The organism is Verrucomicrobiota bacterium, from assembly GCA_016200005.1.
Lineage (GTDB): Bacteria > Verrucomicrobiota > Verrucomicrobiia > Limisphaerales > PALSA-1396 > PALSA-1396.
In genome coordinates this window covers 1-115,343 of sequence record JACQFP010000031.1, presented here as the reverse complement: position 1 = coordinate 115,343, position 115,343 = coordinate 1, and the positions used below count along the sequence as shown (strand labels likewise).

General features: G+C 57.8%; 104 protein-coding genes and 2 pseudogenes (1 of these 106 running past the window's edge). 32 read left to right on the top strand and 74 right to left on the bottom strand.

The genetic code is table 11. The annotated features are described in order from the left end of the window. Positions 1–340: the 3' portion of a tandem-95 repeat protein gene (locus HY298_11650; protein MBI3850912.1), read on the top strand. It extends 6,623 nt beyond the left edge of the window; only the last 340 of its 6,963 coding nucleotides appear in the window; the start codon falls outside the window, past its left edge; the stop codon is at positions 338–340. 42 nt (positions 341–382) lie between these two features. Here the strand turns inward: HY298_11650 and HY298_11645 are convergent, their stop codons facing one another. After that, a complete protein-coding gene (locus HY298_11645; GenBank protein ID MBI3850911.1) occupies positions 383–1,198 on the bottom strand; it encodes a hypothetical protein in 816 nt (271 codons plus the stop codon). A gap of 222 nt (positions 1,199–1,420) precedes the next feature. On the opposite strand from HY298_11645, the gene HY298_11640 reads away from it, so the two are divergent. Continuing rightward, a complete protein-coding gene (locus tag HY298_11640; protein MBI3850910.1) occupies positions 1,421–1,957 on the top strand; it encodes a hypothetical protein in 537 nt (178 codons plus the stop codon). Positions 1,958–2,013: 56 nt separating this feature from the next. Here the strand turns inward: HY298_11640 and HY298_11635 are convergent, their stop codons facing one another. From HY298_11635 to HY298_11555, 17 genes are all read right to left on the bottom strand, one after another. Then, positions 2,014–2,436, bottom strand: coding sequence for a biopolymer transporter ExbD (locus HY298_11635; protein ID MBI3850909.1), 423 nt, complete (start codon positions 2,434–2,436; stop codon positions 2,014–2,016). Between the two features lie 23 nt (positions 2,437–2,459). Beyond that, on the bottom strand, positions 2,460–3,125 hold the full coding sequence (locus HY298_11630) for a MotA/TolQ/ExbB proton channel family protein (GenBank protein ID MBI3850908.1): 666 nt from the start codon (positions 3,123–3,125) through the stop codon (positions 2,460–2,462). Between the two features lie 122 nt (positions 3,126–3,247). Beyond that, complete coding sequence (locus HY298_11625) at positions 3,248–3,994, bottom strand: energy transducer TonB (GenBank protein MBI3850907.1); 747 nt, start codon at positions 3,992–3,994, stop codon at positions 3,248–3,250. A gap of 294 nt (positions 3,995–4,288) precedes the next feature. Continuing rightward, entirely contained in the window at positions 4,289–7,018 is a 2,730-nt protein-coding gene (locus HY298_11620) for a TonB-dependent receptor (GenBank protein MBI3850906.1), read from the bottom strand. Between the two features lie 325 nt (positions 7,019–7,343). Then, positions 7,344–8,339, bottom strand: coding sequence for an ATP-binding cassette domain-containing protein (locus HY298_11615; protein MBI3850905.1), 996 nt, complete (start codon positions 8,337–8,339; stop codon positions 7,344–7,346). A gap of 262 nt (positions 8,340–8,601) precedes the next feature. After that, positions 8,602–9,582: an ABC transporter ATP-binding protein gene (locus HY298_11610; GenBank protein ID MBI3850904.1), complete on the bottom strand. Its 981-nt coding sequence runs from the start codon at positions 9,580–9,582 to the stop codon at positions 8,602–8,604. Between the two features lie 4 nt (positions 9,583–9,586). Next, a complete protein-coding gene (locus HY298_11605; GenBank protein MBI3850903.1) occupies positions 9,587–10,525 on the bottom strand; it encodes an ABC transporter permease in 939 nt (312 codons plus the stop codon). A 1-nt stretch (position 10,526) separates the two neighbouring features. Next, positions 10,527–11,444 carry an ABC transporter permease subunit gene (locus HY298_11600; GenBank protein ID MBI3850902.1) on the bottom strand — a complete coding sequence of 306 codons (918 nt, stop codon included), beginning with the start codon at positions 11,442–11,444 and terminating at the stop codon, positions 10,527–10,529. Positions 11,445–11,446: 2 nt separating this feature from the next. After that, positions 11,447–13,072 (bottom strand): peptide ABC transporter substrate-binding protein, encoded by a 1,626-nt coding sequence (locus HY298_11595; protein ID MBI3850901.1) that lies wholly within the window; start codon positions 13,070–13,072, stop codon positions 11,447–11,449. A gap of 476 nt (positions 13,073–13,548) precedes the next feature. Further along, positions 13,549–14,970, bottom strand: a complete 1,422-nt coding sequence (locus tag HY298_11590) for an MFS transporter (protein MBI3850900.1) — start codon at positions 14,968–14,970, stop codon at positions 13,549–13,551. Positions 14,971–15,098: 128 nt separating this feature from the next. After that, complete coding sequence (locus HY298_11585; protein ID MBI3850899.1) at positions 15,099–15,572, bottom strand: DUF4440 domain-containing protein; 474 nt, start codon at positions 15,570–15,572, stop codon at positions 15,099–15,101. A gap of 205 nt (positions 15,573–15,777) precedes the next feature. Continuing rightward, positions 15,778–16,182: a hypothetical protein gene (locus HY298_11580; GenBank protein ID MBI3850898.1), complete on the bottom strand. Its 405-nt coding sequence runs from the start codon at positions 16,180–16,182 to the stop codon at positions 15,778–15,780. Beyond that, positions 16,179–16,757 carry a sigma-70 family RNA polymerase sigma factor gene (locus tag HY298_11575; GenBank protein MBI3850897.1) on the bottom strand — a complete coding sequence of 193 codons (579 nt, stop codon included), beginning with the start codon at positions 16,755–16,757 and terminating at the stop codon, positions 16,179–16,181. Before HY298_11575 ends, HY298_11580 begins: the two co-directional genes overlap by 4 nt. A gap of 173 nt (positions 16,758–16,930) precedes the next feature. Then, complete coding sequence (locus tag HY298_11570) at positions 16,931–17,818, bottom strand: hypothetical protein (GenBank protein ID MBI3850896.1); 888 nt, start codon at positions 17,816–17,818, stop codon at positions 16,931–16,933. A 170-nt stretch (positions 17,819–17,988) separates the two neighbouring features. Next, positions 17,989–18,405 (bottom strand): HNH endonuclease, encoded by a 417-nt coding sequence (locus tag HY298_11565; GenBank protein ID MBI3850895.1) that lies wholly within the window; start codon positions 18,403–18,405, stop codon positions 17,989–17,991. Next, a complete protein-coding gene (locus HY298_11560; protein MBI3850894.1) occupies positions 18,402–18,749 on the bottom strand; it encodes a hypothetical protein in 348 nt (115 codons plus the stop codon). Before HY298_11560 ends, HY298_11565 begins: the two co-directional genes overlap by 4 nt. A gap of 129 nt (positions 18,750–18,878) precedes the next feature. Beyond that, the gene (locus tag HY298_11555; protein MBI3850893.1) at positions 18,879–21,884 is read right to left on the bottom strand and encodes a HEAT repeat domain-containing protein; all 3,006 of its coding nucleotides are present in this window, start codon (positions 21,882–21,884) and stop codon (positions 18,879–18,881) included. Positions 21,885–22,006: 122 nt separating this feature from the next. On the opposite strand from HY298_11555, the gene HY298_11550 reads away from it, so the two are divergent. Next, positions 22,007–22,768, top strand: a complete 762-nt coding sequence (locus tag HY298_11550) for a nucleotidyltransferase family protein (protein MBI3850892.1) — start codon at positions 22,007–22,009, stop codon at positions 22,766–22,768. 112 nt (positions 22,769–22,880) lie between these two features. Here HY298_11550 and HY298_11545 read toward each other — a convergent pair whose 3' ends face one another. From HY298_11545 to HY298_11535, 3 genes are read right to left on the bottom strand one after another with little or no spacing between them, the layout of a single operon-like run. Continuing rightward, a complete protein-coding gene (locus tag HY298_11545) occupies positions 22,881–23,708 on the bottom strand; it encodes a type II secretion system protein (GenBank protein MBI3850891.1) in 828 nt (275 codons plus the stop codon). 56 nt (positions 23,709–23,764) lie between these two features. After that, entirely contained in the window at positions 23,765–24,619 is an 855-nt protein-coding gene (locus HY298_11540; protein ID MBI3850890.1) for a menaquinone biosynthesis protein, read from the bottom strand. A 29-nt stretch (positions 24,620–24,648) separates the two neighbouring features. Beyond that, complete coding sequence (locus HY298_11535; protein MBI3850889.1) at positions 24,649–26,763, bottom strand: hypothetical protein; 2,115 nt, start codon at positions 26,761–26,763, stop codon at positions 24,649–24,651. 304 nt (positions 26,764–27,067) lie between these two features. Here HY298_11535 and HY298_11530 point away from each other — a divergent pair, with 304 nt between their 5' ends. The 4 genes from HY298_11530 to HY298_11515 all read left to right on the top strand — a co-directional run bounded on the left by HY298_11530 (position 27,068) and on the right by HY298_11515 (position 30,951). Further along, entirely contained in the window at positions 27,068–27,316 is a 249-nt protein-coding gene (locus HY298_11530) for a hypothetical protein (GenBank protein MBI3850888.1), read from the top strand. Positions 27,317–27,343: 27 nt separating this feature from the next. Then, entirely contained in the window at positions 27,344–27,736 is a 393-nt protein-coding gene (locus HY298_11525; GenBank protein ID MBI3850887.1) for a hypothetical protein, read from the top strand. Positions 27,737–27,746: 10 nt separating this feature from the next. Continuing rightward, positions 27,747–27,974, top strand: a complete 228-nt coding sequence (locus HY298_11520) for a hypothetical protein (protein ID MBI3850886.1) — start codon at positions 27,747–27,749, stop codon at positions 27,972–27,974. Between the two features lie 244 nt (positions 27,975–28,218). Further along, positions 28,219–30,951 carry a delta-60 repeat domain-containing protein gene (locus HY298_11515; protein ID MBI3850885.1) on the top strand — a complete coding sequence of 911 codons (2,733 nt, stop codon included), beginning with the start codon at positions 28,219–28,221 and terminating at the stop codon, positions 30,949–30,951. A gap of 144 nt (positions 30,952–31,095) precedes the next feature. Here the strand turns inward: HY298_11515 and HY298_11510 are convergent, their stop codons facing one another. Then, on the bottom strand, positions 31,096–31,434 hold the full coding sequence (locus tag HY298_11510) for a hypothetical protein (protein ID MBI3850884.1): 339 nt from the start codon (positions 31,432–31,434) through the stop codon (positions 31,096–31,098). 125 nt (positions 31,435–31,559) lie between these two features. On the opposite strand from HY298_11510, the gene HY298_11505 reads away from it, so the two are divergent. After that, complete coding sequence (locus HY298_11505) at positions 31,560–33,014, top strand: ATP-binding protein (GenBank protein ID MBI3850883.1); 1,455 nt, start codon at positions 31,560–31,562, stop codon at positions 33,012–33,014. Positions 33,015–33,038: 24 nt separating this feature from the next. On the opposite strand, the gene HY298_11500 is transcribed toward HY298_11505, so the two are convergent. Both HY298_11500 and HY298_11495 read right to left on the bottom strand, forming a co-directional pair. Then, on the bottom strand, positions 33,039–34,376 hold the full coding sequence (locus HY298_11500; protein MBI3850882.1) for a pectate lyase: 1,338 nt from the start codon (positions 34,374–34,376) through the stop codon (positions 33,039–33,041). A gap of 40 nt (positions 34,377–34,416) precedes the next feature. Beyond that, positions 34,417–36,039 carry a right-handed parallel beta-helix repeat-containing protein gene (locus HY298_11495; GenBank protein ID MBI3850881.1) on the bottom strand — a complete coding sequence of 541 codons (1,623 nt, stop codon included), beginning with the start codon at positions 36,037–36,039 and terminating at the stop codon, positions 34,417–34,419. A gap of 686 nt (positions 36,040–36,725) precedes the next feature. Between HY298_11495 and HY298_11490 the strand changes: the two genes are divergently transcribed. After that, entirely contained in the window at positions 36,726–37,835 is a 1,110-nt protein-coding gene (locus tag HY298_11490) for an aminopeptidase (GenBank protein ID MBI3850880.1), read from the top strand. 122 nt (positions 37,836–37,957) lie between these two features. On the opposite strand, the gene HY298_11485 is transcribed toward HY298_11490, so the two are convergent. From HY298_11485 to HY298_11470, 4 genes are read right to left on the bottom strand one after another with little or no spacing between them, the layout of a single operon-like run. After that, the gene (locus HY298_11485; protein MBI3850879.1) at positions 37,958–38,836 is read right to left on the bottom strand and encodes a LysR family transcriptional regulator; all 879 of its coding nucleotides are present in this window, start codon (positions 38,834–38,836) and stop codon (positions 37,958–37,960) included. Between the two features lie 37 nt (positions 38,837–38,873). Continuing rightward, the gene (locus HY298_11480; protein ID MBI3850878.1) at positions 38,874–40,406 is read right to left on the bottom strand and encodes a response regulator; all 1,533 of its coding nucleotides are present in this window, start codon (positions 40,404–40,406) and stop codon (positions 38,874–38,876) included. 47 nt (positions 40,407–40,453) lie between these two features. After that, a complete protein-coding gene (locus HY298_11475; GenBank protein MBI3850877.1) occupies positions 40,454–40,867 on the bottom strand; it encodes a cytidine deaminase in 414 nt (137 codons plus the stop codon). After that, on the bottom strand, positions 40,851–41,678 hold the full coding sequence (locus HY298_11470) for a purine-nucleoside phosphorylase (GenBank protein MBI3850876.1): 828 nt from the start codon (positions 41,676–41,678) through the stop codon (positions 40,851–40,853). The genes HY298_11475 and HY298_11470 overlap by 17 nt, the downstream gene beginning before the upstream one ends. Positions 41,679–41,744: 66 nt before the next feature. Here HY298_11470 and moeB point away from each other — a divergent pair, with 66 nt between their 5' ends. Genes moeB through HY298_11455 form a run of 3 tightly spaced genes read left to right on the top strand, consistent with a single transcriptional unit; the run spans position 41,745 to position 44,620 of the window. Beyond that, complete coding sequence (moeB, locus tag HY298_11465) at positions 41,745–42,893, top strand: molybdopterin-synthase adenylyltransferase MoeB (GenBank protein MBI3850875.1); 1,149 nt, start codon at positions 41,745–41,747, stop codon at positions 42,891–42,893. A 50-nt stretch (positions 42,894–42,943) separates the two neighbouring features. Continuing rightward, on the top strand, positions 42,944–43,513 hold the full coding sequence (locus tag HY298_11460; protein ID MBI3850874.1) for a Uma2 family endonuclease: 570 nt from the start codon (positions 42,944–42,946) through the stop codon (positions 43,511–43,513). Between the two features lie 48 nt (positions 43,514–43,561). Next, a complete protein-coding gene (locus tag HY298_11455) occupies positions 43,562–44,620 on the top strand; it encodes a PA0069 family radical SAM protein (GenBank protein ID MBI3850873.1) in 1,059 nt (352 codons plus the stop codon). A 101-nt stretch (positions 44,621–44,721) separates the two neighbouring features. Here HY298_11455 and HY298_11450 read toward each other — a convergent pair. The 4 genes and pseudogenes from HY298_11450 to HY298_11435 all read right to left on the bottom strand — a co-directional run bounded on the left by HY298_11450 (position 44,722) and on the right by HY298_11435 (position 50,030). Continuing rightward, positions 44,722–46,153 (bottom strand): annotated as a pseudogene (locus tag HY298_11450) (DUF1501 domain-containing protein). A 125-nt stretch (positions 46,154–46,278) separates the two neighbouring features. Continuing rightward, the gene (locus tag HY298_11445) at positions 46,279–47,178 is read right to left on the bottom strand and encodes a pyruvate ferredoxin oxidoreductase (protein MBI3850872.1); all 900 of its coding nucleotides are present in this window, start codon (positions 47,176–47,178) and stop codon (positions 46,279–46,281) included. 74 nt (positions 47,179–47,252) lie between these two features. After that, positions 47,253–49,001, bottom strand: a complete 1,749-nt coding sequence (locus tag HY298_11440; GenBank protein MBI3850871.1) for a 2-oxoacid:acceptor oxidoreductase subunit alpha — start codon at positions 48,999–49,001, stop codon at positions 47,253–47,255. A gap of 216 nt (positions 49,002–49,217) precedes the next feature. Beyond that, complete coding sequence (locus tag HY298_11435) at positions 49,218–50,030, bottom strand: HAD family phosphatase (GenBank protein ID MBI3850870.1); 813 nt, start codon at positions 50,028–50,030, stop codon at positions 49,218–49,220. Positions 50,031–50,178: 148 nt separating this feature from the next. Here HY298_11435 and HY298_11430 point away from each other — a divergent pair, with 148 nt between their 5' ends. Genes HY298_11430 through HY298_11420 form a run of 3 tightly spaced genes read left to right on the top strand, consistent with a single transcriptional unit; the run spans position 50,179 to position 51,818 of the window. Next, positions 50,179–50,640 carry a tetratricopeptide repeat protein gene (locus tag HY298_11430; protein ID MBI3850869.1) on the top strand — a complete coding sequence of 154 codons (462 nt, stop codon included), beginning with the start codon at positions 50,179–50,181 and terminating at the stop codon, positions 50,638–50,640. Between the two features lie 55 nt (positions 50,641–50,695). Then, positions 50,696–50,977 carry a hypothetical protein gene (locus tag HY298_11425; GenBank protein ID MBI3850868.1) on the top strand — a complete coding sequence of 94 codons (282 nt, stop codon included), beginning with the start codon at positions 50,696–50,698 and terminating at the stop codon, positions 50,975–50,977. A 22-nt stretch (positions 50,978–50,999) separates the two neighbouring features. Then, complete coding sequence (locus tag HY298_11420) at positions 51,000–51,818, top strand: alpha/beta hydrolase (protein ID MBI3850867.1); 819 nt, start codon at positions 51,000–51,002, stop codon at positions 51,816–51,818. A 246-nt stretch (positions 51,819–52,064) separates the two neighbouring features. On the opposite strand, the gene HY298_11415 is transcribed toward HY298_11420, so the two are convergent. After that, on the bottom strand, positions 52,065–52,646 hold the full coding sequence (locus HY298_11415) for an NUDIX hydrolase (GenBank protein MBI3850866.1): 582 nt from the start codon (positions 52,644–52,646) through the stop codon (positions 52,065–52,067). Positions 52,647–52,738: 92 nt separating this feature from the next. Beyond that, positions 52,739–52,933, bottom strand: coding sequence for a hypothetical protein (locus HY298_11410; protein ID MBI3850865.1), 195 nt, complete (start codon positions 52,931–52,933; stop codon positions 52,739–52,741). 132 nt (positions 52,934–53,065) lie between these two features. Here HY298_11410 and HY298_11405 point away from each other — a divergent pair, with 132 nt between their 5' ends. Next, a complete protein-coding gene (locus HY298_11405) occupies positions 53,066–54,127 on the top strand; it encodes a tetratricopeptide repeat protein (GenBank protein MBI3850864.1) in 1,062 nt (353 codons plus the stop codon). On the opposite strand, the gene HY298_11400 is transcribed toward HY298_11405, so the two are convergent. The 3 genes from HY298_11400 to HY298_11390 all read right to left on the bottom strand — a co-directional run bounded on the left by HY298_11400 (position 54,120) and on the right by HY298_11390 (position 56,894). Continuing rightward, complete coding sequence (locus tag HY298_11400) at positions 54,120–55,517, bottom strand: hypothetical protein (GenBank protein MBI3850863.1); 1,398 nt, start codon at positions 55,515–55,517, stop codon at positions 54,120–54,122. The two genes, HY298_11405 and HY298_11400, sit on opposite strands and share 8 nt — an antisense overlap. Positions 55,518–55,722: 205 nt before the next feature. Beyond that, complete coding sequence (locus HY298_11395) at positions 55,723–56,223, bottom strand: peptidylprolyl isomerase (protein ID MBI3850862.1); 501 nt, start codon at positions 56,221–56,223, stop codon at positions 55,723–55,725. A gap of 44 nt (positions 56,224–56,267) precedes the next feature. Further along, positions 56,268–56,894: a peptidylprolyl isomerase gene (locus tag HY298_11390; GenBank protein MBI3850861.1), complete on the bottom strand. Its 627-nt coding sequence runs from the start codon at positions 56,892–56,894 to the stop codon at positions 56,268–56,270. 151 nt (positions 56,895–57,045) lie between these two features. On the opposite strand from HY298_11390, the gene infA reads away from it, so the two are divergent. The 3 genes from infA to HY298_11375 all read left to right on the top strand — a co-directional run bounded on the left by infA (position 57,046) and on the right by HY298_11375 (position 60,031). Then, on the top strand, positions 57,046–57,264 hold the full coding sequence (infA, locus tag HY298_11385; GenBank protein MBI3850860.1) for a translation initiation factor IF-1: 219 nt from the start codon (positions 57,046–57,048) through the stop codon (positions 57,262–57,264). Positions 57,265–57,376: 112 nt separating this feature from the next. Beyond that, complete coding sequence (locus HY298_11380) at positions 57,377–58,708, top strand: DUF1080 domain-containing protein (protein MBI3850859.1); 1,332 nt, start codon at positions 57,377–57,379, stop codon at positions 58,706–58,708. An 18-nt stretch (positions 58,709–58,726) separates the two neighbouring features. Beyond that, positions 58,727–60,031 carry a Gfo/Idh/MocA family oxidoreductase gene (locus tag HY298_11375; GenBank protein ID MBI3850858.1) on the top strand — a complete coding sequence of 435 codons (1,305 nt, stop codon included), beginning with the start codon at positions 58,727–58,729 and terminating at the stop codon, positions 60,029–60,031. An 81-nt stretch (positions 60,032–60,112) separates the two neighbouring features. On the opposite strand, the gene HY298_11370 is transcribed toward HY298_11375, so the two are convergent. The 7 genes and pseudogenes from HY298_11370 to HY298_11340 all read right to left on the bottom strand — a co-directional run bounded on the left by HY298_11370 (position 60,113) and on the right by HY298_11340 (position 68,782). Beyond that, positions 60,113–60,667: a Uma2 family endonuclease gene (locus HY298_11370; protein MBI3850857.1), complete on the bottom strand. Its 555-nt coding sequence runs from the start codon at positions 60,665–60,667 to the stop codon at positions 60,113–60,115. 53 nt (positions 60,668–60,720) lie between these two features. Continuing rightward, complete coding sequence (locus HY298_11365) at positions 60,721–61,707, bottom strand: ABC transporter permease (GenBank protein ID MBI3850856.1); 987 nt, start codon at positions 61,705–61,707, stop codon at positions 60,721–60,723. A 7-nt stretch (positions 61,708–61,714) separates the two neighbouring features. Continuing rightward, positions 61,715–63,220 carry a sugar ABC transporter ATP-binding protein gene (locus HY298_11360; protein ID MBI3850855.1) on the bottom strand — a complete coding sequence of 502 codons (1,506 nt, stop codon included), beginning with the start codon at positions 63,218–63,220 and terminating at the stop codon, positions 61,715–61,717. A 386-nt stretch (positions 63,221–63,606) separates the two neighbouring features. Next, entirely contained in the window at positions 63,607–63,996 is a 390-nt protein-coding gene (locus HY298_11355; protein ID MBI3850854.1) for a prepilin-type N-terminal cleavage/methylation domain-containing protein, read from the bottom strand. Positions 63,997–64,210: 214 nt separating this feature from the next. Beyond that, positions 64,211–64,482: pseudogene (locus tag HY298_11350) on the bottom strand (type II secretion system protein). Positions 64,483–64,992: 510 nt separating this feature from the next. Beyond that, complete coding sequence (locus tag HY298_11345; protein ID MBI3850853.1) at positions 64,993–65,922, bottom strand: tyrosine recombinase XerC; 930 nt, start codon at positions 65,920–65,922, stop codon at positions 64,993–64,995. A 61-nt stretch (positions 65,923–65,983) separates the two neighbouring features. Then, complete coding sequence (locus HY298_11340; protein MBI3850852.1) at positions 65,984–68,782, bottom strand: DNA topoisomerase III; 2,799 nt, start codon at positions 68,780–68,782, stop codon at positions 65,984–65,986. A 233-nt stretch (positions 68,783–69,015) separates the two neighbouring features. On the opposite strand from HY298_11340, the gene HY298_11335 reads away from it, so the two are divergent. Continuing rightward, positions 69,016–71,868, top strand: a complete 2,853-nt coding sequence (locus tag HY298_11335; protein ID MBI3850851.1) for an HYR domain-containing protein — start codon at positions 69,016–69,018, stop codon at positions 71,866–71,868. A 464-nt stretch (positions 71,869–72,332) separates the two neighbouring features. Here HY298_11335 and HY298_11330 read toward each other — a convergent pair whose 3' ends face one another. From HY298_11330 to HY298_11320, 3 genes are all read right to left on the bottom strand, one after another. Then, positions 72,333–73,025, bottom strand: a complete 693-nt coding sequence (locus HY298_11330) for a hypothetical protein (GenBank protein MBI3850850.1) — start codon at positions 73,023–73,025, stop codon at positions 72,333–72,335. A gap of 92 nt (positions 73,026–73,117) precedes the next feature. Then, entirely contained in the window at positions 73,118–75,142 is a 2,025-nt protein-coding gene (locus HY298_11325) for a cation:proton antiporter (protein MBI3850849.1), read from the bottom strand. A gap of 168 nt (positions 75,143–75,310) precedes the next feature. Further along, positions 75,311–76,567 carry a tryptophan 7-halogenase gene (locus HY298_11320; protein ID MBI3850848.1) on the bottom strand — a complete coding sequence of 419 codons (1,257 nt, stop codon included), beginning with the start codon at positions 76,565–76,567 and terminating at the stop codon, positions 75,311–75,313. 119 nt (positions 76,568–76,686) lie between these two features. On the opposite strand from HY298_11320, the gene HY298_11315 reads away from it, so the two are divergent. Then, a complete protein-coding gene (locus tag HY298_11315) occupies positions 76,687–77,073 on the top strand; it encodes a hypothetical protein (GenBank protein MBI3850847.1) in 387 nt (128 codons plus the stop codon). Positions 77,074–77,110: 37 nt separating this feature from the next. On the opposite strand, the gene HY298_11310 is transcribed toward HY298_11315, so the two are convergent. From HY298_11310 to HY298_11295, 4 genes are read right to left on the bottom strand one after another with little or no spacing between them, the layout of a single operon-like run. After that, positions 77,111–77,389 carry an acyl carrier protein gene (locus tag HY298_11310; GenBank protein MBI3850846.1) on the bottom strand — a complete coding sequence of 93 codons (279 nt, stop codon included), beginning with the start codon at positions 77,387–77,389 and terminating at the stop codon, positions 77,111–77,113. Between the two features lie 6 nt (positions 77,390–77,395). Next, on the bottom strand, positions 77,396–78,127 hold the full coding sequence (locus HY298_11305) for an SDR family oxidoreductase (GenBank protein ID MBI3850845.1): 732 nt from the start codon (positions 78,125–78,127) through the stop codon (positions 77,396–77,398). 36 nt (positions 78,128–78,163) lie between these two features. Beyond that, positions 78,164–79,195, bottom strand: a complete 1,032-nt coding sequence (locus HY298_11300; protein ID MBI3850844.1) for a hypothetical protein — start codon at positions 79,193–79,195, stop codon at positions 78,164–78,166. Beyond that, positions 79,192–80,433, bottom strand: a complete 1,242-nt coding sequence (locus HY298_11295; protein ID MBI3850843.1) for a beta-ketoacyl-[acyl-carrier-protein] synthase family protein — start codon at positions 80,431–80,433, stop codon at positions 79,192–79,194. The genes HY298_11300 and HY298_11295 overlap by 4 nt, the downstream gene beginning before the upstream one ends. Before the next feature lie 117 nt (positions 80,434–80,550). Between HY298_11295 and HY298_11290 the strand changes: the two genes are divergently transcribed. The 4 genes from HY298_11290 (at position 80,551) to HY298_11275 (ending at position 85,561) form a co-directional block, all read left to right on the top strand. Continuing rightward, positions 80,551–81,153, top strand: coding sequence for a hypothetical protein (locus HY298_11290; protein MBI3850842.1), 603 nt, complete (start codon positions 80,551–80,553; stop codon positions 81,151–81,153). Positions 81,154–81,162: 9 nt separating this feature from the next. Next, complete coding sequence (locus HY298_11285) at positions 81,163–82,737, top strand: NAD(P)/FAD-dependent oxidoreductase (GenBank protein MBI3850841.1); 1,575 nt, start codon at positions 81,163–81,165, stop codon at positions 82,735–82,737. Between the two features lie 291 nt (positions 82,738–83,028). Beyond that, positions 83,029–84,009 carry a patatin-like phospholipase family protein gene (locus HY298_11280; protein MBI3850840.1) on the top strand — a complete coding sequence of 327 codons (981 nt, stop codon included), beginning with the start codon at positions 83,029–83,031 and terminating at the stop codon, positions 84,007–84,009. Then, positions 83,966–85,561 (top strand): AMP-binding protein, encoded by a 1,596-nt coding sequence (locus HY298_11275; protein MBI3850839.1) that lies wholly within the window; start codon positions 83,966–83,968, stop codon positions 85,559–85,561. Before HY298_11280 ends, HY298_11275 begins: the two co-directional genes overlap by 44 nt. Positions 85,562–85,573: 12 nt before the next feature. On the opposite strand, the gene HY298_11270 is transcribed toward HY298_11275, so the two are convergent. The 8 genes from HY298_11270 to HY298_11235 all read right to left on the bottom strand — a co-directional run bounded on the left by HY298_11270 (position 85,574) and on the right by HY298_11235 (position 97,203). Beyond that, on the bottom strand, positions 85,574–86,605 hold the full coding sequence (locus tag HY298_11270) for a radical SAM protein (GenBank protein ID MBI3850838.1): 1,032 nt from the start codon (positions 86,603–86,605) through the stop codon (positions 85,574–85,576). Between the two features lie 359 nt (positions 86,606–86,964). Next, on the bottom strand, positions 86,965–90,087 hold the full coding sequence (locus HY298_11265) for a PAS domain S-box protein (protein MBI3850837.1): 3,123 nt from the start codon (positions 90,085–90,087) through the stop codon (positions 86,965–86,967). A 194-nt stretch (positions 90,088–90,281) separates the two neighbouring features. Then, positions 90,282–90,728 (bottom strand): response regulator, encoded by a 447-nt coding sequence (locus HY298_11260; protein ID MBI3850836.1) that lies wholly within the window; start codon positions 90,726–90,728, stop codon positions 90,282–90,284. Positions 90,729–90,879: 151 nt separating this feature from the next. Then, positions 90,880–93,183, bottom strand: a complete 2,304-nt coding sequence (locus HY298_11255; GenBank protein MBI3850835.1) for a RecQ family ATP-dependent DNA helicase — start codon at positions 93,181–93,183, stop codon at positions 90,880–90,882. Positions 93,184–93,295: 112 nt separating this feature from the next. Next, positions 93,296–95,092, bottom strand: coding sequence for a carbamoyl-phosphate synthase large subunit (carB, locus tag HY298_11250; protein ID MBI3850834.1), 1,797 nt, complete (start codon positions 95,090–95,092; stop codon positions 93,296–93,298). A gap of 152 nt (positions 95,093–95,244) precedes the next feature. Continuing rightward, positions 95,245–95,580: an aspartyl protease family protein gene (locus tag HY298_11245; GenBank protein ID MBI3850833.1), complete on the bottom strand. Its 336-nt coding sequence runs from the start codon at positions 95,578–95,580 to the stop codon at positions 95,245–95,247. 142 nt (positions 95,581–95,722) lie between these two features. Further along, complete coding sequence (locus HY298_11240; GenBank protein MBI3850832.1) at positions 95,723–95,878, bottom strand: hypothetical protein; 156 nt, start codon at positions 95,876–95,878, stop codon at positions 95,723–95,725. A gap of 53 nt (positions 95,879–95,931) precedes the next feature. After that, positions 95,932–97,203: a 6-phosphofructokinase gene (locus HY298_11235; GenBank protein ID MBI3850831.1), complete on the bottom strand. Its 1,272-nt coding sequence runs from the start codon at positions 97,201–97,203 to the stop codon at positions 95,932–95,934. Between the two features lie 238 nt (positions 97,204–97,441). Here HY298_11235 and HY298_11230 point away from each other — a divergent pair, with 238 nt between their 5' ends. Continuing rightward, positions 97,442–98,572 (top strand): alpha/beta hydrolase, encoded by a 1,131-nt coding sequence (locus HY298_11230; protein ID MBI3850830.1) that lies wholly within the window; start codon positions 97,442–97,444, stop codon positions 98,570–98,572. A gap of 15 nt (positions 98,573–98,587) precedes the next feature. Here HY298_11230 and HY298_11225 read toward each other — a convergent pair whose 3' ends face one another. The 8 genes from HY298_11225 to prmC all read right to left on the bottom strand — a co-directional run bounded on the left by HY298_11225 (position 98,588) and on the right by prmC (position 105,132). Beyond that, positions 98,588–99,535 (bottom strand): amidohydrolase family protein, encoded by a 948-nt coding sequence (locus HY298_11225; protein ID MBI3850829.1) that lies wholly within the window; start codon positions 99,533–99,535, stop codon positions 98,588–98,590. A 63-nt stretch (positions 99,536–99,598) separates the two neighbouring features. Continuing rightward, entirely contained in the window at positions 99,599–100,081 is a 483-nt protein-coding gene (locus HY298_11220) for a MaoC family dehydratase (protein MBI3850828.1), read from the bottom strand. Between the two features lie 105 nt (positions 100,082–100,186). Beyond that, positions 100,187–100,693, bottom strand: coding sequence for an LptE family protein (locus tag HY298_11215; GenBank protein ID MBI3850827.1), 507 nt, complete (start codon positions 100,691–100,693; stop codon positions 100,187–100,189). A gap of 7 nt (positions 100,694–100,700) precedes the next feature. Continuing rightward, positions 100,701–101,687, bottom strand: a complete 987-nt coding sequence (gene bamD / locus HY298_11210) for an outer membrane protein assembly factor BamD (protein MBI3850826.1) — start codon at positions 101,685–101,687, stop codon at positions 100,701–100,703. A 79-nt stretch (positions 101,688–101,766) separates the two neighbouring features. Next, complete coding sequence (locus tag HY298_11205; GenBank protein MBI3850825.1) at positions 101,767–102,285, bottom strand: hypothetical protein; 519 nt, start codon at positions 102,283–102,285, stop codon at positions 101,767–101,769. Positions 102,286–102,390: 105 nt separating this feature from the next. Then, a complete protein-coding gene (locus tag HY298_11200) occupies positions 102,391–102,795 on the bottom strand; it encodes a hypothetical protein (protein ID MBI3850824.1) in 405 nt (134 codons plus the stop codon). Continuing rightward, positions 102,792–104,054 carry a UDP-N-acetylglucosamine 1-carboxyvinyltransferase gene (gene murA / locus HY298_11195; protein MBI3850823.1) on the bottom strand — a complete coding sequence of 421 codons (1,263 nt, stop codon included), beginning with the start codon at positions 104,052–104,054 and terminating at the stop codon, positions 102,792–102,794. The genes HY298_11200 and murA overlap by 4 nt, the downstream gene beginning before the upstream one ends. A 169-nt stretch (positions 104,055–104,223) precedes the next feature. Continuing rightward, positions 104,224–105,132 carry a peptide chain release factor N(5)-glutamine methyltransferase gene (prmC, locus tag HY298_11190; protein MBI3850822.1) on the bottom strand — a complete coding sequence of 303 codons (909 nt, stop codon included), beginning with the start codon at positions 105,130–105,132 and terminating at the stop codon, positions 104,224–104,226. 569 nt (positions 105,133–105,701) lie between these two features. Between prmC and HY298_11185 the strand changes: the two genes are divergently transcribed. Then, positions 105,702–106,307 (top strand): LysM peptidoglycan-binding domain-containing protein, encoded by a 606-nt coding sequence (locus HY298_11185; GenBank protein MBI3850821.1) that lies wholly within the window; start codon positions 105,702–105,704, stop codon positions 106,305–106,307. A 93-nt stretch (positions 106,308–106,400) separates the two neighbouring features. Next, positions 106,401–106,775 carry a hypothetical protein gene (locus tag HY298_11180; GenBank protein ID MBI3850820.1) on the top strand — a complete coding sequence of 125 codons (375 nt, stop codon included), beginning with the start codon at positions 106,401–106,403 and terminating at the stop codon, positions 106,773–106,775. Between the two features lie 109 nt (positions 106,776–106,884). Here HY298_11180 and HY298_11175 read toward each other — a convergent pair whose 3' ends face one another. The 4 genes from HY298_11175 to HY298_11160 form a co-directional block, all read right to left on the bottom strand. After that, entirely contained in the window at positions 106,885–107,673 is a 789-nt protein-coding gene (locus tag HY298_11175) for an undecaprenyl-diphosphate phosphatase (protein ID MBI3850819.1), read from the bottom strand. A gap of 90 nt (positions 107,674–107,763) precedes the next feature. Further along, positions 107,764–108,162: a hypothetical protein gene (locus HY298_11170; GenBank protein ID MBI3850818.1), complete on the bottom strand. Its 399-nt coding sequence runs from the start codon at positions 108,160–108,162 to the stop codon at positions 107,764–107,766. 23 nt (positions 108,163–108,185) lie between these two features. After that, the gene (locus HY298_11165; GenBank protein MBI3850817.1) at positions 108,186–108,491 is read right to left on the bottom strand and encodes a hypothetical protein; all 306 of its coding nucleotides are present in this window, start codon (positions 108,489–108,491) and stop codon (positions 108,186–108,188) included. Further along, positions 108,479–109,558, bottom strand: coding sequence for a response regulator (locus HY298_11160; protein MBI3850816.1), 1,080 nt, complete (start codon positions 109,556–109,558; stop codon positions 108,479–108,481). Before HY298_11160 ends, HY298_11165 begins: the two co-directional genes overlap by 13 nt. Between HY298_11160 and HY298_11155 the strand changes: the two genes are divergently transcribed. The 4 genes from HY298_11155 to HY298_11140 are packed head-to-tail and all read left to right on the top strand — an operon-like array spanning position 109,557 to position 112,640. Then, positions 109,557–109,907 (top strand): hypothetical protein, encoded by a 351-nt coding sequence (locus HY298_11155; protein MBI3850815.1) that lies wholly within the window; start codon positions 109,557–109,559, stop codon positions 109,905–109,907. The two genes, HY298_11160 and HY298_11155, sit on opposite strands and share 2 nt — an antisense overlap. Positions 109,908–109,959: 52 nt before the next feature. Then, positions 109,960–111,531, top strand: a complete 1,572-nt coding sequence (locus tag HY298_11150; GenBank protein ID MBI3850814.1) for a hypothetical protein — start codon at positions 109,960–109,962, stop codon at positions 111,529–111,531. Between the two features lie 10 nt (positions 111,532–111,541). Continuing rightward, positions 111,542–112,156: a gliding-motility protein MglA gene (locus HY298_11145; GenBank protein ID MBI3850813.1), complete on the top strand. Its 615-nt coding sequence runs from the start codon at positions 111,542–111,544 to the stop codon at positions 112,154–112,156. A 1-nt stretch (position 112,157) separates the two neighbouring features. After that, positions 112,158–112,640 carry a roadblock/LC7 domain-containing protein gene (locus HY298_11140; protein ID MBI3850812.1) on the top strand — a complete coding sequence of 161 codons (483 nt, stop codon included), beginning with the start codon at positions 112,158–112,160 and terminating at the stop codon, positions 112,638–112,640. A gap of 42 nt (positions 112,641–112,682) precedes the next feature. Here the strand turns inward: HY298_11140 and HY298_11135 are convergent, their stop codons facing one another. The 3 genes from HY298_11135 to proB all read right to left on the bottom strand — a co-directional run bounded on the left by HY298_11135 (position 112,683) and on the right by proB (position 115,299). Next, positions 112,683–112,922 carry a CDGSH iron-sulfur domain-containing protein gene (locus HY298_11135; GenBank protein MBI3850811.1) on the bottom strand — a complete coding sequence of 80 codons (240 nt, stop codon included), beginning with the start codon at positions 112,920–112,922 and terminating at the stop codon, positions 112,683–112,685. A 550-nt stretch (positions 112,923–113,472) separates the two neighbouring features. Further along, complete coding sequence (locus HY298_11130; protein MBI3850810.1) at positions 113,473–114,147, bottom strand: MazG family protein; 675 nt, start codon at positions 114,145–114,147, stop codon at positions 113,473–113,475. 75 nt (positions 114,148–114,222) lie between these two features. Beyond that, the gene (gene proB, locus HY298_11125) at positions 114,223–115,299 is read right to left on the bottom strand and encodes a glutamate 5-kinase (protein MBI3850809.1); all 1,077 of its coding nucleotides are present in this window, start codon (positions 115,297–115,299) and stop codon (positions 114,223–114,225) included. Positions 115,300–115,343: the final 44 nt, after the last annotated feature.

Below are 115,343 nucleotides of genomic sequence, written 5' to 3'. Positions count from 1 at the left end.
TATTGGCACTCACACGATCACGCTGGTGGTCAGCGATGGGATGGATGTCGGGACGGACACGGCAGTCGTGGAAGTGATCACCCCAGTGCAGTCGGTGGGGATATTGATTTCGCTGGTGGAAGAGTCCACCCTGTCGCGACAGAACCGCAGTCCGTTGATTGTGACCCTGAAGGCGGCGGCGGCTTCCTTCGAGTCCGAACGACAGCGCCCGGGAATCAATCAACTCAACGCCTTCCAAAACAAAGTGCGCGCGCAGGTGACGCCGCTGGATCCCGCACTGGCCGAGAGTCTGATCAATGCGGCGCAGGTGATAATCGATGCCTTGAGCCACAACCCATAGGATTCGCAAACGGGTTGGCACCAGCAAAAAGAACACCGTCGTTCAGCGCACGAGCGTGCAAGACTGGAAAGTGATTCGTGAGTTGTCCAAACCCGAGCAGCGGCCCTCCAACGTGACTTCGTCGCCCACCTTCATCAAGGCCACTGCTTCTCCGCCGGAGCGCGCAACCATCAACGTGTCTGCGTCCTTCACATAGATTTTGGCCAGCTCGGGCGGCGGCTGGACATTGCACTCCACTTTGACGGCTGGGTTGAACGATTTCAGGAACACAACGTACTTGCTGACGAACAGCGGTTTGTCCAACCGCTCCACCACGCCGCGAACTTTGAAAAACTGTTTGCGATAACGCTGGTCTGCCGTGGTGCGGTCGGCCTGATAGTGGTTCACAATGTCGTGGGCCGGCACGACTTCATCCTTTTTGATCGGCGGCAAGCCAGCCAGCGGCGGGGTGGGCGAGGGCGCCTTTTCCTCCCTGGACTGCGCCGCGGTGATTTTTGTCTGCGCGCTTTGGAACTGTTGTTTGACGGCCTGGTTTTCCTGTTTGACGCCTTCGTTTTCGTTTTTAAGCTTCCGGATTTCCGCCTGCGCTGTGGCCAGTTGTTCCTTCAACTTCTCCCGCTCGGCCAGTTGCCGTTGCAGTTCGGCCAACAGGGCCGAAGGCGGCAGTTGCAGAATTCCGACACGATCTTCGCCCGCGTCGTGTTTGATCACAACGCTGTCCGAATCCACGCGGATGATTTCAGCATTCTTGTAAGTCTTGCCCTGGCTGGTCACAATGTCTTCGGCGCGAACCAACGTCAGCGGGCTGCTCAATGCGAGACCGAACATGAGAAGGTTTGTCAGCAGTTTTTTCGACATGGTGCGTGGAAGATTAACCGGGTTCAACGACCCTATTAGTGAGTATCCACCGGGAATTGGAAAGTCTTTTTTCAAATGCTTTGACAATTGGAGGGAAAGCTGAGAACTTTTTCATCAGTCACATGATGCGTTCATTTCACGCGTGACCAAATCAACATTCACAGACAAACAATTAAGGTTGACTAGTCGCGCGAGATGCAGATCCACAATGAGAAGCCAGGTATGAAAAAATTCCTGTCGAGCCTGCTGATTTTTTTCTCGCTGACGCTTTGCGGGTTGATTGCCTTTCAATGGGTGCGGGAGACGCATTTGCGCGCCAAAATCCAATCGTTGACCGACACGATCCATGACAAGGCCGAAACCATTCAAAACCTCGAAGGCCAGTTGAAGAAGAGCGAGGTCGAGGTCGCGCGCCTGGACAAATTGAAGTCCGAACTGACGGAGACGGTGAAAAGCAACCGGGTGGAGATGGCCGCATTGAAGAAGGATGTGGAAAAAGCAGGCCAGGAAATTGAGAAGCAGTTGATCCAGATTGACCATTACAAAGCTGCGCTGGAAACGGCCAACGCGAGCATCAAGAAGCAGAACGAGGACATCAAGAAGCAGAACGAGGACATCAAAAAACTGGTTGAAGAGCGAAATGCCTCGGTGGAAAAATTCAACAAACTGGCCGGTGAATACAACGATCTCGTCAACAAGTGGAACAAGCAACAGGAAGAAATCAGCAAGGGCGCCACGAATGCACCGCCCAAGAAGTGATCGCCTTCAAAGCGGCGTTTGTTGAAAGAATCCGGGATGGCGCCCTGAGTCGGAGTTCACGGCTTGGTTGGCGTCGGGGCGGTGATCGCAAACGACACTTTCTGAATCCCCTCCTTGCGCACCAGATCGAGCACCCGGATCACCGAACCGTGTGTGGCATCTTTGTCCCCGCTGATGTAAACCGGCACGTTTGTGTTCATGTGAAATTTGTTCGACAGGTAGCTGTGCAGTTCCGCGAGGTTGACCGGTTTTTTCTCGATGTAAATCTCACCCGCCTTGTCCACCGCGATGTTGACGATGTCCGGTTTGAAATCGCGCGTGGCCTGCGTCGCCGTGGGCAGGTCCATCTTGATGGACTGCATCTTGATCATGGTGAGGCTGACCATCATGAACGACGCGAGCAGAAAGAACATGATGTCAATCAGCGGAATGATTTCGATACGCGCCTTCTTGTGCGGCAGCGGAGTCCCTATTTTCATGGCGAGTCAGGTTGAGCTACGGCTCACGCGGAGGTTTCGTTTTGTTCCCGGCGAAATTCCATGGTGTCGAATCCCTTTTGCTTGGCGGCGTTGACCATGACTTCCACGTTGGTGGCCGCCGATTCCAGTTCGAATTGCAACCGCGAGGTCTTGCTGGTGAAAAAGTTGAAGGGAATCAACGCGACGATGGCGATGCCCAGACCGCAGGCCGTCGCAATCAACGCCTCGCCAATGCCACCGGTCACCTTCTCCACAGCCAGTTCCGCGCTGCCGATGGAAGTAAAGGACCGCATGATGCCGGTGACGGTGCCCAGCAAACCCAGCAGCGGCGCCAGTGTCACGAGGGTGTCCATGACGGTGAGAAAACGACCGGCGCGCTGAAGTTCGATACCAGCGGCGACCTGCAAAGCGCCTTGCAACGACGAGTGATAATGGTTCATGCCGTGCCAGACCATGCGAATCACCGGGTCCTCCGACCCTTTGGAAATGGCCGAGGCTGCCTTGAAATCTCCGTTCTCCAGGGCGGCGAAGAGCTTTTCGAGTTTCTGCGGGTCGCGCTTAAGGCTCAAGCGCATCCACCAAATGGCGCGTTCGCCGACCACGGCCACGGCCACCAGCGCGGTCACGAGAATGGGCCACATGACCGGGCCGCCCTTGAGGAAAAGTTCGACAACAATGTTTGCCAGCATACGTGTTGGATTTTTGAGGTTGGAATCGCAGGTTTACCTTTCAGGTTTTCTTCAGCGTAACAGGACCGGATAAAATGTAAAAGGATTCATTGGTTGGCTCACCCGCGTGGAGCAACATATATTCATCGTAATTGAAAGACCACGTCGTGTTCCACCAGCCGGTTTTCAGTCGAGTCGATTGGAAGAAACTTGTAATTCTTTTGCACCCATTGAGACGCATGACGATCCAACGTGGAGTAACCGGAGCTTCTCTTGATCTCGACCGACGTGACGTTGCCTTTGGAATCAACGGTCATGAGCAGTGTCACCGTGCCCTGTTGCCGTTGTTCCAGAGCCGCGCGCGGATAATTGGGTTCAGGGTATATGCCGCCATCAGTACCCGTAAACCTCATTATTTTGGGTGCCGCCGGTTTTGGCGGGGGCGGCGCCGAAGCGAATTTCACCGGTGCCAGAATGACCGGCCCTTCCACCGGCACCGCGAAGGCCGCCGCCGCAGGATTGGCCGCCACGACCGTGACCACTTGCGGCGTATCCACGGCCTCGCTGGTTTGTTCGGGTTGGTCGGGCGGTCGATCCGGTTCGATTTTCGGTGGTTCCTCCGGCGGAATGTAAACGACTGGCACAATGTCCTGGACTTCGCTGAGCGGTTTCTCAATCACTCTTGGCGCTTTCAAGCCCATGACGCCGATGGCCAGAAACAAGAGGCAGATGGAATTGACCCAGGCCAGTCTGCGGTTGACATCTTGGGAAGCTTCCGGCAGGGACAATCTGGCCAGCTCGGAAGCAAGGGCGTACTCGTGCGTTGCCTTAGCTTCTGAGGGGGCTTGCTGCCTCATCGCGGACGAGGGCTTTGGAAACGGCTGACTCATGATTTTAATCCGCCCAAAATTATCACCGAAAAAGACGAAGTGCAATTCACCCAGCCTCCACTTCCAACGCTCGGTTCATTAAAATCCATCGTCAAACAGCGCCGTGCAAAAGCACATCGGGCCGCGCATGGTCTCAAAAAAGTGAGGCGGGCATGTGTTATTTTCGCGTGGTTTGACAGCGTAAAGCATGGACAGTACGAGTGACCGTGGGCTTGGTATAAAGCAGTTTTTGCCCAACCGGGCGGGCTGAGCACTCTGGGAGAATGCCAGCCCGCCGTTGTGAATTATCGCCAATCAGAACTTCTTGCTCAATGAGCAATAAACAAATCGCTGGCGGAGGTCGAACAAGTCGCGGTCATACTTGTCGGCAAACGCCGCTTCCACCCGGGGTGGCGGTGAATCGGCCACGTTAAGAACGCCGACGGTGAACTTGGTATTGTTGACCCAATCATGTTTCCACCCCGTGATGGTGTAACTGGCTTGCAGGTCCCAAGTCAGGAAGCTGGAAATGTTACGGCCGCTGGGTACAGCCAGTTTGTCGTCTCTCATGCTGGCCGTGTAATTGGCCGTGACGCCAAACTCGAATCCCTTGTAATCCCAGAAGAGACTGGCGTTGCCGCGCAGACGCGGAATGCTTTCAAACCCGATTTCATCGGCCGAGAAATTACCGAGGCGATCCTGCGGAGTCGATGAAGCGCTGGTCTGCTGATCGTAAGTGAGTACATATTCCGCCGCCAGGCGCAGATCAAACGTGCCGTAGTTGTCCGTGGGATATTTGTAATCGCCGGCGATATCGATACCTTCCGTCAGGATTCTGTGGAGGTTAAAGGCAGGGACAATGATCGGTGCATTGTCATAGCCACCAGTAGTTGGGTCAAAAGACGCGGCCACGTTTGTGTAAAACAGGGATGCCGGATTGGTGGGGCCACCGGTCCTGAGATTCTCGTTAATTATGAACTGCGTGCTTTGTCCGATCCAATCCTGGATGTCGATGCGATAATAATCGACTGAAATCGTCAATCCCTTCAAGAAGTTGGGTGTCTTCGGGGACCAGACAACACCTGCGGTCCAGTTTTCAGCGGTTTCGGGTTTGAGATTAGGATTGGGTAGATACAGCACTCCAGCGGCTGGCTGTTCGAAAATCCCAGTGAAAGGATTGAAGACTTCCGGAAAATTCTGTGCAGTGGAGGCCAGGGAAATGAAGTCTGGTGCGCGGAAGGATGTTCCCCATGAACCGCGCAACACAACACTGTCATCAACGGGTTCCCACCGGAAGGAAACCTTGGGATTCCACGTGCCACCAAAGTCACTGTAGTGATCGTATCGTCCGGCGACGTCCACCTCAAAACTGTGAATGCCCGGCACGGTAAACTCTTCGCCCAGGAACGGCACTTTCACTTCGGCGAAAAACGAGTTGTCGTCGCGCCCATAACTGTAGGGCAGCGCACCGTTGAAGCCAACGCTCTGGTTGTTCTTGATCGTAGAGTCGGGTGTAAAGCTGACGTTTTCCTCAAAGTGTGCGGCGCCTATTGCGCTCCGCACGGTGCCGGACTTGAGGTCGAAAAGATCGCCGTTCACTTTGCCGTCCACACCGAAGTTGGCGGAATCGGAAAGGATGATGTTCTGCTGCACCAGCGGGTCAAACTGGGCGTGCGTATTCGCCTGGTTACCGAACGGGTTAAACGCGTCCGGAGTCGTCAGACTCACCTGGTTGGCCAAGGCAGCCACATTGACATCTCCCCCTTGGATCTCCTTTCTTTGGTCGAGGCTGTAAGAGAAGGCGGTTTCCCAATTCCATGAAGTATCCGCGACCTGACCCTTCAAACCATTTACGATGCGGAAGATGTCTCCTATGAACGTGTCCGTTCGCGGACCGGCTTCGAGCAGGCGGTAACGCCACGTGGGAATATCCTGTCCAAACGGGTTGTAAGGGTTGGAGGCAGGCACAACGATTCCGAAGGACTGGCCCGCCATCGGCGTGGGCGCCAGTTGATTTTGAAACCAGGAGTGCGTGTACATGGCTTCGGTGAAAAAGACCAAATTCTTTGCGAATATATTGTAGTCCCCGTTTCCAAAAAAGCTGTAGCGCTCAACCGGCTGAACTGCAGGAGTATAATTGGGAAACGGGAAGCGGTCGGTTGACGGGTTATAATCGCGGAAATCCGCCGGATTCAGCGAGTAGGTGCCCGGCGGCCCTCCGTAAACCACCCCCTGGCCCGCACTGCCAAACGTGCCTTCCATGACGCGGCCAGGATTGCTGTTGCCGCTGGTGTTATTGATGTCAGAAACATCCACGCGCGAGCGGGCGCGATCCTTGCTGAACAAGGCGTTCTCCTTGTAGTAGCTGCCACCAATCAAGTAGGACGACCGCTCCGTTGTACCTCCGGTGACAAAGGAATAGTTCTGCTGGCCCACGTCGGTCTCGGTCGTATTGCCGTAAGACGCGGAGAATTCCGAGCCGTTGAAATCCTTCTTTAAGATGATGTTGACCACCGCCACCTGGGCGTCCGCGCCATAAATGGCCGACGCGCCATCTTTAAGAATTTCGACGTGATCTATGGCGGCCAGCGGAATCAGGTTCAAGTCAACGTTGCCGCTGCCTATCCCATGATTCTCGGGTGCGACACGCCGGCCGTTGATCAGTACCAGCGTCCCTCTTTGCAGACCGCGAAGGGCGATGGCCGCTGAACCATTTCCACCGTTCCCTCTGGAATCGCCATAATTTCCCGGGCCGTACGCCGCCGGCAATGTCCTTACCAGTTGATACAGGTTTTGCGAGCCGGTGGCTTCAATTGCTTCGGTCGTGATCACGTCCACCGGTGTCGCCGTCGCCGTGGCTGCGGTAGGAATCAGCGAGCCGGTGACCACCGCCGGTTTCAGTTTGGTAGGAGCATTGGTGGTGCTCGCATCTTGCTGGGCGAACGCCCTTGGCGACACCCCTAGCGCGGTAACCGCGCCGAGTATCGCCGCATAACGCACGGCTTTAACCACCTTGCCAAAGGACTCTTGGGTAATGTTGTTCATAGCTTTCGGGGAGGTTGATGTTCTTTTCTCTGGTACGGGCACTCCAGTCATCCGACGTGAAATGCATCCTGATCTGAGCGTCCAACGACGAGCGCAAGCCGGGGGTACTAAATCCAAGGATAGACGGATTTTTCTTAGCGAGGACAGAAGATGGCCAGCGCTGGTTCATCGGAACACTCCCTTTATAGGACGTGGCCGTTGCCGCTGTCAAGCGAACTTCAATTAGGAAACATCATTAAATGCAAAGCTGCAACTGCTTCGTCTGGAACAAAATATGGTTAGACTGCGGGCGGCGATTCAATTTCGCGTTGCGCTAAATCCGAACTCAGCCGACCGGATTTATCTCTTTCAATCGAATGCAAGCGGCCTCCTGGCTGGTGCCTAAATTGACGAAAGCAGGAACACTGCGGGAACATTCGGAGATGGCGTACGGACACCGGGGATGAAACGCACAGCCGCTCGGTGGATTCAAGGGCGACGGCGGGTCGCCGGCCAAAAGAATTCTCTGCCGGCGCTTTTCTTTTTCCGGATCCGGCAACGGTACCGCGCTGACCAAAGCCTTGGTGTACGGGTGCAGCGGCTTTTCAAAGACCTCCGTCGCCGGCCCTACTTCCACAATCTTTCCCAAATACATGACCGCAATCCGGTCGGAAATGTGTTTCACTACCGACAGATCGTGCGAAATGAAAATCAACGTCAGCCCCATCTCACACCGCAGCTTCGCGAGCAGATTAATGATCTGCGCCTGGATGGAAACATCGAGCGCTGAAACCGGTTCGTCGGCGATGATCAACTTCGGTTGCACCGCCAGCGCGCGGGCGATGGCGATGCGCTGCCGTTGGCCGCCGGAAAACTCATGTGGATATTTTTTGCAATAGCGGGAGGCCAGACCCACCTTGTTTAGGAGACCACAAACCTCGTCGGATAATTTTTCTGCCGGAACTTTCCGATGCGTCAACATCGCTTCGGCGATGGTGTCAAAAACCGTCATGCGCGGGTTGAGCGAAGCGTACGGGTCTTGAAAAATCATCTGGAAGTCCGCCCGCGCCAGCCGCAATTCATCAGTCGAAATCCCGTTCAAGTTTTTACCCGCCAGGACCACCGTTCCCTCCGTCGCGGGGATCAATTGCAAAATGGTGCGCCCCAGTGTGGACTTGCCGCAGCCCGATTCGCCCACGAGCCCCAATACTTCGCCCCGGCCCAGCGATAGCGTGACGCCATCGACCGCCTTCACCATGCCCATGCGCCGGCGAAAAATGATCCCCCGCTCGACCGGGAAGTGCGTCTTGACGTTGTTCAGTTCAAGAAAGGCTTCAGGCATAAATCAGAACTGGAGTCCAAGCTGCAGCCGCAATTGTTCAGTAACATGAAACGCTCCCCCTCACCCCGGCCCTCTCCCCCAAGGAGAGGGAGAAACTTCATCAACCCTGGAAAATGTTCATCGTCCGGTGACTTTTTCCAGACCGGCGGCTGTGATTTCCCTCTCCTGGGGGAGAGGGTGAGGGTGAGGGCGGACAACATTTCTGACTGCAGAGACACGGTTAAAGCCAGAACTCCAACACCAGTTGCTTCGCCCTGTGGATTCATAATTGCAGTTCTCCCCGCTGCACCCGGAGGCAGGACGAATCGTGGCCGGGGCTGATCGATTGCAAGCGCGTTTCCAACCTGCCACACGATTCTACCGCATGGTCGCAACGCGGAGCAAAAGCGCATCCGGTGATCGGCTTCGACAAATCCGGTGGCATGCCGGGAATCGTGTACAGTTCCGCGCCCTTGGTCTGCAAGGACGGTCGTGATCTTTGCAGCGCGCGAGTGTAAGGATGTTTCGGCCGATAAAAAACCTCGGTCGTCGGCGCGCTTTCCACCACCTTGCCGGCATACATCACCATGAGCCGGTCGCAAACGCCGGCCACCACTCCGAGATCATGAGAAATCAGAATCACCGCCATGCCCAGCTCATGCTGCATTTTCTTGATGAGTTCGAGAATCTGGGCCTGCACGGTGACGTCGAGCGCGGTCGTTGGTTCATCCGCAATCAACAGGTCCGGCTTGGTGATCAGCGCCATCGCAATCATCACCCGCTGCCTCATTCCACCAGAGAATTCGTGCGGATAACTTTTGATCCGGCTCGCCGCATCCTGAATACCCACGTCTTTCAACGCCTGGATGCCCAGTTCCACCGCCAGACTGCGATCTGTCTTTTCATGAAGCAGCAAAGGCTCGATAAGTTGATCCTCGATGCGCATATAAGGATTCAGCGAGGTCATCGGATCCTGGAAAATCATGGCGATGCGTTTCCCACGAATGCGGTTCAGATCTGGCAACCTGCACTTCAGAAGGTCAACGCCGTCGAAAACGGCCTCGCCACTCTCAATCCGTCCGGGCGGTTGCTGTATTAGACCCATGATGGAATAGCACGTCACCGATTTTCCCGAACCAGATTCGCCGACGATGCCCAGCGTCTCGCCCTTGTCGATGTGGAACGAGACGTCGTTCACCGCGCGCACAATGCCATCGCGCAGGTGAAAACTCGTCCGCAGGTTTTTGACTTGGAGCAATGGCATGATATCAGTCCTTCGACGCACGAACGTCCAGCGCGTCGCGCAATCCATCTCCCAGAAAATTCAAAGAGAATAAAGTCATGCTGAAGACCGCTCCGGTTGAAATCAGAATCCACGGCGAGTCTTCCATCCAGTCAGCGCCTTCCTTGATGAGCGATCCCCACGAACTCATCGGCGGCTGGACGCCGAGGCCGAGAAAACTCAGGAACGCTTCGAGCAACATGACGCCGGGCACGGTCAGCGTGGCATAGACGATCACCGGACCGAGGACGTTCGGGATGATGTGGCGCAGAATGATGCGGCGTTTGCGCAAACCCAGCGCGATGGCCGCTTCAATAAACTCCTGTTTCTTTAGCGACATCACCTGGCCGCGCACGATCCGCGCCATCGTCAGCCATTCGACCGCGCCGATGGCGAAGAAGAGCAGAAAGATGCTGCGCCCAACGAAAACCATCAGCAGAATCACGAACACCGCCAGTGGCAGCGCGTAAAGGATGTCCACGATGCGCATCATCACCGCGTCGAGCTTGCCGCCAAAGTAACCTGCCAGCGCGCCCCACAACAGGCCAATGGTGAGCGATACCGCCGTGGCGCTCAACCCGACCGTCAAAGAAATCCGCCCCCCATAAAGAAGGCGTGACAATACATCCCGGCCGAGCTGGTCTGTGCCCAACCAGTGTTTCGCGTTCGGCGGCATTGCACGGTCTTCCAAAGTTTGCTGCTCGTACGAAAACGAAAGCCCGACGGGGCGCACACCGGCGGGCAATTTTTCGAGCAGCGGCACCAGAAAACAAATTAACGTCAACACGATCACGAACCACAGCCCAGCGGTGGCGATTTTGTTCTTGGCGAGCCGATGCCAGGCATCCCGCCAAAGAGAAGTCGCCGACTCTGCCGCTTCTCGTTCCGGCGGCGCAACTTCTGGTGATGACAGTTCCGCCGGCATTTTACTCGAATTTCAGTTTCGGATTCAGCCAAACTTGCACAATGTCCACGAGCAGGTTGAAGAAGATTATAAGCACCGCGTAAAACAAAACCGTTCCCACGACCAACGTGTAATCGCGATTGGAAACGGACGTGATAAAGAACCGTCCCAGACCCGGAACTTGGAAAATCGTTTCGATGACAAACGAGCCGGTAATCACGCCCGCCGTGGCCGGACCGAGAAAGGACACGACCGGCGCAATCCCACCGCGCAGCGCGTGCTTGAACAATACCCGCGCCGTCGGAACGCCTTTCGCCCGCGCGGTGCGGATGAAATCCTGGCTCAAGATTTCCAACATGCCGCCGCGCGTGAGCCGTGCGACATACGCTGCAAAATAAAAACCGAGCGTCAAGGCCGGCAGGGCGCGGTCGCGCGCAAAGTCCCAGCCGATGGCATTGAACCATTTCAAATGGATGGCGAACACGAGCATCAGCACCGGCCCGAGCACGAACGTCGGCAGGCAAATACCCACCATCGCCAGCGACATCGCGGAATAATCGTAGAACGTGTTCTTGCGAAGCGCGGCAATGAACCCGGCAGTCATTCCAATTACCAACGCGACGGCAAGACTGAGGATTCCGAGTTCGAGCGAAGCCGGAAAGGCGTCGAAGATCAATTCATTCACACTACGGTTTGGATATTTGAACGACGGCCCGAGATCGCCTTTGAGAAGTTGCTTGAGGTACTCAAAATATTGCACGACCAACGGTCGGTCCAAATGGTATTGAGCTTCGAGCGCCTTGCGGATTTCCGGCGTCGTATTCTTTTCCTTGTCGAATGGCCCGCCGGGCGTCAGGCGGATCAGAAAGAACGTCATTGTGGCGATGACAAACAGCACCGGGATCGTTTCCAAAATGCGCCGGCCGATGAATCTCAACATAGCTATTGCGTTTCGTTTCCCGCCCGCGGCTGCAGCCAGACGTATTTGTAAGGATGGTGATCGAGAATCGTCGGATACCAACCTTGCACACTCGGCTGGATCAGGAACGGCTGCACGTAATGATAAACGGGCACCATCGGCGCTTCATCGAGCAGGATGCCTTCGGCCTTTTGGAACAACTCGTAACGCTTCGGCTGATCGCCGGTTCGACCGGCTTCGGCAATCAAGCGGTCGTATTCCTTGTTCGACCAGCCGGTCTGATTGTTGCCGCCGTCGGTGATGAACATGTCGAGAAAAGAATTCGGATCCACGTAGTCGCCAATCCACGCATAGCGGCCAATCTGGTAATTCAATGTCCGTTGATTGTCGATATAGACTTTCCACTCCTGGTTTTCCAGTTCGACCTCGATGTTCAACTCCTTCTTCCACATTTCCTGAACAGCTTCGGCGATGGCTTTATGGCTTTCCAGCGTGTTGAACATGATGGTGAGCTTCGGAAAACTCTGGCCGTTAGGATAACCAGCTTCGGCGAGGAGCTTGCGCGCCTGTTCCGGGTCATAAGGAAGTTTGGCCCGACAGGTGTAGCCCGCAGTGTCCGGTGGGGTGAAAGAATAGGCGGGAATTTCTCCGGCGCGGCGGATGCGGGTCGCGATGGCCACCCGATCAACCGTCATTGCGAGCGCGCGGCGGACGCGTTTGTCGTTAAGCGGTGGTTTGGTGACGTTGAACCGGTAAATGTAAGTGCCGAGAAATGGATCGATGCGCAGCAGTTCGGGGTGGTACTTCTTGTAATAATCGATCTTGGAAAGCGGCGCTTCATACGTCATGTGCAATTGGCCCGCTTGAAACGCGCGCGCTTCCGTCTCGTGGCTCTCCACCGGATAAAACCGGATTTCCCGCAGCCTGACCTTATCGGCGTCCCAATACGTGGCGTTTTTTTTGACGACCAGCACGTCGTTAACCTTCCATTTGGTAAGCCGGAAAGGCCCGTTGCCGACGAAATTTTCCGGGCGCGTCCAGCGATTGCCGCGCTGATCAATCGGCCCGCAGCGTTCGATGACCGAAATCGGCACGGGAAACCAGGAGTAATGATTCAACAGCGAAAGAAAGTAAGGCGTCGGATTTTTGAGCCGCACCTCCAGCGTAAAATCGTCGAGCGCCTTGAAACCGACCTGCGAGAAATCCGTGATTTTTCCCGTGTTAAATTCCTCCGCGTTGACCGCCACATAAAGCATGTAGGCGTACTCGGCGGCAAGCGACGGCATCAATATGCGGCGGTACGAACGCACGAAATCCTGCGCGGTGACCGGCGCGCCGTTGGACCACCGGGCATTCCTTCGTAGGTGAAACGTGTAGGTCTTCTTGTCGTCCGAGATGTCCCAGCGTTCCGCCACGCCCGGCACCGGATGCAAATCGTGCGGGTCTTCGGAAACCAATCCTTCAAACAACGCCACAATGATGTGGTCTTCAATGACACCCGTGACGGTCTGCGGATCGATGTCCTGCGGCTCGGCGCCGTTGCCGCGATGCAGGATCTGCTCCCGGTCGCCGATGCTGACGCGCGTCGGCGGCGGTGTACAACCGGTCAGGAAAACAAAGCCCGCCGCCGCACAGATGAAGGAACACATCCACCGACATGACTTAAGCTTGCTGCTTTGATTGAACTGCATTCGTTTTCAAGATTACTGGTTGCCAAAAGTAATTCCCGATTAGAACGACGCCTCCTCACCTCGTCGTACACACGAACGTCGATGCTTTCCAAACCGATGGATACGCGCGAAGCGTTTGGAGTGCGGCGACTTGTCGCCGCTCTGGGATGGTGCCGACAACAGAGCAAGTGTGTTTTCCCCACACGCCTCGTGCAACAGCGGCGACAAGTCGCCGCACTCCAAACGCTGACGCGACCACCCGCATTCCCTTTGGTTCAGCAGCGCAAGGCGCGAGTGAAGATCTGGGAATTCTCTCCCCATCGCATTGAGAGATGGTGGCCGATGGCCAGATGAGGGGCTGTTCATATTTCCATCCGGAAATCTTTCGTCACAATCACTCTAGCAGAATCTTTTCTCGCAAAAAGTCAACTCACGTGCTGCGGGTTGCCCGCTGTTCAGCGTCCCTGCGCCGCCGCCTCATCGCGGTACTTGTAAAATGCGGCCACGATGCTGAAGAGAATGGCGACGACAAAAGTCAGACCGGCATACAGCATGAACCGCGAGGTGCTGACGGAGGCTTCATGCCCGCCGCCGCCCACTCCCGCGAGGGTCTTGGTGAGCAGAATGACGAAAAGATTCCCCATCGCGATCGTCAGATTCCAGAAACCCATGATCGTGCTCTTCATGGACGGTGCCGCTTCGCGGAAGGCGAATTCCAACCCGGTGGTGGAGACGAGCACCTCGGCCATCGTAATGATGATGTAGGGCACAAGCTGCCAAAGCACGCTGAACTTTTCTCCCGCGTCGAGTCGCGTCTGCATCATCGCCACGATCACGAATGAGAGCGCCGCCACAAACATGCCGCACGACATCCGCCGCAGCGGAGTGGCCAGCCTGCCCAACACCGGATAGACCAGCAAGGTCATCACCGGCACAAAGATCATCACGAGAATCGGATTGGCGGACAGCATTTCCTCCGGGCCAATCGTGTATGTGCCGAGTTGATAGGGAATCATATTTTCCCCCTGCAACACCCAGGTCGAGAACGTCTGGTCGAACAGCGAGAAGAAGATCGGCGCAAGCGCGAAGATCGAGAGGATCGGCCCGACGGATTTCGCCGCGTCCACCTCGGCATCGGTGAATGGGCCGCGCGCCACGTCCCAGAACGATTGCCCAGGTTGACGACGGCTTCGATTTGACAAGGCGCAACCAAACACGCGGAAGAAGCCGGCAGTTTTTGTTTTCCGCGACGGCGGCACCATCACATAACGTTTCGTGCCCAGCCAGAAGACGAAGGTTGCAAACGCCATGGCTAGTCCCGGCACGCCAAAGGCCCAACTGTAGCCGTGGGTTTTCCGAATCCACGGAATGATGAGGAATGAGGCGGTCGAGCCGAAATTGATCGACCAATAAAACGCCGCATAAGCTTTTTGCAGCAGATGTTTTTGCTCCGGTTTGAACTGGTCGCCCATGAACGCGGCGACGCAGGGTTTGATGCCGCCAGAACCGAACGCGATCAAACCCAATCCGATGTAGAGGGCGAGCGCTTTGCCGTCCGTCGTGTGGATGGCGTCGCTCAGCGCCATGACACCGTGCCCGGCGCAATAGGAGAGGGAAATCCATAGAATCGTGTTATAGCGCCCCCAAAGCCGGTCTGCGACCCACGCGCCGAGCAGGGGCATGAAGTAGTTCGTGAAGCCGAACAAGTGGATGATGTTCGTCGCATCGTCCTTGCTCATCAGCAGCACGTTGGTGATGTAAAGGGCGAGGATGCCCTTCATCCCATAGTAGCTGAACCGCTCGGCGGCTTCGTTGCCGAGGATGAATCTGACCTGCGCCGGCCAGCGGTCGGCGGCGCTTTTCGGTGCGGCAGGCATACGGAGCGTTTACGGGAAAACCCGCCGGGTGTCCAGCCGCATCAAAAAGCGAGAGTCGAATAAATTCTCTCGCGATGCCGGAAGAAATTCACGCCAGCGCGCGACCGATCACAAGAGGTGCTTCAAACTTACTTCGCCGCCGCCGGCTGGTTGCTGTCCCAGATGTCGCGATGGATTTTCCATTTCTTCTGTTCGCGTTTCCAGATGACGACGTATTTGCCGGAGTCCAACAATTTGCCACCTTCTCCGATCATGGTGTAGGTGCCGACCTCGTGGGCGGTGTCACCATGCGCTTCCACTTCCAAAGTTTTCAAAGTTCCGTCCTTGACACCGGAGTTGATGACGCCTTGCCAGAGTTTCTGTATGGCTTCCTTGCCACTGACGATGTCGCTGTTCGGTGGAAAAGCCTGCGCGTTGGTGGTGTAAAGCGATGCGACGCCGGCGGAGTCGCCGCGAGCGAACAAAGCCAGAAACTCCTTGTTGCCCGCCTCGATCGCCGCGCGAACGTCGCCGCGTTGAGCGGATGCAATCTGAAGACTGAACAACAATGCGAGGGCCGTAAGACAACTCGGAAGACCGCTGGATTTGAGTTTGGTTTGCATGATCTTTTCCTTTCTGTGATTTGAGGTTGATCCTGTTTCCGGCTTGAATGCTTCTCCGGACGCGCTTGTTCATCGGCAATGATTAAAGCGAACGTGCAGCTTTCATTCAATGCTTTTTGCCCCCATTGCCCTCGGCCGTACTCTCACTTGTCCCGGTTTCTCTGAGGAACGGCTCAACTTCTCCATGCCCGCTCGTGTCGGCTTTTCAGCGATCTTCCCTTTGTGAAGTTCGCCTATCCAGGAAAACGAGTTGCTGCTCTCCGGGTTTCCCGATCAACGCCAGCGAACGATTCGGAAAGAGCGCGAACAGTTCTTCGTCATTGATGAATTTGATATCTGACTTCCCGGCCCGTGCCGTTGGGGGTGCAGTCACCGGCGGATCGGCAGAGGCGATTCTTCCTGTGGGAGATTCTGGAGGGCGGCGAATGTAGATTCCCAATACCAGCAGGAATGGCAGCGATGCCAGAGCGCAAGCACGCCCGACGCGCCGACGCCGACGTTGCCGTCGAATTGCTACCAATCCTTGTTCAAGGGAAGCCTGGCGGAAATCTGACAACTCATCGCCGGCCAGAATTTCTTTCAACAACTGATCCTGTTCAGAACGTTTCATGGGCTTTGAAGTTTGTTCAGCACGCGCGCGCGGAGGTGGCGTCGCAGCCGCAGCAGCCGCGATTCAACCGCTTTCTCCGTCAGACCCGCGAGGGCGGACAGTTCTTTTACCGTTGTTCCGTCAATGTATTTGTCTTCGATCAATCCGCGATCATCCGGTTCGAGTTCATCCAGGCTCTCTTCCAGGACCGTGCGCAAGCGGTCGTTTTCACTGGAGGTTCGCTCATCGGCCAGGCCGCGCCAGCGGAGCGCGAATTTTTCCAGCAACGCCGAATAGCGCTGCTGTTTGCGTCCGGCATCGCGGGCGGCGCTTCGGGCCACCACCTTGAGCCAGCTCCAGAACGCTTCCTCCGATTCAAAAACGCCCACGTAGCGGAGCACACGCAACAAAGTCTGCTGTAGCGCCTCCTGCGCCTCATCGTCCTGCCCGCGCGTGACGACGAGCAGAAATTGGTAAAGCCGGTCGAAATATTGCTCGTGGAACTCTTGAAACGCCGCTTCGTCGCCCGCAGCCAGCCGACGAGTCAAAAGCGCGACGCGGTTGGGCATTAGTTCCGACGTGGAATTGTTTTCCACGGTTTTGGTTCCGGTTAGACGAAGTGCAAGCGACAAATTGGCGGGTGGTGTGGTCACCGGATTCAACGAGGTGGAACTGGGGCAGGCGGCGCTCCCGGCCCCGTCCCGGACTCTTCTGACAGTTGCTGCTTCAAGATCTCGATCCTATGATGCAAATCTTTAACAAGCGGATGTTAATCCGTATATCGTTCGCGCAGTTCGCGAAGCCGGGCTTCAGCATCCCGTAATACTGCGCTGCCACCGCCACCGAAGCCAGACTGACCCGGTAGGGCATTCACCACTTTGCGCGCGACATCAACGGCCTCTCTCGTCCCGGTCACGATGAGGAGATTCGCCCCTCGATGAAACTGATAACTCGGCATTTCCACGGAAGTGCCACGGTGGAGTATCTGCACCGTTTCACGGACAATTTGTTTTAGCTCGTCCAAGCGTTCCGCAATTTCTTTCTCACGATTTTCCTGTGCTTGCTTCGCATCCTGGTTCTCCCGCAGCCACTCGAAGCGCAGCCACTGAAGGTACGGACCGATGTTGAACGCCTCGACCGTGCGAGCAGTTTCCGGTGTCGGCGCCGGTTCGCGCAGGATGAACAGACCTTCGTTGGAAGCGGGTCTGACGATCGCGACGGGCAATCCCGTCGTGGGATCGATCGCGGACGCGCCTGATCCGACGCCCCCGGCTCCCGTAAACTCAAACTTTTCGCCACTTGCCGCACGAATCGCTTCCAACTCCTCTCCTAAAGAATTTCGCGAGCGCAACTTGAGATCTCCAACGTGGAGATTCGCCAGGCCGGGCGACAGCACGATGTTGGCCTTGGGGTATCGCTCGCGCAGCGCGTCCACCACGTTGGCCAAGGTGGCGGTGACTTTCTTCCCTTTCTGAACAAACTGCCCCTCCACAATCTCGAGATCGTATCCCGGTGTTTTGAATTCGGCGGATACGGATGGTTTGTTTGGAGGCGACGGCGGCTTGTCCTCGGCAAGCGCGTGCGGCGGGAGCAAAGCCAGGGCGGCTGCAAGGTTGGCGGCAGTGAGGAAATATCGAAGCAAGGTGTGTGTTCTCATGGCGAAGTTATTTTCCAGAGTTTTGGTTCATGGACTCAGCCACCACACGCCTGTCACCGTTCAAATCCTTCAAAGTTTCTTCAAAAAGCCACGGACTGGTGCAATCCTGCCCGTCACGCCTGCGGCTTGTAAAGCGCTCCGTTCACCCCTCCATCACAAACAAGTGGCGGCTAGCCGGGGTAGCGCCCGGCATTGAGCCAGAGTTGGCGGCGGCGAAGTCGCGCGTGGCTGTTGAATTGCAACAACTCGGCGGTCGCGCGGCCCTGCGGGGTCAGAGGCAGGATGCGGGCACCCTGCAGCCGGAAATGCTCCGCCCAGACATCGTGCCGAGGATGAAACAGCGGGACCAATTTCCCGGTCGTTGGGTCAACTGAAGCGATGTTGGCTCCTTTGCGGCGATTACAGGCAAAGCACGCCAACGCCAGATTGTCGCCAGTTGTGGCTCCGTGGTGTTGCCGCGCGACGATGTGATCCACTTCATGTGGCACGAGCCCATCGCTTTCAGAAAGAAGACAATACTCACAACGCATCGCCGCCTGTTGCCGAACCGCCAGACGAAGGGCTGCCGGAATCGCGGGGCGGCTCACGATGAGGTCTTGACCAGGCGACGCGCGCGCGCTTTGAGCACGGCCATGAAGTTGTCAAGCGCCTCGATCTCGTCCATCTCGGCCTCTTCATCCGGTGTAAGCGTGCCGTCGCGATTCTTGTCGAGCAGTTCGCGCGTGTGCTCCACGAAACGTTCCGAGGGTTGGAAGGCGAGGATTTCATCCGGGCGCGGTTCGCGCGCCAGAAACGAAACCACTTCACGCGCGAGGGTGGTGGCTTCGGACCAGTTACGACGCAAGCCACGCTCAATGATTTCAGCCAGATGTTCGCGCTCCCCTTCGAGGCGTCCTGCCAGATCATCCGGAATTTCGATGGTCACTTGCATGGTCAGAGCGTAACAGATGCGCGCGGCATGGTCAAATACCGTGCTTAATTCACGCCGAGCTGCTCCAGGAACGGTTCGATGGAACTCCGCCGTCCAAGGAATCAGTTTCCGACAACGGTCAAGTGGCGATTACTTGGCGGGTGTCGGATTCAAAATGAACTGGATGAGATTGCGAAAGTCGGCGTCGGGCATTTGCTCCAGACCCTCCGGCATCACTGACATTTCGCTGACGCGCATCGAAGCAACATCTGATTTCGCGATGACATCTTCCTTCGGCCCGGACGAAAGCAGCTTCACCCGCGTGTCCGTGTCTTCCGCGAGCCGGCCGCTGAGAGTGCGCCCGTCCTTGGTCGTTACTTCGACGTTTTCGTAACCCTTGCCGATGACTTGATTGGGATCAATCACATTGGCCAACAGCGCATCGAGAGTGGAACGGCCCACGCCAGTCAAGTCCGGTCCGACGTCCGCGCCTTCGCCGTTCAACTTGTGACAGACGAAGCAAACTTTTTTGGCGACCTCATGTCCCGCGTTCACATCCACGGGTCCTTCAGTGACGATTTTTTTCTTCGCCTCGATCAACTTGAGCTTGTCGATATTCGCTTCGCGGTAACGTCCGATGAATCGCGTCGTGTAATCGTGAACCACGGCGTCTTCGCGATTGAACAGCGCGCGAATGACGGTCACCGGAATGTCGGTCGGCTGAATCACTTTTGTTTCGAGTCCCTTGAAGAATGGCCCCAGCCATTTGCCGCGCGACGACAACACTTCCGCCGCCGCAAACCGCTCGGGGAACGAGTACGTTTGCCAATGCTTGATGATTTGATCGGCCACGTCGTCGCCGTCGATTTCACCAAGCGCCCGAATTGCTTCCGTGACGAGGGTTTCGTTCTTTTCGTTGGCCAGCAATTGAAACATGGCTTCGCGCGCGGCGGAACTTCTGGTTTGTTTCGCGGCGCGGATCGCTTGCAGCCGGTCCTCGACGCTCAGCTTTGGATCACCGACGCGTTGGAGCGTTTCCTTGATGGCGGCAGCGTCGCCCCAGAGTGCGCCGAGTCGTTGCGCACGCTCAACCAGTTCGGGTTTGCCGCTGGCTTTCAGTTTGGCGAGGAACGGTGCGGTGGGAACCGTCGGCACGACGGCCTTGCCGCGCTGACCTTCCAGCAAACCGTCCAGCGCCATCGCCGCCAGCGCGGAGTCTTTGGCTTCCAGCGAACTGACAAAATTGATGGCGAGGTCGAGCAGCTTGGGGTCTTGCGTATCGCAAATGCGGCGGGTGAGCTTGGGCAGAATCTGTTTGCTCACGCTGGCGTATTTTGTGCCGTTGTCGTGCATCCAGACGAAGAGCGGTTGCGGGTCTTTGGCAACTTTGGGTTCGAGCGCCAGCCAGGTCATGAACGGCAGGAGCGGGTCTTCGCCGCAGCCGGGTTGTTCCATGAGGGTCGTGAGAATCGGGAGCACGTTGGCGTTGGTCGCGTCCGCGGGCGGGGGTGAATTCACGGTTAAGCTGCCGGAGACAAATTGCCGCGCAGCGGTCGCCACGGCGAGGCGGACGGCGGGATCACGGTCTTTGGCCAGGGTCATCAGCCGGGCCAGTGCTTTGGTGGAGGCGTCGCCGCGTTCGCCGGTGCCTCTCGCCGTCCACAGGCGAATGGCTGGCTCAGGATCGGCGGCCAGCTTGTCGAGAATGGTGTCATTCAATCGATCAGAACCCAGGAGTGTCCAGAACGCGGCGAGGCGCGCTTCCAACGTTTTGCCTTCGGCGACGAGTTGTTGCAGTGGAGGAACGGCCAGGGGATCGCGTCGCTCGGTCAAGATGCGTTGCGCCATGCGGCGCGACCAGACGTTCCCAAACGTCAAGCCTTCGACCAGTTGCGCGTTGCTCCACTTGGCCATGTTCATGTCCGCGACGCGGCGGCTGGGGACTTTCGCGCCGGGCGTTTTTCCGGTGTAAACCACGCGCCAGATGCGGCCGCGCTCGCGATCCACGCCTTCCGGGTCGGCGTCCGCGTTTTGGTAACACGGATACTTGTCGTACCAATCCATCACCCACAGCGCGCCGTCCGGTCCGACCTGTTCGCTGACAGGACGAAACCAACCGTCGCTCGTAGTGAGAAAATCCTTCTCGGCGGTCGCTTTGAAACTCGAACCGTTCTGCGTCAGATGATCGTGGTTGATAGCGTTCTGGTGAATGTTGCCCATGAAGACTTCCCCGCGCCACTCCGCCGGGTATTCATCGCCCTGATAAATCTGCACGCCCGCGTAGGCAGCCATGTGGTGTTTGTGTTCCACAATCGACTTCAGAAGTTCGTAGCCGTAAGGATTGGGCGGCGAACCGCTTTGCCGAGCGTAAAGCCCGCCCGCCGCCATGTGAAAAAGATGATCGATGACGCACGCACTGACAAAGGCGTTGCCGTAGCGGTCAAAATCCACGCCCCACGGATTGCTGGTGCCATCGGCGAAGACTTCAAATTTTTTCGTGCGCGGATGAATTCGGGCGACGGCGGCGTTGACTTCAACACCCGGTTCGCTGGCTTCCGGGATCTTGACTTTGGAGCGGGTGAACACTCCGTGCGTTAAATAGAGCCAGCCGTCCGGCCCCCAGGTGAAACTGTTCAACAACTCGTGTCGATCCTCCATGCCGAAACCGGTCAGTAGCTTCGTCCGCTTGTCGGCGACATCATCGCCGTTCGTGTCTTCGAGAAACAACAAGTCCGGTGCCTGGCCGACAAACACGCCGCCGTAACCAAGTTGAATGCCGGTCGCGAGATTCAGTCCATCGGCGAAGATGGTGACTTTGTCGGCGCGACCGTCGTTATCGGTGTCTTCCAGAATCTTGATGCGATCGCGCGGTTTGGCGCCGGGTCGCGCGCCCAGCGGATACTCGAACAGTTCCACCACCCACAATCGACCGCGCTCGTCCCAGGTCATCGCGACGGGGTTGATGACGTCCGGTTCGGCGGCGAAAAGGCGCACTTCAAAACCGTCCGGCACGACAAATTTCTTTTGCGCTTCCGCGGGAGAAAGTGCCGGCGTGCCGGCGGGGGCGTGTTCGCCTGTGAGTTGCTTGCCCGCGGCTGGGGCACGGTTGATGGAGAGAAGCGCGATGGAAAGGAATAAGAGTAAGCGGAGGTTCATTTGTCGAATGTCGTGAATTAAGAAAGGATTTGTTGCCCGGGTCAACTTCCTTTTAGCGGACCCAGCGTTTCAGCGCGAATTTATTTCTGTTTTCCCGGCGAATCCGGCAATGTTCTGCGCCAGTGAAAGCTGTCATTCTCGCCGCCGGCAAAGGCACGCGCATGAAAGAACTTACCGATGAGCTGCCCAAGCCGATGCTCAAAGTTTTGGGCCGGCCCATTCTCGAACACATCATCGAGGGTATCCTGAGCGCGGGAATTCGCGACATCTTCATCGTCACGGGGTTCCGGGCAGAGGTGGTCGAGCACCATTTTGGTGATGGCAGCAATTGGGGCGCGCGCATCGAGTACGGTCGTCAAGAAATACAGGATGGCACCGGCAAAGCGCCGGAGCTGGCGAAAGTATTCGTCGGTGCGTCGCCGTTTCTGCTGACTTACGGCGACATTGTCGTAAAGCCGGAGACGTATCAACGCATGGTGCGCCGGTACAATGAGGATTATTTTTCCGGCGTCATCACCGTGACGGCGGGTGAGGACGTGACGAAAGGTGGATTGAATTTCTTTGACGACAAGTTTTGCCTGAAGCGGCTCGTGGAAAAACCAAGCCCGGCGCAGTTGGAGCAGTTGCGCCGCGAAGGCTGGCTCAAGCCAGGCGAGCCGGTCTGGTACAACGCCGGCATTTACATTTTCAAACCGTCACTCTTCGAGTTTACCACCCGGCTCCAGAAATCTCCGCGCGGTGAATATGAACTGACCGATGCCATCAGCGGATTGGTGGCGGCGCATCACCGCATCGCCGGATTGGAAATCCAGGGGCGTTGGGTGGACGTGCGCGATCCGGAAGTGCTGGCGGCGCTTCAGAAGGAGTCGCAGCCGATGACGTGAGGATGCGGATTCAGCAGGCTCGTCTCGTTAGAAACTCCGCCTCATTACTTCGGCGGCTACGAAGGCCTGCTCGCCAATCGCTTTTGCCGGCTGCGACTGCCTGAACAGCCTGCTACGGATCGTTGCGCGCTTCCTCGGCGGCGTTCACTGTCCAGGAACCGGCGTTTGAATTGTCGTTGTTCCAGCGGCGGTGCCAGAGTTCATTCTTCGGGTCGATCACTTCCTTGCGAAACGCGGCCTCGGAGTGCCCGTCACAAAACATCAGCACGGTGCGGCGATTGTGTCGGTTTGAAGGCCACTCCGACGGCGTCGTGGGATCTATGTTCGCGTCGAACGAGCCACGGGCGGGTTTGGAGCTGCTGCCATCACCGGGTTTGCTGTCGGCCAGCATGATCATTTGCACCGGCTTCAAGACTTGCGATTCTTTGACTTCCGGCCAGGTGTCCACATCGCCGCCCAGGCCCTTATCGGAGAACGCGAAGAACGCGCCCCAATCGTTGTAGCCCATGGAAAACAGCGCCGTCTCGCTGATGCCCCAAGGATCCCTGCCCCCGCCAGTTGGATATGGCGCGCCCAATGTCTTATTGAGATTCGTATCCCACCAACTGTCGGGCCGCGCAGTCGGACATGAGAACACGGCTCGATTGGTGCCAAGCTGGGTAAAGAGTCTCAACGGCCAGACATACCGGAAGCCGCCCTGGGCGAAGAGTGTGCCTGGATATTTCCCGTATTCCTGGACGTACATCACGGTGGCGATGCCCAGTTGGCGCATGTTGTTGAGACAGGCCGTTTGCTTGGCTTTGGTCCTGGCTTTGGCAAGTGCCGGCAACAACAGCCCCGCCAGAATCGCGATGATGGCGATGACCACCAGCAGCTCGATCAACGTGAACGCAATGGCGCCGTTTTTCGATTCTTGGTTTTTCTGCGCTGCCTGATTCATCGGGTACGGTAGGGATGATGCCGGTGACGACTCGCCATTGCAATCCAATGCCTCCGTCAGGCGACAAACCTCGGTTCGTAAATGGTGTTGTCGGTATGTTTTCGCAAAAGCTCCGTAAACTTCGCCAAGCCCCGTTTTTCGTCGGCGCCGAGATGATAATGGATGTGCCAGCCAAGATAATCCTTGCGAAATTCATAATCGTATTCCGAACGCTCATGAATGATGGCATCCAGCGTGTCCAGACCAAAGTCCTTCGCTTCGCGCAATTGCCGTCGCAACGTGGCGTTCTCAATGCCCCGCCGCAACGCCCAGACCGCATAGACAAACGGAAGGCGGGTCAATTCCGACCAGGCCGCGCCCAGGTCCCAGATTTCGTGTTCATGGGCCGCGCGTAAAAAATCCAGCGCCGGATCACCGATCAACAACGCATAGTCCGGCATGGCGGCAATCTCATAACTGGCCAATGGCCTGAACTCGGGACGCAATCCGCGTTCGGCCAGCAACACCCGCAACAGTTGCACGCTCGTGAGCGAAGCCGTGTCGCAAAAAATCTCCCGTGCCTCTTCAAGCGGTTTTCGGTGCGCGAGCAAAACGCTTTTGACTTCGCCGAGCGACGCCACGGCGATGCCATCCAGTACGTCGTAGGCGTCGTTCAACAACACCTCCGTCACGCTGACAAGTGCCGCGTCCAGTTCATGGGCGCGCAACAGCTCCGCCAGCTTCGAGGGCGTGGCAAAAGTCACTTCGCTCTCCAATCCGCGCGTCAAAGGCACGGCGTTCAGATACCGCACCGAGCCGACGCGGAACGGCGCGAGCGATTGTTCAAGGTTGTATTCGCGCTGGGTGGTTGCCGCACGGTGCTCGTGCTCCAGACGCCGCGCCAGTTCCTCCGCCGTTTCGCGCGCGGCCATACGGAGTCTGGGTGGGTCGTTAGAAGAATTCATGCGCGGTGCAGGGAGCTTCGGCGCAAGGCGCCGTCCAGTTCATCCACGACCGATTTGACCAGCGCCAGTATGAACGTGAGCGATCCGGCGCCGGGGCGGATCTGTTTGGGAGCATTCATGCCGTTGTGCAAGATCTCATTCGTCAGCAGCAGCATCAGTTCGGGCTGGCAACTCGTTTTGCTAAAGTTCAACAATCGGTCAACCGAACCCGAATTCACCGATTCCTCAAGCTGGGCGCAATTGCGATCAAAGCCGGCCGCGAGGTCTGCGAAACGAAGTTTGGGCGCGCGATGCCCTGGCGGCACCAGCGCCAGCCATGACTGCAACAGAAACGGCACGGCGAATGCAAACTCCTTGTCCGAAAGCAATTCCACCGTGAGTTCGTCGGCGTGACTGATCAACGGCGAGCCGCTGTCATAAAGCGCCTCCTCGGCTTCGGCCGCTGTGTCGAAGGCGGCCATCGCGGCGTCCAGCCGTCGGGCCGCCTCTTCGACGCTGAATGGCGTGGCGGGCAATGGGGGCGCCGGCGGGAGACTCGGATTCGGTTCGAGCTCGTCGTCAAAGTCCGCACCGTCCATCAACTCCTCCTCCTTCGGCGTGTCCGGCAGCGGCGGACGCCACGGCGGCGGATCGAAAATGATTTCCTCCGCGCCAAGTTCGCGCAGCAGCCAGTTGATGTCGTCGGTGCGCCCCGTGCTCAGGTTGCGTTCGTCGTGCATGCGGACGCGCTGTTTGAGCAGTCGGATCAGGCGCGGACGCAAAGCCGGTTCGCGCGCGGCTTCGCGCGGCGTCCGGTTGTCCAACGCGGGAATGGAGTCGTCCAGGAACGCGCGGTCGGCGGCGCGCATCAGTTCGTTTTCGGTCTCCTCGCGAGACAAACCAGGCGGAGGCGGTGGGATGCGTGAGGAAGCCAGTAGAATTTTTTGCGGCTCCTCAAGCAGCCGCGGTGGAACGAGCGATTCATTCACCGTTGGTTCTTTGGCGGCCAGGCCCGCGCCGAGGTCGTCGAGGCGCTCACCCGTGAGTCGGACGCGTTCGCCGAGGCATTGCTCGAACTGCCGCCGCAATTCCGCGAAGCGCTCGCCGCCGAACGCTTCCAGCCGCCAGTGGGCCTGGCCGAGCAACACGCGCCCCAGCAGCGCGCGCCCGCCCGGCGGCACCGCTTGTTTCACCGCCACCAAATCCGTGAACCACACGCGCGCTTCGGCGAATCCCTCCTGACGTTCCACCTCGGAGAGTTGGTCCGTCTCCACTTCGGGCACGTCGTCCAAACGCTGGCGGCATTCGGCAAAGGACGATTGAAGAGCGTAAACCGCCTTGCCATATCGGGCGTCCATTCCGGCGAACATCTTCATCCGGCGCAGCCGCGCGGTGGCTTGCAGCGCATCGTCGAAACGCACGAGGTTTTCCGCCAGCCACCGGCGCATTTCTTCCGCGCCGGTCGGGCCGCCCAGATGCCGGACGATTTCGGTCACGACTTCCTCGGCTGAGAACTGGGCCAGCTCGGGGAGCAGCACCGCCGTGCCGCTCAACCGCCAGAAGTGCGGCAGCGGATAAATCCACGTCAGCGCGCTGGCGAACCGCACCGCGACGCCGGCCAGACTGCGGTCTTGAAACGTCATCGCCGGCGCGCCGGGCGCGAGCAAATCCACGGCCTCCACGCGTTCGCCGTCCAGCACGCGATGAATTTCCAGCAAAGCGAGGCGCGTCTGCATTTTCGCGCGCAGCAGAACGCGCTCGTCATTCTTCAGGCCGGAAAAACCGGCTTTCTCCCAGCGTTGAGCGGTCGTCAAACCGTCCGGGCCGCCTGCAAAGAACAATTGCCATTCGTAAAACGCGTGCAAGGCGTGCGGGTTTGGATCATGACGCGCTGCCTGGATGGCTTTTTCCATCGTCGCGCGACTGGGGGCGTGCTCGATCAGCCGGTCCATGCATTTGTGATCCAACTCACCTTCGAGTTCGAGGAATTGGGAGTAATTGGCCGGCGCGAAAGGATTGTGCACGCAATCCGCCGGGCAGACGTAACGGCTCTGGCGGTTCTCGCCGCACTCGCCGGAGGAAATCTCGCGCCCGACCGCCGGGCAGGCGCGCTTCTTGGAAACCTTGCTCATCGTTAATACTCAAAATGCCAGCACCGACGAAAAAGAGTAAGCATTTTTTCGAGCCTACTTGCTCGTCGTGCCGGATTTGGCAGCGTCGTCCGAACACATGAGGATTCAATTGCTGTTGGCGTTGGAGCGGTGATGGAATGTTGCGTCGCGCCAGCGGCGATGCCGAAACTGACGCGGCCATGCGGAGTATGAAGGCAAGCCCCGGCGAGAAAGTTGAATTGAGCCGCTTGACGTTGGTGGGAATTCCCACCACAGTTGTGCCATGCCAAGCGCGACACTCGAACGCAAGAAACCGGGCGGCGGCATCACCATTGTCGAACACTACGACGTGGCTGCCGACGCGAAGAAGCGCATCAGCCTGCGCAGTGCCACGACGAAGTATTTTCATGTCAAAGCCCTCTCCAACGGCTGTTACCTGCTGGAACCGCGCGTGCTCGTGCCGCCGCAGGCCATCTCTGCCCGCACGCGCAAAATGCTCCACAAATCCGTGGCCCACCTGAAGAAAGGCCTCGCCTCGCCGCCCATCGATCTCATGCCGTTTCTCGACAGTTAAGGGGACGCCGTGGCCTTTCACATTCGCATGGGTGTGCCGGAGATGGAGGCGCATTGGAACGACCTCTCGACCCGGAAACTTCAGGGTAAGTTGAGCCGGGACGAAGAAAAGTTTTTCAAGAAGCTCGCCAAGGCGCTAGGATTTTTAAGCCAGAACCCGCGCCATCCTGGACTGGCCTCGCACGAGATTGACGACCTGACGCGCAAATACCGCATCAAGATTTTCCAGTCCTATCTGGAGAACCGGACGCCGGCAGCCGGGCTTTTGTTTTGGGCGTATGGGCCGGAGCAGGGCGACATCACTGTTCTCGCCATTGAGCCACACCCGGAAGATCAGAAGCGCGGCGCTTATCAGCGCATCAAGTTGTCCGCCCTGCCGGCCCGACGGCCGAAGTCGGCAGAAGGGAAGGAATCAGGCTAACGTTGGACCCATGACCAGTAACCGTCTTGGCTCAAACCGAAAAAGGTGGCAGGACCGGCTCACCTACGGCTTCCAACTCTACAGCACCATCCACACGAGCGGCGGCGACCTCCTCTTCACCGACGGCCATGCCGAATATCGGAAAGCTTCAACCCTGTGCAGCCGTGAATTCGGTCTGACACCCGGCGAAGACACCCAAGCGGCTGATTCATTGAAAACGTATCGCGCAGCGTTTTGAGGCGGCCACGGCGCGCCCGTGCCGAAACGACCCGCCGCGAGAGTGCGCGAGCACAGCGGGAGTGCAGGCAGAAGAGAGTTAAGTGAAGCGCTCGTAACAGGCACAACCCAAGGGAATAAAGCTCGCCAATCGTCGGTCAATCTGCTTCTCTTATTCTTGTCTCCACCATTTCTGGTTCGTTGGCCGTGAGCCTTGAATTCTGGCGACCCTGGTTGCAACTCGGTGAACCACGGCCCAGTGAACTATGAAGCATACATCTTCCCTCACTAGGAAAGCTGCGCTCCTGCTGTTTTCCGTGGCCGTGCTGCTGGCGGGCGGTGCGGCGGCGGTGCGCGGGCAATCCGCGCTCGACGGCTTCGATCCGCACGCCAACGGCACGGTTCAAGTCGTCGTCGTCCAACCGGACGGCAAGATTCTTATCGGCGGCAATTTTACCTCACTCTCGCCCAACGGCGGAGTATCCGTCACGCGCAACCGCATTGCCCGGTTGAACCCCGACGGCACGCTCGACAGCGCCTTCAATCCAAATGCGAACAATCAGGTCACTGCGATCGCGGTGCAGGCGGACGGCAAGATTGTAGTGGGCGGCATTTTCACCAGCGTTGGCGGACAGACGCGCACCAACATCGCCCGGCTCGATGCCACCACCGGCTTGGCTGACTTGACGTTCAACCCGGGCGCGAACATTTTTGTCGGTGCCATCGCAATACAGTCGGACGGAATGATTTTAGTGGGCGGCCTTTTCACCAGCGTCGGCGGACAGGCGCGCACCAACATCGCCCGGCTCGATGCCACCGGAGCGGTGGACCTGACGTTCAACCCGAGCGCGAACAATCAGGTGACTGTGATCGTGGTGCAGGCGGACGGAATGATTTTAGTGGGCGGCGCTTTCACCAGGATCGGTGGACAGACGCGCAATCGCATCGCCCGACTCGATGCCACCGGAGCGGTTGACCTGACGTTCGACCCGAACGCGAACAGTAATATCTTTGCCATCGCGTTGCAGGCGGACGGCAAGATTTTGGTGGGCGGCGTTTTCAGCGGCGCGAACAGCATCGGCGGGCAGCCGCGCAATTTCATTGCCCGGCTTGATGCCACCACCGGCGTGGCGGATTCGTTCAACCCGAACGCGAGCGATACGGTCGAGTCCATCGTGGTGCAGGCAGACGGCAAGATTTTAGCGGGCGGCTTTTTCACGACCATCGGTGGACAGACGCGCAACCGCATCGCCCGGCTCAATCCGAACGGCACGCTGGACACCGCATTCAACCCGGGCGCGAATGATCTGGTCTTTTCACTCGCGTTGCAGGCGGACGGGAAAATCTTAGTGGGCGGCGCTTTCACCACGCTTGCGCCGAACGGCGGAGCGGCGGTGGCACGCAACAACATCGCCCGACTGGAAACCGGCGGCCTGCTTGACCGGACGCTCAATCTCAACATCGTCGGCAGCTTTGCTGTTTCCGCCACTGCCGTCCAGCCGGACGGGAAAATTCTTATCGGCGGTTCTTTTACAACCGTTTTGAGTGCGGCGCGCACCAACATTGCCCGATTGAACACGGATGGCACGCTCGACTTCGCCTTCAACCCGAACGTGAACAATTCGGTTACTGCAATTGCGGTGCAGGCAGATGGCAAAGTTCTCATCGGAGGCGACTTTACGTCGCTCGCGCCGAATGGGGGGGTGTCCGTCACGCGCAACCACATTGCCCGACTGAACCCCGACGGCACGCTCGACAGCGTCTTCGACCCTAACGCGAACAGTTTTGTCGGTGCAATCGCGGTGCAGGCGGACGGCAGGATTTTAGTTGGTGGCGGTTTCTTCACTATCGGCGGAGAGCTGCGCACCGGCATCGCCCGGCTTGATGCCGTCACCGGCGTGGCTGATTCGTTCAACCCGAACCCGACCGGCACCTCGGCTGTCGGTGCCATTGCGATACAGTCGGACGGCAAAATTTTAGTGGGCGGCCTTTTCTCCAGCATCGGCGGACAGGCGCGCACCAACATCGCCCGGCTCGATGCCATCACCGGAGCGGCTGATTCGTTTAACCCGAACGCGAACGCGGATGGCGGGGTCGATTCCATCGCGGTGCAGGCGGACGGAAAAATCTTAGCGGGCGGCTTTTTCACGAGCATCGGCGGACAGGCGCGCACATACATCGCCCGGCTCGATGCCATCACCGGAGCGGCGGATTCGTTCAACCCGAGCGCGAACGGTTCAATCCAATCAATCGCGGTGCAGGCGGACGGAAAAATTTTGGTGGGCGGCGTTTTCACGACCATTGGCGGAGCGACGCGCAACAACATCGCCCGGCTCGATCCCGCGACCGGCTTGGCGGATTCGTTCATCCCGGAAGCGAGCGGTGCTGTCCTTTCAATCGCGGTGCAGGCGGACGGAAAAATCTTGGCGGGTGGCGGTTTCACGACCATTGGCGGACAGACGCGCAATTTCTTCGCCCGTTTGAGCAACGACACCAGCGCGCGACATAATCTCGCCGTGACGCAAACCACTGTTACCTGGATACTCGGCGGGTCAAGCCCGCAATTCACACGCGTGACCTTTGAGGATTCAGCCGACGGCGTGAATTACAATTTCCTCGGCAACGGCACGGCGACAGGCAACAACTGGACGCTGACCGGTTTGAACCTTTCAATCGGACAGAACCTCTACATTCGCGCGCGCGGTTATTATCGCAGCGGCCGACACAACGGCTCGGAGAGCATCACGGAATCCGTGCGGAATGTGTTTCTCACTCTGCCGCCGCCGCAGCCGCTCTTGAACATTCAACGCAGCGCGAACACGGATGTCGTGCTCTCGTGGGCCACGAACTTCACTGGCTTCACGCTGGAGGCCAACACCAACCTCACCACGAACGTCTGGAGCACTGTAACTCCCGCGCCCTCGGTCAGCGGCACGAACAACGTCGTGACCAACGCCGCCAGCGAATCGGGGAAGTATTATCGGCTGCGAGCGCCATAATTCACGCCGTCGCCAGATTATCTTCCAACACTTTGGATTTGCCCGCCGGCGGTTCAGTTTCCGTCGCAGTCGCCGCGCCGTCCCAGACTTTGATCGGTTCGCAACCGCCTTTCTAATTTTTGTGATTGTCCGTTTGAGTGGAAGTCACTGTCCATTCAGGAATTCTTCAAGGTTCGTGTAGCCGTCGCTGTCGGTATCCTCGTTTGCGTCGCGTGGATCGTCCGGATTCAGACCGTGGCGTTTCTCCCATTTATTCGGCATTCCGTCGCGGTCGGTATCGACCGGCGGTCGGGCCGACTTGTATTCAGGCCAGCCGCCCACTTCCCATTGTGAGTCGATGATGTGTCCGCTGCCGCGGCGAATTTCCTCCACCACGCGGCTATCGACGGCATCCCGCTTTGGCAAGGTGGCACCGGCGCTCGTCAAAATCGCTTCATACACTTTCTCCGCCGATGAGATTTTGATGGGTGGCGCATCGAACATTGTCGAGTTCTTGCTCCCTGCGTTAACCAGACAGGAGCGACCTAAAAAACGTGCATAATGTACAAAATCTCATATTTAATTAATATACACTTGCACTGCATCTCATAAATTGGCTGAATCTGTGCGTGATTGCTTCCAAAGCCGAACTATTCGCGGTTCTTCGCCAATACAATCCTTGGTGGGCCGGCGCACGTTTTCCAGATTTGCCGACATGGAAGCGGGCCGCATTCCGTGAGATTACCGGTTGGGTGAACAATCCGCCGGCGGGTCGCGCGCTCTTATTGAGCGGTGCGCGGCAAGTCGGCAAGACGACGCTTTTTCTCCAAGCCATAGACGAAATGCTTGCGCGCGGCACGCCTCCCACCAACATCCTTTACGCCACCTTCGATCATCCGCTGCTCAAGCTTATCGGGTTGGATGCACTCATCCGCCTCTGGCGCGAGTTCGAGCCAGCTCGCGAAGGACCAGAGTATTTATTCCTCGACGAAATCCAAGTCGCAAAGGATTGGCAGACTTGGATCAAACACCAGGTGGATTTCGAGAAGCGTCGTCGCATCGCCGTGACCGGTTCGGCCACACCACTGGTTACCGAGGGTCAGGAATCAGGGGTTGGTCGCTGGCAAACCATCCGCCTCGCCACCCTTTCCTTTTATGAATACTTGCAAATCCGCAAACTCGTGACCCCGGTGCTGCCCGCCGTTGGCTCGCTGCTGGAACTATTCGAGTGGGACAAAGCCCGATTCACCCGGACCGGTGAGGAGGCCCGTCCGCTGGTGGGGGTGTTCCACGAATACCTGCTGCGGGGAGGTTTCCCGCAAAGCGCGCTCGTGGAAAGCATTCCGCTCGCGCAAAAACTTCTGCGCGAAGACATCGTGGACAAGGTGCTCAAGCGCGACATGACCGCGCTCTTCGGCGTGCGTCGCATTCTTGAGCTCGAACAAGTTTTTCTTTACCTGTGCCTGCACGACGGCGGCCTGTTGAGCCTGCCCGAATTATGCAGCAGCCTTCAACTCAAGCGGCCCACCGTCGGCAGCTTCATTGATCTGCTGGAAACCACGCATCTCATCCACCGCCTGCTCCCGTTCGGTTACGGCAAACAAGTGCTCCGCGCCCGGGCCAAAATTTACCTTGCCGACGCCGCCATTGGCCCAAGTGTGCTGCTCAAAGGCAAGGCGCTGTTGGAAGATGCCGACGGCTTGGGGCGCGCCGTGGAAACCGCCTTTTTCAAACACGTCTTTACCCGTTACTACGCCCGCAGCGTGGGCTTCTCCTATTGGCGCGGGAAACAGGACCGCGAGGTGGATTTCATCGCCGACCTCGATGGGCGGCTCGTTCCCTTCGAGGTAAAGTATCGTTCTCCGCAGCACACCGGTTTGGGCGAGTTGAAGGGCATGGTGGAATTTTGCGCGAACAAGAAAGTGGAACGCGGCTACGTCATTACCCGCGAGCTCACCGATTTCCAGACGATTGAGGTGGTCCGTGACGGCGCACAGTGCCGCCTTTTGAAAATCCCCGCGCCGCTCGCGTGTTACTGGCTCGGCCGCTCCGAACTTGAATCCAACCGCCGCGACGATACTTGATCGCCGCCGCGCTCTTGGCACATCCTACTTCAGCGCTCTGCTGGAACGAGGATCAGTGCCATTCATAAACTCTTCGAGGTTTGTGTAGCCATCGCCATTGGCGTCATCGTTGGCGTCGCGCGGATCGTTCGGATTGAGGCCGTGGCGTTTCTCCCATTCATCCGGCATTCCGTCGCGGTCGGTATCGAGCGGCGGACGCGCGGACTTGTATTCGGGCCAGCCGCCGACTTCCCATTGCGAGTCGATGATGTGGCCGGTGCCGCGTCGGATTTCTTCCACCACGCGGCTATCGACAGCATCCCGCTTCGGCAAGATGGCACCGGCATTCGCCAAAATCGTTTCATACACTTTTTCCGCCGATGACATTTTGATGGGCGGCGCATCGAACGGTTTTGAAACGACGGTGATGAGCCGGCGGCCATCCAGTTCCGTGCGGCTGAACATGGTGCGGTTGTCCCTGGTGAAGTTGGGCCGCCCCACCACCACGTTGTCGCTCAGGAAAAACTGCGCGTTAGCATTCGTGTGAACGATGAGGATGGGTTTGGACACTTTGCTGCTCGGCCCGGCCTTGATGTAGTTGGCCGCGTAGTTGACGTTGATGGTGTCGCCGACCATGCCGGTGCAGATTTCGCCCCAGTCGTAGAGGACATTGTTGCGAAAGTCGATGGTGGGCGGAAAGTTGGTGTCCCGACCGCCCAGTCGCGTGTTCCGGGAATTGTTGTGCGCGTAAATATTGTGATGCAGGGAAACGCCGGCGAAACCGCTCATCAACGAGCCCATGCTGTGCGCGCCCTTGTGGTGAACGCTGTGATAGAGCGCCTCACTGACGATGCTCCATTGCAACGTCACGTTGTGGTTCGTGCCGTTCATGGAAAGATTTTCATCCACGGCCCAACTCGCCGAGCAATGATCGAAGATGACATTGGCCGCGCCGTGCGTGGCGCCCAGCGCGTCGGTTTCCTTGCCGCTGATGTCGCCCGGCCGACTGCGCAGATAGCGGATGACCACGTCGTGAGTGGCGACAATCAGGCTGTGCCCGCGCAGGCAAACACCGTCACCGGGCGCAGTCTGACCTGTAAGAGTCAGAAACGGTTCGGTCACCTTGATTGTCGATTTGAGGTCGATGATGCCGCCAACGCGGAAGACGATGGTGCGCGGGCCTTTGGTTTCACAGGCGGCGCGCAAGCTGCCGAGACCGGCGTCATTGAGATTCGAAACGAACAGAGCTTTTCCACCGCGTCCGCCCGGTGTGTTTGCGCCGAAACCTTCGGCGCCTGGAAAGGCGGGCAGGTCCTTCCCAACCGCGGTCGTCAACCCCATCAAAAAGATCGTTCGGGTTAAGAGCGGCAAGAGTTTTGGCATACCACGAATTTGAGGTGGGTGGATTATTGAAAGTTTATTCTCATCGCCCGGCGGACAGGTTCCCCTCCTGCCGGAATTCCTTTTCGGAAACCTCCTTCGCCAGTAGGAATTCCTTTTCCGCCTCGCCGAAGTCATTGCCGATCGCCCGAATCCGCGCGGTTTTCTCACCGCTCAATTTGACAAATGTCCTGGTGCCGGCGCGCGCGCGCGATCCTTGCAGGAAAGCGCTGCGAACATCGCGCAACCACAGCGCGGGCTGCGTACTCGAAGGCGGGTCGGCAGTGATGGAACGAAGATCAAGTTCGGCAACGTCCTCAGCAATCAGCGCCGGTCGGCCATCGGTTTGTTCGAGATGAAGGCTGATATTGTCGAGCATCAGGGTTTCTACGTGACGGCAATACAAACCGTAAGCGGGCAATTCTCCGAAACGCCCCGCATCCGGGTAGCCATTCTCCTGTTCCGGCACTACGCGGTCTGCCAAATCCGCAGCCGCGCTGCCGCGCGCCGAGATGTGGATGTTCTTGAGCGTGATCTTGTGAACCGGATAGCCGGGAATGCCACTGATGGAGGAAGTGAGTTGCGCGCCGGTTGCCACGACGTCTGAGATGGAAACATTTTGCAGAACCTCCGGCTTGGGAACTTTTTGCGCGCGACCACGGGCGCCCTGGCGGATGAAGATCGGCGCGCGGATGTCGGCCATGGCAATGTTGGAAACGACGACGCGGTCAATGCTCGCCCCATCCACCATCTCAATGGACACGCCGGAAGTTGGATTGCGCTTCCACAAATCGGGCCGGCCATACATCGTGCAATTGCCGACGCTGATGTTTTTGAAATCGCCGCTCGATTCCGTGCCGAGCTTGAACGCGTTGCAGGCGGTGGTGAGGACGCAGTTGGTCACGGCCACGTTCTCGGTGGAGCGACGGTATCCGAGCGCGAAGCTGGCTTTGGGCACGATCGCGTCGTCCCACGATTCGACGTAACAATTGGCGATGCGGACGTGATGACAACAGTCGGGGTCGATGCCGTCGCAGTAGCCGTTGAGAATCGTGACGCCCTCGATGTTGACGTGGTCGCAGCCGAGCAGGCTGATGTTGTAATTGGGCGAGTTTTGCAACGTGATGTCGCGAACAGCAATGTGCCGGCAGTTTTTGAGAGCGATCGGTTTCGGGCCGCCACGCTTGGTCCGGTTGCCTTCGATGGTGCCCGGCCCGAAGACGCCGACATGCTCGACATCCTGACCGCGCAACAACGCGTAGTGGAAGTCGGTCGTCTCATCGTCGGAAAAGGACTTGAAGTCCAGTTTCTCGTAAGGATCGAAATCATCCTTGTCGGGGCTGGAGATCAGAGTTGCGCCCGCGTCGATGAAAACGGAGACATGACTCTTGAGGCGCACCGTTCCCGACAAGTATTTTCCCGGCGGCAGATAAACGACTCCGCCGTTTTTTCCGGCAGCATCAATGGCCGATTGAATGGCGTTGGTGTCCTTTGCTTTCCCATCGCCAATGGCGCCGAATTGTCGGACGTTGAAATGCGGTTGGCCGGACTGCGTGGGCGAGGGCTGAGTCGGCTCGGCCGCCAGGGCGGCACCCGCGCCGGCCAGCGAGAGCGGCAACGCCGCCGCGCCTGAGCGAAGGAGAAAATCTTTGCGGGTTATTTTCATGGTCACGAAGTTGATTCAGGTAAGGATGCCAGCACTCAAAAGTGCGCTCTTGTCAGAGTCTCGTGGTTCAATGTCCCTCATGCTGCCACAACTGGCCGGTCGCCGTCCAAGAAAATCCCATCCAGTCTTGGGGATCGCGAATCCCATCTCTCTCTGCCGCCGCGACGCATGGAGACCTTGGCGCTCGTGGAGCCTTTCAAGGGTCGCGGATTTGGAAATCCGCGACACATCCGGCTTGGAAGTTGGCGCTACGGGGACGGCACCCCCATGCGCCTCCAGCATGGCAGCCGGAGCGAAAGCGCCGTCGCGTTGGAAACCCGAACAGCTTGAAGGAATGCGACCGCTTGCTTTGTCCCGCGCACCAGCCTAAGCTTGAGCCGCCGTGAAACACACCATTGATCGAAGTCGAGAAAGCGCCAAAGTCACGGCACGAGCTTTTGTTCAAGCTGGCCTCCAGGCGGGAATTGACCGGGCTGCGCAAATTACGGCGGCGGATGAAATCCGGTGAAATCCGTTTTCCCAAATGGATTTTTCACTTCAGCACTGCCGAGGAATTTAGCGAATGGAAGGACAGTATTTTGGCGGGAAACCAGGCTCGAAAAAGTTCGTATGCATCAGCCCAACGCAAGCAAGTATCACGGCCGGTTTGATTCTTCACTCAATTCATTCTAGCCTCGGCAAAATATATGACCGATCCACGTTATTCAAAATTGGCGAAACTGTTGGTGAACTACTCCACGGCGTTGACGAAGGGCGACCGCGTGCTGCTGGACATGATCGACGTGCCGGATGAGTTTTCCATCGAGTTGATGCGCGCCGCGCGGGCCGCTGGCGCCACGCCGCTCATCGAAATCCGCCACACGCGAATCACCCGGGAAATCCAACACGACACGAACGCCAGGCACGCGGCGCTGGTGCGCGACGTGGAGTTGTTTCGCATGAAGAAGGTACAGGCATACATCGCCATCCGTGGCAGCGCCAACGCCAGTGAAAATGCCGATGTGCCGGGCGATCGCATGGCGCTCTATTCCAAAATCCTGCGGCCGGTGTTGAACTATCGCGTGAACAAAACCCGGTGGTGCGTGTTGCGCTGGCCGACACCGAGCATGGCACAGGGCGCCGGCATGAGCACGGAGGCTTTTGAAAACCTGTACTTCGATGTCTGCACCATGAATTATCGCAAGATGGCGCGGGCGATGGTGCCGCTGGAACGGCGGATGAAAAGGGCGGACCGCGTTCGATTGAAAAGTCCCGGCACGGACCTCACCTTCAGCATCAAAGGCATCGGCGCGAAGATGTGCAAGGGCGACCGCAACATTCCCGACGGCGAAGTTTTCTCCTGTCCGGTGAAGAATTCCGTCAACGGCGTGATTCACTTCAACGCGCCGACGATTTATTCGGGCACGAAATTCGAAAATGTGCGACTGGAATTCAAGGAGGGGAAAATCATCAAGGCCACGGGCAACCACACGAAACGGTTGAACGAGATTCTGGATACCGACGCGGGCGCGCGCTACGTCGGTGAGTTTTCGCTTGGATTCAATCCTTACATCCTGAACCCGATGTGCGACATTTTGTTCGATGAAAAAATCGCCGGCTCGCTGCACTTCACGCCGGGTCAGGCGTACGAGGAATGCGACAACGGCAATCGCTCCGCCGTCCACTGGGACATGGTGTTGATTCAGCGACCCGATTGGGGCGGCGGCGAGGTGTGGTTCGACGGCGAAGTGATTCGCAAGAATGGCATGTTCGTGCCGCGCGATTTGAAGCCGTTGAACCCGACGAATCTAAAGTAGCTGCGGGCCGCCCCGCATGTCAGTTTGAAGCGCTTGCCGTTTTCATCGGAGCAGCCGTTCGAGACCGCGTTGCTTTTCTGGAGCACCAAACGTTTGCCGGAAAATCCGGGCCAGTCCTTCCATCACGCCTCTTTCAAGATCGCCAGAAATTGTTTCATGGCCGGCGAAAGCACCTTGTTCTTCTTGTAGATGGCCGCCAACGGCCGATAGAACTCCGCGTCCTCGAATTGCACCTGGGCGAGAGTTTGTTTGGAGACTTCCTGCAAGATCGTGCCTTGCGGAACGATGGAGATGCCCGCATCGATCTCCACGGCGCGCTTTACCGTTTCGATATTGTCGAACTCCATCACGTGATCGACCTGGACTTCGTGGTCTTTCAAAATTTTATCGAGGGCTTTGCGGGTGGGAATGTCGGGTTCGAAGCCGATAAATTTTTGACCGGCAATGGCCTTCAGTTTGATCGTTTTGGCTTTGGCGAAGGCATGTTGCGGATGGCAGATCAACACCAGCGGGTCTTTCCGCAGGGCCACCGTTTCCAGTTTGATTTCCCGCGCGGGATAGGCGACCAGCCCCAAATCCACCACGTTGCCCAGCACGTCCTCATACACCTGGTTGGCGCGGCGATATTCAACGTGCACGTTGACGGTGGGATAGCGCTTGAGAAATCGCTTGATGTAGGGCGGCAGGTCGTGCAACCCGATGCTGTAAATGGTGGCCACGCGAATGGTGCCCGAGATGATGTCTTTGATTTCCTGCAGCCGGCTGTGCAACGAATCGTAAGTCTGAATGATCTGCTTGCTGAATTCGTAGAGCACGTGGCCTTCCCGCGTCAGGCGGAATTTCTTCTTGCTCCGTTCGATGAGCAGCGATTTGAATTGCCGTTCCAGCGAACTGATCTGTTGACTGACGGCGGACTGGGTGATGTCGTTGATCTGGGCGGCCTTCGTGAAACTTTCGGTTTCGGCCAGGTCACAAAAGACTTTGAGACTCTCAATTTGCATAAGCTGATTGAAACCCCATCCCGGTAATTCAGTCAACTTATGTTGTTTCCTGGGGCGTCAACACTTGCTTGACTTTTAATAACAACTCCTGGCTGGTAAAGGGTTTTTGCAGGTAGTCGGCGTCGTCCTCCTTGCCCATCGGCCAAACATAACCGCTGGAGCGGATGATGCGCAGCTCGGGCGCGAGCTGGCGGACATGCTCAATCAGATCCCGCCCGCTCATGTTCGGCATGACCAGGTCCGTGATAATCAAATCAATATGGGTTTCATTCTGCGACAAGATTTCGAGCGCCTTCGCCCCACTGTTGGCCGTCAACACCCGGTAGCCAAATGCCGACAGGATCGTCTGGCCCATCGTCAACAACAAATCCTCGTCATCCACCATCAGGATGGTTTGAGTTCCGTGCAGGTCGGCGGTGGAGACGCCGTTGTCTTTGACGACTTTTTTCTCGGCCGGCAAATAAACGCGCACCGAGGTGCCCGTGCCGGGGTGACTGGACACCGCCACGCCGCCGCCGTGGTTGGTGACGATGCCGTAAACCCAAGCCAGACCCAGACCGCGATGAGTGCCCCCCGGTTTGGTGGTGAAGAACGGTTCGAAAATTCGCGGCAACACTTCCGGCTCTATGCCGCAACCATTGTCGGCGATCTCCACGCAAACGTAATTGCCCGCGGCGAGGTGCACGTTCCGGTCCTGAGTTGGCTGCCGGAGTTCCAGGTTGCGCGTTTGGATGCTGATCCGTCCATTGGCCGGGCCAAGAGCTTGAACGGCGTTCTCCAGAATCTTGACGAAAGCCTGCTGCATTTTGGCCTCGTCAAACTTTACCGTGAATAGTTTTCGCTCCAACTGGAGGGACCAATTGATCTTGCCCTTGTTTGAACTTTGGAACAGTTCCACGTTCGGTTGCAGGAGCAGATTCAAATTGCCGGCGGTCTGGCCGCGGGTGTCCTTTTCCTGACGACTAAAAGTGCCAAGGTCGCTGGCAATCTCCGCCGCCTTGGCGGCCGATTTCTCCACCTCCATCAAGGAAGCGCGCCAGGGATCGTTGGGAGGCATCCGGCTTAAAACGAGCGAAGTGTGCCCGAGGATGCTGGTCAGTGCATTGTTGAAGTCCAACGCCACCGTGCGTGCCAGTTGCAAGGCGCAGTCCAGTTTCTGTTTGTGCGCCACGCTGGCTTCGAGGTTCAGGACTTTGGTTTCCAGAGCAGCGGCTTGAAGCCCAGGGCCAGCGTCAGTTTCCGCCAAGAGTTGAAACACGAAATGCTTTTGTTGGCCCCAGGTCGCGGAACAAATGTGGGTCAGGTATCCGGTGGTGATTCCACCTTTGCTGGAGAATTTAAGCGAAACCGTGGCTGAAGGAGAACGTTCCCAACGCGCCAAAAATTGTTCCGCCGTGCCTTCATTGGCCGGCGACCAGATCGCCGAGAGCAACGCAAACTCGCCTTCCAGAACCGCGCCAAAAGCTTTCACCGCCGCTTGATTAACTCGGCGTATCGTCCCGGCCTCATCCACTAGAAACGCGGGCCAGGCGGCGTTCTCCAAGGCAAATACAAACTCAGACTTCATCATCAACTCATTACTTGTAAGTCACTGAAGCTGTTCTTTCAAAGCTTTCCTCACGCAGACCGTCTCGGAACTTTGACAAACGCAGCCGGCAACAAATTCCTTACTGAAAACCGCCTTATCTGGCGCAACGACCGGCTGTCTGCGACCAACACCACCGCGTCCGCCGCATATTCCGCCAAAAGCTGCCGGCAGGCACCGCACGGCATCGGTCCTCCCGGCACGCGCGCCACGACGGCAATGGCAGCAAAGTGCGTGTGGCCTTCGGTCAACGCCTTGAAGAGCGCCACTCGCTCCGCGCAACAGGTCAAACCGTAACTGGCACTCTCCACATTCGCGCCGGTGATGATTTTCCCCGGCTTCGTAAGCAAGGCGGCACCGACTTTGAACTTCGAATACGGAGCAACCGCGCGTCGGCGCGCTCGAAACGCCGCTTCAATCAAATCCTTCTTACTGATGTTGGCCATACAACCGGGCAAACTCTTTGAGCAGGAACGCTGCCATCGTTTTCACTTTTCCCGCCGTCTCCAGCACCTCCGCGTGCGACAACGAATCGCGGCCCCGTCTTGCCGCCAGATTGGTGATGCACGAAACCGCCGCCACTTTCAAGCCGCATTGCCGCGCCACAATGGCTTCCGGCACCGTGCTCATCCCGACAACATCCGCTCCGAGCCGGGTGAACGCGAGGATTTCCGCCGGCGTTTCGTAACTGGGGCCCGATACCGCAAGGTAAACACCCGAATGCAATCGCACCCCGCTCCGACGCGCCGCTCTTTTAAGCAGCCGATTCAGATTTTCGTCATATGTTTGCGTCAGATCCAGAAAACAAGCTCGACCGCGCAACGCCCCAGCTCTGAGCGGGTTTGCGCCCATGAAATTGATGTGGTCGGTCAAGCACATGAAATCGCCCGAACGATAACGCCGGTTGACGCCACCTGCCGCGTTGGTGAGCAGCAGATCGCGAATGCCAAACTCCGCCAGCACACGAATCGGAAACGTCACGGCCGCCATGGAATGCCCCTCGTAAAAATGCGCCCGGCCGCTCAACACCAGCACCGGCGTACCACCCAGATGTCCGATCAGCAATTGCCCCGCGTGACCACTCACCCCGACCGGTGGAAAACCTGGTAGCTTACCAAAGGCCAGCCTGGCCTGCACGCGCAGTTCGACCAGCGCATCCTGAAATCCGCTGCCCAGCACCATCGCCAGCGTTGGCCGGAGCTTTGAGATTTTTCTCAAACGCGCGGCGGCGATCTGCGGATTAAGAGTCGGAGACATTTTGGGCAAGGTTGGCGACTTGATTTATTTTGTAACTGCACTACGCTCGCTAACCTTAATTTATTTATGGAATTGAACAATGACGAAATCCGCCGTTACTCGCGGCACTTGATTCTGCCGGAGGTCGGGCTGGCCGGCCAGAAAAAGATCAAGGGCACCAGTGTTCTCTGCATCGGCGCAGGCGGCCTTGGCTCGCCCATCGCGCTCTATCTTGCCGCCGCCGGCATTGGAAAAATGGGCGTGCTCGACTTCGACGCAGTCGATTTCTCCAACCTCCAACGCCAGATCCTTCACGGCACAGAAGACGTTGGCCGTCCGAAGACCGAATCCGCCAGGCAAACCATTGCCAGCATCAATCCCAACACACAAGTCGTCGTCCACAACACCCGCATCAGCAGCGAGAACGCGTTGGAGATCATCCGCCAATACGACATCGTGGTGGATGGCACGGATAATTTCCCCACGCGCTATCTTACCAACGACGCTTGTGTGCTGCTCAAGAAACCGAATGTTTACGGATCGATTTTCCGGTTCGAAGGGCAGGCCAGTGTGTTCGCTCCGCATCTTGGCGGACCGTGTTATCGCTGCTTGTACCCCGAGCCGCCGCCGCCCGGCATGGTGCCAAGTTGCGCGGAGGGCGGCGTGCTCGGCGTGTTGCCCGGAATCATCGGCTGCATTCAGGCGACAGAAATTCTCAAGCTGGCGCTCGGCAAGGGCAGTTCGCTCGTAGGCCGACTGCTGCTGTTCAACGCGCTCGACATGAAGTTCCGTGAACTGAAGCTCCGTCGTGATCCGCAATGTCCCGTCTGCGGCGACAATCCCACGATCAAGGAACTCATCGACTATGAACAGTTCTGCGGTTTGACCCGCGGCGAATCGGAGCCGGCGGAGAACCCCGACGAAGTGAGCGTGCAGGAAATGAAGCGCGCCTTGGAAGACCCCAAACTTGGCATCCGCGTCCTCGACGTGCGCGATCCGGACGAATACGAGATCTGCCACGTCAACGGCGTGCCGCAAATTCCGCTCGGCTCGTTGCCGCAACGGTTCACCGAACTCGATCCCAACCAGCAGATTTACATTCATTGCAAGAGCGGGGTGCGCTCGATGAAGGCCGTAAAGTTTTTGCAGGAGCAGGGTTTCAAATACGTCAAGAGTGTCAAGGGCGGCATCAACGCCTGGTCGGATGAAATCGACCACAGTGTGGCGAAGTATTGAACAGAAATGTTTCGGTTTGATTCTGCAACCGAAAGACTCATGATTGGAGTATGACAACCGCAACCCTGCCACGACCCAAAACGAAACGTCTCTGGACTTACGACGAGATGGTTGCGGATTTGCCGGAAACCAACCTACCCGTCGAGCTTTGGAATGGAGAAATCATCCTGTCGCCTGCACCGCATCCTGATCATCAAAGAATTGTTGCCAGGTTTTACAAGAAACTGGACCGCTTCGTTGAGCAGCGCAAACTCGGCGAGGTTCTGTTCGGTCCGATTGAGGTGGTGCTAACCCAGCATCGGGTCGTGCAACCCGACGTGTTGTTCGTCTCTAAAGCCCGAAAGGATATCATCAAAAGCCATGTGAATGGCGTGCCTGATCTGGCAATGGAAGTCATTTCCGAGGGAAGCTGGCAGCGCGACCGCATCCAGAAGAAAGCGCTCTATGAGCAATTTGGTTTGCCGGAGTATTGGATCGTGGACCCGGACAGCCAGACCATTGAAATCTTCGTTCTCGTGAAAGGCAGCTACCAACTGCACAGCAAAACTTCGGGCGCCGAATCCGCACGGTCAAAATTGCTGGCGGGTTTTGCCGTCGCGTTCAGCGAGTTGCTGCGCTAAATTCGGGTGCGCAGGTAAACCGGTTGACTCGTGAGCATGTCTTTTTCCATGGACGGACAAGTTTCCATTCCCCATCGCGGTGCGGCGGACAATCCGCCAAACCGTTTCGAGCCAATCCATCTCGAACGTGACGCGGACTGGAATCCGGACGAAGACCCGTTGCCTCGCACACAGTTTCTCAAAGACCGCAGCAGCACCATCATCGCCACCAACGACAGTCCCGACATCGGTTTCGAGGCGAGCATCAATCCGTATCGCGGTTGCGAGCACGGCTGCATCTACTGCTACGCGCGGCCGTTCCACGAGTATCTTGGATTTTCATCGGGCCTGGACTTCGAGACGAAGATCATGGTCAAAGAAAACGCGCCGGAGCTTTTGCGCCGCGAACTCGCTTCGCCCAAATGGAATCCCAAAGTCATTGCGATGAGCGGCGTGACGGATTGCTACCAACCGGTGGAAAGAAAACTCAGACTCACCCGGCGCTGCCTCGAAGTGCTGGCGAACTTTCGGAATCCGGTCGCCATCGTCACCAAGAACTTTCTCGTCACGCGCGACCTTGACCTGCTCGCCGACCTGGCGCGACATCAAGCCGTCGCCGTGTTCATTTCCCTCACGACGCTGGACACCGAACTGCGCAAAGTCATGGAGCCGCGCACGTCACCGCCGGCGGCGCGGCTGGCGGCGGTGCGCGCGTTGCGCGATGCCGGTATTCCGACGGGCGTGTTCATTGCGCCGGTCATTCCGGGATTGACCGATCACGAAATCCCAGCGCTCATTGCCACCGCTGTGCAAGCGGGCGCGCAGTTCGCCGGCCATGTGACGCTGCGCCTGCCCCACGCCGTCGCGCCGCTTTTCGAGCAATGGCTGACGCAGCATTTCCCGGAGAAGAAGGACAAGGTGCTGAATCGCATCCGCGCGCTGCGGGGCGGCAAACTTAACGACGCGCAATTCGGCTCGCGCATGACCGGCGAAGGAATTTTTGCCGGGCAAATCGAAAAAATGTTCGATGTGGCCTGCCGCAAAGCGGGCATCGGCGATCAGTCGCCGACGCTTTCAACCGCCGCGTTTCGCCGCCCTGACGGCAACCAGCTTTCGCTGTTCACCTGATTTACGAATGAACAGAAATGAGGATCGAGGAGGTCAGACTCAAGGTTTGCAGAACACCCGTGAGATTAAAGCCCTGAACATGGACCGTGCCGGCGAGCACTTCAAATCAATTCACGAATCGGCGCGCCGTTGTCCACGATGTAACGCGGGCGGCCCTGGTGATCGAGATACGTGGCGTCAAGCGGCACACCCATGTGATAATAAATTGTCGCCGCAATATCCCCAGGCGTGATGGGACGCTCCTTGATCGCGCCGCCGTCGCGTTCCGTTGCGCCAATCACCTGTCCGTGGCGGAAGCCGCCGCCGGCCATCACCATCGACATCACCACCGGCCATCACCATCGACATCACCACCGGCCAGTGATCGCGCCCGTCCGTGCTGCCCTGCGTGCCGATCTTCGGGGTGCGACCAAACTCGCCCATCGCGATCACGAGGGTGTCATCCAGCAAACCGCGCTCTGCCAGATCGCTGATCAACGTGGTGAACAGGTGATCGAACACCGGCAGCAATGGGCGCAGACCGCTCCAGATGCCGCCGTAGGGCGGAATGTTGTCACCGTGCGTGTCCCACGTGCCAGACGCGGAGTGGTTGCTCAAATCAATCGTCACAAAACTCACACCCGCTTCCACCAACCGTCGCGCCAGCAATGCCTGACGACTCCAAGCATGCGTTCCGAAACGTTCAAACGTCCTGGGAAACTCTTTCGACAAGTCAAACGCTTCTTGCGCGCGCTGGCCCGCGACGATGTCGAACGCCGTTTGCCCAAAGCGATCCAACGCTTCCATGGAGCCGCTCAAATCCAGATCGCTTCGCAGCCGGTCCATTTGTTGGGACAGGGTCTGGCGCGTTTGCAACCGCTCCATGGTCAAACCGCGCGGCAGTTGAAAAATCTTGCTGACGTTGTCGCCGACGAACGGGTCGTACGCCTTGCCCAGGTAGCCGCCCCAGGCCAGATGCGATTTATCCTTCACGTTCAAGGCCACGTAGGGTGGCATGGCGGGATGATTCGCACCGCGCAGTTTGGCGACGATCGAGGCGATGGCCGGATATTTATCGCCCTTCGGATTCGTGCGCGGTTCGGCTTCGAGGTTGGCGGTCTGCATTACCATGTTCGGCTCATGATTGCTCTCGCGGCAATCCACCGAGCGGATGAGCGTGAACTTGTCCATCATGGCGGCACATTTCGGCAGATACTCGCTGATGCGCACCCCGGGCAGTTTGGTGGGGATGGCGCTGAAGGGGCCGCGAATTTCGGACGGCATGTCGGGCTTGACGTCCCACGTGTCAATGTGGCTGGGCCCGCCGGCCATCCAGAGGAGAATGACGCTCTTGTTGCCACGAATCGGCTTGCCGCTCTTCACGGCTTCACCGCGAGCCTGAAGCAAGCCGGGCAACGTCAACCCGGCCAGACCGGCCAGGCTCGCTTTCAACATGCTGCGCCGGCTGAAGACGGTCAGCCCTTCGCGCGCGCGAGGATTGAAAAACGAAAAGGCGTGCTCGCGTGAATGCGAATGAGGCTTTTCGTGAAGCATGGCCGGAAACTAAATCCGCCCGGTGCACGGGTCAAAGATTTTCCGTGGAGACACAACCGAGCAAGGCGAGGCGGTAAAAAAAGCCCCGGGTTGCGCCGGAGCTGGGGAATTGTTGGTCAATCCATTTACTTCGACCGGTCAAAATTTTGCTGGAGGATTTGCCAGTCTTTCAGTCCTTTGACCTTCTCGCGCTGGCTGGCGATGATTTTGGCTTCGAGCGCGTTCTTGGTCGGGTGGTTGACGTTGTAGAAAATGCCGAAGTAACCGGGGAACGGTTCGCCGGCCAGTTTGTAGGCCGCCACTTCATCGGTCACGTCGTGATCGGCCGGCACCGTGTTGAACACGCCGCCTTTGCGGGGGTTGGAGGCGTCGAAGGCGCCTTCGTAAAACTCCACGCATTCGCTGAGGCACTCGACAAAGCTGAAGCCGTCGTGATCCATCGCGGCTTCCATCATTTGCAGCACGTGATTGGGATTCGTGTGCGTCGTGCGGGCCACAAACGTGGCGCCGGCGCCGATGGCTTGTTTCATCGGATTGATCGGCTGATCCACGGCACCCCAGGTGTCGGTCTTGCTCTTGAAGCCCGGCGGCGACGTGGGCGAGGTCTGCTTCTTCGTCAGGCCATAGACCCAATTGTCCATCACGACATAGGTGAGGTTGATGTTCTTGCGCGCCGTGTGATTGAAGTGATTGCCGCCGATGGAGAACGCGTCGCCATCACCGCCAAAAACGAACACATGCAGGTCGGGCCGGCTCAACGAAATGCCGCTGGCGAACGGCAGCGCGCGACCATGAATGTAATGCACCCCATGGGCCTGGACGAAATACGGAAAACGGCTGGAGCAGCCAATGCCGGCGATCGTGGTGATTTTCTCGTGAATCAGTTTGCGCTTTTCGATGAGCTTGAAGTAAAGCGCGAGCACGGAGAAGTCGCCGCAACCGGGACACCAGGTCGGATGATCGGCGGCAAGCTCTTTCTTGGTGAGGCCTTTGCGTTCAGCGTCAGGCAGCGGAGCGACGGTGATATTGCCGGTGCGCGCGGGGATTTCGATGACGGGAGAATTCATACTTCGGTGAATGGTTACAATAGTTAAGTCGGTTACAGTTTGCGCAGGCCAGTGGCGACATGGGTGTGGGCGCGTTCGAGAATTTCCTTCACTTTCCAGGTCAAACCGTCGGTCTTGTTGAGGCCGCGAATCTTCGGGTCGCAGTAACGGGCGCGCAACAGCCCGGCGAACTGGCCGTAGCCGTAAAGACCTTCATCATTCAATTCCACAACGAAGACGTGGTTGAAACCGGAGAAAATGTTTTCGACACCGTTGGGCAACGGATTGAGGTGGCGGAAATGGAGCGCAGAAACACTGTCGCCCGCCGCCCGGGCGCGGTCCACGGCTTCTTTGATCGGGCCTTGCGTTGAACCCCAGCCGACGAGGAGCACATTGCCTTCGGGCGGGCCGTACACTTTCGGCACGGGCAGCGTGGCGGCGAGGGCTTGCAATTTCCTGCGTCGTTTGGCGGTCATTTGCATGTGCAGTTTGGGCGAGCCGGTGGGATGACCAAGCTCGTCGTGTTCCAAGCCGGTGATGATGGGATACCTGCCACTCTGAACCCGCGTTCCCGGCACCACATGATGAGTGACGCCATCCGCGACTGACAAATCGTAAGGCTTGTGGTCCGCCACGGGCGTCAGATCCGGCGAAATGTCCTGGCAAATTTTTTCGAGCTTCGGTTCTTCAAAGGCTTCGATGCGTGTGGCGATGGCCTGATCGGTAAGGATGATGACCGGGACGCTGTATTGGCGCGCGAGGTTGACGGCTTCGATGGCAGTGTAAAAACAATCCTCGACGTTGGCCGGCGCGATGACGACGCGTGGAGAGTCGCCGTGGCCGCCGAAGCAGGCGATGTTCAGGTCGGACTGTTCGACGTTCGTCGGCATTCCGGTGGAAGGTCCGCCCCGTTGCACGTCCACGATGATCAACGGTATTTCCGCCATGACCGCCCAACCGAGCGCTTCGGTTTTCAGCGAGATCCCCGGCCCGCTCGAACCCGTCACCGCCACCCGTCCGGCGTAGCTGGCGCCGATGGCCATCGAGATGGAGGCGATTTCATCCTCGCATTGCACAAACGTGCCGCCGTATTTGGGCAACTCGCGTCGCAGCAATTCCATGATGTCCGACCACGGCGTGATGGGATAACCCGCGCCAAAACGGACGCCAGCGGCGAGAATTCCATAACCGAGCGCCTCGTTGCCGTTCATGACGACCTGAAGGCCAGCCCGCTTCTGGCTATCGACGAATTTAAAAGTTTCAATCACGTTGCCGAGCGAGTGGGCGTAGCCGGCCTGGAACGCCGCCAGCGCGTTGTTGAGAATGCTCGTGTCTTTGCCGCCGATATTCTTGCCCTTGTCCTTGGCCGTGCCGCCGATGGCCTCAACGGTCAAACCGGATATGGGCACGCCGACATGGCGGTATTCCTTTTCCCACTCCGGCTTCACTTCGACGTGGTCGGAGTCATACAACACGATGCCGCCTTTCTTGAGCGACTTGATGTGGTCTTCGTAGGAATGTTGATAGAAGGCGAGCAGCACGTCCGCTTCATCGCCGGCGCTCAACACTTCACCGGAGCCGATGCGCACTTGAAAGATTGATGGTCCGCCGGAAATCGTGGAAGGAATTGTCATGAAGGTCATGACCTCCTGCTCGCTGCGGCCGGCCAGCCGGGCGAGAAAACCACCGATCGCCTGGATGCCGTCCTGCGAATTGCCGGCGATGCGGATGACCGCTTCCGAGACCTTCGCCATCTTTGGCGTGCCACCGGAGGATTGAGCCGTTAATGTTGTTGCACTCATGAGTTCGATCAATTAAACGTCCTGATAAACGGCGCGGGATCATTACGTCACATGCAGATTTTCAACGACGCAACTCCGTTGCCGAGTCACACTAGCATTGTCGTCCAAGGTGTCAAACCATAACATCGCCGCGCATTTCCTCAGCAAACAGCAGGTTGTTGCGCTCCGGCTTGATCCGGTTGGCGCCGGACAAAGCCGCTGATTAGGGAACGTAATTTAACTCGGTGAGCGGATTAACTTGGATATCAATGCGCCCGCATCCGCCAGATGCAGTTCCAGTCCTTGCGCCACCCCATGAGCGTGCGGCAGCAAACTGACAAAGCCGTTTTGTCGGCGGACGGACTCCTTCACGGCATCCACGGCGTTTTCCGGAGCGACCAGCCAGCGCGCAAACTCCCGCGACAACATTGGCAGATCATTCAGGTGGTCGCCCGCTGCAAAAACATTCTCCACCCCGATCCGGAGTCGTCGCGCGATCTCCGCCAACGCCTTCCCCTTGTTGTAGGCTGCGTGACTGAACCGCGCATACACATCGTTGCGCACCACGGTGAGGGCGGGCACCCTGCAACAGTAGTCACTCAAGTAATCGTGAATGGCGTCGGCGTCGCCATGGTTGCCGGCAATCAGGCAGAACGGTGAGTACGGATCTTCGTACACGGTGGCCTCATAACGAGAATTCACCCATTCCATCAACGTCGGCAGGTCGGCGCGCACGCGCGTGAACAATGCCTCATGGTCGCGCACGCACGCCTGATTCCACTCCTCCAGACTCACGTACCGCGAACCTTCGCGGCAGTAAATTTCCCGTTCCACCAGGACCAGATAATCCGGGTGAACAGAAACCCGGGCGCGCCCCAACGCTTCCATCAGGCTCGACATGTCGCGTCCGGTATTGATGACCCATTTGGCACCCTGCGCCTGCAACTGGCCGATGAGTGTCTGAATTTTTTCCGGAACCGGCGGGCTTTCAAACTCCGCGAAAAACGTCCCGTCAAAATCGGTCGAGATGAGTTGGATTGGCAAAGTCATCTGCTAAAGTCAAATCGTTGAACCGTGAATTGTTAAGAGATCTCAGCATCAAGGTCGAGGCAACCGTGCAACGATAGAACGCTGAAACCTGTCTCCGGCACTTGCACGGTCCTATGATGGTGAGCTACGGTTGATTGTCAAAAGACTTATGGCTTCCCTCCAGGAACAATACGACGAGGCGATGTTCGCCTTCAGCCAGGACGACTACGATGCCGCCATCGCCACGTTGAAACGCGTGCTGGCGGAAGACCCGGCTCATTTTGATGCGCAGCTCTCGCTCGGCATGGCGTATTATCGCAAGGGCGATTATGCGAGCGCGATTACGGAAGGACATAAAGCGGAAAAGCTCCGGCCCAACGACCAACTCGTGCACACCAACCTCTCGCTCTTTTACATGAAGAGCGGCGACAAAAAAACCGCTGAACACCACGGTTTGCAAGCGCGCATCGCGTCCTGGAAGGAAAACATGTCGCCGCCCGACGCCGCCAGGTCCGGTGATCCCGAACTGCAAATGGCCGCGCCGAAACCGCCGCCGGTCAAACTGCCGACAAAATTTCCCGACATGCCGTGGAAAAAGAAGCCGCCCCTTGGCGGCGGCCCGGCAAAATGAAATGCCCAGTTCATAATTCCAAACGCAGATGGGCACTCCAACCAACTGAAATCTTATGAAATCATCCTACGAACTTGCCATGGAACGTCTGAACAAGACCGCGCCGACCGTCAAAATGACCGCCGCCAAAAAGAAACAACTCGCCGAACTCGACTCGCAATACGCCGCCAAGATTGCCGAGCGGGAGATTTTTCTGAAGGGCGAACTCGCCAAGGCCGCCGAGAAAGGCGACTACGAAGGTTATGCACAGTTGGAGAAACAACTGGTGATCGACCGCAAATCAATCCAGGCCGAACTCGAGGAGAAGAAGGAAAAAGCGCGGCAGAGCGGTGGTTGAAATCCGCCACTAGAAAGTTCTGATGCAGCGACTCGCCGTCAACGAAGCGGAATTAGTCTTCGTCGATCATGGGGAAGGCGCGCCGGTCGTTTTTGTGCACGGGGCATTGGGCGATTATCGCACCTGGAACGCCCAGTTAAAAACGTTTGCCCGCCATCACCGCGCCATTGCCTATTCGCGGCGCTATCACCACCCCGCCCACTGCGCCGATGATGTCACCGACTACACTGCCGATCGCCACGCCAGTGATCTGGCGGCTTTGATTTGCAGGTTGAAACTCCAGCCGGCTCATGTCATCGGCCATTCCTACGGCGGCGCCGTGGCCGCGTGGCTCGCGGCAAGACATCCGGAGTTGGTGCGCACGCTCGTGTTGGCCGAACCGACGCTGTTCTCTTTGCTCACGCCGAAGCCTGAAAACCGCCCCTTGGTGCAGGAACTGATTTCCCTCACCGAGCAGGTGCTGGCGCGCTGGCAGATAGAAGGCGCAGAAGCCGCGTTAAGGCATTTCATCAACGCGGTAATCGCACCGTGGACGTTTGACGAACTTGCGGCGCCGGTACGCGCCGTGATGATGGACAACATCAACACGTTGAAACCGATGTTACTGGGAACAAGTTCCACCACGGCCTTCAAGTCTGAGCACGCGCGAAAAATAAAAGCGCCCACCTTATTGCTCGAAGGCGAATTGAGCACGGCGGTTTTTCGCCAGACCATCCGCGAACTGCAAGCGGATCTGCCGAGTTCAGAACTCATCACGTTGCCGGACGTTTCGCACGGGTTGCATTTGGAAAACCCTCGGCAGTTCAACCAGACGGTGCTCGAATTCCTTTCCCGCCATTGACAACGGAAATCTTTCGTTCACAGCCGGAGGGGGAGCGGCGCATGGCGGATTGTTCCCCTCCTGGGAGGGGCAAAGGGTGGGTGGCCGCAGGTTCATGGAAAGTTTCCACCTCCAACTTTGGACACGCATCGGGACCTTCAATCTCGCCGTCCCAAACTTTGTCGCATATGCGACAAAGTTTGGGAGACGATTCTGGCAAGCTTCATGGCAGAGGACGGGGTGAGGGGCCGTCGTTCTAGCCGCGAATCACGTTTCGCAACTGGAAAATTTCCCGGAAGACTTGATACCGCGTCGCCACAGTTCGAAGTGGTACAGCGCCACCACCACCATCGCATGGCGGATTCTTCCATCCGCAATCAGCCGCGGGATCTCGGCGATGGGCATAAGCCGGTTGATCATGTCTTCGCCGTGATCGAATTCTGTTGGATGCTTCAATTCACAATTCTCCACCAGCACGGTGTAACAGGTGTTGCTCATGATGGCCGGGTTGGGAAAGATTTCCCCGATGAGGCGGGCGTTCTGTCCCTCGTAACCGGTCTCCTCGCGCAACTCGCGCAAGCCGGTGGCCACCGGCGAGTTCTCATGCGCGTCCATCATGCCGCCGGGAATTTCCAACTCCACGGTGTCCGTGCCGTGGCGATATTGTTCGATCATCACAAGCTGCTGGTCGGAGGTTGTGGCGATGACGTTGACCCAATTGACGCAGTCAATGACGTAAAAATCATGCGGCTCGCCAGTGCGTGGAGACCGTTTCTGCTCATCGCGAATGGTGAAGATGCGGAAATCTCCCGCTGGTTTGGAAGCGATCCTGGGCCAGGGTTTGATCATGCGAATTTCAAGTTGTGAGTTTCAGGTTGTGAACTGCGATGAGTAAAAACCCCGCCGAGGCAAAACCACGATTCGAATTTCATCCGGTGATGTCACAGTCCTTTCTCCTTCGCCGCCCAGCCCTGCTTCATTAAAGAAAGCAAGTGGGTCAGCGATTCCTCGTAAGTCCAGCCCTTCTGACTGGCCAGTTGGCGGGCGCGCTTGTCCAGTTGGGCGGCCATCTCCTCCGATTTTTCCGGCGGACAACCCAGTTCAAGCAACACCTTGGTCAGTTCATGGGTATTCATCGTTGCGTTGTTACCCCATGATTGGGGCGATCCCGTCAGGTTCAAATTGTTAATAACTTGTCCAGTTTGTCGCCGCTTTTTACCTTGCAAATTTGCACCTGCTTCTTAACGTGCGGACAGCGTCCCACGCTTATGAAAAAACTTCAATCTCATCGACTTTTCGTGGTCAGCGTCTCCATCAGTCTTGCGCTCTTTTTATCCTCGCTCATGGTGAGGGCGCAAGGAACCAAATCATCCACCTCCGCCACCAGCGAGCCGCCGAGCGACGAGGTTTCCGTGGCGCAACAGGCGTTGCGGGCTTATCTGCTGGCGCAGGAACAGCTCCGGGCGATCCAGCGCGACATCGAGCAATCGCACAAGGACGCCGAAGCCGCTGCCCAACGAAATGCAGAGGCCATCGCCGGCAGCCTCAACCTTATCGCGCAGAACCTCGCCACACAGCGGGAGCGCGAATTGGAGGCGATGCATGACTCCAACCGGACGATGCTCATCGTGGCGGGCAGCTTTGGCGGCATTGGTTTTTTGGCGATGGTGTTCACCGCGTGGTTTCAGATGCGCTCGATGAACCGGCTCACCGAGGTGGCCAGCGCGTTGCGTCTCGGACAGTCTCACGACTACCCATTTGCGGCCCTGGGAACGGGCGATTCACAGCGCGTCGCTCTGGATCCGGTGGAACAATCCAACCGGCAATATCTGGGGGCCATCGAGCGGCTGCAAAAACGCATTTATGAACTGGAACATTCCACCGCTCCGCTTGCGACCGCCAGTGAAAACGGCCATCCGGACGGCGAATCAAAGGAGACTCCGCAACGATCCGATGCGCCTTCTTCAACTGACGCGAAGTCCGCCGGCGTTTCTGAGCAGGCGGCGCAGGTCTCCCTGATGCTCGGCAAGAGCCAGACGCTGCTCAATTTGGGGCAGCACGAAGAAGCGTTGGCGTGCGTCGAGGAGGCGCTCGCGATTGATCCGGCGAACATCGAGGCGTTGCTCAAAAAGGGCACGGTGTTGGAACGCCTGCAACGAATGGAGGAAGCGATTGAGATTTATGACCGCGCGATTGCCGTGGATAACTCCAAGACCACTGCCTACCTGCTGAAAGGTGGCGTGTTCAACCGGTTGAAACGCTATCCCGAAGCGCTGGCGTGTTACGACGAGGCGTTGCGCGCACAACAAAAATCCTCCCTGACTAATTGAGCGACACGCGGTTTTTGGCCCGCTCCTCGTCGTACTCCTTGCGAGCCAGCACAATCTTGGCGCGCACGAGGTCGCGTTTCTCCCCCTCGGTCACGGCCAGTTCTTTTTCCAGTTCCGCGATCCGCTGTTCGTAGGCTTTGAAACGATCCTGCATCTGAGCTTGAATCCTGGTGAGTTGTTCTTCCATTTCCGTCGCTTGGGACGTGGCCGTTTCCTGGGCGGCCAGCAGATGCGTTCGTTGCGAGAATAAACGTTGCACGAGTTTGTCGCGGAGCAGATGGGCCAGGTATAACATCAGTCCCGACTGGGCCGCGGTCTGGGATAGGGCTTCCGGTCCTCCCGTTTGCATCAGAGCCGAAGGGCCGACGGGGACCGGCAGCAGGGAAACACGTGCCCTTCGCTTCAGTCCCCAGAGAACAAAACCTGCCAGCAACAGGAGCGCGACTGCGCCCGACCACCAGACGGCGGTTGTCCATCGCTCTCTTCCGGATGCAGTGGCCAGTTGTTTCTCCAATTGTTTCGCGGCCGACTGGGTTCGGAGTTGGTCCAATGCGGCTTTGATCTTGACGTCGATGAGCTCACCGCGATGGACAATCGTCTGTCCCGGCTCATACTGGTCGGCGGAATAGATGGGTTCGGCCTTTATTGCGCGCGCCTGCCGGGTCAACTCGATGTCCACCTGACAATTCGTCCTGATCAGCGTTTCCAGAAATCTTCCAATTGCCCGTTCGTAAATTGGCAGACCGTCACGAAAATCTTTCCTGGCACGTGCCAGCACAACGATGTTCGTCCGGTGAACGGGCCGGCTCTGTTCTTCCACTTCCGCCAACGTCGGAGTCGGGGCATCCTTGGAGATGGAAAACATCCGCACCATCGGTTGCCCGAGTTTGCCTTCTGGCGGCATTTCGACGGGGCGGATGTAACGCTCCATCGCGCCGCGCAATCTGGCCGCCATCTGGCCGAGGACTTCCTCCCCCGCGTCCCCCTGCGCCCAAAGCCGGGCGAGGACAAGGTTGACGGGAAGCGATGTGTTCTCCGTCTGAAATGCCGTGACCAGTTTGCGGAAACGCGGCGAGTCAACCTGGGAAACGCTCAGTTGCCGCTTCTGAAATTCGGCTTCCACTTTATCGAGAAACTTTTCACGGTTCGCTGCAAAGGCGTTGTGCAGACCATCAATCGCCTCTTCGACCGCGCCGGGATCAAATCGGTAAATGATTCGCACCCGCCGGGCTTCCTCCAGTTTTAATTTCTCCGTTGCCTCCGGATCAATGACGACCAGCTTGAAGGGAGTAATGACATCCACCCGGGCAGTCTCGCCGATCTGGTAATTGGGGACATTGGCGGGCGCGGCACCGCAAGAAAACGGCACAACGCACGCGAGAGACATCATCAACGCCAAGGCCCGGCCCAACTGAATTGACGGAGAAGAAGTGGGAGGTCGAGTTTGAAGCCAGTTGCAAAATGAATCCGTGCCGTTTTGTTTCATCAGGGTCGCGGGCGCATTTTCAGCTTCAACGCAGAGTCAGGCAAGATGAAAAAACAAGGACGTCTGTTTCCGGAATCGTGGAAACGGAGGAGTTGACGATTCAGCGGCATCACTTCACCGAGGCGGCAGGAACGATCTTGACGCTTTCAACGTTCATGCGCTTGACCGGCCGATCGCCGGCCTGCGTGGGCGTCGTGGCGATTTTCTCCAGCACCTCGTCGCCTTTGATCAACTTGCCGAACGCCGTGTATTCGCGATCCAGAAAGCGCGGATCGCCGTGGCAGATGAAAAACTGCGAACCAGCGGAATTCGGGTCGTTGGAGCGCGCCATCGAGAGCACGCCGCGCACGTGTGGCTTTTCGTTGAACTCAGCTTTGATTTGCCAGCTTGGGCCACCCGTGCCCCAACGGCTCTGGTTGGCTTGATCCTTTGTTAGCGGATCACCACCCTGAATCATGAAACCTTTGATGACACGGTGAAAACAGGTGCCGTCGTAAAACCCTTGCTTCGCCAGCTTCATGAAATTTTCGACGTGGCCTGGTGCGACGTCTGGCCAGAATTCAACGGTCATTTCGCCCTCGGATGTTTTGATGATGGCTATTTCGCTCATGATTTGTTTGAGATTTCGAGTTGAGGACTTGGTTGGTGGGAATACTACTTCACGGAATCCGCAGGAACGATCTTGACGCTCTCAACACCAGCGCGATTGATCGGACGGCTGTTTTCACCTCGATTTCCGGGGCCGCATGGCGTGTCGCCCAACTTGGTCAGCACGTCGTCGCCCTTGATCAGCTTGCCAAATGTCGTGTAGCCGCCATCCAGTTGCGGCGTGGGAACCAGGCAAATGTAGAACTGACTGCCTGCGGTGTCCGGATGCCCTGAATGCGCCATCGAAATCACACCCCTAACATGTTTGCGGTCATTCCGGTTATTGGTTTCGCCTTTGATGTTGTATCCGGGGCCTCCCGTGCCCCACTTCGAACTCTGGCTTTCATCCTTGGTGAGTGGATCGCCACCCTGAATCATGAAGCCTTTGATGATGCGATGAAATGCCGTGCCATCGTAAAAACCTTTTTTTGCCAGGGTCTTGAAATTCTCGACCGTTTTAGGCGCCACATCGGGCCAGAATTCGATCACCATTTCGCCAGCCGTGGTTTTGATGACGGCGACTTCGTTGGTGACCGTGGCAGCTTTCTTTTCTTCTTTCTTGGGTTCGTCTGCTTGAGCGAGAACCACACCGAACATCAGACCGAGGACGCAAGTTAACGACAAAGTTTTCATAAGTGCCGAAAACTTTCCATGAAATGGGTGGGAAGTCACGCGCAGAATGCAACATCCAAAAAAACTTTACTTCATTCGAAAAATAAACAAACTGCCGCCCATCAAAATGTGTACCGGGTAGCCCGGATGAAAGTGCGATTTTCTTTTTTGCATGAGCACGGAAGGAAATATTGAAGTGGAAGGCAGGATCATCACCGTCCTGCCGGGCACGATGTTTCGCGTGGCGCTGGATAACAAGCACGAGGTTCTGGCTCATATCTCCGGGAAGATGCGCAAACATTTTGTGCGTCTCACCGTCGGCGACCGCGTGCGCATGGAGATGTCCCCCTACGATCTGACCAAGGCCCGGATTGTGTTCCGTTTGAAATAGCTCTCCCGGCTCGCTCGTCGCCTCCGCATTCCTTCCACTGTGCAAGAGCCGGCTTGACAGTGCCGTGCGAATGCCAAAGTCTCTTTCCCGGAAACCATCGCTCAAAATGAAAATGAACCATCGTCCGGCGAACTCTTCGTTCAATTTGCTCACCTTGAAAACCAGCGCTCTGATTGGGGCGGCCTGCTGCGCATTGACGGCCTGCGTCACGACGCCGCGGGAAGCGGGCTTTGTCAGTCTGTTCGACGGCCAGTCCTTGAAAGGCTGGACGCTCGTTGGAAAACATGGCGAAGGCTACGGGGTCAAGGACGGCGTCATTTACTGCGCCAAGGGCGGCGGCGGTAATTTGTACGCGGAAAAAGAATATTCCGACTTCATCCTCCGCTTTGAATTCAAGCTCGAACCGGGATCGAATAATGGCATCGGCATCCGCGCACCGCTGGAAGGCGACGGCGCTTATGTGGGCATGGAGATCCAGGTGCTGGAGGATTCCGCTCCGCAATACGCCAACCTCAAGCCCTGGCAATTCCACGGCTCGATCTACTGCGTCGTGCCGGCCAAGCGCGGTGCGCTCAAAAAAATCGGCGAATGGAACCAGGAGGAGATTCTGGCGCAAGGTCGCCACATCAAAGTCACCTTGAACGGCAAGGTCATCGTCAATGCGGATCTCAACAACGTCACCGACGCGGAAGTTTTGCGAAAGCATCCGGGGCTGTTGCGCGACCGCGGCCATATCGGATTTCTTGGCCACAACGATTACGTCGAATTTCGCAACATCCGCCTGAAGCAACTGCCCGTGATTCCGCGGAACAACATTCCGCCGGAAGGATTCACCGCGCTATTCAACGGCAAAGATTTATCCGGTTGGAAAGGGCTGCTCGCACCGCCCAATGACAACCCCATCAAGCGGGCCAAACTCTCGCCCGCTGAAAGCGCCGCCGCCCAAGCCACGGCCAACGAACGGATGGTGGAACACTGGAAAGCGCTCAACGGCGTGCTCGAATTCGACGGCAGGGGCGACAGCTTGTGCACCGTCAAAGACTACGGCGACTTTGAAATGTTGGTCGATTGGAAGATCAAGGAGGGCGGCGACAGTGGAATTTATTTACGCGGCAGCCCGCAGGTGCAGATTTGGGATCCGTTTCACGCCAAGAGCGGCAGTGAAGTTGGCTCGGGCGGTTTATACAACAACCAGAAGAATCCTTCGACGCCGCTCAAGCGCGCGGACCATTGGATCGGCGACTGGAATCGTTTCCGCATTCTGATGGTGGGCGAGAAGGTCCATGTTTTCCTCAACGGCGAGTTGGTGGTCAATGACGTGACTCTGGAAAACTACTGGGACCGCACCCGGCCGATTTTCCCAACCGGCCAGATCGAACTGCAAAACCACGGGAACAATCTTTATTTCAAAAACATTTACATCCGCGAATTGCCGCGTCACTGAAACTGAATCTTAATTCTTATGAATGCGCGCATTGGCCGTCGTCAGTTCATCAAACATACCTCTTTAACCGCAGCGGGTCTGTGGCTCGCGGGAGGCCGGTTTTTCTCCGCCAAAGGATCGCCCAACGAAAAGCTCGACATCGGATTTATCGGCGTCGCCAACCGCGCGGGAGATGACCTTAACGAGGTGGCTCGGGAAATCGACAGCGTCAACGTCGCCGCGCTATGCGACATCGACGATAACTTCCTGGCGAAGGCCAAGGCAAAATACCCCGGCGCGAAAACCTACAACGACTTCCGTCGGTTGCTGGATCACAAAGGCCTTGATGCCATCGTTGTCGGCACCCCGGATCACACGCACGCGGTGGCGACCGTCGCGGCACTCCGGAGCGGTCGCCATGTTTACTGTGAGAAGCCGCTGACGCACACCGTGTCAGAAGCCCGGATCGTTGCCGAGGCGGCCAGAAAGCGCAAGCGCGTCACGCAGATCGGGACCCAGATTCACGCCGGCACCAATTACCGCCGGGTGGTGGAATTGATTCAGCGCGATGCGATCGGCCCGGTGAACGAGGTGCACGTCTGGGTGGCCGCCACTTACGGCGGCATGGAGCGGCCCAAGGAAACGCCGCCCGTTCCGCCCAATGTTCATTACGATTTGTGGCTCGGGCCGGTTGCATATCGCCCATACAGTCCTGAGTATCTGCCGTTCAAGTGGCGGAACTGGTGGGCGTTCGGCGGCGGCGCGCTGGCGGACTTCGGTTGTCATTACATGGACCTGCCGCATTGGGCGCTGGAATTGCGTCATCCGCTCACGGTCGAAGTGGTGGACGGCCCGCCGGTGCATCCTGAATCCACGCCACCGTGGTTGATCGTCCGCTACGAATATCCTTCGCGCGGTGGCAAACCGCCGGTGAAACTGACCTGGTATCATGGCGGCAAAAAACCCGAACTGCTCGCGCCCGATGTGACGGCCAAATGGAACAGTGGGGTTCTCTTTATCGGCAGCAAGGGCATGTTGCTTTCCGATTACAACCGCCATCAGCTTCTGCCCGAAAAGGATTTCGCGGGTTTCGTGCCACCCCAGCCGTTCATTCCCAACTCGATCGGGCATCACAAGGAATGGGTCGAGGCCTGCAAAACCGGCGGGCCGACCACCTGCAACTTCGATTATTCCGGCGCGCTGACGGAAGCGGCGTTGCTCGGCAACGCGGCTTACCGCGTCGGACAAAAACTGCAATGGGATGCCAAAACTCTGAAGGCAACAAACTGTCCGGAAGCCGACCAGTTCATCCAGCATCACTACCGCAGGGGTTGGAGAATTTGATTTCTGACTGACGTTGGATTGCAGTAATTCAATCAGGCAGCAAGTGGATTCCGCGCCGTCAGTTGAGTCCTGGATTGCAAATCAGCGCTTGAAGATTTCTGACAGGCTGATGCTCAAGCCCGGAAAGCAAGGGGATGTAAAACTTTCGTTCCGATGGTAAACGGCGGCAGGTTCCTCCGCACTGTCCTGAAAACGATATAATTTGACGGACTTCGTTTCCGGATCGACCAGCCAGAGTTCCTCCACCCCGTTTGCCGCGTACACCTTCAATTTGGTTTTTTTATCCAAGTGCGCCGTGCTGTCCGACAAAATTTCAACGACCAGATTGGGCGCGCCTTCCGCGCCCATGTCGGTCAGAATGGAAAGGCGTTCATTGGACACAAAGGCCTTGTCCGGCTGAAAAACATTATGCTCGCCCAAATAAACATCGAACGGCGCGTCATAGAGTTTGCCGACTCGATGTTTTTCCAAGTATTTCATCAAAATGAATTCGATGTTTCCCGAAATGTCCTGGTGATAACGATTCGGTGCCGGCGCCATAAAAAGTTCCCCCTCGATGAGTTGATAGCGCGGCCCGGTTTCGGGCATCAAGCGATAATCTTCCGCCGTGAGCAATAGAGTTTGTGCCAGCGCCATGCGGACAAACTAAATCCAGCCGCCGCCACCGTCAAGAACACAGGGTTTGCTGATCAGGCGTGGCGTGACTGCCGCAGCTTGTCCAAGCCCACCGCCAGGATGATCACAAGGCCGATGATGATTTCCTGAGTGAAGTTCTGCCAGCCCATCTGGTTCGAGCCATTCCGCAACACGGCCATGATCAGCGCGCCTATCATCGAGCCGAGGATGCTGCCGGTGCCGCCGTTCAGACTCGCGCCACCGATGACCACCGCCGCGATGATGTCCAGTTCCAACCCAACTGCTACGGTCGGGTCTCCTTGAGTCAGTCGGGAAAGTTGCATAAGCCCAGCCAGACCGAAGAACAACCCCGCCAGCGTGTAGATGATCACCTTGTGCAGTTGCACCCGGATACCGCACAAACGCGCCGTCGCTTCATTCGACCCTAGGGCAAAAATGTACCGGCCAAAAATCGTGTGCCGCATCATCACTGACATGATGATTGCAAGACCAATGGCGATCCACACGCCGAGTGGCAACGGAAACAATTCCGTCGGTTGCAACCGCGCCATGATGTCGTTGATCGGCGTGCCGGGCGGATTGTTGACGGTTTGATTGCCGGCCAGCCATTTGGCCGTGCCGCGCACCACGCCCATCATGCCCAGCGTCACGATGAAGGGCATCATGCGAAAACCGGCGATGACCAGGCCGTTGCCCAACCCCACGATGCCACCGGCGAGAATGGTCAGGATGATGGTCGCCGCCGGCGAATAGCCTCTCACCAGCAACGTCGCGCCCAACACGCTCGTCAGCGCCACAACCGAGCCCACGCTCAAATCAATTCCACCACTGACAATAATCATCGTCATTCCCAATGCGCCGATGGCGACAATCACCGTCTGGATCAGAATGATCTTCAAATTTCCGCCGGTGAAAAGATACGGGCGCACCTCCGAGCTGAGCGAAAAGAGTCCGACCACCAGCAGCAGTCCGAAGAACGGCCCAACGGCGTTCAGCAACGCAACCAGATTGAAACGGTTTTGTCTCGAATCGTTGCTCACGTTTGAATCATTTGGCTGCTGCTTCGGTCCGACCAATGGCCGAGGCGATGATGCTGTGCTCCCTCCACTCGCCGACCGGGCGAACGGCCGACAATACACCACGGCACATCACGCCGATGGTGTCGCAAATGCCGAGCAGTTCCGGTAGATACGAGCTGACGAAGAGGATCGCTTTGCCTTGCGCCGCCAATTCGCCCATCAGTTTATAGACCTGCGCTTTGCTGCCGACGTCAATCCCGCGCGTCGGCTCGTCCAGCAGCAGGATTTTTGCATCGTGATGCAGCAGTCGTCCAATGGCAATCTTCTGTTGATTGCCGCCGGATAATTCACCCACCGTCTGCGCCGGGCTTTGAGCGCGAACGTCCAGCCGTTGCATCCACTCTCCCGCAGCCTGTCGCTGCGAGCGGCCATTGATGAAACCCATTCGGGAAACCGGTTCGTACCGGGTGATGGTCAGATTATCCGCCAGGCTTCGATTGAGCATCAACCCTTCCTCCTTGCGGTTCTCGCTCAGCAAACCAATTCCGTCGGCCAGTCGTTGCGCGGGAGTGCGATGGGTTTCTTCTCTTGATTCCACCAAAACCGTTCCGCTTTTAATTCGGTCCAAACCGAAACAGGCGCGCACCGTTTCCGTGCGTCCCGCGCCGACAAGTCCGGCAATGCCTAGGATTTCGCCTTCGTGCAACGTCAAACTCACCGAGCGCGGCTTGGTCTGTCCCGCCAAGGCGCGAAATTCCAGAACTGGTTTGCCGAGGCGGTGCGGCGTGCGCGGATAGATGTCGCTGATTTCCCGGCCCACCATGAGTCGGATGATCTCGTTCAAATCCGCGGTCGCCATCTCACCGGTACCGACGCTTTCGCCGTCGCGCAGCACGGTGTAACGATTGCAAACGCGCTTACATTCCTCCAGGAAATGACTGATATAGACGATGCTCACACCGCGTTGACGCAGCCGCTCGATGACCGCAAACAGATTCTCGGTATCAACCTGCGTGAGGCTGCTGGTCGGTTCGTCCATGATGAGCACCTTTGGCTCGCCGATGAGCGCCCGCGCGATTTCCACGACCTGCTGTTCGGCGATGGTGCGGCTGTTCACCGGCGCGTTCAACGGAATGTTTTCGTGATGAAGCTCGGCCAGCGCGGCGCGGGCAAGCTCGTGACGGCGTGGGCGGTTCAACCAACCGAGCGTCGCCGGCTCTTCCCCCAGCAATATGTTTTCCTCCACGCTCAGGTGTGGCGCGAGGGTGAGTTCCTGGTAAATCATCGCAATGCCGCCGTGCCGGGCATGAAGCGGATTGGCGGGAACGAAGGGCTGGCCATCGAGTTCGATCTGGCCGGCGTCGGGACGGTACGCACCGCTGAGAATTTTCATCAACGTGCTCTTGCCCGCGCCGTTCTCACCGATGAGCGCATGAACCTCGCCAGGTGCAACCTCGAAGGAAACATTTTTGAGGGCGCGCGTGGCACCAAAGCTCTTTTGCACCTGGCCCATGCGAAGGCGTGGTGTGATCATCTCCCCTTGGAACTACAAATTTCGCCCGGCGAATGAAAGCTCGAAATTTACAGCGCACGAAATCCAAACCAACCTTTCGTGTGAGTCACGGTGCTCTGCCAGGGCACTGAAGCCGACCCGTCTGCACGGCGAGTTGCCGCAGATCGAAATGATCCCGAAGGGGTGGGCTGGCCGGGGTCAAAAACAGGTCGTTGCTTCATGCGAAATTGCGTCCGCACTAATAAACCTGAATTTTTGCACAAAACGGAACACTTACGTCGCCTCATTGGTCCAGTTCATTTCGTGAAAGTTGACCGGGGGGTTGACGGACGGGAGTGAGATGAGGACAAATAAAAAGGTTTGAGAATTGATTCTCAAACCCTTCTCCCACCAGATGCCGAAGTTCGTTAAGGCAGCTTGTGCGCTCCCGGATCGGTTGGAACAATAAGGCAAACTGGCGGAGTGCCAATTTCGTTGATCGTGTAGCACGTTGCAAAAGTCGCGCTGGTGCCGCCCGCCGGGCATAACGGCAGAGGTCCAACAGTTCCGCGAACAAGGTAACTTCGCACATCTGCGGTTGTCGGCGTGGCCGTGGTTGTTTGCTTGGTTTCGAGCGCCCATTGCTGCTTCGCCGAGTCGATCTGGCGCAGGTTGTTGATGCACGCATTCATCTGCGATGTCGTGCGCGCTCTTACGAAGTTGGGGATGGCAATGACAGCCAGGAGACCGATGATGGCCACTACGATCATGATCTCCACGAGCGTGAAACCTGATTTTCGGAATGTTATGGTTTTCATAACTGTTGCCCTTTAATTCACCATCAGCACGGAGACTGCCGGTCCTAATGTCTCTTAATCAATCGAGCTTACAACATCACCGTCAGTGTTGCCAGAGCAACTTGCTCTGTTGCCGCGAAGGGATTCTGCCCGGTGTATGCGATTGACACCGTTATGAGAAACAAGGCTTAGGAATGAATCCTAAGCCTTGGCCTAAACGATTTGGTTTTCCCGATTACGGCAACACGTGGGTCGCGGCAACAACCTGGCAAACCGGTGCGTTGGTCAGAGGATTAATGGTGTAGCTGGTAGCAAAGGTTGCAGCCGTGCCGCCGGCAGGACACACAATGTTGGCCGTCGAACCACTCCGACCCAGGTATGGATCGATGTTGGCTGCCGTCGGTGTAACGTCGCTGGGCTGCTTGTTCTCCAGCGCCCGATGATGGCCACCACAATCATGATTTCCACGAGGGTGAAACCCGCTTTGAGGGACTTGTTGATTTTCATAACTATTTTTTTCTTTCTGTTTCGCGGCGTGAACTCAGCAACAGGCGGGTTATTATGAGTACGACTGGTTGTTCACTGATTGCCTGTTACAACCGCGAAAGATGAAATAGCAACCCGGGTGCCAGCAGGATTCTGTCGCTAAAATGAAATCCGCTTCCACCCCTGGCTGCTGATCCAAAGCTAATTTCGCCTCCACTATCACAAATTCAAGTCTCTTTTTTCTGGAGCTGTTAACTTGTGTCTCATCAAGGTGTCCTGATTTACATCGCGACTGACCTGTTTTCAGACATGAAACCCAACCCAGCCATACTGTCTGCCAGAATCAGTTTCCGAATTCCCCTCACCCCTTCGCTCTCCCCATGCGATGGGGAGAGGGTGGTTGAAGACCGGGCGAGGGGTCTGTGTGCTCCTATCCGGAAATTTATTTTGGCAACCGCTCTATGTCTGTTAATCCGTGGCCTGCCTGACTCAAGCCCGCTCCAACTTGATTTGTGACGATTTTCCAAATCACTACGCCCGCGGATGTGCCTCATCGTACGCCCGTTTCAAGCGTTCGGTCGTCAAGTGAGTATAAACCTGTGTGGTGACCAGATGAGCATGGCCGAGCAGTTCCTGCACGCTGCGCAAATCCGCGCCGGCGTCGAGCATGTGCGTCGCGTAACTGTGACGCAGTTTGTGGGGCGTCAACTTGGGATCCAAACCGGCAATTTCCAGATAGCGCTTCAACCTAAGTTGCACCAGACGCGGATAGAGTGGCGATCGCTTTTCTTGATCCACAACAAACACCAGCATCGAATCGGTCGGCGGGTGAGTCAACTGGCTCCAGTAATGTCGAATCGCCTCCAAGGCTGGCGCTCCGATGGGAACCAGGCGCTCCTTTTTCCCCTTGCCGCGAACGCGAATACTCTGATTGTGCCAATCAATGTCCTGCACCTGCAACCCGCAGAGTTCGCTGATGCGCAAACCGCAGGAATAGATTGTTTCAAGAATCGCGACGTCCCGGAGAAAGACCGTTTCGTCAATCTTTGTTTCGGAATTCTTTTTCAAAGCGGTCAACTCCTTCAACGGTGCCCGCAGCAGATCAACCATCTGCTGCGCAGTCAGGAATTTCGGCAATCGCTTTTCGATTTTTGGCAATGAAAGGTTCTTGATGGGCGATGCCATCAAGACCCCCTGCCGGACCAGGAATTTGTAGAACGAACGCAAGGCCGAGAAACGGAGTTGAATGGCGGCGCGACCCAGATTGCCCCGACCAAGAAAACGGAGATAACTTCGGAAGTCGTCCCGCTTCAAGGTTTCCCAGTGAGGCGGTTGCTGTCGTTCTTGCTGATGCCAGCGGTGGAATTCTGTCAGCGTCTGTCTGTAGTTTCGCTGGGTGTAAACCGACGCGCCGCGATCCGTCGCCAGGTGGGCGAGGAATTTCTTGATCCATTGATCCATAAATGAGAAAGCAGAAAGCAGGAATTTCAGCTTTCAGCTTTCAGTATTTCACCTTTTGTTTTCAATCCCCGTCCCGGGGTGGAAACTCGAAGGTTACTTTCCCGTTTTCATCCATGACGAGATACGCCGGGAAGGGCCGGCCCGCTTTGGAAATAAAATCTTTCAGCAAATCGGTCTTATGCTCGGCCAGCAACTTCACGGCCTGCGCGCGGTCAATCGGCTGTTGCAGAATTACTTTCCCGGTCTTGAACTTGCACGGTTTCTTATCCGCCTGCGATCGTTCGCACACATAATTGCTGTCCGTCTCAAAAACTTTTCCGCCACACCTGGGACACTTGCCAAGGGGTTCCTGTCCGGTGAAATCCACCTTCGGCTGCGGTGCTTTGGGCGTGCCGTCCCTGGCCTTCCCCTTCCGCTCGCGTGGCGCGAACTCAAACGCCGTGCCGCCATCCTTGACCACGAGGAACGCCTCGAATTTGCGGTGCGTCTTGTTGGAAACGAACCCTCTGAGCAAATCCGTCCTGCCCTCGCTGAGCAGCTTGACGACCTGGGCTGGTTCAATTTGCTGCTGTAAAATAATCTTCCCCGTGCGGAACGTGCAGGTTTTTTCCGGCCCCGTGGCCTTCTCGCACAAATAATTCATCCCGGCATCGAACACCCGCGCGCCGCACTTGGGACATTTGCCGAGCGGCTCTTTGCCGGTAAAATCCACTGGCGTGGCCGTCTCGCCGTCCTTCGGCTGGTCGTTGCCGAAATCAAACTCCGGCTTGAATTCCGGCGACAGCTTGATGACCGCGCTGAACGGTTTGCCCATCTTGCTGCGAAAACCTTGCAGCGGCCCAACGGTTCGTTTGCTGATGAGTTCCTCGACTTCGGAAATCTCCAGTTGCCGGCTCGCCACGATTTTCCAGAGCGCGAAGTCGCATTTCTGGCACTGGAACTTTTTGTAATTCTCGAGAATCTCGCCGCCGCATTTCGGACATGGCACTTTGAGTTTGCCGTAATCGCCGGGCACGGTGTCGCTTTCGTGCCGCTTTGCTTTCGCCACAATCTCGCGCGTTGCGTCGGCGATTTCCTTCATGAAATCTTCGCGCTTTAATTTGCCGCGCGACATCAACCGCAATTTGAATTCCCAATCGCCCGTCAGTTCCGGCGAAGATAGCTCCGGAATATTCAGTCCGCGCAGCAGCGTGATGAGCGAAAACGCCTTGGCGGTCGGCTGCAATTCACGCCCGTTTCGCAAAACGTATTTTTCCCAGATCAAACCCTCGATGATTTGCGCGCGCGTCGCGGGCGTGCCGAGACCTTTCTCGATCATGGCCTCGCGCAATTCCTCGTCCTCGACCAGTTTCCCGGCGCTTTCCATTGCGCCGAGCAAGGTCGCTTCCGAGAAGCGCGCGGGCGGCTTCGTCTGATTCGCCTCCACCGCAATCTTCTCAGTCTTCACCATCTCGTCAGGTTTTACGGGCACAAGACTCGGCGTGTCATCGGTCTGCGCTTCCTTGCCATAAACCGCCATCCAGCCGGCGTTCACCATCACCTTGCCTTCACTCTTGAACGGCTCGGCTTCGACACGCGTGATGCGCGTGGTGACAAGAAATTCCGCTGCCGGATAAAAAATCGCGAGAAAGCGTTTCGTCACCAGGTCGTAAAGTTTTTGCTCCGGCTCGCTGAGATGTTTCGGCGCAAGCGAAGTCGGGATGATGGCAAAGTGATCTGAGACTTTCGCGTTGTTGAAGATGCGTTTATTGGGATGCACCCAGCCGCTTTTCAAAATCTGTTCCGCGAAAGTGCCGTAATGCGTCCCCGCCAGCATTCCGAGCGTGGACTTCACCGTTTCGATGTAATCCTCCGGCAACGCGCGCGAGTCCGTTCGCGGATACGTCAGCACTTTGTGTCTTTCGTAAAGCGTCTGTGCCAGCCCGAGCGTGTTCTTGGCGGAAAAGCCGAAGCGCCCGTTGGCCTCGCGCTGCAAACTCGTCAAATCGTAAAGCAGCGGGGAGAGCGACGTGGTGGGTTTGCTTTCTTCCGTAACGACGCCCGGCTTACCGAGACACTTCGCGCGGATCGCTTCCGCGAACGCGAGGTCCCAAACGCGCTCCGGCTTGAGTTGGTCGTCACCATCCTTTCGGGAAAACTTTTCGTCGAACCAGCGGCCGACGTATTCACCCGCTTGCGCCGCGAAGGTGCCGTGGATTTCCCAGTAATCGCGCACGACAAATTTTTTGATGCGCTCTTCCCGCTCGACCAGGATCGCGAGCGTCGGCGTCTGCACCCGGCCCACCGTGGTGAGATGAAAACCACCGGACTTGGAATTGAAGGCCGTCATTGCCCGCGTGCCGTTGATACCCACGAGCCAGTCGGCCTCCGAACGGCTGAATGCGGCGTCGGCCAGCGGCAGCAAATCCTTGTCCTCGCGGAGTCGCGCAAAGCCGTCGCGGATGGCGGCGGGGGTCATGGATTGCAGCCAGAGCCGTTTGATCGGCTGCTTCGCTTTCGTGAACTTGACGATGTTGCGAAAGATGAGTTCGCCCTCGCGCCCGGCGTCACAAGCGTTGACAAGCAGGTCCACGTCCTTTCGTTTGATGAGCCGGGCGAGCAGCTTGAGGCGCGACTCGTTCTTCTCGATGGGCCGCAAATCGAAGTGTGGTGGAATGACCGGAAGATGTTTGAAGGTCCACTTTCCGCGCACGGCCTCGACGCCTTCGGGGGGGCACAGTTCGAGCAGATGGCCGACGGCGGACGAGAGCACGAATTGATCGCTCTCGTAAAAATCGTCCACCTTTTTGAACCCGCCCAGCACCCTGGCGACATCGCTTGCGACGGAGGGTTTCTCGGCAATGATCAGCGCTTTGCCCATATAGCCAGAGGCTTTTACAACCAGTTGCCGCCATAATGCAACTGGTTGTTTTTTCGTTGCCGTAACAATGTGTTGGAAAACGGGCCGTCAACACGGCGTTCACCGCCGGCGCGTGTAGTCCAATAGCCGACGCGCACGGTCGCGCTTTCCGACGAAACTTCGCCTCCAAATCTCACACAAATTTCAGACCGCTCCCGATACCCAGGAAAAGCTCAACGACCGATGCTGGCCACATGAAAAATTTATTGTGGACGATACGGACGACGTTGATGCTGGCAGTCGGAACTGTTTCCGCGCTGGCCGTGACCGCGGATTACACCGTGCAAGTCAGCGCCGAGGCGCAAAACTCACCCGCGCAAATCAAACTCAGTTGGCCGCAGGACATGTACTGCGTGCCCACCAGTTACACCGTCTATCGCAAAGCGCCGGAGGCGACGACTTGGAATGTCGTCATTACATTGCCTGGCACCGAAACCAGTTTCATCGACACGAATGTCACGACGCAAACCGACTACGAATATCAGGTCGAGAAGATCGCGGTCGGTTACAGCGGATATGGGTGCGTGCTCGCCGGCATCGAAGCGCCGCTGACGGAATTTCGCGGCAAGGTGATCTTGATCGTGGACAACACCTACGCCGCGGACCTCGCCAACGAGCTGGCGTTGCTCCAACAAGACCTGGCGGGTGATGGTTGGATTGTTTTGCGGCACGATGTTTTACGCAACGACAGCGTGATCAGCGTGAAAACGTTGATTCAGGCGGATTACTTCGTGGATACGAACAGCGTGAAATCCGTGTTTTTGTTTGGCCACGTTCCGGTACCCTACTCCGGCAACATCGTGCCCGACGGCCACGTGCCCGACCACCAAGGGGCCTGGCCCGCGGACGTTTTTTACGGCGACATGAACGGCACCTGGACCGACAGCAGCGTGAGCAACACGTTCGCTTACAACGCGCGCAACTGGAACGTTCCCGGTGACGGCAAGTTCGATCAATCCATCGTCGCCACTGGCGTGGAACTGGCCGTGGGGCGAGTTGATTTGTCCGATCTGCCCTCCTTCCCTCTTTCTGAGAAAGAGTTGTTGCGGCAATACCTGAACAAGGACCACAACTTTCGTCACAAACTGATCACGGCCGAACGCCGCGGCCTCATTCAAGATTCGTTTGCCACGTCCAGCGGCTCGCCGTTTGCGCCGAGTGGTTGGCGCAACTTCGCCGCATTTTTTGGCGCGTCCAACATCACCGCCATCGCGCCGGCAACGTGGTTTTCCACGCTGAGCACGGACAGTTACCTGTGGGCTTACGGTTGTGGCGGCGGCACTTTCACCAGCGCGGACGGCGTGGGTTGCACGGCGGACTATGCGGCCAATAATCCGAAAGCAGTTTTTAACCTGCTGTTCGGAAGCTATTTTGGCGATTGGGATTCGACCGACAATTTCATGCGCGCATCACTGGCCACGCCTGACTATGGTCTGACGTGCGGCTGGGCCGGCCGGCCGCATTGGTTTCTTCATCAGATGGGACTGGGCGAAACCATCGGCTTCTGCGCGCGCCTGACTCAAAACAATGGCAACGGCGGACTTTACAAACAGGTCAACGCCGGCAGCCTCCAGGTTCATGTGGCCTTGATGGGCGATCCGACCCTGCGCTTGCATCCGGTGGCTCCACCTTCTGCATTGGCCGCCACCGCCAGCACGGGCCAGGTCGCGTTGGCTTGGAGCCCCGCAACGGAAACAATTTTGGGCTATTTCGTTTATCGTTCCACGAACGAATTGGGACCATTCACGCGCGTCACGGACGCGCTCGTCAGTGACCCGGCCTTCACCGACACGGGACTGGGAGCCGGCACTTACACTTACATGGTACGCGCGATAAAACTGGAATCCTCGGCCAGCGGCAGTTACTACAACGCCAGTCAGGGCGCGTTTGCCACCGCAACCGTCACCCAGGTGGCGCTGTCTCTCATCAGCGCACCCGATCTCAAACTGGAACTTGGCACCGCTTGGTCTTTCGTACCGCCCACTGCCGGCGGGGGTTGCGGCAATGTCAGCGTCTCTCCGCTGTTGACCAGCACCAACGCCACCTGCGGCAACAGCTTCTTCGCGGTTCGCGTCTGGCAGGCGACCGACGAAGTTGGGAACACATGCTTCGCCACCAACCTTGTGGTCGTTGGAGACACCACTCCGCCAACCCTTTCCATGCTGTCGAGCAAAACCGTTTACCTCGGTGCGCCCTGGATCTTCGACACGCCCACCGCCAGCGACGCCGGCGGCAACGTGAAGGTCACGGTTCTCAACGTCGTGACCAACCTCGGCGCTGGCGGCGAGTACACCGCCACTTGCACCTGGCAAGCCACCGATCCGTGCGGCAATGCCAGCACGTGCAGCCAGACCGTCACCGTCCAGAACCCGCCGCCAACGTTTGTATCGATCATGGCCATGGATGCAAACGCTGCTGAAGCGCCACTCGACACGGGCACGTACGTCATTTCGCGGACGGGAGCTCTTTCCAAGCCGCTCACGGTGAAACTTGGCTATGGCGGCACCGCGCGCAACGGCGTGGATTATCGCGCGCTGCCAACCCAGGTCACCATTCCCGCCGGGGCGAATTCAATCGCACTGGTGCTCGTTCCAATCATGGACAACCTCAACGAGTCCACCGAAACCGCCGTGGTCACAATTCAATCCTCGAGTGCTTACCTGCTCGGAACGAACTTCAAAGCCACCGTGTCCATCCAGAATGCGACGCCCATCACGATCAGCGTTGTTGCGACCGACGCCGACGCGTCTGAGGCCGGGCCGAACACGGGGATGTTCGTCCTCTCCCGAACGGGCGATAATGCCGCACCGCTGACCGTGAAGCTCGGCTACAGTGGCACTGCACGCAACGGCGTGGATTACCTGACCTTGCCCAGCCAGGTCACGATTCCGGCGGGTGTCAGTTCGCTTTCACTGCAGCTCACTCCGATCCGGGATGGTTTGGATGAAAAAAGCGAAACCGCAGTGATCACGGTCCAATCTTCAAGTTCTTATCTTCTCGGCACCAGTTCAAAAGCCACCGCGACCCTCGCCAATGCTCAAAACTAGAGTGATTGCCGGAAGAGATTTCCGAATAGGAAAATGAATTGTCCGCTCCCGGCCAGCGGCCACTCTCCCCAGGAACTTTGCCCGAGATCGTCTCCCAAACTTTGTCGCATATGCGACAAAAGTTGGGAGTGCCGGGTTCATAGTCACGATGTACGACATTGACACCGTGGACGCTTTCCATGGACCGGCCCAAACACCCATGCAACTTCTTGTTGCGTCTGCAACAAAAGGTTGTCTTTCATGGTTCATGGTTCCGATGCGCGATTATGAGAAGGTGGAGACTGGGCAGGAATCTTGCCGGAATTGTCTCCCAAACTTTGTCGCATATGCGACAAAAGTTGGGAGTGCCGGGTTCATGCCCACGATGCACGGCAAGCTGGAATTGGAGGCCACCCATGAACCTCCTGTTTGTAGCAGCGCGCCCAGCCACCTGTGCCAGTCGCGGCGGTTGTGCGCACGTCATTTCATTTGCTGGGGTAGCCGTATTTGCTCAGTTTGAGGCCACCATCGTAAATCAGGCCGATGCCGGGCGCGTAAATTTTCTTCTCGCGGGCGCTCTCGAGGGCTGAGGTTTCCTCGGTCTTCAGGCAATTTTCAAATTTCCCCGCCAGCGTTGTAAATGTTTCGGTCAAGCTCACGATCTCGGCCCGGTCCATCGCCACTTTCGGCGCGAGTTCCTGATAATAGCGCGCTCCCAATCGCGGCGTGCCCGGAATCGCCAGCCCGAAATGCGCGTCGTTCACGCCGGACAGCCACGCTCCGTCGTGCGACGTCACCTTGCCGCCTTTGTACATGTCCACATCTTCGCCGAAATAAAACACGTCGCCCGTGCGCCGGGAGATGGCGAAGTAATTGCGGCTGGTTTCCACGGGTTGACCGTTGACCGTCTCCTTCTCCTCAACGACGCGCGTCTCGACTCCATCAACGAGTTTGGTGTCGTTGAGCACGGTGATGGTGAGCATGGCGGGCTTGCCCTTTTCCTTGCCTTCGAGCACCAACTGAAAGCCCGGCGCGAGGACAAAAAAACGGTTCGTGCCGACGGACGCGAGTTCCGCCTTATCCACAGTGAATGTGTCGGTGAATTTCTCCTTGCTGCCCGCGGCCAGCGCCGTGGCGCAAATCAAGGCCGATGCCAGAGTAAATGTGGTGGTTTTCATATTCCCGGAATATTTGCCTTTTCCGACTGTCGCGCAAGTCCACGCAGAACAGTCTTTTCCAGGTCAGCCTTCGGAAACCTCAACGGGATGATTCAACTCGAAGCAAGCAATCGGCGACGAGCCGCCTCCAGTTGTTCGCGGCGGCCGAGCAGCAGCAACTGGTCGTTCGCCTGAATCTCTTCGTCCGGGCCGGGATTGATGATGTTACCCCCGGTGCGTTCGATGGCCACGATGCTAACTCCGGTCTGCGTTCGCAAGGCCAGTTCACCGATGAGTTTGCCTTTCGCCGGTGAGTTGGCGGTGATGGCGACGGTTTCGATCTGGGCCTCCTTGAGCACGCCGGGTAATGGCGCGGCTTCGGATCGTTGTGGCGGCGGCTGGGCAAAGGTTTGTTCCAATGCGAATTGCGCCTTCGAATAAACCCTTACGAGATTGCGCCGGAGCAGCACGGTCACCGCCGTTACGAACAACAGCAGAACGATCAAAATCCTCCACGACGGCAACAACGCGGTGCTGAGCACGAGCAACAAGAGTCCCAGGCAGATCGCACCAACGAGCGGCACGGTGTTGGCGATGACGGTTTGCACACCGGCGGCGCGGGGTTCGTTCTGGAGACGCTGAGCGGCCATCTCGCCCAGCAGCAGCCCCAGCGCTTGCAGCTTTCGATACGTCGCCACGAGCAACGGCAGCGACAGCAGCGCTGCCCCGAGCCAGAGCAAAGCCTTCAGTCCTTCGCGCCCGCCGGGCATGGGAGGGAGCCACGCCGGTGGTTTCGTTGCCACGAACGTGGCGGCGATGAAGATGCCGGCGACCAACGCGAGATTCAGCCCCATTTGCAGCGTCCAGCGACGAGTCAACCGGGTGGTCATGGTGGTGTGCCTGCCCTCGCGCCATTGACCGACCCAACGCGTGTAGAGCGCAAGGTAGTTCACGAATCGCGGCGGCGCCACGCGGTCGAACCAGTTCACCATCCGGTCGGAATTCTTGATGAGATAAGGCGTGAGCACGGTGGTGATCACGGAAACGGTCACGGCAATTGGATAAAGGAACTCGCTGGTCACACGCAGCGTGAGCCCCAACGCCGCGATGATGAAGGAAAACTCACCAATTTGCGCCAGACCCATGCCCACCCGCAACGACGTGCGGGTGTCGTTGCCGGCGACGAACGCGCCGAACGCACACGTTACCACTTTGCCCAGCACCACGGCCAGCGTGACGACCGCCACAGGCAGCCAGTGTTGCGCCAGAATTTTTGGGTCGATGAGCAGGCCAATGGCTACAAAGAATACCGCGCTGAACATGTCGCGGATGGGTTCGGTGAGAATTTCAATCCGGTGAATCTCGCGCGCCTCGGCAATGACTGCCCCGATGACGAATGCACCGAGCGCCACACTGTAGTGGAGTCTCACGGCCAGCAGCGACACGCCAAAGCACAGGCCCAATACGGTGACCAGCAACATTTCGTTGCTTTTGAACCGCGCGACGTAACCGATCAGGCGCGGCACCCCAAGTAATCCGAGCACCAGCGCGACCACGAGGAAAATGCCGAGCCGAGCCGTTGTATTGAGCAGGTCGCCCACGGCCAGGCTGCCCGTCATGGCGATGCCCGAAAGCAACGCAATCATCACGATGGCCAGGATGTCCTCGACGATCAGAATGCCGAAGATGAGTTCGGCGAACTTCTCCTTGCTGCGGCCGAGGTCACTGAGCGCCTTCACAATGATGGTCGTGGAGGAGATGGAGAGCATGGCGCCGAGGAAAACGCAGTCCATGGTTTTCCAGCCGAAGGCCCGGCCGATTTCGTAGCCGACCGCGACCATGAGCAGGATTTCCAGCCCCGCTGCAATGAGCGCCGTGAATCCGACCTTGCGGAGTTTGCGCAGACTGAACTCGAGTCCGAGCGAGAACATGAGAAAGACCAGGCCAAGTTCCGCGAGCGTGTCGATGGCCTCCTTGTCTTTGATGAGCGGGAACGGCGGCGTGTGCGGCCCGATGATGACTCCGGCGATGATGTAGCCGAGCACGACCGGTTGTTTGAAACGGTGGCAGATGACCGTCACCCATCCGGCGACAATCATCACTACCGCCAGGTCCTGTAAAAATGCCACGCTGTGCATGAGGGAGTGTCGGCAGTCCAACACCGACTGCGAGGTTTTAGCGGATGGCTTATGGATTTCACAAGCCTCTACTTGCGTTGGGAGTGCTCCGGCGAGCTGTTGAAATGCTGAGCCCCGCTACAATCGCGGCTCGCGGGTACGCTCGCCCCACCGGCTGACCCCCAAACTCTAATCAAACGAAATGCGCGGCACGAGCGGCCAGCGCCTTTGCAACTTCACCAACCAGAAGAAGAGTCGCCTCCGCCAGACCATCGCCCAACCTCCCTCCAACTCGCCCGCCAGCACAGCGGTGATGGCGCCAGGCAGATGAAACTTCTCGCGCGGCTCCATGAAAATCTCCATGAACGGCGTCGTGTAGAAGCCCTCCACCATCTCCCAGTAGAAGCTCATCGACCGGAACACTCTTTTCTCATAGGCCCTCAATCGCCGACCGCCGTCGTCTCCGGCCGCCAGGGATTGCTGGACGGTTTGGGCCGCGAGCTTTCCCGAATACATGGCGAGATAAACGCCCGCTGAAAAAATCGGGTCCATGAAACCCGCGGCGTCGCCGATGCGCAACAAACGCGGCCCAATGAGGCGGCGATTGTAGTAGGAAAAATCGCCCGTGGTCTGCAGTGCGCCCAGCAATCGCGCGTCCCTCATCCGCTCGCGCAGCACCGGGCTGGATTGCACAATGCGGTTGAAGATTTCAGTGGGCGGTTGTTTCGCCTGCGCGAATTCTTCCTGATCCATCACACAACCAACGCTGATTTTCTCCGCTGAAAGGGGAATGATCCAAAACCATTTGTTGCCCAAGCGCACAATAACCGTGTCGCCGGCGGCTTCGCCCTCATCCAGTTTCACTCCGGCAAAGTGGCCGAAGACCGCCAGTTTCTTGAGTTTCGGATGAATGATGCGCAGTCCTTCCTGATTGCCGGTGAAATTGCCGCGCCCGCTCGCATCGACCAGAAACGCCGCGGAAAAACTGGTGATTGAACCGTCGTCGTCGCGCGCATCAACCTGCACCTGTCCTGTCGGGGTCGAGAATTTGGTGACGGTCCAGCCTTCGCGTACTTCCGCACCCGAGTCGCGCGCATGATTCAACAACAGATGGTCGAACACCGAGCGGTCAACCTGAAACGCTTCCGGCTCGCGGGTGAAGCAGCCATTGCGGAAAATCAGCTTGAGGGATTTCGCGCCGTTGCCGAGATGAAATTGCGCGCCGGTTTTTTTTGGGAACCCCGCCGCCAGCAATTTCGGCATCACGCCCATTTCCTCAAACAAGCGATGATTGTAGGGCAGGAGCGATTCACCGATGTGGAAGCGCGGAAAATGTTCCTTCTCCAGGACGAGCACACGCTTTCCGGCACGCGCGAGAAACGTGGCCGCCGCGCTGCCGCCCGGTCCGCCACCAATCACAATTGCGTCATAAATCATTTCCGACACGGTGCAATTTGACAATAGACCGCCGTTTCAAACAAGCATGAGGTTGCAACAAATCGACGGCCCGCGCCTCTCGTAACTTTGCCTTTGATCGAAGCTGATCGGTGCCGGAAGATGCAACCATGATCCGTTACCTATCCAACCTTTCCAACGGCAGACTGATTCTGTGGTGTTACTTTATCTGGTATCTCGTGGTGTTGGCGCGTTACTTCGATCCGAGTCCACGACTTTGGCTGACCTCCCTGGGCTTGAGTCTGATCATCGGTTTCGCACTCTTCATCAGCACCACGGCCGCTGGCGAAAACAAAGTAACGCTGGATCGCTGGCAGATCATCCGGCTTTATCTCATGCCCTTCTGCGTTTCCAGTTTCTCCGCGCTGGTCAAGGACAGAGGTTTCGTTCTGATTTTTTCACCAAAGTCCGGGGAGATCATTGTGGCCGCGCTGCTGTGCGCGTTACTCTGTGGCGCGACCGTGATTCTGCGACGCCAAAGATTATCAAGTGGTTGATTCGGTCGCGGAATATCAGAAAGCCGGGAGAAGCCGTTCAGGAAGCGGTCGCGTTGCTCATCTTTGTCTGTACAGCGGCAACGATGGTATTGACGCTTTGCAGAATTTCCTTGGCGGCGGCAGGGTCGGGAATCTTGAGGCCGAAATTTTTGTCGAGCGCAACCACCAGTTGCAACGCATCCACGGAGTCAAGGCCGAGGCTGCCCGGCCCGAAGAGCAATTGGTCGTCGCCAATTTCCGAAGCGCCGACTTGCAACATCAGGTTGTCCACCATCATGGTCTTGATGCGTTCTTTCAAAGCGTTCGTGTCTTCCATTTTGTGTTAAAAAATTCCGCCGTCCACTTTCAATATCGAGCCTGTGATGTAGCTCGCCTCCGGACAAGCCAGAAATCGAATTGCCGCCGCGACTTCCTCCGGCCGTCCAAAGCGGCGCATCGGGATTCTGGCTTGCGCGATCTTGCGTTCTTCCTCGCTCATCGCACCCAGCGCCTCCGTGTCCACGTAACCGGGGCAAACCGCGTTCACAGTGATGCCGATGCGCGCCACTTCCTTGGCGAGCGATTGCGTCAGGGCGACGACGCCCGCTTTGGCGGCGGCGTAGTTGGTTTGTCCCGGCGGCGCAAGTAAAGCGCTGAGCGAGGCCACATTCACAATCCGTCCGCTGCGTTGCGCGATCATCGTGGGCAATACGGCCTGACAGCCGTGGAAAGTTGCGTCGAGATTGGTTGCGATCACCTGTTGCCAGGCGCCGACGGACAGATTGGCCAGCAAGCCGTCCTGATGAATGCCCGCGTTGTTGATCAGAACGTCAATGCGTTTTTGTGCTGAAAGAATCTGATTGACCGCGCTTTGCCAGGCAGCGGATTGGGTCACATCCAGAACAATGCCACGACAACGGTCGGGAAATTCCAACACCAATGAATCGGCTTTGTCCCGATGCGTGCGGACGCCGAGCCAGACGAAATTATCAGGCGATTCACAAAGAAAGGTGCGCGCCGCGGCCAGACCGAGACCGCTGTTGCCGCCCGTGATTAAAATGATTCTCGAACTCATCGTGATCAAGTTTGGGATCTCAAACCGGGTCTCATTTCAGTTTTCAACCCGCACAAAGTGCGCGCCGATGGCCTGTTGATTGCAGCCCACGACACTTACGCTGGCGGCAGTGTAACGATTTTGTTGGAGCGCGTCGATGGCCACCACGCATTGCCAGGCGGCGGCGGCCATCAAGCCTTCGCCCAAAACTGTTTTCGGCGAAAGCCGCGCGCCCCGCCAATCCCGCCAAGCTTCCGCTTCGGCGCGGTCCAGGCGCGGGAGGTCATCGAGGCCATCACACAGCAGATGCTTTTCGGAAAGAACAGGCAGCTCGGCCCGCATTTGTTTTGCGGCCTGGCCGCGGTTTTGGTTGCGGCGAAACGGATGCGAATCCGTCACGGCGCGTATTTCAACGACCGGTGGACTTGACGTGTTGCATTTCAAATAGAGCGCACCGGCGCCATCACTCAAAACAATACGGCGGATGAACAAACGGAATGCGTTCGCGGTGAGCCAGTCGATTTCTTCCGCGCCAATGACCAGACAGCCATCCACTCGATTGTCCAACAACCAATCTGCGGCCAGTGCGATGCCCTGCAATAAGGTGCCGGGATCGCCGACGAGGGTGTAGTTGATCGCCGTCGTGCCGAGCAAGGCGCCAATGTGGCTGGCCGGCGCGTTGAAGACGGTTTCCGGAAAAACCAGCGGACTGGCGGTGCCGGGGTCGCGCAAGGTTTCGTCGTAGAAACGTCGCGAATAATTTACGCAACCTGACATGACGCAGAGCACGATGCCGAGGCGCAGCGTTCCGTTGCTGACGCCCCTGGCGTCGTCACCCAGCGCTTCGAGTGCCGCGCCAACGGCGTACTGTGTGATGGGGCTGGTGCGGCGGAGCCGTGCGTGAGTCAGAAAAGCAGGGCGCGGCTGCGGCGGCGGGACGGCGCGGACTTTCAACGGTTGGTGCCAGCCGGGACGCGGCAATTCCCTGGCCGGAATTGGCTGGGCTTTGAACAGCGCTTCCCGCAACGCCGCAATGCCCCAGCCTGCTGGCGAAACCGCGCCGCAACCTTGAACATAAATCCGGTTCACGACCACCTCCGCAGGATGAGCGTGGCGTTGGCGCCGCCAAACCCGAATGAGTTGCTCAACGCGTAATCCACTTTTGCCGTGGTTGGTTTTTGAACGACAGGAAACACACAAGCAGGGTCGGGAGTTCGCAGCGTGGAAGTCGGCGGCAACCACTGTCCGCGCAGCGCCATCAGACAAACGACGGCCTCCACGGCGCCGGCCGCGCCAAGGAGATGACCGATGCTTGATTTGGTGGAACTGAGCGGCAAGGTTGCGGCGCGGTCACCGGCCCAGCGCTGAATCGCGTTGGCCTCGGCGCTGTCGTTAAGCGGCGTCCCGGTGCCGTGCGCGTTGACATAATCGATTTGCTCAGGCGTGAGTTTTGCGACTTGAGCAGCGGCGGTCATGGAGGCGAAAGCGGCATCGCCCTGGGGATGCGGTTGAGTCAGGTGATGACTGTCGGTGACTGCGCCGTAACCCACAATTTCGCCAAGGATTGTTGCGCTGCGTCGCTCGGCGCTTTGCAAAGTTTCCAGGGTCAGCACGGCAGCGCCTTCACCGATGGCAAGTCCATCACGGTGCGCGTCAAAGGGGCGGCACTCGGTGGGGGAGAGCGCTTGCAACGAATCGAAGCCGGCGAAGACCATCTGGCTGAGGGCATCGTAGCCGCCCGTCAAGACACGTTCGGCGTGACCACGTCGCAACAGCTCCCAGGCATGGCCGACGGCATTGGCGCCGGAAGCGCAGGCGTTGGCGATGATGGTGATGGGGCCGCTGAAACCAAAGGCGTCGGCGAGATCGAGCGTCTGACACTGGGCTTGATACTCGATGACCCGGACGGCCTGCCCTCGATGAACCTGGGGTGACGTGAGAGCCTGGCGGTAATACGCTTCGCCCAAACTCATGCCGCCGCTGGTGGTGCCGAGCACGATGGGCAGATCATTTGAAGGCGACCAACCCGATTGCTGCCACGCCTCCGACGCGGCCAACAGGAGCAGTTTGGTCGCGCGATCCAACCGCGCTGCGCGGCGCCTGCCAAGTTGATTCGGCGGCAAAGCCGAGGGGAGCGCAACTTCACCGGCGTTTTTCACTCGTTGCCGCGAAGCGTCAAAAACAGTCACGGGCCGTATTGCGACGCGGCCATCGCGAAAACCGTCGGAGTTTCTTTTCCAGCCAAGACCGAGTGCGGTCACGATGCCCGCGCCGGTGATGACGACGCGCGGACGCGGATTGGAGATTTGTTTGGCTGGAAACAACACGATTTTATTTTATAGCATGAATTACGCGGGAACCCTACGGAAGAAATCGCGGAGAAGTCAAACGTTCCGCTGGTTTTCAAGGTTGCCAGCCGGAATGGTCGAGGATAAATTTGTCGCATGAATACAATACCGACTATTCGAAATCGGCACCTTCTGACGACCGCGTTGATCGTCTGGGGGCTTGGTTCTGTTCTAAATGCGGCTGAACCGACGGCGTTTGAACTGATCAAGGAGGGTAATCGTCATGTCGGCGAAGAGGCCAAAGACCGGGTCGTGCAAATCCGTTCGGAAAAATCCGTCGCCACGCTGACACCGAACATCTGGTATGTGGTCTATTATGATCCGGACGCCACGGCCAAGGCCACGGAAGTGAAATTCGGTGCCGGCAAGAAACTCGCGGTCAAGCGCCCCCCGCGATTCCTCGAGCCGTTCACGGGTCAGCAGAAGCAATTGAACCGGGAGAAGATGAAAATTGACTCGGACAAAGCCATCGAGATCGCAAAAAAGGAGCCGCTGCTGGACAAATTGACGCTGACGGCCACGCAGTTGTGGTTGGAGCGGCTGGCGTGGCATAGCGATGACACGCCGATTTGGAGGATTCGCCTGTGGGCGGCCAAGTTGCGACACCCGAAAGATTCGGCGGATATTGGTGAGTTGTATATCTCCGCTGAGGACGGCAAAGTGATCAAGAACGACTTGCACATTGACCGGGTCGATTGACCTCCCAACGTGAATACCCCGCCGACTTCTGATCGCGCTTACGATGTGGTGATCATCGGTGGGGCTTTGTCCGGTGCGGCGACTGCCCTCCTCCTGCTGCAACAACGACCGCAATTGCGCGTCCTCATCATCGAGAAATCCACGACCTTTACGCGGCGGGTTGGGGAAGCGACGGTGGAGGTCAGCGCGTGGTTTCTCAGTCGGCAACTGGGGTTGACTCAACATTTGAACGAAGCACATCTCGTCAAGCAAGGGATGCGGTTTTGGTTTTTTAACCAGCAAACGCAATCGCTGCCGGATTGCAGCGAGATTTGCGGACGTTATCTGGCGCGCGTGCCGGCGTATCAGGTTGACCGCGCCATTTTGGATGAAGAGGTTTTGCGGCGAGCTTGTTCGGCAGGCGCGGAGCTCTGGCGGCCGGCGAGCGTTGGCAAAGTCCAATTAAACGAGGGCGCTGAACAATCCCTTGAAGTTCGTTTTCAGGACAGACTGTACCAAATCCGGGCGCGCTGGGTCGTGGACGCTTCCGGCGTGGCCGCGTTACTGGCGCGACAGGAAGGTTGGTGGCGACCCAATGCCGCGCATCCGACGACCGCCGTCTGGTCGCGGTGGCGGGGCGTGAAGGATTGGGATGGACTGGAACTGGCGCAAAAATATCCTGATTGGGCGAAGGCATGTCATGGCATCCGCGCGACCGCGACCAACCATTTGGTGGGCGATGGCTGGTGGGCTTGGTGCATTCCGCTCAAAGGCGGGGACGTCAGCATCGGTGTGGTTTTCGATCAGCGGCTCCTGGCATGGCCGGAAGGCGGTTTGTTGGGTCAGCGTTTGAAGGATTTTTTGTTCCAACATCCGGTCGCACGGGAAATGATGGCCGGCGCGCAATGGGTCGAGGGAGACGTACATTGGCGGAAGAATCTGCCATACTCCAGCACCACGTATGCGGGGGATGGTTTTGCGTTGGTAGGGGATGCGGGGGCCTTCATCGATCCCTTTTACAGCCCCGGCATGGATTGGATTTCTTTCACTGCTACATCGACGGTGGAATTGATCCTGGCTCAACAACGTGGCGAGCCAATCCAGGAGTGGTTGCGGCGGCATAATCGTGATTTTACGCGGAGTTATGAACGTTGGTTCGATGCGGTGTATCGGGACAAATACGATTATTTGGGGGAATACGATTTGATGAAGCTGGCCTTCCTGCTGGACCTGGGTTTGTATTACCTTGGCATTGCTTCGCAGCCATTCAAGCGCGGCGCCAAGGCGTTGACGGAGCCGGTGTTTTCCACGCCACCTTCCTGGCCATTTTATCACTTGATGCGCACTTACAACCGGCGGTTTGCCCGGATCGCCCGCGCCCGGCGGGCACGACACGCGCTGGGCCGCGGCAACGAGGGTCACCGATTCTTGTTCAAGGGCTACACTTTCGCCAGCAGCAACGTAGGTCCTTTGGTGAAGGCCCTCCTGGGTTGGGTCGGGTTGGAGTTGCGGGAGGGTTGGCGATCTTGGTTTCAGCCAGGACAAAACGCGCCAACGCCGACGCAATCCCTTGCCAGCACCGTGCCGGTACAAAGCCCGCCCTGAGCTTTATCGGAGGGGCGGCTCGTGGCGGTCGGCCGGCTTCTATGGTTCAATTGGTAGTGAGTTCCCACCTGTTCGGTTCGGACCAGACGGTTTCCCTCGCAAAGCTGAAATCGGCCCAATTGACGGCATGAATATTGCACCTTAGCTTGAGTCAGAAGTAGTAGCGCGCAGCAAAATGCCTTACAGCCGAGCTAAAAAGAATGTGTCCCGTGGCGGTCCGCTGAGAGACGAGGCAGTCTCCCTCTAATTGTAGGAGTGTAATTCAGCCTTCCGTCGCTGGTCGCGACGGAAATGAACGCTCAAATCCAATTTGTGAAGCCCGAGCCGGTGGAAAAGAAAACCGGGCGTTACCGGATCGGGTTGGCTTTGTCTTCCGGAGGGGCAAAAGGTCTTTCCCACATCGGCGTCATCCAGGTTCTGGAGGAAAACGGAATCCAAGTGGATGCCGTCGCGGGCTGCAGCATGGGGGCATACGTGGCGGCGGTTTGGGCCTGCGGTTACGACGGCAAATTAATGGAGAAGCTGGCGCGGGAAGTGGAGGGGCGCTGGGGACTTTGGAAGCTGATGGATCCGGTCATTCCGCCCCGCAAGGGATTCATGCTGGGCGACGCCATGAAAAATCGCCTGAAGAAATCAATTGGCGACGCTCAGTTCTCGGATTTGGTCCGGCCTTTGCGGGTCGTCGCCACCAATCTGGATACTCTGGAACGAGTCGTTTTCTCCAGCGGCGAAGTGGCCGCGGCAGTCCATGCCAGCAGCGCCATGCCCGGCGTCTGTGTTCCCGTTAAGATCGATGGCGAGACTTACATTGATGGCGGCGTGGCGGATCCGTTGCCGGTGGATGTGCTGAAGGAAATGGGGTGCGAGCGAATCATCGCGGTGAACACCATCCCCACGCCAGCTTTCCTCCGTTGCTGCCGTGAGATGGAACAGGAACAGACGGCGTTCATCAGGAAACGCCGCGGCGTGCTGGCCATGTTGAACCGTCGCCTGAACTATTTCGCGCGCGGCAACATTCTCGACATCATCATGCGCGCTTTTCACGGCACGCAAATCCGTGTCGCCGAAGAGGCCTGTCGTCAGGCGGATGTTGTGCTGCGGCCGCTGGCCATTGATGCGCACTGGCACGATTTCCATCATCCCGGCAAATACGTTGCCCTGGGGCGTCAAACGGCCTTGGCTCAACTGGAGGCGAGCAAAACCCTCGTCAGCGAAAACCAGACATCTCATGAACCCAAGCTTGCTCAAAACGAAATGGTCGCAGTTGCCTGAAAAAGTCATTCGCCGGTTGCAAGCGGAAAAACTGAGGCAATATGTGGGTCACACCGTTTTGCCTTTCTCCGCGCATTACAAGGAGCTTTTCGCCAGGGAAAGACTGACAGCCGAATCGATCCGTTCGCTGGAAGATTTGGAAAGGCTGCCTTTTACTTCCAAGACCGATCTGCTCAACACGCCGGAGAATCCGCAACGGGCAAAGGATTTTGTGTTGATCCCGGATCAACAAGTTCTGGCGCGGCGTCCATCCACAATTCTGGGCGCCTTGCTTCACGGACGGGAGCGCATGAAACAGGCCTTTGAATCTGAGTTCCGCCCCGTTTTCATGACGAGCACCACCGGCCGCTCCGCCGATCCGATTCCGTTTTTATACACGCAACATGATTTGGCGAACCTGGCTTCCACCGGCAAACGCCTCTTCGAAATCTGCGGCGCGCAATCGGAATTGCGGTTGCTGAACCTGTTTCCTTACGCGCCACACCTAGCTTTTTGGCAGACTCATTATGGCGCGACGGCTTTCGGAGTTTTTTGCGCCAGCACCGGCGGCGGCAAGGTGATGGGCACCGAAGGTAACCTCCGTCTGATTCAGAAAATCAAGCCCGACGTTCTCATCGGCATGCCGACGTTCATTTATCACGTCTTGCGGCTGGCCGCAGAAGAAGGCGTTCGTTGCGAAAACTTGCGCCAGATCGTTTTAGGAGGCGAGAAAGTTCCCGATGGAATGCGTCGCAAGCTCATCAATCTGACCGCGGAGTTGGGCGCGAAGGAGATTTCGGTGCTGGCGACTTATGGCTTCACCGAAGCGAAGATGGCCTGGGCGGAGTGCCCTGTTCGGCACGATCAAATTCCGGACGGCTATCACCTTTATCCTGACGCGGGCATCATTGAAGTGATTGACCCCAAAACCGGCCAGATCGTGCCCACGGGTCATCCCGGCGAACTTGTTTTCACGCCGCTGGATGCGCGCGGGTCCGTGGTCTTGCGCTATCGCACCGGCGATTTCATCGATGGCGGCCTCGTCTATGACCCGTGCCCTCACTGCGGTCGTTGTGTTCCACGGCTGGTCGGCAACATTGGCCGCAATTCCGAGGTCAAGGAGATGAAACTCGATAAACTCAAGGGCACGCTGGTTGATTTCAACCAACTGGAGCACGTCCTGGACGATGCCGACCAAATCGGCGCCTGGCAATTGGAGCTGCGAAAGAAGAACGACGACCCGCTCGAACTCGACGAATTGATTCTTCACGTGCAGAAACTGAATGGCGGCGACGAGGCCAAACTCATCCACGATCTGAACAACCGCTTCATCGCGAGGACGGAGATTCATCCCAACCGCATCGTGTTTCACGATGGCGACGAACTGAGCCGTCTCCAGGGGGTGGGCGTCCAACTCAAGGAGCAAAAGATCATTGACCATCGACCTTCACATGGTCATCGACCGGCATCGAATAGCCCGCCGGTCGAAAATGCCTCCACCGTGCAACCACACACTGCTCTGGCCAGCGAACCTGGATTGCAGCCGAAGGCCGAGCTGTCCGGTCGTTCCTGAACCAGGCGTTTCTTAAACCGTGGCTGCTTCGGCGGCTGCCATCTTCGGTCTGCCGTTGACGGTTGTCTCGTCGCGATAAAAGTCCGCCAGGCTTTGTTGCGAGGGAGTCAGTCTTTCTGCCGCGATCGCAGTGAGGATTCGTTCCTCCGTCATGATGAATCGGTCCCGCTTGTAAAGCAGGTAGTCCTCCCGCAATTCTTCCGGCGTCAGGTTGATGGTCACGAGGTTCGCGCCGGTTCGCAGCCCGCGCCGGTAACCCGTCTCCGGTTCGCCGGCCAGGTTCAAGGCGCTGACGGCGGGAATCACCCAGTCCGGTCGCATCAACCGCAGCGCAGCCATGCAGTTGAGCGTCAGATCGATGTCGCCCACCAGCGCGTCGGCCAGCGGCGTTTCGTCACCGGGAATAAACGGGCTGACGCTGCAACCATCCAGCGGCAATTCGCAAGCCAGCTCGAAATTCGCCAGCAACTCCTCGTCGCTCTGGCCCGGCAATCCGCTGATGAAGCCCGAACTGACGCGCCAACCATTGGCCGAGAGATGACGAATATGCTCAACGCGCTCCTGATAGGTTCCCGGCGCCTTCATCTGCGCATAATGCCGCGGGTCGCCGATCTCAAACTTGATGATGTAAATGCTCGCTCCCGCGGCCTGCAGTTCGCTGTACATTTCAGGATTCAACGTGCCGAGGCAGACGCTGACACCAAGCGGCGTCTCACTTCGCAGCGTTTTGATCAACGGCAGCACCACTTCGCGCACCACCACCGGGTCTTCACCCGACTGGATGTTCACGTCGGTGATGCTCGCGGGCCGGTGATGCACGAGCAATTCGGCCAGTTCATCATGCCGCGCGCGGAAACGGGTGAGGTCGCGGTTCTCGCGCCTCATGCCGCAATAGACACAATTCTCGCGGCAGTGATTGGACACTTCCACTACACCGCGCAGGAACACCCGACGGCCAAACTGCGAATGGGCAACCTCGGCTGCGCGCGCGTGGAACGCACCTTGAACGTCGCCTTTTGAGCAAAGCAACTCCCTGGTTGGCATGAATGAAACAGTCATTTAACGGCCAATTTAAGACGGTCACGCGACCAAGCGCAAACTTTAATTGCCGGATTGTCGTGGAGCGTTCAAAACCGGAATTCCTCGAGTAGCCGAAACTTTCGGAATCAAGGCCACTGTGAGTTTGTTTTCGAGCGACGACGCTGTTGGGACAATCACGGGCACTCTGACAGGCGCAAAACGGTTGTTCTGCGCCGGCGGGCGGCTTGAGGTATTTGCGACCGGAGTAGCTGACCGCCACGGTGAGATCAACCTCCTGTCCGCTTTTGTCCACGTCGTAATCGAAAGGGGCCGTCCTCAATCCATCGGATGGCGAATTCCTGCAAGTGCGCCCAACTCACCGTTCACGACTTCGCGCCGTCGCGCAATTGTCGGATCCGGCCCAGCAGCGCTTCGGCGCTATACGGTTTTTGCAGAAGTTGCACGTCGGCCGCCAGTTCAAAGCCCGCCATCAGCGCCGTCCCGCTGTAGCCACTGCAAAACAACACCGGCACATCGGGCTTAAGCGCCTTGATCCGGTCATGCGCTTCGCGTCCACCCATCTTCGGCATGACCACGTCGAAGACCAGCAGATCAATTGCGCCGGGATTGTCCTTGAAGAGGTTGACGGCTTCCTCGCCGTTGACGGCGGGGATGACGCGGTATCCGGCCCGCTCCAGAATTTTGATCGCCAGCGCCCGCACTTGCGGTTCATCTTCCGCGAGCAAGATGGTTTCTGTTACTTTGGGAGGCCCGGTGGCGCCCTTCCTGCCCTCGCTGGTTTTCCCGCGCTCCGCGACGGGCAGATAGATTCGAAAAGTGGTGCCGGCGCCCGGTTCGCTCTCAACCTGGACCATGCCCTCGTGTTGTTTGATGATGCCATAAACCATCGCCAGCCCCAGTCCGGTGCCCTTGTCTTTCGGCTTGGTGGTGAAGAAGGGTTCAAAGATGCGATTGATCGTTTCCTTATCAATGCCCTCACCCGTGTCCGTAACCCGTAACAGCACAAACCGACCGCGACGGGCCCAGGCATTGTGGGCCAGGAAGTCAACGGTGAACTGTGCGTTTTCCAAGTGGATGATGAGGCGGCCGCCACCGGGCATGGCATCGCGGGAGTTGACACAAAGGTTCAACAGGACCTGTTCCAACTGGCTCCGATCGGCGCGGACATTGTCGAGCTCGCGACCGGGAATGAATTCCACCTCGATGTGTTCACCGATCAAACGCTGAAGCATGCTCAATTGATCGCTCACAACCTGATTGAGATCGGTATCAACGCGTTGCAACGGTTGGCGTCGGCCAAAGGCCAGCAACTGGCGGGTCAACTGGCCCGCGCGCGTGGCGGCCTGCGTGACTTGATCAAGATAGCTGTCGCGCTCTTCGCGCGTGTTGGCCTCGTCTTTGGCGAGGGTCGTGAAACCCTGGATCACCTGGAGGATGTTGTTGAAGTCATGCGCCACGCCGCCGGCCAGCAGGCCGATGGCTTCCATTTTTTGGGCCAGGCGGACTTGCTCCTCCAGCGCGGCCTCCTTCGTCACATCGCGGTTGAGGGCGATGTAGTTGATGATCTGGCCATCGGCATTGCGGATGGGTGAGATGGACGCTTCTTCCGCAAACGGGGTGAGGTCCTTTTTTCGTGAATTGAACCGTCCCATCCAAATACCCGCCGCCGCGATCTTGTCCGTTATCTCTTTGAAGTTAAAGGGCACATCCTTGCCCTGCAAAATGAAATCAAACGGTCGGCCCAGCAACTCTTGGCGCGGGAAGCCTGTGATGCGCTCGCAGGCGGGGTTGACGTATTCAATCGCCCCGTTGAGGCCGATGATGATGATGCTTTCGGTGGATTGTTCGACGGCCGTGGCCAGACGCAACAGTTCCTGCTCGGTGCGCTTGCGCTCGGTAATATCCTGAAGAATGCCGATCGAGCCGGTGGGTGTGCCGTGTTCATCGAGTATTTCGATGGAGTTGTCGGCGATCCAGCGCTTTTCTCCATCCCGAGTCAGAATCAAACCGTCGCTCTGCCAATGCAGGAATTCACCAGCGCGGGTGCGTCGGCGGGCCTCCTCCTGCGTCAAGCCGGCGGCTTCGCCGCGCATGACGACCTGGAGTGATATTTGATTCCAAAGTTTCGGAGTCATTTCCTGGGCCGTGTAACCGGTCATCTGCTGAATGCCCTCCCCGATAAAAGTGAAGGTTTCGGTTTTATAGTCGTGCAGATAGGGCACGGCACCCGCGCCAATGATGGCCTGACGATACAGTTCTTCTGTTCGCCGCAGGGTTTCTTCCGCCCGCTTGCGTTCGCTGATGTCGCGCGTCACGGAGAGCTGCGCCTTGATGTTGCCGGGGTCCGCGGGATCGCGAAGGGGTACTGCATGGGTCTCCAGCCAGCGGCGGGTGCCTTTCAAACCGATCACCTCGAACTCTAGCCGGGAGGATTCACCACGAAAAACGGCGTCCAGCAGCGCGCGAAAATTCCTTTGATGCTCCGGCGCGATGATGGGAAAGACTGAATGGCCCACGACATCCTCGACCGAAGTGGCCTCGAGCATGGCCAGCCCGGCGGGATTCATCTCCAGCAACGTGCCGTCCCGCGCCAGCAGCTTCACGCACTCCGGCTGCGTCTCGATGATCGTGCGCAAACGGTTTTCACTTTCCGCCAACGCCGCCGCCGCCCGCTTGCGCTCGGTAATGTCGCGGCCGATGCCTTGAACGCCAACCGGCTGGCCCTGCCGGTAGATCAACTTGGTGGCGACTTCCAGCGGGACACGGCTGCCGTTTCGCGTGATGATCTCCACTTCGTAAATCGTCGCGTCGCTGTCGGCGAGCTTGCGGTCAATCATGGTGCGGACCTTCGCCAGGGATTCCGCCGCCACCAGGTCGGCAATGTTCATCTGCAACGCTTGGTCCCGCGGATATCCGCTGATGCGCTCAGCCGTCTTGTTGTATGAGGTGAAATTGCCGTCCAGATCGTGCGTGTAAACCAGATCGTGGGCGTTTTCGAACAGGCTGCGATAACGCTCCTCACTCTCGCGCAAGGCCTCCACCGCCCGGGCGCGCTCCGCCAGCAGCCGTTGCTTTTCAATGGCGGCCTGGATGGTTTGCGCCAGTTGCTGCACTTGCTCCGGGGATTTGAGCACGTAGTCGGTCGCCCCGCGTTTCATGCATTCGACCGCCGAGGCTTCCGAACCGGTGCCGCTGAAAATCACCACGGGCACGCGCGGGTCTTTGGCCTGGATGGCATCGAGCACGTGCAAGCCGAGAAAATTTTGCATGTGGAAATCCGTCAAAACCAGGTCGTAGGCGCGCTCGGCCAGGCGCGACTCAAACTCCGCCCGACTGGCCGCCTCAGTGACCTCGAAGCCGCGGTGCTCCTTTTCCAAAACCTCCTTCACCAACGCACGAAAATCCGCCGAATCATCCACGTTCAGGACGCGAATCGGCTCGCCGGTGGCCAGCTTCTCAAGGGGTTTTGGATCCGGTTCGTTCATGGATTAAAGTTACACCGGGCTAAATCATAGCCCGGCACGGCACAGTGACAAGAAGGAAGGATGCTGTGGACTGCCAGCTCGCGTTCAACACCTTGCCTTTTCAGGAGTTGCGCTTCGCTGTTTTCGGTGGCACCGGTGCCAGGCTGAAGGCAGGCGTCGGGCGAAACGGTGAGGGAAGCAACCGGCTGTGTCGCTCAGTGATGCGGGGCCTGATTGACAGTCAACCAATACTTGCCGATATCGCCAACCACCTGCTTGTATTCTTTGACGTCGTTCGGTTTGACCACAAAACTGTTCACGCCCAGCTTGTAGCTCTCCACGATTTTCAATTCGTCTTTCGTCGAAGTCATGACGACGACCGGGATGGTTCGGGTGCGCTCCTCGCTTTTCAATTCCCGCAGCACCTCCATGCCGCCAACCTTGCTCAGACCCAGGTCCAGCAGGATGACCTTGGGCACGCTTTCGGCCTCCCAATTTCCGTAAAGACTGGTGGAGAAAATGAAATCCAGCGCCTGATCCCCGTCCATCACGTGCACCACTTTGCCTCCGACATTGTGCTGCTTGAGCGCCGACAAGGTTAGTTCTGCGTCATCGGGATCATCTTCGACCAGCAGAATATCAACTGTTTTATTTGCAATCATTGTCATTTCTTCGCGGCGCGCAGCCGATAAGTCTGGGTTTAAATTCAAACAAATTACAACGACCGGAGGGAAGTTTCCCGGCCCACTTCCCCGTCATTAAGCTCTACTCCGCACGAAAGCCAGAAAAAAATTGGCGGTCGCGGCCGGGAAATCAACCGTGTCCTGACAGGCCGCCAACGGCGCGCGTCGTGCGGGCCTGGGCGGCGCGATAGATTCGCAGCAGACCGTAATCAACTTGTCCACAGAGAAATTCCCGCGCGCCGCCCAGATTCCCAAACCCGGTCCGGGCGAACGCCGCCGCGATCTTGGCCTGCTCTTCCGCGGTGAGAAAATGGTCCAACTCCAGCGGCTCGCCGCGCTCCATCGCTTCCGCGAGATGTCCGTAAATGGTGCCCGTCGTGACTTCCCGTTCACGCGCGATCTGTTCGACGGTTTTCCCGGAACGGAAACGCCGCAACGTTTCGCGCGCCGAATCGCCCAGACTGCGGCGTGGAGGAGGCGGCGAGGGCGCGGCGAACGAATCCTCCGCAAAAATCTGGCGCGGGTTCATTCGCAAGTGCACAGCAATTTCGCCCAGGAACATCTCGCCAAATTCGCGCAGTTTCTTTTCGCCAACACCGCTGATGCGGGAAAACTCGCGATCGGTGGCCGGATAGTCCCGCGCCATCTGGCGCAGCGCCACGTCCGAGAAAACAATGTATGCCGGCACATCGCGTTCATCGGCCAGTTGCTTGCGGAGTTGGCGCAGACGATCGAACAAGACTTCGTCGCAAGCGATTTCGCCGACACGATGGACTTTGGCTTCCGGTGCGGTGACCGGTTTGGTGAGGGTCACAGGTTGGCGTTTTTTGAGGACGGCCATTCCCGCGTCCGTGAGTTCCAGCACGGTGAATTTTCCCGTCGATTGTCGCAACAGGCCAAGCCGGATGAGTTCGCGGCCAATTGCCGCCCACTCCGAGCGGCTGTGTTCCTTGCCGATGCCGTAGGTGGAAAGCCGCTCGTGCCCCCACTTGCGTATCTTCTCCGTGTCCGCGCCGGTCAGCACCTCCACTGCGTGATTCAAGCCGACGTCGAACCGATTCTTTTCATGGATGCGATAAACGCAGGAAAGAAATTTCTGCGCCGCAATGGTGCCGTCGAACGTCTCGCGCGGTGAAAGACAGTTGTCGCATGCACCACAGTTGACTTCGGATGTTGATCGTTTGCCTTGTGAAGACGGCCCCTCACCCCGGCCCTCTCCCCATCCGATGGGGAGAGGGTGGCCGAAGGTCGGGTGAGGGGAATCTCCACCAAACTCTTCGCCGAAATAGGCGAGTAATTCTCGCCGCCGGCAGCCCGCGCACTCCGCGTAGTGCACCATCTGCTGCAACTGTGCGCGAGCGATTTGCTGTTCCTTCGGATCGGGTTTCTCGTTGATGAACTGTGTCTGTTTCACCACGTCGCCGGCGCTGAAAAGCAACACGCATTCGCTCGGCAACCCATCGCGGCCCGCGCGACCGGTCTCCTGGTAATAGCCCTCGATGTTCTTCGGCAGGTCGTAGTGCACTACGAAGCGCACATTCGGCTTGTTGATGCCCATGCCGAAGGCGATGGTCGCGCAAATCACGCGCACTTCGTCCCGGAGAAAAAGTTCCTGATGGTCTGAACGCTCCTTCGGCGTGAGTCCAGCGTGATACGGTCGCGCCTTCACGCCGTCCTCGGTCAGATTCGCCGCCACGCGCTCGGTGGTCTTGCGCGATTGACAGTAAACAATGCCGCTCTCCTTTGGCCGCGCGCGCACGAATTCCAGCAGTTGATCGTAAGGTTTGCTCTTGGCGACGACGTGGTAGGTGAGGTTCGGGCGATTGAAACTCGCCACGTAGCAACCCGGCTCGCGCAATTTCAAATGCGTGACGATGTCGGCGCGGACGCGCTCCGTTGCCGTCGCGGTGAGCGCCATGAACGGAACTTTCGGGAAACGCTCCCGCAAGTTCGCGAGCTGTCGATATTCCGGGCGAAAATCATGCCCCCACTCGCTGATGCAATGTGCCTCATCCACAGCGATCAGTTTCACGTTCCAACGTTGCAAGTCGTCGAGAAAGCCGGACAACATCAGCCGTTCGGGCGCGACATAGAGCAGCCGGAACTCGCCATTATGCAACCCGCGCAGTCGCGGGCGCGATTCGCCCGCGGCGAGCGAGGAGTTCAGGAACGTCGCCGGGACACCGCTGGCTTGCAGCCCGTCCACCTGATCTTTCATCAGTGCAATCAACGGTGAAACCACGACGGTCAAGCCCGGTTGCGCCATCGCGGGCAACTGAAAGCAAAGCGATTTGCCGCCGCCGGTTGGCAACAGCGCGAACACGTCCTTGCCTGCCAGCGATTCGCGAATGATCTCCTCCTGCAAGGGACGAAAGGAAGTGAAGCCGAAGTATTGCTTCAGTAGTGGCAACAAATCGGAGGTGGCTGCTTTCATGGGCGGAGTCTTATCACTGCCGGTTGTGATTTGGGAGAAAAAGTTGGAGTTCAAGCTTCAGCTTGTGCGGCGAGCGCGACAACGGCCGGCAAGCTGAAGCTTGAACTCCAACTCAATGATACTCCTGTAAAGTCTTCACTTCGTAGGCGCTCTTTTTCAGCGCGGCAATGCCCAAGGCGGCGGCCTTGGCGCCGCTTAAGGTCGTCATGATCGGCGTGTTGGTATAGACAGCGGTCGTGCGGATTTTTACCTCGTCAGCGCGCGGCGTTTGCCCGGCGGGTGTGTTGATGACGAGTTGAATCTCGCGGTTCTTGAGCAGGTCGAGCGCGTTGGGCCGGCCTTCGGCGAGTTTGAACGTCCGTTGCACCTTGAGGCCTGCCTTTTCCAGAACCGCCGCCGTGCCGCTGGTGGCGACAATCTCAAAACCAAGGTCGGCAAACTGTCGGGCGACGCCGGCTACTTCAGTTTTGTGGGCATCGCTCACGCTGATGAACACGCAGCCGCTCATCGGCAGCGGCGCGTTGGCCGCCATCTGCGATTTGGCGTAAGCGACACCCAGGTCCGTGTCCAAGCCCATGACTTCCCCGGTCGAACGCATTTCCGGTGAGAGCAGAATGTCCTGACCATGAAAGCGGTTGAATGGAAAGACCGATTCCTTCACCGCCCAATACTTCGGCCAGATTTCCTGTGTGAATCCGAGTTCCTTCAAGGTTTTTCCAGCCATCACTCGGGCGGCGAGTTTGGCGAGCGGAAAGCCAATCGCTTTGCTGACGAACGGCACGGTGCGCGAGGCGCGGGGATTGACTTCCAACACAAAGACCGAATCGCCTTTGACGGCGTATTGGACGTTCATCAACCCGATCACTTTCAACTCGCGCGCCATCGCGTGCGTGTATTCGCGAATGATGGCGATGACTTTCTGCGACAACGTGTGCGGCGGCAGCACCATTGCCGCGTCGCCGGAATGGACGCCGGCATATTCGATGTGTTCGAGCATCCCACCGATGACGATCATGCCTTGTTCGGATTTCGGATTTTCAAAATGCCCCACGTCCGCAATGCAATCCACATCCACCTCCGTCGCGTCTTCGAGAAACTTGTCCACGAGCACGGGCCGCTCCGGCGACGCTTCCACCGCAAAACGCATATAGTGTTGCAATTCCGCGTCGGAATACACGATCTGCATCGCGCGGCCGCCGAGCACGAACGAAGGCCGCACCAGCACCGGATAGGTCAATTGTTTGGCGGCGGTCAGCGCTTCCGCTTCATTGGTGGCCAGGCCATTGGGGGGCTGGGGAATGTCGAGCTTGCGCAGCATCGCGGCGAACATCTTGCGATCTTCAGCAATCTCAATGCTCTGGGGCGAGGTGCCGATGATGTTGACGCCGTTCTTCTGCAGGCCCAGCGCGAGATTGAGCGGCGTCTGGCCGCCGAACTGCGCGATGGCGCCCCAGCATTTCTCCCGTTCGTAAATGTGCAGCACGTCTTCCAACGTAAGCGGCTCAAAAAAAAGTTTGTCGCTCGTGTCATAATCCGTGGAAACGGTTTCCGGATTCGAGTTCACCATAATCGTTTCAAACCCGTCCTCCTTGAGCGCGAAAGCGGCGTGGACGCAGCAGTAATCGAATTCAATCCCCTGCCCGATGCGATTTGGACCGCCACCGAGAATCATCACCTTCTTTGCCGTATTGCCTTTGACCTCGTCATCGCCACGGTCGTAAGTGGAGTAGTAATACGGCGTGTAAGCCTCGAACTCGGCGGCGCAAGTGTCCACGAGCCGGTAGCTCGGCACGAGGCCGAGTTGCTTGCGCTCGGCCCGCACCGCGTCCTCGGTCGTGCCGGTTAAATGCGCGATCTGCCGGTCGGAAAATCCGAGCGATTTGGCTTTGGTCAGGAGTTCAGTGTTCATTCAAACGGCGCAAAGTAAGCCGCAAAGGGTGACAGGTGTCGAGTGTTGAGTGGCAGAGGGAACGAAGCAAACCAATCGAAGGGTGTAGAACCACAACCGGCAGGAAGACAGATTGTACCGTAGGCTTCCGTTAGACTGGCCCGCCGCCAGCCTTAGGCCAGCGACATGCGCATCGGAATCAGTCGCCGCTTAAACGGGTCCAACACCAGTCCAATGCTCTCGAGGGTTGTCGCGCCGAGAAGCGGCTCATCACCTTTTTCGCCGAAGATGACCGGTGCGGCGCCGCCGTCGCCTCCGAACTCGAAGTAGGCGTCGCCTAACTGACGCGTGACGGTCCTCCCATCGGCGAGGCTAAAATCCACCTTGCGGTAAGGACGAATGCCCAGCTTCTTGAGCGTTAAACCGGGCACCAGGCTGTAAACCGCACCCGAATCGATCAGGAAATTGACTGCCGCCTTACGCCGGGCGCGGCGGCCTTCTTTAACCACAAGCTTTTGATTTGTCGGGCCTATGCCAAAATCACCTTAGAGTAATCAGCCACTTCCACCAAGCGCGGATTTCAGTTTCGGTCTGGCAGGTCATTGTTGACTGACGGAAGTGCCGGATCGCCTCGGTGACGGATTTGCCTCGTCACTCGACAAAGACAAACTCGTTGGACAGGAGCAGCCCTTGCGCGTATTTCTCCCAAGGATCGAGCGGTGTCGGACTGGTTTTAGGGTCCACGAAATTTTGCTGCGCATCCCAGACGTGCGGCAATCCCACGTATTCGTTGCCATCGCCTTTCATGATTTTAATGACGAAGGCGATCTTCCTCCGAAAAGACGCTGCTTGACCACGAATCAGGAACGGGAAGGCAGTTTCTTGTCCGCGCGAACTTTTTCCAACGCCACGAATTTGGGCAGGCCGCCCTCGATCGGCACTTTGACTTCCCCTTCGATGAGCGGGCGGGCGTACTCGATGAATTTCTCGTTCGGCATGAAACCGTCCGCGCTGATCCAGTCGCGTGGAATCAGGTGCTCCACGTTGGCGATGTCCTTCAAATCCTGCAAATCAGTTGTCCACCGGTACGGATTGTTTTGCAGGCGGACGATTTTGACCATGAAGCCGCTGGTGCCGTTAATGGCGGCACGCACCGCCGCTTCGCCGCAGGCCGCCGCCTCGTTGGCGTCCAAGGCGCTGGCGAAATGCGCCGCGGCGCGTTGCGCGTAACCCAGCTTCAGGGTCCGGGTCTTGAGATCCAGCTTCTTTTTTACCAGCTCACCCAGATGTTCGGCGGCCCCGGAAAGCACCGGGTGGCCGAAGGCGTCGAGTCGCGACTTGTCAGCGGCGATGACTTCGCCGGCGGCATTTTTCAATCCTTCGCCCACGACCACGACGCAGCATTTTAGTTGGGCGATCGTTTCTTTGACGCGGTTTAGAAACGCGGCTTCATCAAACAGAATCTCCGGCACCAGAATGATGTGCGGCGCTTCGAAGGCGGCGCGTTTGGCGAGCACCGTGCCCGCCGCAATCCAACCCGCTCCGCGCCCCATGACTTCGATGAAGCAGCACATGCCGGCGTCGGTGGCCATGCTGCCCACGTCCGCGGCGATCTCCATCACGGTCGCGCCGTTGTATTTAATGACCGACCCGTAACCGGGACAGTGGTCGGTGTGCGGCAGGTCATTGTCGATGGTTTTGGGGATGCCGATGACCCGCACCTCGTAACCGCGCTTGACGGTTTCCTCATGGATTTTGTTCGCGGTGTCTTGGGAATCGTTGCCGCCGATATAAAAGAAATACCGGATGTTATGCGCCTGGAAAACTTCGAACATGCGATCCATGTCGCGCGCGGCCTGTTCGGGTTTTTTCTTAAAATCGATCTTGTATCGGCACGTGCCGAGCGCCGCGGCAGGGGTGAATTTCAGCCCTTCGATGGTGCGCGCTTTTTCCTCGTTGATGTCCATCAAGTCCTCGTTGAGGAGGCCGAGGATGCCGTTCAAGCTGCCGTAAATTTCCTCGATGCATTCGTGTCTGCCGGCTTCCTGAATCACGCCGGCGAGACTCGCGTTGATGACGGCGGTAGGGCCGCCCGATTGAGCAACCAAAAGATTGCCAACTAATTCTGCCATAAATTTTGAGCCAAATACTGCCAGATGCTGCAACTTCAGCCGCCTGCTGGGTTAAACCAAAGTGTCACTAAAATTGAGGCGAGACCTTGCCAAATCAACCGGGTTTCTGTCAAAGACCAATTCGCCCGCCCGCGCGATTGGCAGGATTGGAACGCCCGCTCCAGTCTTTTCCCTTCTCTGGCCGCGTGATCCAGGAACGAAGATTGACGCCGCACCACCGGCCATCAATCATTCCGCGATGACACCAGACAACTCCTTTCAGCTTCGCTGGGTGACTGGGTTTTTGGGTTTTATCGTGGCCTGGGTCGCGACGAGCGATGCTACAGCAGTCACCGATGAAACGCCTCCAACCTATCCACGGTTGGAGCGGACGAACCTGCTCATTTACCGAAACAGCAAGGGCGAAGTCCTGCCGGTTAAATCGAAGGCTGATTGGCAGAAACGCCGTGCTACCATTGTTGCGGCAATGCAGGAAGTCATGGGGCCGCTGCCGGACAAAGAAAAGCGTTGCCCGCTCGACGTGAAAATTGAGGAGGAGGTGGACTGCGGTTATTACATCCGACGGTTCATCACATATTCGTCCGAGCCAAATTCGCGAGTCCCGGCTTACCTGCTCATTCCCAAAGAAGCCTTGAAAGTGCGGAGGAAATTTCCCGCCATTCTTTGCCTGCACCAAACCCATGCGCTCGGCCAGAAAGTCGTCGTGGGTCTGGGCAAGAGTCCGCATGACGAATACGGCGTTGAACTCGTTCAGCGCGGTTATGTTTGCCTGGCCCCGCCGTATCCCTTGCTGGCCAACTACGCGCCCGACCTCAAAGCGCTTGGTTATCAGAGCGGCACGATGAAAGCGATCTGGGACAATATCCGCGGACTCGACCTCCTCGAATCGCTGCCGTTCGTGAAGAAAGGAAAATTCGGCACGATCGGCCATTCACTCGGCGGGCACAACTCGGTCTATACGGCCGTGTTCGATCAACGCATCAAGGTGATCGTCTCCAGTTGCGGGTTGGATTCTTTTCTCGATTACTACGACGGCGATCCAAAAAACTGGCAGCCCGAACGCGGCTGGTGCCAGACCCGTTACATGCTCAAACTCGCCGACTATCGCGGTCGGCTGGCGGACATCCCGTTCGACTTTCACGAAATGATCGGCGCACTCGCGCCGCGGCCGGTCTTCATCAATGCGCCGTTGGGCGACACGAATTTCAGATGGCGTAGCGTGGATGAAGTCGCCATGGCGGCTTCGCAGATTTATCAACTTTATAGTGTGCCGAAAAATCTCCGTGTCGAACATCCTGATTGCGGTCACGATTTCCCGGATGCGATGCGGCAGATCGCCTACCAGCTCTTCGATGAGAATTTGAAATGACCGGCGCTGCCCACTTCAAAGCCGGAACATCTTCTTCGCGTTTTCGTAGAGCAGTTTTCGCTCAATCGCCTTGCTGGCTGACAAACGCCGGATGGCGGCGATGGTTTGCGCGCCCTGACAACCGGGACCGCGTCCAATGGTGTCGGCGCAGTCGCTGCCATAAAGCAGTTTGTTCTGATGACGTTCCAAAAAGCCGTGCGTGAACTCCTCGTCGCGCGTCAACGCATTGAGTCCTGAACCGGCGGAGAGATCGCCATACATGTTCGGATATTCAGCCAGCCAACGATCGGTGATGCCGCCGGGTGTGACCTTGCCTTTCGGATAAAGGACTTTTTGGTCGTGGTTCTTGTCGATGTTGCCCCACCAGGTTTGCGCGTGGCCGATGAAGTTCACCTTCGGAAATTTCTCCAGGATTTTGTGGAAGCGTTCGAAGTGGAGATTGTAGGTCTCGTGTTGAAAATGGAGCAACACCGGAACGCGATATTCCTGCGCCAGTTCCGCCACCATTTCGATGGGCGGCGAATCACAGTCGATGCCGAATTTCTGTTCAGCGATGATCACGCCACCCAGTTTCAAATATTTTTCAATCTCGGCCCGCGCTTCTGGCAGGTCGGTCACTTCGTTGGCGCCAAAAACGTACTCCTTCGGCAATTGTTTGTGCATCGCCAGCGCGGTTTCATTGCCGCCGCATTGTGCGGCGAGGCCATTCGAGTTGCCGTCGTGAGTTGACGGCCGGTCAACCACACGGCCGGCGGGCAACAGAATCGTTTGTGTGATTCCCATCGCGCGTTGATGGGCGATCATTTGTTCGTCCGTCCGCCCGTGGTAGTTGGTGTGTTGATGAATGTCGATGATTGGTTCGGGCTTTTCGGCGGCGGGTTCGGCACCGTGAGTTGCCGCGGCCAAAAGTAACAGAGCGGAGGAAGCGAGAAATTCGCGGCGGGTCAGAGTTTGTGCATTCATGGCTGCGCTGGCTGAATCGAGAGTCTGACTTGCGGGCCGTCCGAACTCAAACCGCAAATGCGTCTATTCGTAAACCAGACGGCTGAGGGTTTCCGCCACGCAAGCCGGTTTGTCTTCACCCTTAATCTCGACGACGACTTTGTGTTTAAGCTGGATTGTGTTCGGCGCCTTCAACTCCGCCGAAATCAGGGCCAACCGCGAACGGACGTGGGAGTTGACCTTGACCGGCGCAGCAAACCGCACCTTGTCTGACCCATAATTGATTCCCATCACCAACCCTTCGGACGTTTTGGGATCGAGTGGAGGAACGCTCTGGTTCAAATGCGGAATCAGGGACAGCGTTAGGAAACCATGCGCGATGGTGGTCTTGTAGGGCGAAAGCCGCGCGGCCTTTTCGGGGTCGGTGTGGATGAACTGGTGATCGAGCGTGGCCCCGGCAAACTGGTTGATCCGTTCCTGCGTGATCTCCTGCCATTGCCCCACGCCTACTTCCTTGCCTTCGGCCTGTTGGAAGATTTCGAGCGCTGCTTCCGCTTTGGTTTTCATCGTTTCAATTTGTTTTGCCAACCAGGAAATCAATTTGAGCGGACTTACTCGCCAATCCAAAGGAAAAACAGTCAGGTTGCGATTTGCTCCTGCCAACAAGTCGCCTCACCACGAACCATCGGCCAGCAATGAAGTCGCGTTCTTGGCGAGATTATCGGCCAGCAACGGGATGGCCTGGCGCTCTTCGCTGGTCAGATCATTGCCCACACGCAGAGTGGTGAAGCCGGACACGGCGCGGTCCAGAATCACCTTGCCACTGCTCCGCTCGCGCGCGCTGATTTGCACCGTCATGTGCAACCGGTAATCGCGCACGGTGACAATGTCCGTGGGTTGAAAACTCAGCGGCGAGCGGGCGTAGTGAGTGATGACACCAGTCACGATGATGTCGCCGTCGCCGTGGGTATCGAGGCGGAACGTCCCGTCCTGCTGCAAATTCTTGCGCATCGCGTAAGTGACGGCTTCGCTGAGGCGCGGCTCCAGTGTTTGATTGGCGAACGGATTGATCTGGACTGATTTGGCGCCCGGGGCCAGGCCGTTGCTGGGGCCGAGCTTGTAACCGGCGCAGCCGGTCAGACCGAGCGCGACAAAACTTCCCAGGAACAGTGAACTCAATCGCATGTTACTTGCCCGCAGACACCGTCCGTTTCTTGAGTGTGTCGATGTGTAGCCGGGCGTCGGTGGCGTATTGGGACTTCGGGTCCTGAATCAGCACGTCGTTGTAATAAATCAACGCGCCGTTCAAGCGTTTGTTCTTCTCGTAAAACCGGGCGATCTGATAGCTGCCGCGCGCCTGTTCGGTTTTCAATGAGCCAACAATTTTTTGCGCCTGCGACACGCGGGGGTCGTCCGGATACAGCGTCATGAAATCGGTGAAGGTGGCGATGGCCTGCGCGGCGGTGTTCTGATCGTATTCCGCGGTCTTGGCTTGCTTGTTGTACGCCAGTCCCGCCCGGTAGAGCGCATCCGCGGCGACTTTTTTCTGGTCGTGATACCGGTCGGCGGCGCGTTCGTAGGCCTTGACGGCCTGGGGGAAGTCCGATTGTTTCTCGCGGGCGGCGCCGATGTTCATTTGCGCCTGCGGCGCCACGTCGCTGTACGGCCCGTTCTTGACAACCTTCTCGTACATCCCGGCGGTGCGTTCCATGGAGGGGAAGAACGGGATGTAGCCCCAGAGCTTGAACCATTGGCCGCCCAGGAATCGGTTGCAGATCGCGTACTGGCGCTGGAGGATTTCCTGGTAGTTTTCGATCTTCGGAAATTTTTCGAGGACGCGTTGATATTCCTTGAACGCCTTTTCATCCTGCTTCCGCGCTTCATAACAGCGCCCGACCAGATATTGCGCGTGCGGCGCGTAATCGGAAAGCGGCCATTGCTTCACCACGCGCCGCGCGGCTTTCCGAGCGAGGCTGTAATCTTTTTTGTCGAAGGCGGTCTGGGCCACCTCCAACTGGTCCTTGGCGCGGGTGCGTTGCCATTTACCTTCACCACCCACCGGCTCATAGGTCCAGCCTTCGCCCGCCCGAAAGATGAGCGGCGCCGGCGAACGCTGTGGGAAGGCCATCACGCAAAACGCGAGTAACAAGAAACGGACAGACCATCGTTGCATGGGGAAAGCGTAATGAGCGGGCTGAGGCAAGTCAAGAAGGGCGAACCTCCATGGCAATCCGAATCCAGGCTCCTTGGCCTCAACCCTTGTAAACAATCATCACGCCGTAATCCGTGATCAACTTCTGCGTGCCGACGTCCAGGTGCGTGTACGAAAGCGTGTTGATGCTGACGATGTTGGTTTCGCCGATCTTGCCCAGAAAATTGGTGACGATTTCATCAAAGCGGTCGTGACCGACCTCAACGCAATCCGTGTGCCGGATGGTTTTTACCCGCATCACCTTGTCGCTTTCCTTGGCCGCCACTTCGAGCGGTGCCAGCGGTTTTTCAATCAACTGCTCGGTCGGCTTGTTACGCACTGGCACCGAGAAGTGCTTGTCTTCTTTCGCCGCCGCCGAAGCGGCGATGGCGCTGGCCGGCTGGCCACCAGATGATCGCGGGGTGGCTACGGGTGCGGGCGCGGCTTTGAGATTGGCGGCCGTTGCCACGGGAATGACGATCGACTCGCCGCAGGAAGGGCATTCGATTGACTGGCCGGCCCCGCCGCTATCAACTGCCAGTTCCTGGTCGCAGTGCGGGCAATTAAAAATCACGTCCATAATTCAAATGCGTTGTTTGATGGCTTGCCTGTTGCCACCCTAAGTCTTCACCGTCAGTCTAGCCAGCAAAAAGTTCCTCGCTGGATTGCTCTTTGTGAAACTGACTTATTCGTACGTCTTTTCCAGTTGTTTCACGCGCTCGTAAACCGGCGACGCCGGCGTCGTCCGCTGCTTGACGCCAGCGAACACCCGACGCGCCTCTGCGGGGTCATCACGGGCGACAAGGACGACGTAATCCAACTCGATCCACGCGAGTCGCGGGTCGGTGACCTTGCTGCGGTACTGGCGCAACCAGTTCTTCAGACCGGCGGCGCCGCCCTTTTGCGCCGCCTGCAACGTCGGCTCCAAGGTGTAGGGCATGCCCGGCAATTGTTCCGGGACAACTTGCGCCGCCGTCGCCGCTTTTCGACTCGATTCCTTTTCGTCTCGGACCTTTTCCCAGTATAAAAAAAGTTCCCATCCACCGTAGAGGACGAGGACGATGACGAAGACGCTGATTACTTTTGTCATGATTCTTCCATCCGTTCGACGCGGGCACCCAGTTGCCGCAGTTTTCCATCAATATTCTCGTAACCTCGGTCCAGATGATAGACGCGCTTCACTTCGGTCCGGCCACGCGCCACCAGACCGGCAATCACCAATGCCGCCGACGCGCGCAAATCGCTGGCCATCACCGGCGCGCCGCTCAACGGTTTGCCGCCCTTGACGATGGCGCTCGGACCTTCAATGGCGATGTCCGCTCCCAACCGCGCCAGTTCGCTGACATGCATGAAGCGCGCTTCAAAAATGCGTTCCGTGATGATGCTGATGCCCTGGGTCAACGCCATCAACACCATCATTTGCGCCTGCACGTCGGTGGGGAAACCCGCGTAGGGCAGCGTGGTGATGTCCACCGGTTTCAAGCGACCATTGCGGCGCACCTTCAACGCCGAACCATTGCGCTCCACATTGACGCCGGCCTCGCGCAATTTGTCCAGCACCGCGTGCATGTGATCAGCGCGCGCACCCAGCAAAGTGACTTCCCCTCTCGTCGCGGCAGCGGCGATGGCGTAGGTCGCCGCCTCGATGCGGTCGGGAATCACCTCGTGCTCGGCGCCGTGCAACTTCTTCACGCCGGTGATGGTCACAGTGGGACTGCCCGCCCCCTGAACTTTCGCTCCCATCGCATTGAGGAAATTTGCGAGGTCCACCACTTCCGGCTCACACGCGGCGCTTTCAATCATCGTCACGCCGTCCGCCAGCACCGCCGCCATCATCACGTTGGCCGTGCCCAGCACCGTGCAACCGGCGCGCCCGCCGAGAAACAAATCCGCGCCCGCCAGCCGCCTGGCCCGCGCCTGAACGTAGCCACCTTCAATCTTGATTTTTGCTCCGAGCGCTTCGAACCCTTTCAAATGCAGATCAATCGGGCGCGCGCCGATGACGCAGCCGCCGGGCAGTGATACCGTCGCTTTCCTCAACCGGCCCAACAGCGGTCCCATGATACAGATCGAGCCGCGCATTTTACGGATCAACTCGTAATCGCCCACACCTTGAACCTTCTCCGCCTGCACGCGCAGCGTGTCGCCCTCCAAGTTTACCTTCGCGCCGAGCGACGTCAGAATCTGCCCCATGAATTCCACGTCGGTCAGTTTCGGCACGCGGCGGATGACGCACGGCTCAGCGGTGAGCAACGTCGCGGCCATGATCGGCAGCACGGCGTTCTTCGCCCCGCTGATCGTGACCTCGCCGCGCAACGGCACGCCACCTTTGATCATCAAGCTGTCCATGCAAAATCAAAAATGAATTCAACACCAACATTGACGCCCGCGTTGACCAACCCGCCCGTCGAATGCGGACGATTCGCCCGTAGCCGCCGAGGTAACGAGGCGGACTCCGGCTGTAATGCCCCGATATTTTCCGCCTCGTTACCTCGGCGGCTACTTTTTTAACGAGCGGCTAACCTGTCGGACGCGCCACTAAAATTCTCGGTTGCCGACTGTAATCCTCCTGCACCGCTTCGACAACCCACTTTTGTTGATGAAAGATTTCGCTCACCTTGTCGGACTGCCCATCACCCAGTTCCAACATGATTCGTCCGTCCGGTCGCAAATACGGCGTGGCTTCCTTGGCGAGCCGCCGATAAAAATCCAAACCTTCCGTGCCGCCGTCCAACGCCAGCCGCGGATCATGATCGCGCACTTCGGGAGCCAGAGTGGCGATGGTCGCGCTCGAAATGTAAGGAGGATTGGCGACGATGAGGTTGAAGCGCACCCCGTTCGGCAAGGCGGCAAAACCATCGCTGGCAAGAAACTGAATCCGTGCTTCTACGCCATGTCGGACTGCATTTTGGCGGGCTAGTTCCAATGCTTCGCTCGAAATATCGATGGCGAACAATTGTGCCGTCGGACATTTGATCGCGAGCGTGATGGCCAGACAACCGCTGCCCGTGCCGAAGTCCAAGGCCGTTGGAGTCCAGCCTTCAGGCTGTTCGGAAAGCGGCGCACGCTGAAGCGTGGACTCCAACACCGTGGGCTGTTGGTGGAGAAACTGCCACGCGCGTTCGGCGAGCAGTTCGGTTTCCGGACGCGGAATCAGCGCGTGGCGATTCACGGCCAGCTCCAGACCGCAAAACGAAGTGGTGCCAACGATGTGTTGCAGCGGCTCACGATGGCCGCGCCGTCTGACCAGTTCGCGGAGCCTGTCGAGTTCGGCAGACGTCAGCACGCGCTCGAAATTCAGATACAACTTCATACGCGGAAGGCGGAGCAAATGCGCCAGCAGTAGTTCAACTTGTAGTCGCGGCGATTCCACACCCTTTTTGGTCAAGAACTCCGAACTGCGATGAATGACTTCCAGAACCGTCACGCGGCCAGCTTAAATCCAAAGTGCGAAGCCAAAAGTCCAAAGTTGCAGGGACGGGCTTACTTCACTCCTCCTGGTTAGACGCCTGCTTAGAGGCTAATTTCCTTTAGGGGGTTTGGCACTTCGGACCAGAAGGCTGCCGGCGATGATAAGCAAAATGCACAGTCCGGGACATGCAAAGAACCATAAAGCTTCGAGGGCCTCCAAGATATGAAATCCCTCCTTCGGCGTGATAGGTCGTGTATGCAATTGTGCTAGAAGCTGTCTGAAAGAAATTCCGATACAACCAAGGGCGACGATAGCAGACGTGCCCAAGACAATGAATACTGCGCCGTATTTCTGAGTTGAGCATGAGATTCTAGTCATACATATTGTCCACTGATGCCAAAGCTATAAATACTCAACGAAGTTGGTCCTATCAAGGTTCATGGCTCCGAGTTTGAGCTTGCGAACGTGTCGCGTCCAGAGGAATTCCACAGCCGGTGACTACGCTGCCAGATCGGATCACTGCTGCGCCAGATTCCCGAACTTTGAACCTTGAACTCGGAACGCGACCTTTCTATGTTCCACCTATGAAACGGATTTCCATTTTTCTCATTGCCAGTCTCCTCTCAATCACACCCGCCCTGCGGGCTCAGGACGCCGCCGCTGCCGCCGCCAAGGCCGACCGCGACGCGGCGGAAGAACGTTACAAACGCCTCAGCAGCGCGGTGGACGACTTGCTCGCCGCGCAGACGGAGCAGCAAAAGCGCATCGCCGCGCTTGCGAAGGAAATTGAAAGTTTGCGCGAACAGCAGTCGCGTCCCCGCGCCAATTATGCCAGCGAAGAAGATTTGCGACACCTTGCCGAAAAAATCCAGGAGATCGACAGGAAACGGGCGGATGACAAGGAGTTAATCTTGAAGGAAATCAGCAAGCTTGGGAAAGCAATAACCGCTCCGCCACCGCGTTCGAAGGCGCCAGTGACCGACACCGCTCCGACGGCAACGGCCGACCGAGGCAAGGGCTACGAATACGAGGTCCAGTCGGGCGATACGTTATCGGTCATTGTGCAGGCTTACCGGGAAAAAGGCATCAAAGTGACGGTGGACCAAATCCTCAAGGCAAATCCAAAGCTGGAGCCGACGAAGTTGCGGGTCGGCCAGAAAATCTGGATTCCGTCACCGGAGAAACCTTGAGACCGGAAGGCGGAAACCGGATGTCGGAAGACGGAAATCAAAAGCGCCAAACTGATTGCTGATTACTGATGACCGATTTCTCTTTCCAATGTTATGAAATCCCTGCGTCGCATTCACACGTTCCTCGGCTGTTTCTTTGCCCCGCTGCTTTTGTTCTTCGTGGGAACGGGCTGGTACCAGACGATGAATCCCGACCGCAAGAAAGGCAGCAGCGAGGCTGACACGCTGGTGACGCGGTTGAGCACGGTGCACGTGGAGCAGCATTTTCCCAGCGGCTCGGCGCAAGCGTACCACACCGCGTGGTTTCGTTATCTCGTGGTCGTGATGTGCGTGGCGCTGATCACGACGATTGCGTTGGGCATCGTGCTGGCGTTTCGCTCTAGTCGGCAGCGCTGGCCAATCTGGCTCTCGCTGGCGCTGGGGATTCTCGTGCCGATGATTTTGCTGTGGCTGGGACAACAGCGTTAAGGCTTTTCGCTGACGAAATGGTCGCGCAACTTCCACCCGCAGATTGTTCGCATCGAATAACCTGGTGGAGCAACCACTACGCCGCAATAATGGGGGACCCGCACGGTGGTCAACGAAACAAAACGAGCAGCAGAATCCCCAGCGCGATGCGATACCAGCCGAACGCCGTGAAGGTGTGCGTCTGGATGTAGTGCAACAGCCATTTCACCGCGATGAACGAAACGAGGGCGGCGACGATTGTTCCCAGGCAAACCATCCCCCAATGTTCCGGGACCGCGTCCGGTGGCGGGTGATGCAGCGCTTTGAAGATTTTCAATCCGCCCGCCGCCAGCATTGTTGGGATGCCGACCAGAAACGAAAACTCCGTGGCCGCCGGACGGCTCAAGCCCATTGCCAGCGCCAGCAAGATCGTCGCGCCAGACCGCGAGGTGCCGGGGAACACAGCGGCGATCAGTTGACCGACCCCAACGACCAGCGCCACCGTCCAGGTCACTTCTTCGCGCAACGGTTTGCCGCGCAGCCAACGCTCAACCGCGACGAACAGAATGCCGCCGACCAGCAACGCCCAGGCGACAGGGGTGGAGGTTTCCGGCAGCTTGAAATGTTTTTTTTCGAGCACAAATCCCACGACCCCCGTCAACCCAAATGCCAGCAGGATTTTCAGAAGGAAGCGGCGCGTTTCCGATTCCTGCAACCGGAAGAGGATTTGCTGGCAGCGGATGGAAAAGAGCGGAATCACCGCCAGCACCGCGCCGCATTGAATGACCACGTTGAACAAATCGGTCTGACGCGGCAGCCAGCGTTCGGCAATCAGCAGATGTCCGGTCGAAGAAACTGGAATGAACTCGGTCACGCCTTCAATGACCCCGAGCAAAATGACAGCGATCCAGTCTGGCACGCGCCGTTTAGACGATAAATTGCCGCCGTTGACAAGCGGCAAATCCTGGTCCGTAAGGAAGCAACCTGTACAAGGTCGCTGCTGCTTTGCCTATCCGCCAAACATCGAGGAGCGGAGGGATTTTTCGCCCAACTGCATCTGCTTGACCTTGAGCTGGCCCAGGATGGAATGCCAGCCGATGTAAATCCGGTGCCACTGACTTTCCAGGCTGCGCAGGTTGCCTTCGTGCAATTCGCTGAGGTAGCGCAGCGAGGGGGCGCTGGAGATCAGCGAGAGCACGTCTTCGCGGGTGGGGGAAAAGACATCCATGGCGGCGAAAATCACCTCCAGCTCCTGGGTGATGATGCTCTTGATCTCCAAGAATTGGTTTTCATCATCCGGGCCGAACTTCTTGCCGCGGGCCAGATTGACGAAGTGATTGAATTGCTTCCAGCACTCCAGATAATTTTCCATCTGCTGGATGACCCGGTCCAATTTTTTATTGCGCATAAGCAGGTTGCTTGGAGTTCGATTCAGTTTTGCGGAGCGGCCACTTCGGGCGGCGACAAGAATACGACCGCGCCGCCGCGCAACTCGCGCGCAGTCACCGTCAGACTGGAAAAGTGGACGATGAGTTCGGACAGCGGCAACTGCGCGGCTTGCGCCGAATTGAATGCGGCCAGCACCTGGTCGCCGATTTCTTGCAGAAACGACACCGGATACGACTGCGCCACCGTCGAGATAATAATCCGCCCTTCGCGATCCAGCGTAAAGCTCCCGGAAGGAAGCCGTAAGAGTGGCGCCGCGGGGGGTTTGAAGATTTGACTCAGGAAGCCCATTGATTGAGAATCTTTTTCATCGTTTCCCGGATTTTTCCGCCGGACATGTTATGATTCCACCCGATGCACAGCTCCGCGTTGCCGCGCGGCACAATCGCGACGTGGCGCTGTGGCCCCAGGCATTCGACCTGGTTGAGTTGTCCCGCCCGCAGGCGATCCCCCAGTGACGTTAAACGGTCCATCATTTGCCGCGCCCAATCCGCCATCGGCTGCGGGTTCTCCAGACCGTGGGCTTCGAACTGTTTCGGGTCGGTGTGGTTGGTTTCCAGGGCGAATTCCACACCGTGACGACGCATCAGCGCCGCCAGCGGCGAGACGGGCGTGGCGTCCGGCCCGGCCGGCGTGGCCGAAGAGGTGATGACTTCGGTGTCATGGGCTTTGGACTCGTCAAACGCCTGCGCAGTTTCGAGCAGCAACGCCTGATAGGAATTGAAAATGGTCCGGGGCCGGGCCGGTTCGGCCGCCAGCGTTTCAAACAAGCCGGTTTTCCAGGCAAGGATCGCCCGGAAAGCCGGTTCGCCCGTCAAGTCGTCCGTCGTCGCATCAATCAACTCGCCGTTTTGAATCCAGATCCTGGCCGTTTGCGGGCCGTTGGAGATTTTCAGCACCGCGGAGCTTTGAGAAAGACACTCCAACTGGAGGATATCGACCAGGCTCTTGCTTTGCATGCCGCGAAAGCCGCTTTGCGCCTCGCGACCCAGCAGCGACTCCAGACAATCCAGGAAGAGTTTGATTTCTTGTTCCGTGCCCGGCTTTTGCCAGAACTGGTCCACTCCGAGGGCGTAAACGCGCGAACGGAACTGTTCATCCATGATGGCGGTCAACACCACGGTCCGCAATTGCGGATGCTTGCGACGGACGATGGACAAGACCTGGAGGCCGTCCATCTTGGGCATTTTGAGGTCGCAAATCAGCAAGGTGAACGGCTCGTCCTCCAGCAGCGCCAGCGCGCGCGCGCCGCTGGCGGCGGTGTGAATCTCCGGTTGGCTGGGCAGCTTGGACAGGATCTCGCGATACATGACCAGCAGGTCTTGATCATCGTCCACCAACAAAATTTTGTGGTTCATGGCCATCGTCACGTTCGGCACATACGCTCGCTGGCTCTATAAAGACTCGTCGCGCCGGAAAAAGCAAGCCGGGGAAAATAAAGTTGTCCGGAACTCAAAATCGGCGTATCGAGGTGCGGCGGCCGGTGCGCCGGGGGAGGCCGAAGAGCGCGCCCGCCGCGCGAGGTTGCTGCAGGTGGCGGCCCCAGGTTTGCTATATCGTGCTGGGTGGTCGGCGAGATCCGTTCCGCGCGCAGGGAGAGGGAACAGTGGGTTCTCTCTTTCCAAGTTTGATGTCCTGTTTTTTAACGACCGGGTTGTCAGCTTGTCCCATTTTGAAACTTTTGAAATTGACAGCACGGTCAAGTAATAAAATATCGACGAAACCCATTGGCTCTGCCAAATTGCGAACAAGGCAAAAAATGTTCCGCTTTATAAAAAAACTTTTGGGCAGCCCGGTGCAAGCCGCGGCTCAAGTCCAGCCGATGTCCAGCCCTGCTACGTCAGCCGCCAGCGGAACACGTCAACCCCTGCCGGCGCCTGCCGTTCGCACGCTGGCCCGGCTGGCTTTGCCGTTGAACGCCATCCTGGCCCAGTTGCCGGGAGATTTGCAGGCCCGCGTCAATCAATCCTACGCCACCCAGGTGGATGTGCTCCTCGCCACGGAAAAGATTCTTCCGCAACTCGCCCGCGGTTCGGTGAAACTCTCTTTTGGTGAACTGCGCCGGGCGGCGCCGCCAGGAACTTTCTCCGACCAAGACGATCTGGACCAGGTCCTCGTGGAGTTGCCCTTGTCCGAGATTCTTTCCCGCTTGGATCCCGCGCTGCTGGCGCGGCGCCCGCCGCAAAAAAAAGTCGAACCGCCGGCGGGAATCGCCGGCCCATTTGGTGCCAAAGGCCAGGGGTTGGTCATTGGCGCCCCGCCTTCCCAACCTTTTACCGCGCCCACGCAGGCACCGGCGGCACCCCGCCCGCGGCCGGCCCTCCAACCGGCGCCAGAGCCGGTCCAGGCGCCCGCTGCCATTCCCGCCCCGGCGGCGCTTCGCGACCTGGCCGTGTCGCCGGCCGCAGCACCGCGAGAGCCGTCGGCCCCGGTCGCCGCGCCGACCGTCGCCCGGGAACCCGACTATTTGATGGTTGTCCTCGGCGAGTTGAGCCAAACCTGGCCGGAGGGCGTGCGTCAGGAGATTCTCCAGCTCAATCTGTCCGGTGCCATCGTGGCGTTGCCCATGGACGTGCTGGCAAATGAATTGAAGCATGGCAAGGTGACATTCACCTGGAAGCTGCTTCGTTCCATGATTAAGCCGCTGCCAGTCGCCGCCGCCGCGTCCGTGCATGACGGAATCGTTTTGGACTTGCCATTGAAAATCATTGCGCCGCTTTTCCTGGCCCGCCAACGCGCCAGCAAGTCCGCGGTCAAGGTTCCCCTTGCTCAAGATATCCCCGATTTGTTTTCCAGTTCACTTGCGCAACCGGCTGCGACCAGCGCGCCGCAGTTCATTCCGGCCAAGCCGGCACCTACCCGCCGCGAGGAAGAAACAAATTATTATATTTGGGGCGACGATGCCGACAAGCCGGTGGATTTGGCGTCGGTTTCCAAACCCGCCGCGGCGCCCGCCCCACCCGCCACGGATTTTCTGAAGCGTTTCCCGACGCCCAATGAAATTGTCCGCAAAGCCGCCGCTCTGGAAGGCGTGGCGGGAACGCTCATCGCTCTGGCGGATGGACTGCTGGTGGCCAAGGAACTTCCGCCCGACATGAACGGCGAAACGCTGGCCGCTTTTCTGCCGCAAATCTTCGGCCGCACCAGCCAGTCGGCGCGGGAGCTTAAAATGGGGGAGCTGAACAACCTCAACTTTACCGTCGGGAACACTCCGTGGAAAATCTTCCGGGTCGGCGGCATGTATTTCGCGGCCTTTGGTCGCGCGGGAGAGCCATTACCGACCGCCCAACTGGTCACGATTGTGGGCGAACTGGATCGGAAAACCAAGTAACCAAAAACTTATGGCGATCATCAACCAGGCAACCAAAGAACTTCAGGTCAAGATTGTCTATTACGGGCCGGCCATGGGCGGCAAAACCACCAATTTGGTGCAGGTGCACGATCACGTGCAAACCGCCCAGGGCAACAAAGGCAAGTTGGTTTCGCTGGCCACCAGCTCCGACCGCACACTGTTCTTCGATTTTTTGCCCATCGAAGCCATGTCGATCAAAGGCTTCAAAACCAAGTTCCAACTTTACACCGTGCCCGGCCAGGTCATTTACAACACCACCCGGCAACTGGTCTTGCGCGGCGTGGACGGCATCGTCTTTGTAGCCGATTCGCAATACGAAAAGATGGCGGAAAACGTCGAGAGCTTTGCCAACCTGGAAGAGAACCTGAAGACCCTGAAACTTAATCTGTCGGACATCCCTTATGTCCTCCAATTCAACAAACGCGACCTGCCCAATGTCGCCCCGGTTGAATACATGGAATATCTGCTCAACAATCGCGAGGTGCAAGTCCCCACCTTCTCCTCCACCGCTCACAAGTGCGAAGGCGTCTTCGAAACCCTCAATATGATCACCCGCCTCCTGCTGAACAAATTCATCAGCCAGGGGACCCGCACACCTGCGTGATATGCCCACGCTGCCTCAACTGATTGAGGAGGACATCCGCCAACTCGACCAGATTCTAAAAGAATTGCTGGCCAGCAGCGAAGCCACGACCGCCCTCATCATCGACAAAGGCGGTTTCCTCATCACGCACAAAGGCGAATCGGAAGAATTTGATCTCACGACCATCGCCGCCCTGGCATCCGGCGCGTATATGGCCAACCAGACCATCGCCAATCTGGTTCGCGAAAACAACTTCAACAGCGTTTACCAACAGGGCGAGAATTTCAGCATGTTCGCCAGCAACATTGATGAACATTGTCTGCTGGTGGTCATCTTCAAAGCCAGCGTCAGCGTGGGCGCGGTGAAATATTACGCCATCTCGGCGGGCGCGCGCGTGGCCGATCAACTCAAGCTCGCGCATCAACGCGATCCCAACGCCAGCCTCGACCTCTCCGTCCTCAACCTCACCGACACCAGCAGCGTGTTCCGGAAGAAAAGCGCCTGAGTTCCGCCGCCGCGCCGGCGAGCAGTCCGTTGATCGACAGGGTCAAGGCAACCGGCTGTGGCTGCCGTCGCAAAACGGTTTGTTCTGCGAATGTTTGCAACCGCACCAGGCGACCTTCTTCGACTCCCCAATGTCCACCTTCATCGGCGCGAATCCGGTCCCTTTGTGCGAGCCGTCACAAAACGGCTGGCTTTTGGAACGACCGCAGGCGCACCACCAGTAACTGCCGGGCTTCGTGTCCTGAACATACGGGAACTTTTGAGCGATGATTGCTTCAGTCATAATTGATTGGATTTTCTGGTGATGAAAATACGTCTGGCCGCCGGCAAATCAAGCGGCAAGCGCATTCACTCCGTAGGTCGTGCGGATTTCCAAGGCGAACAAAAGCGTGCGAGCAAGAGGCGGACAGATTCATTGGGCGCGGAGTTGCAGAACGCGGGCCGGGCATTCCCCGGTCTTGGGTTCGTAATCGGGGGATGCTGATGTCGCCATAGGGCTGGAGACCGTGGCTGAGGAGTGTTTCGGCGGCCACGCCGACGCGCAGCCGTTTGGAGCCGATGGACACGCGTCCGTCCAGGCCGATTCTGAGGGCGATGTGCACACTCCGGATATGAGGCCGCCGGCCGCCCCGCGGGGTGGGGCGCAGCGCGCTGCGTTTTTCCCGGTGGGTGGCCCGGTGCGGCGCGCATCAGCTCGATGGAAAACTCATCCGGAACGTCGATCATGTCCAGCAGGACGCGGTCTCCTTTCTTCAGCGCGGTGGAGTAGTTCACCAAAAGTTTCGCCAGTTTTGTGTAACGTGGATCGCTCATAACATTAATCTGGGGAAAGGCTAATTCACATTTTTGTTTTGTCGAGGCGCCGGCGACATTTCAATCTGGCGCAACCTGCGTTCACGTTTTCGGATCTCCGTGGACAGCAGTTCTTCGACCGACCAGCCGTGCAATTGCGCGTAGGCTACGATATCAAAAAACGTCGGGCCGATCTCGGATCTTTTCGGGCCACGCCCAGGCTTCACTCGCGCCAGTCCGGCCTTGCGCGCTTTCTTCACGAGCTTCTCCGCGCGCAACAGGGCAGGCAGATGTTTTGGAATTCCGTCGAGCGCGGATGGACGCGCGTGTTTCGTCCCATGCTTCTCGGCATGTTTGATCTTCTCCCAGTTCGCCCAAACCTGATCGACGTTCTTCACCTTGACGTTGCCAAAGACGTGCGGATGGCGGCGGATCAACTTGTCCACGATGTGCCGGCAGACTTTTTCAAAATCAAATGCGCCGCGCTCCTTCGCCAGTTGACAGTGAAAAACCACTTGCAACAGAACGTCACCCAGTTCCTCAACCATTTCTTGGTCGTCGCCGGCCTCGATGGCGTCGAGCAATTCATAAACCTCCTCAACGGCGTGCCAACGCAGCGACTTGTGATTCTGTTCGCGGTCCCACGGACAGCCGGTGGGCGAACGCAGCCGGGCCATGACGCGCAGTAGATCCTTCATGGCGGAATGCTTTTTCATTTTGTTCCCGTAGTTGCGTTCGTCAGAGCGCGGCCGTCTCCAAGGTTTGATTTAGCCGCGTTCTCACGAACGCAGCTACAGGATCACGAGATTGTCCCGGTGCACCACTTCGACACGATTTAGCTGCCTCCCCTGAACGGCCTTCGAATCGAAGTCGGAAATGCCCCGGGCGAACTCCGTGCCGTCGAGATCGCAAATCCGCACCACTTCGCCCGCGGTGAAGTCGCCCTCGCACCGCGCGATTCCCGGCGGCAACAAACTTTTCCCCTTCTCGCGCAACGCGACCTTGGCGCCGTCATCCACGAACAGCGCGCCTTTGGGATGATGGAAAAACGCAATCCAACGCTTGCGCCCCTGAAGTTTGATCGGTTGCGGGATGAAGAGCGTGCCCTCGTCGAGTCCATCCAGGATATTCGCGAGAACCTCTTTCTTTTTACCCGATGCAATCACCAGCGGAATCCCGGCGCGCGTGACCATTTTGGCCGCCTGGATTTTCGACGCCATCCCTCCGACGGCTGTGGCGCTATCCGTTCCACCCGCCAGTTTTTCCACTGCTTCGTCAACACGCTCGATCGTCGCGATGGTTTGTGGATTTGCCTTGCCGAAATTTTCAATCACACCATCCACCGTCGTCAAAATCACGAGCAAATCCGCCGGCAACAGCGCGGCGACGAGCGCGGAAAGTCTGTCGTTGTCGCCAAACTTCAATTCGGTGAACGACACGGCGTCGTTTTCATTGATGATGGGCACGACGCCGCGCGCGAGCAATTCGACGAGCGTGTTGCGCGCGTTGAGGTGACGCTCGTGGTGCTCCAAGTCTTCGTGCGTGAGCAAAACCTGCGCGACATGAAGATTGAATTTCGCAAAAAGTTTTTCGTAGGCCGCCATCAACCGCGATTGCCCGACGGCGGCGCAGGCTTGAAGTTCCGCGAGGCTTGCCGGGCGTTTTTCGAAACCGAGCACGCCCATTCCCGCGCCGACCGCGCCGGAGCTGACGATTAAAATTTCCTTGCCCGCCTGCCGCTGCGCCGCGATTTGCGCGACGAGCTGTTCCATCTGCGCGGCGTCAGGCTGCTTGCTGCTGTCCGTCAAAACGCCCGTGCCGAGCTTGACGACAATTCGCGTGACATTTTTTAGCAACTCGCTTCGCACCCGGTGAAGATAAGGCAAAAGGAAAAAGGAAAAAGGCAAAATCG

Excerpts from the sequence above, each read along its gene's own strand:
- HY298_11235 (MBI3850831.1), bottom strand. The coding sequence starts at position 97,203 with ATGGCAGAATTAGTTGGCAATCTTTTGGTTGCTCAATCGGGCGGCCCT.
- HY298_11485 (MBI3850879.1), bottom strand. The coding sequence starts at position 38,836 with ATGCAAATTGAGAGTCTCAAAGTCTTTTGTGACCTGGCCGAAACCGAA.
- HY298_11470 (MBI3850876.1), bottom strand. The coding sequence starts at position 41,678 with ATGTCTCCGACTCTTAATCCGCAGATCGCCGCCGCGCGTTTGAGAAAA.
- HY298_11535 (MBI3850889.1), bottom strand. The coding sequence starts at position 26,763 with ATGAGCAAGGTTTCCAAGAAGCGCGCCTGCCCGGCGGTCGGGCGCGAG.
- HY298_11355 (MBI3850854.1), bottom strand. The coding sequence starts at position 63,996 with ATGAAAACCATAACATTCCGAAAATCAGGTTTCACGCTCGTGGAGATC.
- HY298_11430 (MBI3850869.1), top strand. The coding sequence starts at position 50,179 with ATGGCTTCCCTCCAGGAACAATACGACGAGGCGATGTTCGCCTTCAGC.
- HY298_11240 (MBI3850832.1), bottom strand. The coding sequence starts at position 95,878 with ATGAAAGGCGATGGCAACGAATACGTGGGATTGCCGCACGTCTGGGAT.
- HY298_11585 (MBI3850899.1), bottom strand. The coding sequence starts at position 15,572 with ATGCAAACCAAACTCAAATCCAGCGGTCTTCCGAGTTGTCTTACGGCC.
- HY298_11260 (MBI3850836.1), bottom strand. The coding sequence starts at position 90,728 with ATGATTGCAAATAAAACAGTTGATATTCTGCTGGTCGAAGATGATCCC.
- bamD (MBI3850826.1), bottom strand. The coding sequence starts at position 101,687 with ATGCAACGATGGTCTGTCCGTTTCTTGTTACTCGCGTTTTGCGTGATG.
- HY298_11360 (MBI3850855.1), bottom strand. The coding sequence starts at position 63,220 with ATGATCACACCACGCCTTCGCATGGGCCAGGTGCAAAAGAGCTTTGGT.
- HY298_11455 (MBI3850873.1), top strand. The coding sequence starts at position 43,562 with ATGGACGGACAAGTTTCCATTCCCCATCGCGGTGCGGCGGACAATCCG.
- HY298_11420 (MBI3850867.1), top strand. The coding sequence starts at position 51,000 with ATGCAGCGACTCGCCGTCAACGAAGCGGAATTAGTCTTCGTCGATCAT.
- HY298_11155 (MBI3850815.1), top strand. The coding sequence starts at position 109,557 with ATGGCCATCGTCACGTTCGGCACATACGCTCGCTGGCTCTATAAAGAC.
- HY298_11540 (MBI3850890.1), bottom strand. The coding sequence starts at position 24,619 with ATGGCCGCGCGCGAAACGGCGGAGGAACTGGCGCGGCGTCTGGAGCAC.
- HY298_11150 (MBI3850814.1), top strand. The coding sequence starts at position 109,960 with ATGTTCCGCTTTATAAAAAAACTTTTGGGCAGCCCGGTGCAAGCCGCG.
- HY298_11525 (MBI3850887.1), top strand. The coding sequence starts at position 27,344 with ATGGGTGTGCCGGAGATGGAGGCGCATTGGAACGACCTCTCGACCCGG.
- HY298_11410 (MBI3850865.1), bottom strand. The coding sequence starts at position 52,933 with ATGAATACCCATGAACTGACCAAGGTGTTGCTTGAACTGGGTTGTCCG.
- HY298_11425 (MBI3850868.1), top strand. The coding sequence starts at position 50,696 with ATGAAATCATCCTACGAACTTGCCATGGAACGTCTGAACAAGACCGCG.
- HY298_11380 (MBI3850859.1), top strand. The coding sequence starts at position 57,377 with ATGAACCATCGTCCGGCGAACTCTTCGTTCAATTTGCTCACCTTGAAA.
- HY298_11130 (MBI3850810.1), bottom strand. The coding sequence starts at position 114,147 with ATGAAAAAGCATTCCGCCATGAAGGATCTACTGCGCGTCATGGCCCGG.
- HY298_11560 (MBI3850894.1), bottom strand. The coding sequence starts at position 18,749 with ATGCAAGTGACCATCGAAATTCCGGATGATCTGGCAGGACGCCTCGAA.
- HY298_11600 (MBI3850902.1), bottom strand. The coding sequence starts at position 11,444 with ATGTTGAGATTCATCGGCCGGCGCATTTTGGAAACGATCCCGGTGCTG.
- HY298_11625 (MBI3850907.1), bottom strand. The coding sequence starts at position 3,994 with ATGAGTCAGCCGTTTCCAAAGCCCTCGTCCGCGATGAGGCAGCAAGCC.
- HY298_11400 (MBI3850863.1), bottom strand. The coding sequence starts at position 55,517 with ATGATGTCTCTCGCGTGCGTTGTGCCGTTTTCTTGCGGTGCCGCGCCC.
- HY298_11325 (MBI3850849.1), bottom strand. The coding sequence starts at position 75,142 with ATGCACAGCGTGGCATTTTTACAGGACCTGGCGGTAGTGATGATTGTC.
- HY298_11605 (MBI3850903.1), bottom strand. The coding sequence starts at position 10,525 with ATGCCGGCGGAACTGTCATCACCAGAAGTTGCGCCGCCGGAACGAGAA.
- HY298_11590 (MBI3850900.1), bottom strand. The coding sequence starts at position 14,970 with ATGCCTGCCGCACCGAAAAGCGCCGCCGACCGCTGGCCGGCGCAGGTC.
- HY298_11270 (MBI3850838.1), bottom strand. The coding sequence starts at position 86,605 with ATGCCAACCAGGGAGTTGCTTTGCTCAAAAGGCGACGTTCAAGGTGCG.
- HY298_11305 (MBI3850845.1), bottom strand. The coding sequence starts at position 78,127 with ATGAGTTCGAGAATCATTTTAATCACGGGCGGCAACAGCGGTCTCGGT.
- HY298_11615 (MBI3850905.1), bottom strand. The coding sequence starts at position 8,339 with ATGCCTGAAGCCTTTCTTGAACTGAACAACGTCAAGACGCACTTCCCG.
- HY298_11500 (MBI3850882.1), bottom strand. The coding sequence starts at position 34,376 with ATGCCAAAACTCTTGCCGCTCTTAACCCGAACGATCTTTTTGATGGGG.
- HY298_11415 (MBI3850866.1), bottom strand. The coding sequence starts at position 52,646 with ATGATCAAACCCTGGCCCAGGATCGCTTCCAAACCAGCGGGAGATTTC.
- HY298_11515 (MBI3850885.1), top strand. The coding sequence starts at position 28,219 with ATGAAGCATACATCTTCCCTCACTAGGAAAGCTGCGCTCCTGCTGTTT.
- HY298_11495 (MBI3850881.1), bottom strand. The coding sequence starts at position 36,039 with ATGAAAATAACCCGCAAAGATTTTCTCCTTCGCTCAGGCGCGGCGGCG.
- HY298_11640 (MBI3850910.1), top strand. The coding sequence starts at position 1,421 with ATGAAAAAATTCCTGTCGAGCCTGCTGATTTTTTTCTCGCTGACGCTT.
- HY298_11290 (MBI3850842.1), top strand. The coding sequence starts at position 80,551 with ATGAATACAATACCGACTATTCGAAATCGGCACCTTCTGACGACCGCG.
- HY298_11555 (MBI3850893.1), bottom strand. The coding sequence starts at position 21,884 with ATGAACCTCCGCTTACTCTTATTCCTTTCCATCGCGCTTCTCTCCATC.
- HY298_11520 (MBI3850886.1), top strand. The coding sequence starts at position 27,747 with ATGACCAGTAACCGTCTTGGCTCAAACCGAAAAAGGTGGCAGGACCGG.
- HY298_11230 (MBI3850830.1), top strand. The coding sequence starts at position 97,442 with ATGACACCAGACAACTCCTTTCAGCTTCGCTGGGTGACTGGGTTTTTG.
- HY298_11185 (MBI3850821.1), top strand. The coding sequence starts at position 105,702 with ATGAAACGGATTTCCATTTTTCTCATTGCCAGTCTCCTCTCAATCACA.
- HY298_11580 (MBI3850898.1), bottom strand. The coding sequence starts at position 16,182 with ATGAAACGTTCTGAACAGGATCAGTTGTTGAAAGAAATTCTGGCCGGC.
- HY298_11395 (MBI3850862.1), bottom strand. The coding sequence starts at position 56,223 with ATGAGCGAAATAGCCATCATCAAAACATCCGAGGGCGAAATGACCGTT.
- HY298_11310 (MBI3850846.1), bottom strand. The coding sequence starts at position 77,389 with ATGGAAGACACGAACGCTTTGAAAGAACGCATCAAGACCATGATGGTG.
- HY298_11620 (MBI3850906.1), bottom strand. The coding sequence starts at position 7,018 with ATGAACAACATTACCCAAGAGTCCTTTGGCAAGGTGGTTAAAGCCGTG.
- HY298_11255 (MBI3850835.1), bottom strand. The coding sequence starts at position 93,183 with ATGAAAGCAGCCACCTCCGATTTGTTGCCACTACTGAAGCAATACTTC.
- HY298_11475 (MBI3850877.1), bottom strand. The coding sequence starts at position 40,867 with ATGGCCAACATCAGTAAGAAGGATTTGATTGAAGCGGCGTTTCGAGCG.
- HY298_11510 (MBI3850884.1), bottom strand. The coding sequence starts at position 31,434 with ATGTTCGATGCGCCACCCATCAAAATCTCATCGGCGGAGAAAGTGTAT.
- HY298_11225 (MBI3850829.1), bottom strand. The coding sequence starts at position 99,535 with ATGAATGCACAAACTCTGACCCGCCGCGAATTTCTCGCTTCCTCCGCT.
- HY298_11340 (MBI3850852.1), bottom strand. The coding sequence starts at position 68,782 with ATGGGCAAAGCGCTGATCATTGCCGAGAAACCCTCCGTCGCAAGCGAT.
- HY298_11205 (MBI3850825.1), bottom strand. The coding sequence starts at position 102,285 with ATGGACGTGATTTTTAATTGCCCGCACTGCGACCAGGAACTGGCAGTT.
- HY298_11480 (MBI3850878.1), bottom strand. The coding sequence starts at position 40,406 with ATGATGAAGTCTGAGTTTGTATTTGCCTTGGAGAACGCCGCCTGGCCC.
- HY298_11315 (MBI3850847.1), top strand. The coding sequence starts at position 76,687 with ATGATCCGTTACCTATCCAACCTTTCCAACGGCAGACTGATTCTGTGG.
- HY298_11545 (MBI3850891.1), bottom strand. The coding sequence starts at position 23,708 with ATGAATCAGGCAGCGCAGAAAAACCAAGAATCGAAAAACGGCGCCATT.
- HY298_11645 (MBI3850911.1), bottom strand. The coding sequence starts at position 1,198 with ATGTCGAAAAAACTGCTGACAAACCTTCTCATGTTCGGTCTCGCATTG.
- HY298_11635 (MBI3850909.1), bottom strand. The coding sequence starts at position 2,436 with ATGAAAATAGGGACTCCGCTGCCGCACAAGAAGGCGCGTATCGAAATC.
- HY298_11140 (MBI3850812.1), top strand. The coding sequence starts at position 112,158 with ATGCCCACGCTGCCTCAACTGATTGAGGAGGACATCCGCCAACTCGAC.
- HY298_11345 (MBI3850853.1), bottom strand. The coding sequence starts at position 65,922 with ATGGATCAATGGATCAAGAAATTCCTCGCCCACCTGGCGACGGATCGC.
- HY298_11490 (MBI3850880.1), top strand. The coding sequence starts at position 36,726 with ATGACCGATCCACGTTATTCAAAATTGGCGAAACTGTTGGTGAACTAC.
- HY298_11375 (MBI3850858.1), top strand. The coding sequence starts at position 58,727 with ATGAATGCGCGCATTGGCCGTCGTCAGTTCATCAAACATACCTCTTTA.
- HY298_11595 (MBI3850901.1), bottom strand. The coding sequence starts at position 13,072 with ATGTGTTCCTTCATCTGTGCGGCGGCGGGCTTTGTTTTCCTGACCGGT.
- HY298_11145 (MBI3850813.1), top strand. The coding sequence starts at position 111,542 with ATGGCGATCATCAACCAGGCAACCAAAGAACTTCAGGTCAAGATTGTC.
- HY298_11570 (MBI3850896.1), bottom strand. The coding sequence starts at position 17,818 with ATGAGAACACACACCTTGCTTCGATATTTCCTCACTGCCGCCAACCTT.
- HY298_11405 (MBI3850864.1), top strand. The coding sequence starts at position 53,066 with ATGAAAAAACTTCAATCTCATCGACTTTTCGTGGTCAGCGTCTCCATC.
- HY298_11220 (MBI3850828.1), bottom strand. The coding sequence starts at position 100,081 with ATGAAAACCAAAGCGGAAGCAGCGCTCGAAATCTTCCAACAGGCCGAA.
- HY298_11275 (MBI3850839.1), top strand. The coding sequence starts at position 83,966 with ATGAACCCAAGCTTGCTCAAAACGAAATGGTCGCAGTTGCCTGAAAAA.
- HY298_11200 (MBI3850824.1), bottom strand. The coding sequence starts at position 102,795 with ATGACAAAAGTAATCAGCGTCTTCGTCATCGTCCTCGTCCTCTACGGT.
- HY298_11165 (MBI3850817.1), bottom strand. The coding sequence starts at position 108,491 with ATGGGCTTCCTGAGTCAAATCTTCAAACCCCCCGCGGCGCCACTCTTA.
- HY298_11440 (MBI3850871.1), bottom strand. The coding sequence starts at position 49,001 with ATGAGTGCAACAACATTAACGGCTCAATCCTCCGGTGGCACGCCAAAG.
- infA (MBI3850860.1), top strand. The coding sequence starts at position 57,046 with ATGAGCACGGAAGGAAATATTGAAGTGGAAGGCAGGATCATCACCGTC.
- HY298_11180 (MBI3850820.1), top strand. The coding sequence starts at position 106,401 with ATGAAATCCCTGCGTCGCATTCACACGTTCCTCGGCTGTTTCTTTGCC.
- carB (MBI3850834.1), bottom strand. The coding sequence starts at position 95,092 with ATGAACACTGAACTCCTGACCAAAGCCAAATCGCTCGGATTTTCCGAC.
- HY298_11135 (MBI3850811.1), bottom strand. The coding sequence starts at position 112,922 with ATGACTGAAGCAATCATCGCTCAAAAGTTCCCGTATGTTCAGGACACG.
- HY298_11370 (MBI3850857.1), bottom strand. The coding sequence starts at position 60,667 with ATGGCGCTGGCACAAACTCTATTGCTCACGGCGGAAGATTATCGCTTG.
- HY298_11435 (MBI3850870.1), bottom strand. The coding sequence starts at position 50,030 with ATGACTTTGCCAATCCAACTCATCTCGACCGATTTTGACGGGACGTTT.
- HY298_11630 (MBI3850908.1), bottom strand. The coding sequence starts at position 3,125 with ATGCTGGCAAACATTGTTGTCGAACTTTTCCTCAAGGGCGGCCCGGTC.
- HY298_11335 (MBI3850851.1), top strand. The coding sequence starts at position 69,016 with ATGAAAAATTTATTGTGGACGATACGGACGACGTTGATGCTGGCAGTC.
- HY298_11280 (MBI3850840.1), top strand. The coding sequence starts at position 83,029 with ATGAACGCTCAAATCCAATTTGTGAAGCCCGAGCCGGTGGAAAAGAAA.
- HY298_11610 (MBI3850904.1), bottom strand. The coding sequence starts at position 9,582 with ATGCCATTGCTCCAAGTCAAAAACCTGCGGACGAGTTTTCACCTGCGC.
- HY298_11390 (MBI3850861.1), bottom strand. The coding sequence starts at position 56,894 with ATGAAAACTTTGTCGTTAACTTGCGTCCTCGGTCTGATGTTCGGTGTG.
- HY298_11160 (MBI3850816.1), bottom strand. The coding sequence starts at position 109,558 with ATGAACCACAAAATTTTGTTGGTGGACGATGATCAAGACCTGCTGGTC.
- murA (MBI3850823.1), bottom strand. The coding sequence starts at position 104,054 with ATGGACAGCTTGATGATCAAAGGTGGCGTGCCGTTGCGCGGCGAGGTC.
- moeB (MBI3850875.1), top strand. The coding sequence starts at position 41,745 with ATGGAATTGAACAATGACGAAATCCGCCGTTACTCGCGGCACTTGATT.
- HY298_11330 (MBI3850850.1), bottom strand. The coding sequence starts at position 73,025 with ATGAAAACCACCACATTTACTCTGGCATCGGCCTTGATTTGCGCCACG.
- HY298_11265 (MBI3850837.1), bottom strand. The coding sequence starts at position 90,087 with ATGAACGAACCGGATCCAAAACCCCTTGAGAAGCTGGCCACCGGCGAG.
- HY298_11170 (MBI3850818.1), bottom strand. The coding sequence starts at position 108,162 with ATGCGCAATAAAAAATTGGACCGGGTCATCCAGCAGATGGAAAATTAT.
- HY298_11460 (MBI3850874.1), top strand. The coding sequence starts at position 42,944 with ATGACAACCGCAACCCTGCCACGACCCAAAACGAAACGTCTCTGGACT.